This is a genomic window from Paenibacillus sp. tmac-D7 (assembly GCF_006519665.1).
Classification (GTDB): domain Bacteria; phylum Bacillota; class Bacilli; order Paenibacillales; family NBRC-103111; genus Paenibacillus_G; species Paenibacillus_G validus.
In genome coordinates this window covers 1-115,343 of record NZ_VIDW01000014.1, presented here as the reverse complement: position 1 = coordinate 115,343, position 115,343 = coordinate 1, and the positions used below count along the sequence as shown (strand labels likewise).

Sequence of the window (115,343 nt, the reverse complement as noted above, 5' to 3'; positions counted from 1 at the left end):
CGCCTGCTTAGGCTGAAATTCCGGCGCACGGAAAGGCCCAAGCAAGGGGAGGCAAGTTAAAACATTATCGGGGGGGAGTTGAAACACAACGAGAACCCGGTTGGAAAACAAAAAAGACTGGGCTCTCTTAGAGCCAGTCTTTTTTGCGGAAAAGGAAGAACATGGATAATCCGACAACGACCATCAATAGAATGGTAATGAAACCGCCCATTTCGGAATGCAGTCCCGGCAGTTTCTCAAAATTCATTCCATAAATGCCGGTGATAAACGTCAGCGGCATGAAGATCGTCGTTATCGCCGTAAACACGCGCATGATCTCATTGGCCCTGCTGGCGATGCTCGATTGATAAGCCTCTCGCAAGTTTCCCATCAATTCCCGGAACGTATCGAACGTCTCCGAAATTTTGACGGCGTTCTCGTAGATGTCGCCGAAATATTTGCGCAGCGGCTCGCTGATCAGCTTCAAGTCTTTTTTATTGAGGGTGTTCAAAACTTCCTTTTGCGGAACGAGCACCTTCTTCAACCACAAAATTTCGCTACGCAGCCCGATAATTTCGTTCAAATGCGATTTCTTCGTATGCATCAGAATGTCTTCTTCCAGCTTCTCGATCTTCGCTTCGATCCGGTCCCCGACATTCGTATAATTATCAACGATCAAGTCGATTAGATGGTATAAGAATTGGTCCGGCGCCGTGACTTCCTCTTCCCACAATACGGGCTTTAAGGCGCGGATTTCATTAATTTTTTGCCGAGTAATTGTAATAATATAATGTTTACTCAAGAAGATGTTAAGGGCGCGCAGGAAAATTTCTTCGTCATCGAACCGAATGCTGTTAACCACGATAAAATAATGCGTATCGTACAGCTCGATCTTCGGCCGCTGTTCTTCCTCGGTCAGTACATCCTCTACGGCCAATTCATGTAAATGGAATAAGGGCTGAAGTAATTCCAAATCCTCAGGCTCAGCATCGATCCAATAAAATCCGTGCTGAGGCGGTACAACGGTCTGGGTAATATCGTCTACAATAGTAAAAACGCCGTCCTGAACTAAGCGTGCCTTCATCGGTTCCACCCCTTTGTGTTGATCGAGAGGAACACGCGGCCGCTGCGGTTCAAGCAGCATGACTCACGATGACGCCGCACGTAACGCGTCACACGGGGGTTGAGCTATGATAACGAACGGGTACAGACGGCCGGGTTCCAAACGAAGTATTCAATTGTGTTAAACGCGGGGATCTACTCCTCGGGTCTCCGTCCATTCGGTTGCTACACCCCTTTTTTGGCATGAGTTTGTCGAATACTTGTCTAGTATACCCCTACATAATTGAGAATACAATCATTTTGTTATAGAAAAACTCCGCCTGGGATAGCTTATGTAATGAACCTTCACATGGTGTGGGCGCAGCGTTTTTTGGTTTTGACGCCTAAGGTACCGCTTGACGCTTCGGACATTTTCGATTACATTAATAATATCCAAAACGAACTGAATAGATTCGGTTTCACACTCTTATCAAGAGCAGGTGGAGGGACTAGCCCGATGATACCCGGCAACCGACATGAATTTGCTTCGGCGAAGACATGCACGGTGCTAAATCTTGCGGAAGGTTGTGTGCTTAAGTTGCGCATAATTTCTGAGAGATGAGAGAGGACGATGTACTTATACAAAGGCCTTTCTCGTGCGCGCGAAGAAGGCTTTTTCCTGTTGTCCGGAAAACTTCGGCGGCGCGGGGTGCGAGAAACTTGGAATCCAACGATGAAAAGGAGTGAATTCGATGCCTCTCAAAATTCCGGATCATTTGCCGGCCAAAGAAGTGCTCATTCAAGAGAACATCTTCGTTATGGATGAAACGGTGGCTTTTCACCAGGACATTCGGCCGCTGCGGATCGCCATATTAAACTTAATGCCTACCAAAGAAACGACCGAAACCCAGCTGCTCCGGCTGATCGGCAATACGCCGCTGCAGGTCGAATTCGTTCTGCTGCATCCGAAGACGCATACGTCCAAGAACACGTCGGCCGAACATTTGGAGCAGTTCTATAAAACGTTTGACGATGTGAAGAACGAACGGATGGACGGCATGATCATTACCGGCGCACCCGTTGAAACGATGGAATTCGAAGATGTGAATTATTGGGATGAATTGAAAGAAATTATGGCATGGAGCAAAACTCACGTCACCTCGACGCTTCATATATGTTGGGCCGCCCAAGCCGGACTGTATTACCATTACGGCGTGCCCAAATACGGGCTTCCGGAAAAAATATTCGGCGTGTTCCCGCACACGGTCTCCAAGCCGAACGTGAAGCTGCTTCGCGGCTTCGACGAGGAATTTTGGGCGCCGCAATCGCGCCACACGGAAGTGCGCCGCGAAGACATCGAACGGGTGCCGCAGCTTGAAATTTTATCGGAGTCCGAAGAGGCCGGCGTGTATATCGTGGCAACGCAAGACGGCAAGCACATTTTCGTAACCGGTCATTCGGAATATGATGCTTGTACGCTGAAGCTTGAGTACGACCGCGATGTGAACAAAGGCATGGATATCGCCATCCCGAAGCATTACTACCCCGGAGACGATCCGACCAAACAGCCGCGTAATACATGGCGCGCGCATGCGAACCTGCTGTTCTCGAATTGGTTAAACTACTACGTATACCAGGAAACGCCGTACGATTTGTACAAGGGGGATTATGTCATATGAGTTCCAATGACAACAAAGAATTGAGAATTGAAAGCCGCTTGGCGCAAATCGGATCCCAGGAAGAGCCGGTAACGGGAGCGGTCAGCTTCCCGATCTACCAAGCGACGGCGTTCCGCCATCCGAAGCTCGGGCAAAGCACGGGCTTCGACTACGCCCGTACGAAAAGCCCGACGCGTAAAGTGTTGGAGGAAGCGATTGCCGAGCTGGAATCCGGGGACGCCGGTTTCGCCTGCAGCTCGGGGATGGCCGCTCTGCAAACGATCTTCGCGTTGTTCGGACAAGGCGATCACTTGATCGTCTCGCTCGATCTGTACGGAGGCACCTACCGTTTGCTGGAGAAGATCATGTCCCGATTCGGCGTGAGCGCTACATACGTCGATACGAACGACATGGATGCCTTGGAATCGCATGCGAAGCCGAATACGAAGGCGATTTTGATCGAAACGCCGACAAACCCGCTGATGATGATCACAGACCTCGAGAAAGTGTGTGGATGGGCGAGAAAGAAAGGCATCCTGTCCATCGTCGACAATACGCTGCTGACTCCGTTCTTCCAGCGGCCGATCGAGCTGGGAGCGGACATCGTCATTCATAGCGCCACCAAATATTTAGGCGGTCATAACGATGTGCTCGCCGGTCTGATCGTCACGAAAGGCAAGGAGCTTTCCGAGCAAATGGCGTTCCTGCACAACTCCATGGGCGCCGTGCTGGGGGCGCAGGACAGCTGGCTGCTGATGCGCGGCATGAAAACGCTCGCGATCCGGATGGAGCGTCACCAAGCCAACGCGACGAAGATCGCCGAGTATTTGCAAGCTCATCCGGACGTCGAAGCAGTGTACTACCCGGCGCTGCCTTCGCATCCGGGCCACGAGATTCAAGCCAAGCAATCCTCGGGCAATACCGGCATTTTTTCTTTCAAAATGAAAGACGCCCGTTATATCGAGCCGATTTTGCGCCATATCAAGCTGATCGCTTTCGCTGAAAGCCTTGGCGGCGTCGAATCGCTGATGACGTACCCGGCCGTCCAGACGCATGCTGATATTCCCGAAGACATTCGCCGCAGGATCGGTGTCGACGAGAAGCTGCTGCGATATTCCGTAGGGATCGAGCATGCGGACGATCTGATCGCGGACTTGTCGCGTGCGATCGACCTCGCGAAGCAAGAAATCGAAAGCGGAGTGCCGCTGCACGGATAACATCCCAAGCAAGAGAAAATCAATCAGCAGCGGCGTGTACATATCGCCTGCACGACCGGGCCGTCAGCTCCTTTGCGAGTTGGCGGCTTTTCTGTGAACACGGAGCGGGGCATATAGCCGTAGGGAAGCTTTTTGTGGTACGATGGAAGACATAAAGGAGATGAGAGCGATGAGTTCCGTCGATCGGATATTGGAGCAAGCGCTGGCCGGCCATCGGATTAGCGCGGAAGATTGCGTCACGTTATACGAATCAGATCAAATCGAGAAAATGGGACACGTTGCGAATCAGATCATGCTGCGGCATCATCCGGAGCCGATTACGACCTTCGTCATCGGACGCAATGTGAACTATACGAATATTTGCGATGTCTATTGCCGTTTTTGCGCCTTTTATCGGGCTCCGGGCTCGAAGGAAGGGTATGTGCTTCCGGATGAAACGATTTTCCAGAAAATCCAGGAAACGATAGACGTAGGCGGTACCGAGATTTTGATGCAGGGCGGTACGAATCCGGATCTGCCGTTCAGCTATTATACAAATTTACTGCGCGAGATTAAAACAAGGTTCCCGAACATTACGATGCACTCCTTCTCGCCGGCAGAAATCATGAAGATGAAAGAGGTTTCCGAAGGCTTATCTCTGGAAGAAGTCGTCCGTGCGCTGCACGAAGCCGGACTCGATTCGCTGCCGGGCGGAGGCGCGGAAATTTTGGACGACCGGACCCGTCGGAAAATCAGCCGTCAAAAGGGGTCTTGGACCGATTGGATGGAAGTCATGAAGACGGCGCATCGCATTGGGATGAATACGACGGCTACGATGGTGATCGGCTTTGGCGAGACGAATGAAGAGCGGGCGCTGCATCTGCTGCGCGTTCGTGAAGCTCAAGACGCTTGCATCGCGGCGGGCTACCCTTCGGAAGGGTTCCTTGCGTTCATCTCGTGGACGTTCCAGCCGGACAACACGAATTTGAAAGCCGAGAAGCTCGGGGCCGACGCTTATTTGAAGAATGTGGCCATCAGCCGCATCATGCTCGATAATATCAAAAACTTCCAGTCGTCCTGGGTCACGATGGGGCCGGAGGTCGGCAAGCTGTCGCTGCATTACGGCTGTAACGATTTCGGTTCGACGATGATCGAGGAGAACGTCGTTTCCGCCGCAGGCACGACGCATAAAGTGACCATCTCCTCCACGCTGGACCTGATCCGTCAGGCTGGCAAAATCCCGGCGCAGCGCAACACGCGTTACGAGATTTTGCGCACATTCGACGATGCGTCCGTGAAGGTCGAGAACGACTTTATTATGCAGAACTAAACAATAGCTGAAATCGATTGGCTGCCTTATTGGCGTATAGTATAAAGCGCCTGGCAAAAGAAATAGCGGAACTGTGATTTCTTATTGGCTTCCTTGTCAGCATGTAGACTGATAAGGAAGCTAACAGCGAATCATAGTTCCGCTTTTTGATCTTTTCATCCTTCAGCCCAGCCAATGGAAAAGAATGCCTATTGCGGTTTCAACCGGCTTCAGCGGGCCGCTTTGCGACCGTGCACCAAGCAGCAGCGCCTCTGTAAGCGCTGGTGTAGGAGCCGTAGAGTCTGCTGCGACGGCAGGCGCAGGAGCCCAAGCGTCCGCCGCGGCGACGTCCGCGCTTGCTGTGCCGCCAGGCTCTGCCGGCACAATCACAACCTGCGCCCCGCGCGGGGTCAGCGGATAAAGCGAAGCCATCTCTTCGTTGCTCAGGCGGATGCATCCGAGCGAGACGCTGCGGCCGATCGAAGATACGTCCGTGGTGCCGTGAATGGCAATGCTGCCGAGGCTGAGCGCTGCGGCGCCGTATACGCCGGGGGAACGTCCTTCGGGCTCGATAACGCGGTTGCCAACCGTGAATGAGCCCGTCGGCGTAGGCGTGCTGTCCGAACCGAGACCGATGCGGTACCGTGCGATCGGCCTATCGCCGGTTCGCAGCTCCAGCGAATGCTGCGCGGCTTCGACGACCAGCTGTACGGGCGTATACGGAATCGGCTCGTCTCCTGGTTCCGTGTTCGGGTAAAACATGCGCTCCGCATCCGCCGCTTCACGGTCGTAAACCCAGCCGCCCGATCCATTAAAAAAGGTTCGGACCAAGGCCGAACCGGATTGACCTTCCGCGGGAAGGAAGCTCATATAATTGTTGGGGTAATCTTGCAGCAGATCGTCAAGCCGGGGCGGTGCGGTGCCGTGCTCCGATATATAAGCGTTCAGTGCTGTGCGGACAATATTCGCTCCGATCGCTGTCAATTCCGGATGAACAAACCGGATTTTCACCGCTTGATCGATCGCCGGATTGTACTCTGCAACGACGAAAGCTTGCCGCTTCCAATCATCATTCGTCAGAGGCACCGCTTTCTGCTCCGCACCGGCTGCCGAGGAGGCGATTCCATAGATGACAATATGCGCGTTAGGGTAGGCTTCAGCAAGCTTTATAGCTTTTTGATGAAGCGCATCCTCGACTTTACGGTTCGGCTCGCCGTGCGGGAAGTGCAGGAGAAACGGCTTCTCGACGCTCTCATAGGTGACCGATTTTCCAACGGTGAAGGGTGATAACACGGTGACGGCTTTGGATATCGCGGACGGTGCAAAAAAAATGAACAGCAATGCGATGTTGATCATGAACAACGTCATAACGAGAACCTTGAGGAATAAAGGAAAGGCCCGTTCCGCCCGCTGCTCCGGAGTTGGTCCGGCGATCGTTCCCGAAGCTGTAGCTGCACCCGCTGCCGCGTTCTGTTCCAGACGGCGAATGGCTCCGGACGCTTGATAATAATAAGGGGAGGGATAGACCTTCATCGATTGTTTGTAGTGGTAGAGCGCTTTCGATTTCAGTCCTTTTTGATCAAAATGCTGCCCTAACCGGTAATGGGCTTCAGGTGAATGCGGATCGAGGTAGCGGATCACCTTCTCGTGATATTTGGGATCATGGCGGTTGACATACAAGTTTTTATGCAGGTGTACCAATTGTTGTGCCGCGGGAGACGGAAATCGGCCTTGCGACTGCTTCATGACGAACCTCCTTCGACGAGAAGTTATACCGTGAAACAAATTGTATCATGAATCATAGAAATGCTCAAATAAAATACATTATGTATCATATAAATCAAAAAAAGACCCCTGCATCCATCACGATGTTAGGGTCATCGGCTCATCTTGATAAATCTCCAGGCGATTGCGTCCTTTGTGTTTGGCCCGATACAGAGCGGTATCCGCTTTGCCGAACAACTCTTCCTTCGCGCACCCTCTTCGAAACTCGTAAAGCCCGATGCTGATCGTCACTTGATTGCCGTTCAGCTCTTCGTGGCGAACCGCAGCGATGTGGTGGCGAATTCGCTCCAATTGACTTATGGTATCCGTTACATCGGTTTCTGTAAACAGGATGGCGAATTCTTCGCCGCCGTAACGCGCAGGAAAGTCATTGGGAGATACCGAGCGCTGCAAGATGCCGGCGACCTTGCTTAAGACGGCGTCTCCTGCCCGATGCCCGTAGGTATCGTTTACTTTCTTGAAGTGGTCGATGTCGAGGAGCGCCAACTGAAACGATAGCTCGCTTTGTTCGCCTTGGCGGATCAGCACCTCTAAATACTCGTGGAACGACATATGATTGTATAAGCCGGTAAGCGCATCGGTTTTTGCCTGCTTATCCATCATTATATTTTTGACAAGCAAGTCTTGTTCGGAGGCAAGAGTGGAGCGTAAATCTTTGAGCAAATCGGTGCCGCGGCTCATAATTTCCAGTCCGACGAAAGCGCCGATCAATAAAATTAACGTCATCGCAAAAGCGTCGAGCCACCCGTACTGCGTCGTCTGACGAAGCAGCAGCGCATACAGGCCATAGTATGTAAATAAACTGACGCAAAAAGCAAAAATGACTTTGCGCCTTTGGAAATAAAAGACGGAAGTCAATATCGGCAGAAACAGTGTCGTAAGCGTCGGGCTGACCAAAGGAAAAGCGGAAATCAGGTTCGCGGAGAGGAGGGCGCCGCCCAAAATAATGATGTAGTCGCTCCATTGCTTCGACAGGCCGTATGCCGCTTCAACGACTAAAAGCCCGATACAAGTCCACAGCGCATGCAGACCGACACGAGCGACTGTAAAATCGATAGCATTCGTAAAGCGACCGAACCAGGCAATGATAACCGTGGCTGCAATGGACAATACAGCCATTCCCCAATAACCGTTCAAGATCCTCCGGTTCCAACGCGGTAATTTCACATGATTAACCACATCGAAAACCATAAGGCTTCACTCCATAATTCTGTGTAAATCTCATATATTACTATACCACGGACGCTTGTTATTTGTATATATGAGACTCAGGGGCCATATACTTTAAAGGAAAGCAACGGCCCGAAAGGAGTGGATGGCATGAAGCTGTTAACGGTGTTTGCATCGAAGCGCACGGAACTGCAGGCGGATCTCCTCAGCCGCGTATTGACGCGTTCCGGCGACCTGCTACATAACGAAAACAAAATCCATATGACCTTGGAACGGCGGCAAGGGTTGAGCGCGATTGAAATCTCAGGGCGGCTCCCGGCTTTTGAGTTAAAGAAGGATGGGAAACGCGTTTATGCCGAGACGGCTCAGGCGCTGGCGGAATACATTATTGGCGAAGAAGAGCCCCTGCTGCTTCGCAAACTGATACGGGACGAATATCATTACAAGCAAGAGCAAGAATTGGACCAAATTCTAAGCTATTGCGAGCAGTTGCTGGGTTCCAGAAGCGAGAACGATCCGGAGAAAAGGGCGCCTTTCCTGCGGCGCAAAGCGTTGATCGCTTCGGAAATCGCGGATTATATTCAGGAGCAAACCGAACTGCATTTGGACGGATTTATTCGCTTTCGTCTGCAGGCTTATAAGCAAGAGCTGCACGATATCGTCGAATATGCGGTCGATGAATATGTGATGGACCGGCAGTATCAGGAATTCATTTCATTGCTGCAATATTTTGTCTATATACAGGAAGCGAAGATTCCATTCGTACACTTGATTCATAAAGGCGGCAGTGAATTCATGCTGCTGAATGACCGGATGGAAAAGATCGACACGGACGATCCGGAGACCGTCGTGACGGTAGAGCTGCTGGAGAAGGATATGAACTTCGAAGACATGATCGTCAGCACGCTGATCACCGTATCTCCGCAGAAAATCTATATCCACACACGCGAGCCGGAAACGCAGGTGATCAAGACGATTTCGCAAATTTTCGAAAATCGGGTGGAGCTGTGCGGGTATTGCCGGTTATGCCAAAACCTTGACCATTCGACCGCCGCTGAATATAATAAAGGCTAAGGCAACGATCAAAGACATGAATGGTTGAAGCGCCGCCCAGAGAGAGGGAACCCGGCTGAAAGTCCCTTCGGAACGATTTCGTCCATTTACCCCTTTGTAGCCGTGAGATGGAACGGCGTCAGGTCAGGCGTCCAGTATATGTCACCGGGTCATTCCCGTTACCGAATGCTGGAGGATCCGCAAAGCGAAGCAGGAACGGTTTCAATACCGAGCTGCCCAAAGCGTCTGAGCGGATTGAATTAGGGTGGAACCACGAGCTAAGCGCACTCGTCCCTTTCGGGAGGAATGCGCTTATTTTTATTGGATATGGAGGATGAACAAGATGGCAGTTAAGGTAACTTTTCCGGACGGAGCGGTTCGGGAGTATGAGAGCGGCATTACGGTAGAAGAAGTGGCGGCTTCCATCAGCAGCGGGCTGAAAAAGAATGCGGTCATCGGCAAAGTGAACGGAAAGCCGGTCGATTTAAATACGGCAATCGAAGAAGATGCGGCGCTTGAAATCGTTACGCTCGACAGCGAGGCCGGGATCGAGGTGTACCGTCACAGCACGGCGCACCTGATGGCCCAGGCGATCAAACGGATTTACGGCGACAAAGCCGTGAAGCTGGGCATCGGTCCGGTCATCGAAGACGGATTTTACTACGATATCGATATGGAGACTTCCTTAACTCCGGACGATTTGACCAAAATCGAGAAAGAAATGGAACGCATCGTGCAGGAGAACTTGCCGATCCGCCGTCGCGTCGTCAGTCGTCAGGAAGCGATCGCCATTTTTAGCGAGCTTGAGGATCCGTTGAAGCTGGAGTTAATTCGCGATTTGCCGGAAGATTCCGTCATTACGATTTACGATCAAGGCGAGTTTTTTGACTTGTGCCGCGGGCCGCATTTGCCTTCGACCGGCCGTATCAAAGCGTTCAAGCTGCTTAGCGTGGCCGGCGCTTACTGGCGCGGCGACTCCAAGAACAAAATGCTGCAGCGCATCTACGGAACGGCTTTCCCTAAGAAGGCTGAGCTTGACGAGCATCTGCATCTCTTGGAAGAAGCGAAGAAGCGCGATCACCGGAAACTGGGCAAGGAGCTGAATATTTTTACGTTCAGCAACGAGGTCGGACAAGGCTTGCCGCTTTGGCTGCCGCATGGTTCCAAAATTCGCCGCACGATGGAACGTTACATCGTCGATTTGGAGGAGCGCCTCGGCTACCAGCACGTCTATACGCCGGTTCTCGCCAACGTTGAGCTATATAAGACAAGCGGACACTGGGATCACTACTCGGAAGATATGTTCCCCAAAATGGTGATGGACAACGAGGAGCTCGTGCTTCGTCCGATGAACTGTCCGCACCATATGATGGTATACAAAGCCGAAATGCGCAGCTACCGCGATCTGCCGGTCCGAATTGCCGAGCTCGGCACGATGCACCGTTACGAAATGTCAGGCGCTTTAACAGGGCTCCATCGGGTGCGCGCCATGACGCTTAACGATGCGCACATTTTCTGCCGTCCGGATCAAATCAAGGAAGAGTTCGCGCGCGTCGTCAACCTGATTCGTCACGTGTACGAAGACTTCGGGATTAAGGATTACCGTTTCCGCTTATCCTACCGCGATCCGAAGGATACGGAGAAATATTTCCCGAACGACGAAATGTGGGAAATGTCCCAGCGTATGCTGCGGGAAGTCGTGGAAGAGCTCGGGTTGCCGTTCTTTGAAGCCGAGGGCGAGGCGGCCTTCTACGGACCGAAGCTCGATGTCCAGATCAAAACCGCACTCAAGAAGGAAGAGACGCTCTCTACCGCGCAGCTCGATTTCCTGCTGCCGGAACGCTTCCAGCTCGAATATGTAGGTACAGACGGTCAAAAGCATCGTCCGGTCGTGATTCACCGCGGCATCATCTCCACGATGGAGCGTATGACCGCCTTCTTGCTGGAGAACTTTGCCGGCGCATTGCCGACTTGGCTGAGCCCGGTGCAGGCGAAAGTTCTGCCGGTTTCCGGCAACTTTGACGCTTACGCCAAAGAGGTGCAAGAGAAGCTGCAATTGGCCGGCGTGCGTGTGGAGGCCGATCTGCGCAATGAGAAGCTCGGCTATAAAATTCGCGAGGCGCAGCTTGAGAAAATTCCTTACATGCTCGTTGTCGGCGAGAATGAAGTGCAAGCTGGCGGAGCATCCGTCCGTAAACGCGGCCAAGGGGACTTGGGCGCGCAAAGTCTGGATCAAGTCATCGCGATGATCCAAGAAGACATCCGCACCAAACAGGTTTAACTTCTATCGGCGCTGAAGCCAGCCCCGGCAAGCCTCATCCTTAGGGATGAGGCTTTTTTGCGTTTTGACGTTAGTCCCGGCCTCCTAGCGATATTTGGAAGAGTAGCGTATAGAACCTCCCCGCAATGGACAGCCTTTTATATTAAGGGGAGGTTTTAAAAAAACTTATGTTACCTAGAACCGCAAGCCATGCAAAATGGATTTGTTTCATCGCGTTGATGCTGTCCGTATTGATATGGTTTGAAAATAAGCGACAGCCGTCCGTCTTACCTGAAAGCGGACAATCGACGCGAGTCGAAGCCATTACGGCTTCCGCGCCGAATGTTCTTGCTTCATCCAAAACGACGACGGTTACCCATTCCCAGCCAGAGAGCAAGCTTGTAACGGCCGCTAATAACGCCGAGGCCCGTGCGGCAAGCCGACAACAAAACTACAAGCTGTTTCCGCATCAACGGCAGGATCTTACGAAACTGACGGCCGTTCAAGTAACGGCGACGGGCTATTACGCAGGTAGAGAATCGACCGGCAAAAACCCGGGCCATCCCGAGTACGGTGTAACCTATTCCGGGCTCAAGGTGACGCGGGATCACACCTCTTTTTCTACGATTGCCGCCGATCCGCATGTATTTCCGTTAGGTACGGTGCTGTACATTCCTGGTTACGGCTACGGCGTCGTCGCCGATACCGGCAGCGCCATTAAAGGGAAGCGAATTGACTTGTATTTCGAGACCAAAGATCAAGTGTACAAAGAATGGGGCAAGAAAACATTGAATGTATTTGTCGTCAAAAAAGGCGGCGGCAAAATTACCGAAGCGCTATGGAACCAGCTCAAGGAAGAGCTGCTGCTATAAGTTTCCATCATAACCCACCTCCTTTCGGACCATACTATGGTTGTCAGGGAGGTGATAGCGATGGCCACCAACAAACAAAACAACAAAATTCAAAACCAAAACCAAAAGTACAACGCTGAGTTTTCCGAAGAAGTAGGGGCTGAAGCAGGGTCTGCTGCTGCTGAGAACAACGCGAAGAATGCCGTGCAAAACCGAAAAGCAAATGAATCCCAAAAATAAAGCAAGTATACTTCATACAACAACGGAGACTTGGACGCTTAACGTCCAGGTCTCTTTTTTAGTGTTTGCCTGTTTTCGCTTATGTTAAATTTAATGTTTTCAAAGGCTGTATTTTAGTGTAAAATAAATCTATTGTTATGAATGTTAACATATTAGGACAGGTGATGTTTCATGATTAACGCTTTGCTGACAGGGAACTCGATGCGCGTAAATAAGCGAAAAGCGGCTGAGATATACCCTTTTTTAGAAGCTTACATCGCTCATAGAGAGGCGCAAATCACGGAAATCGAGCAAGCGATCGGACGTTATGAGAAACGGCGTGCAATGGAAGAACGAAGCTATCAGTCTATGTCAGCTTTTCGCCGTATATTTGCGGGTAAAAAGCCGGATCATCATCTTGCCGTCGAATACATTCATTATGTGAAGAAACCTATGGAACAAATTCGATCGCTGCGTCTGGAGGTCGAGCAAGCCCGTGCCATCTTGACCGAAAGTCAGCCTACCGACTTGATCGACGTTAGCGAAGAGCTGGAGAAAGAACTGCAATCGAAACCTGTATAGATCGTAAGGGTTAGCGCTTCTGTCGCGAGACGGAAGTGTTTTTTTGTTGCGAGGGAAACCCGAGGCTGTCTTGCGGCAGCCTCAGGTTGACTTATCGATTTTTAAGCTGTTTCAGCTCGATGAAATCGTGCTCCTGGCTGTAGGCCGGGACGCCGTGGATACCGACATCGAGGCCGACGAGTTCTTCGTCGCGGCTGACGCGGATGGGAACCATTTTATTGATCAGCTTGAAGGCGATCCAGGTCATGGAAAAGCCCCAGATGATGATGACGACTAAGCCGAGCGCTTGAACGCCGAGCAATTGGAAGCCGCCGCCGTATAACAAGCCGCTGTAGCCTTGGCCGATGCCTTCCGTCAGTTCAGGCTGGGCGAAGAGTCCGACGGCGAGCGCTCCCAGGCTGCCGCTAACGCCGTGAACCGCGAACGCGCCGACCGGATCGTCGATCCGTCTCGATTCAAGAAATTCGGTTGCGAATACCATGGCGATCCCGCATACCGCACCGATCAGGATCGCCGCCAAGTCGCTGACGAACGCGCAGCCGGCCGTGATGCCGACGAGACCCGCTAACGAGCCGTTAATGACCATCGGCGGGTCCGCTTTACGGTAGCGGATCATCGTAAACAGAATGCAAGTCGCTCCGCCGGAAGCGGCCGCAAGCATCGTCGTGACGGCGATGTGGCCGATCGAACCGTTGGTTGCGCTGAGCGTGCTGCCCGAATTGAACCCGAACCAGCCGAACCATAAAATAAAGGCGCCGACGGAAGCGAGCGGCAAGTTGGACGGCGGCACGATGTTCGCCGCGCCGCTTTCCGAAAACTTGCCGATCCGCGGTCCGATCAGGATCGCCGCGGCCAAGGCTGCAAAGCCGCCTAAAGCGTGGATGGTGGCCGAACCGGCGAAGTCAATCATGCCGAGGCCGCCGAGCCAGCCGCCGGCGCTCCATACCCAGTGTCCGGCAATCGGGTAAATAAAACCTGTCATGGCAACGGTGAACAAGATGTACGCATGAAAATTGATCCGTTCCGCCACCGCTCCGGAGACGATGGAGATGACGGCGATGACGAATGCGCATTGGAACAACCAGTACGTATCATGCGTAATCGTAAGCTGAATATGGGAAAGATCTCCTCCCATGATAAAGCCGGTCGTTCCGACCAAGCCGTAGAAATCTTTGCCATACATGAGTCCGAAACCGAAAAAGAAAAAAATAAGAGCCCCGAAGGCAATGTCGACGAATACCTTCATGATGATGCTGACGGCGTTTTTTTGCCGAACGAACCCGGCTTCCAACAAAGCGAAACCGCCTTCCATCAACAGGATCATGGCAGCGGTCAGCACGACCCAGATCGTATCCAAACCGCTCTGTATGGCGGCTAAATCCATGAACGTTCACTCCTCTTTTTACTCATTGAAGCGTTTTCGTTCCTCATTATAAGGTTCTCATGACAACAATGTCAACGGAATGCGTTAGATTAATTTACATACGCAATAATCCGTCAACGAACCCTGTTCCGCGGCTTGGACCCGAAAAATGATTGAACCGGGCGATGAGCATATTTTTACCGGAAAACGTTCATCCTATCTAGGAGTTTGGGTATGAATTTTTTTGCGGAGGGGATCCCATGGTTCCATTGGAGTCGACGCTGGTCGGACGCGAGGAAGCTTTCAATCAGGTCCGGCAGTATTTAAATACGAAGGAGTTCTCGCTCGGCGGGAACTGGGATTACGACCACGGTTATTTCGATCGGTATTTGGACGAAGCGCACAAGGTGTGGCTGCGCATACCGTTCCAGGTGACCCACGGGGTGCTCGACGGCGATAATGAATCGACGACGGCGGTTATTGAGATTGGCTCCCCGTTTGTGCTGAAGCACGTGTACAATGAAGGCATGGATAAGAACGCCCAGGCCGGTTTCGTGACGTCGTTGGTTAACCAATTTCAAGATCCGCTCGACAAAAACGCTCCGGTGGAGGACAAATGGGTGAGCCAAGCGAAGACGCTGCTGAAAGAAGTGGAGAGCGGCTGGCTTCCCCAATGAAATCGAATGGCTGCTCGAAGACCAAGGCTGAGCCCTCTGGTCTTCTTTGGGCTGACTATCCCTCGGGTGAACGTCTCCCAGGGAGTATACATACTTTTAACTCCGTTTTAGGTTTCTTTAAGGTTTCTTTAAGGTTCGACGTGCAATATGTGAATCAAGGGGAACGAATCCTCCAGCAGCAGTTGCCATTATATCAATCTCGTAGTTTGAGAAACGGAGGGCATGGAAGATGGATCAAAACAACAATAACAACAACAACAATAACAACAATTATAACCCGTTTAACGATTTCTTCCGCAAGCCGGAAGAGCGGGAGCGGCGCGAACAGACGACAAGCGATAACGAGGGGGCGAAAACTAGCTTGCCGGAAGAGACGGAAAGCCGCTCTTCGCACTATTTCGCTTACGGTCCTTATAAACCGAAGGCTTCGACTTCGGATTCAATGGCCGGCGACAGCGTCGGTTCCGCTCCAGTCGAAGTGACGCCGCCCAAACCGGTTCGTTCTTTTTATACAAACGAGAGCGCTGAGCAGCCGTCTGCCGGTCAATGGCAGTTCGGCAAGCCGCCGAAGAAGAACAGCGGTTTCCGGGGCTTGTTCATCTCGTTCATGGCGGGTGTGCTGGTCGTCGGCTCGTTGATGTTTGCCTCGGACCGCATGAACCTGTTCACCGGCGCGCAAGGCGTGATGGCCGGTAACGGTTCGGGCTCGACAGGCTCGGCGTCGGCAGGCTCCTCGAACAATGGCGGGGTGAAGCCGACCGCGCTCGATATGTCCCGTCCTAACAACATCTCGGGAATCGTCGAACAGGCGAGCCCTGCGGTCGTGAAGATCGAGACGAAGGTGAAGGCGAAGAGCTCTTCGAGAGGCGGCAGCTCGCTCTTCAACGATCCGTTCTTCCGTCAATTTTTCGGCGACGACTTCGGGACGAACGGACAGCAGGACAATTCCGGACAATTGCAGCCCGGCGGGATGGGAACCGGTTTTATCTTCGAGAAATCCGGATATATTCTGACTAACGAGCACGTCATCGAAGGCGCGGACGAAATTTGGGTATACGTGCAGGGTCACGAGAAGCCGTTCAAAGCCGAACTGCTCGGCAACAGCTACGATCTCGACCTCGCCGCGCTGAAAATAACGCCGGAAAACGGCAAAGAATTCCCGGTTCTGCCGCTCGGCAGCGCGGACGATTTGAACGTAGGCGATTGGGTCGTGGCGATCGGCAACCCGTACGGCTTTGATCATACGGTCACCGTTGGCGTCTTGAGCGCGAAAGAGCGTCCGATCAGCATCCCGGATCAGAACGGCACGCGCGATTACAAGCATTTGCTGCAAACCGACGCGTCGATTAACCCGGGGAATTCCGGCGGCCCGCTGCTTAACCTGAACGGTGAAGTGATCGGCATCAATACGGCGGTTAGCGCACAAGCGCAAGGCATCGGCTTTGCGATTCCGACGAGCACAATCTCTTCGGTTCTTGACAACCTGAAGAACAATGTGAAAATTCCGAAAGAGCCGGCTCCGTATATGGGCATTTCCATGCAGGATATCGACAAGGAATGGATTGCCGAGCTGAAGCTTGAAAATAACGAAGGCGCAATCGTCGCGCAAGTCGAGCGTAAGAGCCCGGCCTTCAGCGCAGGGATTCGTCCTTACGACGTCATCGTCGAATTGAACGGCACGAAAGTGAAGACGTCTTCGGAAATCAGTGAAGCGATCAAGAAAACGAAGGTTGGCGATAAAGTAAGCCTGGGCATTATGCGGGACGGCAAGAAGCAAGTCATTGAAGTAACGATCGGCAACCGCAATGCGGAATAATATGCCGTAAGCGCAAGCTTGCAAGGGAAAGAAGCAGGGCAACGTATGCAGAAAAGCCCTGCTTCTTTTTTTGCGTGAAGACGAGCTGGCACCATTAGATTCGGCAAGCAAATTCCGTTACAATAAAGGCAGAGGCAGGTGTATACCGAAATGAGAGAAAAAATATTAGTTATCGACGACGATGAAAAAATTACGTCCATGCTCCGCCGCAGCCTGGCTTTCGAAGGGTACATGGTGTTTACTGCCAATCACGGCATGGACGGCTTGAAGCAAATACTGGAGAACGAGCCGGATGTTGTCATCCTCGATGTCATGATGCCGCAGCTCGACGGCTGGGAGGTCGTCAGACGCATTCGCGAAGGCGGCTCCGATGTGCCGGTGCTGATGCTGACCGCGAAGGATGAAGTGTCCGATCGGGTAAAAGGTCTCGATTTGGGAGCGGACGATTATTTGGTCAAGCCGTTCGCGCTCGAGGAGCTCTTAGCTCGCGTTCGCGTTCTCCTGCGGCGCAAAACGTCCGAGAAAGCCGAGACCCAGGCGAACAAGCTGCAGTATCAGGATGTGTTCATGGATCTCGATACGCGCGAAGTGTTCCGGGGCGGCCAACGGATCGAGCTGACGACGAAGGAGTTCGATCTGCTCCACCTGTTCCTGCAAAATCCGCGCCGCGTCTTGTCCCGCGATATCATTATGGAAAAAATATGGGGATACGACTACAGCGGAGAATCGAACGTGCTGGAGGTATATATTGCGCTGCTTCGGCAAAAAACGGAGGAGTACGGGCATAAGCGCCTGATACAGACCGTGCGCGGAGCGGGCTACGTGCTAAGAGGAGAAGGCTGACATGTCGATACGTCTGCGCCTGACGTTATGGTACACCGGGATACTGACGGCTACGTTGCTGATCCTGGCGTTGGGGCTTTATTTTTTCATGAACTACATTTTGTTTAGCGGCATCAAGACGGAATTAAAGGACGAGGCGAATTATGTGCTTCAACGGGTCCGGGCGCTGCCTACGGTATCGTCGCAAGGCTTCAGCTTCAATTTCGAGCTGGAGGGACGAAACTCGATTCGCAGCAGCAAGCTGCTGGTACAGATCGTCAATTTGCAGGACGGGCGTAAATTTCGCGCATCGGACTTAATAGAAGCGGGCATCGAATTTCCGGATGTGACGCCGTCTAAAGTCAACTGTGTGCTTGCCCAGGAATGCGTGTTCGACAAGGTGAAAATCGACGGATACGACTTTCTCGTTTACAACGCGCCGGTGTATCCAACCGCGTTCTTCGGCCCGAAGGACCAGCCGATCGGCATGCTGCAGGCGGCTTTCTTCGTTGGGCAATCCGAGCGGGTACTCGTTCTGCTGCGTTTGGTGCTGACTTTGTCCATGCTGCTTGTGATCGTGCTCGCCGCCTCGATCGGGTGGTTTCTCGCGAGGAAGGCGCTGCGCCCGATCGAACAGGTCATAGCGGCGACCAATCAGATCGAGAAGGGGGCGGATCTGCAGCGGCGCATCGAGTATCAGGGGCCCGGCGACGAAATCGGCGTGCTGATCGAAACGATCAACGGCATGCTGGGCCGGCTTCAGGGCGCTTACGCCGAGCTGGAAGAAGCTTATAGCGCGCAGCGGCGGTTCGTCTCGGACGCATCGCACGAGCTGCGGACGCCGGTCACGACGATTCGCGGCAACGTCGAGCTGCTCGAGAAGATGTGGAAGCAGATGATGCAGGCAGAGCCGTCGAATTTGCCGGCCGTGGAGCTCAGTCTGGAAGCGATGCGCGATATTTCCGGCGAAGCGCAGCGGATGTCCAGGTTGGTTAATGACCTGCTGGCGCTCGCGCGGGCGGATGCGGGCTTCCAGATCGAGAAGCGGGAGCTGGCGGTGAAGCCGCTGCTGGAAGAGGTGGCGCGCAAAGCTCAGATGCTTCCGCGCTCAGCCGAATGGATCGTGGGAGATTTATCGCCGGCCGAGGATATTTCCATCTACGGCAATCAAGATTATTTGCAGCAGCTGATTTTCATTTTCATCGAGAATGCGTTCAAGTACACGGAGCACGGCTTCGTGCGGATGGACGCGCTGCGTCACGGCGGGCAGGTCGGGATTCGTATCGCAGACACGGGAATCGGCATGGAGAAAGAGGAAGTGCCGCATATCTTCGAACGGTTCTACCGGGCGGACGTGTCACGGGGACAAAAAACCGGCACCGGTCTAGGCTTGTCGATCGCCAAGTGGATCATTGACGAGCATCAGGGGTCCATCGAAGTAACGACGAGCAAAGGCGAAGGGACGACGTTCGTGGTCTGGTTTCCGGTTGCCCACGGATCGGGGCTCGAGGGCGGTCGGGAGAGCAGCCATTCCATCGGTGAGGGGAATGAGGTATAATAAAAATAAAGACTATTTTCGACAGGCGGTGCAAGCGTGGACGTGATCAAAATATCCCCCCGCGGTTATTGTTACGGGGTTGTGGATGCTATGGCGTTGGCCATGCAAACGGCCAAAAACTTTAATCTGCCGAGGCCTATATATATATTGGGCATGATTGTGCATAACGCCCATGTGACGGATTTCTTCGAGAAAGAAGGCATCGTGACGCTGGACGGATCGAACCGCCTCGACATCCTGGATCAGATCGAGCAAGGCACGGTCATTTTCACGGCGCACGGCGTTTCGCCGGAGGTTCGCCGCCGCGCGCGCGAGAAGGGGCTGGCTGTCGTGGATGCGACTTGTCCCGACGTGACGAAGACGCACGACTTGATTCGCGAGAAAGCGGCGGAAGATTACCATATCATCTATATCGGGAAGAAAGGCCATCCCGAGCCGGAAGGAGCGATCGGCGTCGCGCCGGAGCGCGTGCATTTGATTGAAAAGCCGGAGGAAATCGACGAGCTCGGGCTGAGCGCGGAGAAGATCGTGATCACGAATCAAACGACCATGTCGCAGTGGGATATCAAGCATATTATGAATCGTCTGCTCGAGAAATTCCCGCATGCCGAAATTCATAATGAAATATGCCTGGCGACGCAGGTGCGTCAGGAAGCGGTAGCCGAACAGGCGAAGGATGCCGATCTCGTGCTTGTCGTCGGCGATCCGCGCAGCAACAACTCGAACCGGCTGGCTCAGGTGTCCGAGGAGATTGCAGGCGTGAAGGCCTATCGTATTGCGGACATCACCGAACTGAATACGGAATGGCTGAAGCCGGTGCGGCGCGTAGCCGTAACGTCCGGGGCATCGACGCCGACGCCCATTACGAAAGAGGTTATTCATTTCCTGGAGCAGTACGAGGCGAACGATCCGGCTACATGGGAAATTCGCCGGACCGTCAATTTGAGCCGGTTAATTCCTACGCCAAAAACGAAAGCAGCCGTAAAGTAATCGACAAGGAAGGAAATGGACAACAGCAAATGCGTAAAATGGCGAAACTCAAAAAAACGTTCCAACTCCGATCCATTGGCCGCTGGTTTCGATATAAATATTTGCAGTTGACCCGGGCCAAAGGCGGGCCTGCCTTGGTAGCCATGGGCTTTTCGATCGGGATATTCGTCGAGATGTTCACGCTTCCGACGGGCGGGCTTGCTTTTTTGCTCATCTTTCCACTGGTATACTTGCTTCGCGCAAGCGTGGCGTCCGCTCTTCTCGGCTTTATGTTCGGTAAAGTTATTTATTTGCCGCTGATGTTTTTTCATCGCCAGATGGGGGCGCTCGTGCTGCCTCACGGCATTCACGGCGCTTGGATCGAACGATTGCCGGAATGGCTGGACCGATTCCTGAAGTTCTATTTGAAGCTGTTCGTCGGAGGCGTGATCAACGGTCTCATTCTTGCCATCATCGCTTACTTTCCGATCCGCTGGACGCTGCAATGGGTCGACCAAAACCGTAAAGAGAAGCGGCGTAAACGAAAAGAACAACTGCTGCTGCCAACGAACGGGAACGGATAACGATCATAAAATAATCAAGACTTGACGGAGAGAGGGTCTCCGTTGTATATTCGCTTTAGTGATTAAAAGCTTAAAAGCGTATAAGCGTCGAAGCGTCTATGTACGAAAATTTGACCGAGAGGGTGTTCCGCATGATCGCTATCATTTCGAATAAAACACCGGAAGAGCGCATTTCCGAAATCGTTCACCATATTGAGAAGCACGACGTGAAAGCTCACATTTCACGCGGCGTAGACCGTACCGTTATCGGTATCGTCGGGAATGCGGGCCCTGTGCTGGCCGAGCAGCTGCGTCAATTGTCCGGCGTCGAGCAGGTTGTGAAAATCTCGAAGTCCTATAAGCTGGCCAGCCGCGATTTTCATCCCGATCCCACGATCATTCAATTGAAAGGCGTGGAGATCGGCGGCGATCAGCTGGTCGTCATGGGCGGACCGTGTGCCGTCGAATCGCCGGAGCAGATCGATGAGATTGCGCGGCTGGTGAAGGCCAGCGGCGCACAAGTGCTGCGCGGCGGTGCATTTAAACCAAGAACGGGTCCTTACAGCTTTCAAGGCGTCGGCGTCGAAGGTCTCGTCATGATGGCGGAAGCCGGCAGGAAGCACGGGTTGCTGACGATCACCGAAGTGATGACGCCGGAATACGTGGATGTCTGCGCTGAGTACGCCGATATTTTGCAAGTCGGCACGCGCAATATGCAAAACTTCGATCTGCTGCGCAAGCTCGGCCAGATTCAAACGCCGGTGCTTCTCAAGCGGGGATTCAGCGCAACGTACGATGAGTTTCTGAATGCGGCTGAATATATACTGGCTGGCGGAAACCCGAACGTTATGCTTTGTGAGCGCGGAATCCGAACGTTCGAGTCTTATACCCGAAACACGCTTGATCTGGCGGCGATTCCGGTGCTGCAGTCGCTCAGCCATCTGCCGGTGATTTCCGATCCGAGTCACGGCACGGGTCGTCGCGAGCTTGTCGAACCGATGAGCAAGGCGTCCGTTGCCGCAGGAGCGAACGGGCTCATCGTCGAGATGCATACGGACCCCGACAACTCCATGACGGGAGACGGCGTTCAGTCGCTGTTCCCGGACCAATTCGCCCGGCTGATGCAGGATTTGGAGAAGCTGGCGCCGTTGTGCGGCAAACGTTTCGATACCGTCAAGGAACCCGTCGCCGCTGTGAACTCGTAACCGAATATTCGTTTTTTTACAGAAGGATGCTTGATCTCAGGCGGATGCCGCAAGAGATTAAGCATTTTTTTGTCGAAAATGTGACTAAAACCCGGCCGGGTGTGAGCATACCTAACACCTTCACAAAAAATACCTTACATAACTATTGACGGCTCTTGATGCGAAGTTTTATAATAACCACATATCCAAGAGAAAACTTGAACAATGTTCGCTCGAACAGGTCAAAATGTTCGGAATTTAGGAGGTAAGTGAGTCCATGTCAGTTCAAAACGTGTTAAATACCATCAAAGAAAAAGGCATCGAGTGGGTAGATTTCCGTTTCGTCGATCTTAACGGTAGAGCGCATCATATCTCCCTTCCTGCATCTGAAGTTGAAGAAGAGACTTTCCAAAACGGCGTAGCCTTCGACGGTTCTTCCATCGTCGGTTTCAGAGGCATCGAAGAGTCCGACATGGTTATGATGCCGGATACGGAATCCTCCTTTGTCGATCCGTTCACTGCTCATCCGACATTGGTTATTATGTGTAACATCCATACGCCTGATGGCGAGCGTTATGAGCGCGATCCGCGCAGCATCGCTCAGAAGGCTGAAGAATATTTGAAAAAAGCCGGCGTAGGTACGGCAGCATTCTTTGCTCCGGAATCCGAATTTTTCATCTTCGACGAAGTTCGTTTCGAGAGCAAACAAAACTCTTCTTCCTACTTCGTAGATTCCGAAGAAGCTCACTGGAACTCGAACCGTAAAGAAGAAGGCGGCAATCTCGGCTTTAAAGTAGGCCATAAAGGCGGATACGTGCCGGTTGCTCCGACGGATTCCCAACAAGACATCCGTTCCGAAATGTGCCGTCTGTTGATCGAATCCGGTCTTCGCATCGAGCGTCATCACCATGAAGTGGCGACTGCGGGTCAAGGCGAGATCAACTTCCGTTTCGATACGTTGACGAAAACAGCCGATAACTTGATGAAATACAAATATATCGTGCAAAACACAGCTCGCCAATACGGCAAAGTGGCTACGTTCATGCCGAAACCGCTGTTCGGCGATAACGGTAGCGGGATGCACGTTCACCAATCGATCTTTAACGGCGACCAGCCTTTGTTCTATGACAAGAACGGTTACGGTAACTTGAGCGAGCTCGCTTTGAACTACATCGGCGGTATCTTGTACCATGCACCGGCTTTGATCGCATTGACGAACCCGAGCACGAACTCGTTCAAACGTTTGGTTCCTGGTTACGAAGCGCCGGTTAACCTCGTGTTCTCCAAAGGCAACCGTTCGGCAGCCGTTCGTATTCCGGTGGCCGCTGTAACGCCTAAAGGCTGTCGTATCGAGTTCCGTACACCGGACAGCACGGCTAACCCTTACCTCGCATTCGCAGCCATGCTGCTTGCAGGTCTGGACGGCATCAAGAAGAAAATCGATCCTCGCGCCCTCGGCTACGGCCCGCTCGACAAGAACATCTACGAGCTGTCCGATGCAGAGAAAGGCGAAATCCGCAGCGTACCGGGTACGCTCGACGAAGCGCTTAACGCGCTCGAAGCGGACTATGAGTTCTTGACGGAAGGCGGAGTCTTCACGAAAGACTTCATCGACAACTACGTTTCCTTGAAACGTGACGAAGCGAAAGCTGTTTCCATCCGCATTCATCCGCACGAATATTCGTTGTACTTCGATCTGTAAGACTAACAAACAGAAGCTGTACCAAAAGTAGTTATTTCTACTCTTGGGCAGCTTCTTTTTTGTTATCGGATAAAAAATATTGCTCTAAAATCTTTGCCCAGATTGCATAACCAAGATCGTTCGGATGAACAAAATCGTACATCACCTTATCCATAGAGGTTTTCGAGGCTTTTATTTGTTTAGTAAATTCACTATAAATATCAACATATTCCCAACCATGAAGCTTAATAAACTTTCCCGTTTCTATTACGTAGTCTTCATATGAACTTCCAGTTTTATTTTTTGTCAGGTTTTCCTTCCGCGGGTTGGGGGAAGTGATGATGATACGGGCTTTCGGCGCCATTTTTTGCATGTTTAGCACAAGCGATTGAATGTTTGTTTTGCTTTCTTCGATTGAAATATTTTGCACAAAGTCATTGATCAAACAAGTCTCAAAAATAATGATAGAGGGGTTCTCCTCACGAAGGACATCCACTTTGCCTTGGGCCAACATTTGTTTCGTAGAGTAACCCGGAAAACCGTGATTAAGGTAGATCAGCTTCTCCAAACCTTCGGCTGCTTTCAAACGTTCACTTAACAAATGGATCCATGTGTGGGTTTTGCCGGTTGCTCCTGAACCGGCGGTTACACTGCTTCCGATTACGGAAATAACAGGCTCACGGCCCTCTAGGACATTCTGCTGCAGGTATTGAAAGGCGGGTTGTCTTATTATTTCTGTATTTCGGACCTTCTCGATTACTTTACTATCAGACGATGTATGATAGACGCAGGAAGCCAAGGACATAAGATGAGCGGCAAGTAGAGCGGATAGAAGGGATCTCATATTATGTCTCTTGTCTCACTTCAAGACTGGGGACAGAGTTCTTTCTGCTTTTGGTCAAATATTTCCCGAGCTTCATGGATGGGAGTTCGACAAAGTACCAGCAGATGATTGCAGTAAGAATGGATACCAGGCCGGAGAGCGTTAGTAAAAGCGGCATAGATATTCGATCGTGCAACAAGTGCAGGAGGGACAAGATTACGAGCATATGCGTCAAATACAAGCTGTAAGATATTTTTCCTAAGAATATAAGGAGCGGCAAATTTAATAAGCCGGATATTTTACGAGAAGCTAGAGCCGTTATGATGAGTAGGATGGAACCGAGCGCTAGACCATATTCCGAAACATAAAAACGGAATGGGATGATGTGAAAGAAATCTTTGCTTAATACGTCGGAGTATGAATAAAGGAGTACAGCCATGATTAAAAACGATATTTTTTGCATCTTCGTGAATCGCTGGTACAGGGTTGAAAGTACTGTTTTGTTCTTAGCGACCAACGCACCGATCATAAAGATTGAAATGTAATGCAGGGAATCGAAGAGACTTGTGTGATAGCCGTTAACGGTTATCGTAGACAGAATGCCGGCCAAACCAGCGATCAAGCTAAGCGCGGCGCATAGGATTAAAACATAAATCGTGTTTAGTTTTTTCACAAGCAGGACAATGAAAGGGAATAAATGGAAATTCGTAATTCATGAATTAACGTCCAAATCACCGGATTATAAACAACCGTGTGAGGATTGCCGATCAAAACAAGATGTTCCCACATAATGAAAAGGAAAAAGGCTCCTGCCATGACTGGTTAATAAAATCGGTATATTGCTGCAGTTGCCCATCGGATATATAAATGGAGATGAGTATTGTGGCGGATATGGCAACAGCGTAGGGGATATAAATACGGCAAAATCTTTTGATGATATAATGCATATAATTGATGGGATTACCTCTCAGAATAGGCAGAGCGAGCACAAATCCGCTTAAGAGAAAGAAGATGATCACGGCTGCATGGCCTTGTACCAATAATCGCGCAGGCGAAAGTTTTAAAAATGTAACTAGAAAATGGTTGGAACTAAAGGATAGAAACAAGTGATGGAACACAACAAATAATGCGGCAAGGCCTCGTAAAGAATCTAATTGTTCATACCTATTGTTCATACCTATTGTTCATAAAAACTCCTCCGAATAAATATTATATATAGAAATGAATCGATAAATATGTAATTAGAAGAGTCAAATACCTATACTTTACTTAATACATACAGTATTCGATACTAATTGTATCATGAAAACTGCACTTTTATGAAGGTTTTTGTTTTCAGCTTTTCTTATAGCAAGTAATGCAAAATGTTGGAAAATAACTTGACAATTATACTAATTGTATCATAATATAATTTTAAATAACAAAATGTATCTTAAAATGGGCTAGTACAATAACTATGAAACTGCTTTTAAGTCGAGTAATCTCGATTTGTAATTTTAAAGGGAGGATTCATGGTAAGGAAACTGGCACTCATTCTTCTCATTCAATTATTTTTGGGACTATCCATTTCAGACTATGTGCCAAAGACAAACCATTCAGGTAAATTAACGCCTGTCGCCACACCGTATACGGATAACAACCGAATAATATTGTTCAGAATCGGTATGCAAGACCATTCCTCTCAGGAATTCAAACGATACGGCTTACATGATGCTAACCAAATCGTCCTTGCGTCTGGAAACCCGAAAGAAACGATGATAAACGATTTTCCTAAAGGGTTAAATGCTTCTGTCAATCGTAACTTATCTATTTCATTTCAAATGCCGAACAAACTTCAATATGGCGCAAAATTTCTTGTTCCAATCATCGAGGCCAGCACGGCTATCCCTCAAATGTCGGTTTTTGTAAACGGTTTTATGGCCGGCCTCATTCAAATTGCCGGTTTGTCAGATACGAACGACTCTAATTACGATGCTTATGGCAATCTATATGAACTTTACATACCGCCTGAGTTTTTTATTGAGGGTCAGAACGAGATTATACTTCAAGTTGAACGGTGCCTTTATTGCTCTTCTTCAGAAGACCCTTTTTTATGGTTTGATTGGGATTATATCGAGATGGAAGCGCTCTATAGAATGGCGGAAGAACCGATCCACGGACGCTATATTAAGATGGGAAGTTCGGTAGCAACCGAGCGTTATTATTTCGATCAAAGCGCCGTAGACCATTTGCCTTACGTATTAAAATGGATGGGTATTGCTTACAGCGGCAATATTATGAGAGCAAGCTGCTCTAGCAATGTGAGAAATTCTTGTTCGGCCATGCAGGAATATTACGAAAAGCTAAAGGAGTATAACACCGGCGCTGTTGCTATGTACTTATATACAGGCGATATTCAACTTACGTCAGCCGGAACTCTTGCTCCGGAGGCCGCAAGTAAACTGGAACAGTTTATGAAACGCTATGGAGACTATATTCAATATTATGAAGTAGATAACGAACCAAGCATTTTCAATCGATCAAAAGATGTGAATATCGCCATCGCCCGTTGGATGAATGAGAACAAAACACGCTATGCTCCTCATCTGCAATCTGTGGCGCCAGGATGGTCTTACAGCAATAAAAACGGCTTGCCGATCGGATGGGAAAGGGATCCCGTCCAGCGTAGAGAACTGGAAAATTTGACTGACTTAACGAATGGTCACGCATACGGCACTTCATATTTGGAGAAGGAGGGAGGCAGTTTTTTTGAAACATTAAAAACCTTCGAATCATTACAAAACGGCCTTCCTAAGTTCATGTTGAACACTGAAATCGGCACAAACAATAAGCACTTGGACCCAAGCAAGTATGGGGCGCAGCAGAAACAATCAGCCGTCTTTGACCGGAATTTGCGAGCTCATATCGGTTTCTCCAACATCTTCATGCAGCACGCTGTATTTTTTAAGGATTATGAACTGTTTCAAACCGACTTTCAAGGCAAAAATCATGATCCAGCTTTAACACAAGCATATTCTTTCGGAAATGACCAAGAATCCCGGTTGAAAATATTCAGAAGGCTTGCGCTGGCTTATGCAACACACGGAAGCCCCTTATCATACGAAATTATGAACCGGAATGAAGTCCGAATGAAGAAGGTTTACATTAGAGCAGTTGATACGGCCGCGCTGCAGCCGTTGCCAGGAAGTAAGGCTGTTTCCGATAAAATTCTGATCAGCATAGTTAATTTTGAACACGAAGAGATTCATCTGCGTTTCAAAGTTTTGATGCCGGACAAAGGGATATTTGATGGAGAACGAATAGGGCCAGGAGATGTTTATAGAGATGCGGTGCAGCAAGTAAATGAATTAAAAGCGGAACCATGGATCGAGATTGAAGCCGTGCTGCCACCAGGAGAATCGATTCAGTATATTCTTGATAAGAGATAATAGAAAAAAACAAGAAGACGGCGCGCCGGACCAAAAATCATCAGGAGATGGGGTCTAAAGTGTGCCGTCTTCTTACTACCTTCATTGAGGCTCAACGAGCCAGAAACATGTAAGTTTCATCTTTCTCTAAGCCATTAACAGTTATCGTTTTCGTATTGGGCTCTATGGGAAACGCCTTCCATATTCCATTCCATCTATAAATACAAATCTCTGTTGCATGCTGTGGAATTCCAGTGATTTGATAGCTTGTCCCCCATTTGGAGCTCCAACCTCTTACATTTTGCCAAACCCATAACTTATGGCTGGGTCCGGAAAGAATGTATTCTCCTTTCTTCTTGGGATCCAACGATACGAAGGAGGTGTCGGTAGTTAAGGAAGTGACAAGTTGAAGTACCTTAGATCTAACCGACATTGCCTGCTCTTCTTCTTTAGCTCCCCGCATTCCGTACTGCTTGTCCTGCTCGTCGGTTAGCAGAAGACTCCATGGCATTGCGAATTGAGTAGCAGGGGTATGGCCATCGTTCTTGACGACACCCAGATGATCCCAAATCGCCGTTAAAAATTGCTTACCGAGCTTTTCGTCCGTGTTAGGCGTACTCGCTTTATTCTTTACATTGAATTCCGTCGAGTAGAAATGAATATCTCTTTTGATGTTTAATTGTTTTTTGATTTGATCGAAGGTGTGTTGGGCAGAGTTGCTGTGGGTACCGACCAAAGGCGCATATTTATCATCAAAATAGGTATGAAGATCGATTCCGTCCAAGGTCCCGTCATTAATTAGATCTGAAACTGCACTGCCGTAGCCTCTTAGAGTCCAATCGTCAAAAGAATTTTGGGCACTAAAGCCACCAGGGATGACTTTTAACTTCGGGTCTACGGAATGCACACCGTCAGCCAGCCCTTTCAATGCCTCGCGATACTTATCATGAGGGATAGAGTTCTCCACATCGGGCTCGTTAAAAGCCGAGAACACCGTAATCCCCCAATCCTGTATGGATCTGCTTCTCGCCCACGTTCCATTTGGTCTATAGACTTGTGCAAATTCCTTTCCGATGGCATACCACTTATTGTAATCCCCGATTTTAACCCCCAATTTTTCATAATTTCCGTAATATTCAAACAAGAGCATGGGAGAAACGTTATGTGTATACATTTGCTCCATTGCTTTCTCCAAGTGGCTAGTTACAGGCTTATCCTTCGAATAATAATAATTAGGGTAAAGATTAATTCTAGTCCATTGTACGTTCAGTGTTTTCATATAGACTAAGTCTTTGGAAATATAGGGATTGCCGTTGGTGAAATTTCCACCCCCTAAAAGTGACGCTACGGTTGGGTTTATACCAACAGGGGGTGGATATGAGTCTTCAGAAAGAGAATTTGTAAGCAAGCCTGATAGTAACATAACGGGAACCAGAGCTTTTCCGGCAGTTGTAAGTATCATTTTGATCTTCCTTTTCTTGGTGCTTCTCACAAACAGTTCACCGCCACGGGAAAAAGAAGATTACAATTGGTTTTTTTTCTGAACAATGTTCAGCACTTTCTTGGTTTCGTCTGTAGTCAAAAGAAGTCCTTCCCATCGTAATTCTACCATTCGAAAGATATCTTCTTCTTTGAGGGAGTGAATCGGGATGTGGTCGTTTACATTGTTATCCAACCATTGGGGAGGTCTACCAATCAAGTAATCTATTGTAACATTAAAAAAATCAGATAGTTTTGTCAAGGTATGAAAGTCCGGTTTTCTCCTGTTTTTCTCATAATGTGACAAGGCGGCGCGCGATATTCCGAGCAGATCGGCCAATTCTTCTTGCGTTAATCCTCGTTTGTCCCGTAATGCAGCAATTCTAGTGTAGTAAGACATCGTTTTATCACTCCTAAAAAAATGTAAATTTTGAAAATAACAATTGACTTGATACAAAATGTATTATAAATTAGAGTCATAAATGTTACAATACGTATCATTATTTTCAGAAATTAATTGTTTCTGCGGTGATGTCTCTTTACCGTTATCAACAGAGGCACTCGGTCATGCTGTGGGTTAACCAAACCTTAGACGTACATCGTCAAGGGTGTGATGTGAGGGGAGGTTAGATGCCTCTGCATTTTAAATAAAAAACATATGGAGTGGTCTCTTATGAGAAAAGTTCGAAAAGCAATTATACCAGCAGCAGGCTTAGGCACCCGTTTTTTGCCAGCAACGAAAGCTATGCCGAAAGAGATGCTCCCGATCGTTGATAAACCGACCATTCAATACATTGTGGAAGAAGCTATCCGATCCGGGATCGAGGACATTATTATCGTAACGGGTAGAAACAAAAAATCGATCGAGGATCATTTTGATAAAAGCATCGAGTTGGAAGTGTCGCTTGAGGAAAAGCGAAAAACAGAGCTCCTCCATATGGTTAAAGAAATTACAAATATGGTTGACATCCATTACGTTAGACAAAAAGAGGCTTTAGGTTTGGGACATGCGATTTGGAGTGCTAGAAAGTTTATTGGAAACGAGCCTTTTGCGGTATTGCTGGGAGATATGATTATTGAGCACAAAGTGCCGTGTTTAAAACAAATGCTTCAAGTTTTCGAGGAAACGGGTCATTCGGTCATTGCCGTAGAACCGGTTGCTTGGACGGAAGTGCAAAATTACGGTATAATCGACGGCCAACGGGTCGGAGACCGGCTTCATTTGGTTAAGAATCTGGTCGAAAAACCGAAGCAAGACCCCCCATCCAATTTGGCAATCTCAGGCCGTTACATTTTAACCCCAGAGATTTTCCCCATTCTAGAACAAACTGCGCCGGGCGTCGGTGGAGAGATTCAGTTGACAGACGCTTTGAACGTGCTTGCGAATCAGCAATTGATGCACAGCTACATATATGAAGGAACCATGTACGATGTCGGAAGTAAGCTTGGATTTTTGAAAGCAACGGTGGAGTACGCCCTGCAAAATAAGGAGCTTTCAGAAGAATTCAGTGCCTATTTGCAGGAAGTTGGTAGGTATATACGCTCTGGGAAAGTTGTCGTTTAATGGAGGACGCAGGAAATGGAGTCCGTTACGAGGCATAGAACGGTTGAGGAGCAGAGAGAAGTTGGTTCGGAATTTTATTTGAATTACGTAAAAGCTTCAACGGATCTTATAGGCAGTTTTGTTCTTATTCTCATTACGCTCCCTGTCATGTTTTTGGTAGCCGTCTTGATCAAGGTTGAGTCTGAGGGACCCATCGTGTTTCGACAATGGCGAATTGGTAAGAATGGAAAGCCGTTTGTCATTTATAAGTTTCGCTCCATGCTAGTCCACTCCCCGAAGGAAGGGAGATCTCCGGAAACCTGCACAGATCCCCGAGTTACAAAAGTGGGCCGATTTATACGTAAAACAAGTTTGGATGAATTGCCTCAATTATTCAACATCATTAAAGGTGACATGAGCTTCATCGGTCCGCGTCCCGAACAACAATCATTTGTAGAACGTTATTATCCCGATAAGCAGCATAGCCGTTTTTTGGTGAAGCCTGGTATTACGGGGCTTTGGCAAATTAGCCAAGATCGAAAAAAACCTATTTATGAAAATCTTCATCATGATTTGATTTATGTACGGAGTGTTTCCATCTGGTTAGATCTAAAGATTATAATCAGGACCCTTCGAGTGATGATTAAGAGCAACACTTATTAGAGATAGGAGAATTTTATATGAAAAAAATTGTCGTAACCGGAGCCGCTGGTTTTCTGGGATCCCATTTGACTCGTCAATTGCTTTCTCAGCAGCACCAAGTGTTTGGAATCGATTCGTTGTCTTCCGGATTGATCGCCAATCTGCAAGAAGAACTCAATCATCCTCGTTTCGAATTCCGTTCGCTCGACGTCTCCAAGCTGAGGGTTGACCATTTAGATCATTTTGGACACATTGACGAGATCTATCACTTGGCATCTCCGGCATCGCCCAAATTCTATCAAATGAATCCTTTCTCGACCATTGAAGCGAATACGCTGGGGACGCAAAATATGCTAGAGTTAGCTAAGGTTCACGGAGCTAAACTATTATATACGAGCACTAGCGAAGCATACGGTGATCCGGAAGTGCACCCACAAACAGAGCAATACAGAGGAAACGTAAATACCTGGGGTCCGCGAGCATGCTACGATGAAGCAAAACGTTTAGGGGAAGTTTATTGTTACGAATATTATACGAGATACGCTGTACAGGTAAAAGTGGCAAGAATTTTTAATACGTATTCGGCAGGTTTGCGCAATGACGATGGTCGGGTAATTTCAAACTTTGTCTCCCAGGCGATCCGAGGAGAAGACCTGACTGTTTATGGGGACGGAACACAAACACGTTCTTTTTGTTTTGTTGACGACAACATTCGAGGCTTGCAGAAGATGATGGAGTGCGATCAAGCTAATGGTGAAATCATTAATATTGGCAACCCAAAAGAATACACCATCATTGAGGTTGCCCAGATCGTAAAACGTCTAGCTAATTCTCCGAGCAATATTACGTTCCATCCGCTTCCAATAGATGATCCTAAGGTGCGCAGACCCAATATTGATAAAGCGAAAACAATTTTGGCTTGGGAACCGTTGGTCGAATTGGAGGAAGGGTTAATCAGGACAATCGAGATGTACAGAAACAAGTTAAAAGCCGAATTAAGTCAAAAAATCGTGTAATTGGAGGTAACTATGAAGGTAGTTTGCATCGGCGCTGGTTATGTAGGCAGTGTAACGGGAGCGGCGTTCGCCGCATTAGGACATCATACGACGGTTATCGACATTGATACAAATAAAGTGAATGCGATAAATGAAGGAACCAGTCCTATTTTTGAACCCGGTCTTGAGGCGTTGATTAGGAAGTTCAGCGGAAGAACGCTAGCGGCAACGAATCAATATGAGGTAGTGACGGATGCGGACGTCGTGTTTATTGGTGTAGGTACCCCTTCCAAGGAAGATGGAAGCGCCGATTTGAAATACATCGAATTGGCAGCGAGAAACATTGCGGAGCATTTAGATCGAAACCGGTATACCGTTATTGTCAATAAATCGACTGTTCCTGTTGGGACGGCTGAGCATGTAACTGCATTGATCTCACAATATTCCAACTTAACAAATAACGAACATTTTTCTGTTATCAGCAATCCTGAGTTCCTTCGCGAAGGCTACGCAGTCGAGGATGTGTTTCTCCCGGATCGCATCGTAATCGGGACTATGGACAATCAAGCAAGAAGTGTGATGAAAGAACTTTATAGTCAACTGATGGATCTGCAAAAACCGATTGAAGTTCTGCAAGAAATTGGGCTTGCTGTTCAACCGAAGGATGAGCTGCCGGTTTATTTTGAAACAGATACAAGAAGTGCAGAAATGATTAAGTATGCATCCAATGCATTTTTAGCTGTTAAGATCAGCTATATCAATGAAGTCGCAAGATTATGTGAAGCTTTGCAGTCCAATGCGTTGGATGTCGCCAAAGGAATGGGACTGGATTCGAGGATTGGCAACAAGTTCTTGCAAGTGTCAAGTGGATGGAGCGGCAGTTGCTTCCCTAAGGATACTGCAGAGTTTTTGGCTGCCAGCCGTAAGCATGGACGTGAGCTTAATGTCGTTAAGGCCGCTGTCGAGTCGAATTTAGAAATGCATGCCTACATTGTCGAGAAAACGAAACGTAAACTAGGGACGTTATTCGGTAAACGGATCGGCTTTTTAGGGCTAACCTTTAAACCCAATACCGATGATACCCGTAATACTCAAGCATCTATAATCATACAAATGATGTTGGGGCAAGGGGCTAACATTCAAGTTCACGATCCCCAGGGAATGGAAATGTTCGAACACATTAACCCCAATCTCCCCATTGCATACTGCGATCAGGCAGAGCAGGTGGCGTTGAATGCGGACGCCGTTATTCTTCTCACGCATTGGGAGGAATACGTCCACTTAGATTGGAATGAAATGGGGAGTATGATGAATTTCAAATATGTGCTTGATACGCGGAACTTCCTTTCTTCGCAATTTATTCGTGACAAAGGGTTTCATTATGAGGGATTAGGCGTCGGCATTGAGTATCGGGAATTACGAACATTGTCGAATGTCGTCTAATTAAGATTTATTACGGAGGTTTGAAATGGATTTCATACAGTATTTGCAAGCAATTCGCAAAAATTTATTATGGATACTCTCCTTTGTAATTATTGCGAGTGCTACCTCTGCGTGGGTAAGCTATAACCTGGTGCCCACTAAGTATGAGTCGTCGGTAAGAATTATCGTTAACAGCTCTGATAAACTCGATTTAGGAGCGGTAAACACCAATATTCTCCTGATCAATACATTCAAGGAACTCGTCAAATCACCTACCGTACTAAACAGAACGATTGCAGAGTATCCGGAATTGAATTTATCCATCGATCAACTTGAAAAAAGCCTTAAGGTTGTCTCCTCCAAGGACTCTCAGCTTCTTACGATCTCAGTGACGATGGAATCTTATGAATACGGTACGAAGGTAGTCAACGCGATCTCCAAAGTATTTCAAGAACAAGTCGCATCCATGATGCAAATTTACAACATTTTGGTTTTACCGGATGATGTATTGAACAGCCAAACTCCTAAAGTAGCCTCCAAACAAATCATAAATATTCTGTTGGCTTTCGTAGTTTCTCTGTTGATTTCTGTCGGTTTTGTTATCGGCAAAGAAACATTGGATCAAACCATTCGCAATACGTCGACACTGGACAACATACTGGGGGTGCCATCCTTGGGCACCATATCGAAAATTACGAAGAAAGAAACAAAAAAGCATGATATGAAGTCGGTAGATCGGAAAGTGGGGGACGCAACTTATGCCAAGCTCAGCTAACGCATCGTTGATTACATTAATTAATCCGAGCGCTCAAGCTTCTGAGGATTTTAAGTCGCTCCGAACCAAACTGAACTATTCATACAAATCGGAGAACATGAAAAGCTTTCTGATCACCTCCATCAAATCACAAGAAGGCAAATCCGTGTTGGCAGCCAATCTAGCCATATCTTATGCACAGGCTGGAAAACGGGTGTTGTTAATTGATGCCAATTTGCGGGCCCCGATGCTGCATAAATTTTTTCATATGGAAAACCATATGGGTCTTTCCGACCTTTTATCCGGGAAGAAGCATCCAGGAAATGTGCCGATTACCACGTATGTAGACGGATTAAGTCTGCTTCCGGCCGGTGCAGAGACAGGGCTTCATGCTACGGAACTGTTAGCTTCGAATTACTTAAAACTTGCTTTGGATCAGTTTTCGACGGAATACGATATGATTTTCGTCGATTCGTCGGCGGCCAATAAAACTGCGGATAGCTTCCTGTTGGCGGTTCATTGTGATGGAGTCGTGTTGGCTGTGAAAAAACGTACGGTGAAGCAAGAGGAAGTCGTAACATTTAAACAAAACTTAGATGACATAAAAGGTAATTTAGTCGGTTTTGTCTTTATTGATTTCGAAAAATAAATTATAAAAGTACAAAGGAAGACTATGAAAACGGTATTAAGAACGTTCAATTTATTACAAACTCCGTTTATGTTGTGGCTGATGCTTATGGGCTCCATAGGTATCGGCCTCTTTTGTTCTATGGTGGATAATGTATTGGCTATCCAATTGACCTTTATCGTATTACTGATTTTTCCGGCCATTCTGCTTGCCGAGACGGATTCGAAGTGGCTGCTCCCTTACATTACATTCGTTTGGGCGGTAACGCCGGAGATCCGTAGAGTATTCGAGTGGTATCATGAAGAGTACCAATCCGTGTCATTGTTTAGCGTAGTTCCACTGCTGACGACGCTATTCGTCATCTTACCCTTACTAAGAATAAAATGGCGGTTCCCTCTTACAATAAAAAAACCATTATGTTGGTTTCTAGTCGCACTGGGTTACGGGCTTATTGTCGGTATCGTTAAAAACGGAACAGCGAGTTTGTTTGATTTTGCTAACTATTTAGTTCCATTTTTATTGCTTATTTATTGTATCGTTCGTTCATTTACACAAGCAGAGCGTAAATTATGGATTGTTTCTTTTGTAGGAATAGCCGTTTTAGTATCCATATATGGTGCCGTACAGTTCTTTTTTGCTCCTCCCTGGGACACATTCTGGATGAATGAAGTAGACATGTTTTCTAACGGACTGCCAGAGCCCTACCAAATTCGGGTGTTTTCTTCTTTAAATTCCCCAGGCCCGGCTGCCATGTTTATTTCAGCAGCATTAATTGCCATGCTAGTAGATAAGAAATGGAGAGGAGTCCTCGGTTGGAGCGGCGTGCTTATTGTCACTTTCGGTTTGATCACCACACTTGTCAGAGCAGCCTGGGTAACAATGCTTATTGGTATTGTCCTGTATTTCGCTCTTAGCAGTATTAAAAAGGGCATTCAAGGTATTTTGCTTATAATGGTAGTAGCAGGTTTGGGTATCATATCGCTGCCGGTTATTCCAGGTGGCGAGTATTTAATCGAACGGTTGGAGACGCTGAGTAACTTAGGGGACGATTATTCGTATAACGATCGTCTTCAATTTACTGCAAGTATGATTCCGGAATTGCTGGGAAATCCTTTCGGTTCAGGTCTGGGAAGTGTAGGAACAGGCACTAAACTTGAGAATGGCGGTCAACTGGGACAGTACGGAAATTTTGATAACGGATTTTTTGCAATACTTTTAACCTTCGGTTTCTTTGGGGGAATTGCCATCTTGGGTGCACTGTACGGTTTTATGAAATATCTGGCTTCGACGATTACAAAACATTCTGATACAGATCGAACTTATATAAGATTGGCGCTGTGCGCAATGATTAGCGGTATTTGTTATTTGATGTTCGAGAACCGTTTTGCAGGTGTAGGTGGTTATATCATTTGGTTTTTTGTCGCCTTGGGCATGGAACCTAAAAACAGTATACGTGTTAAGTGAGGAGACAAAATGAATCCACTCATTTCCTTGTTACGTAGAGGCTTAGACTTTCAAAGTGCTCTTTCATTCCTAAAGGGCATTCTTACAAGGAGAGACAGTACGGCCAATTCAATACGGACTGTAACGGTCACGATGCTCATCTTTCTGCTTAACTTAATCACTGGGATAATAACAGCGAGATATCTAGGCCCTGAGGGGAAAGGTGAGTCGTCGGCCATGTTGCTGTGGCCTACTATCTTTGCAAACTTATTGATGCTTGGTATGCCCTCCGCACTTCTATACAATCTGAAGAAGCATCCGCAAGAGACCGCTTCGCTTTACATAACGGCCAAAATGGTTTGTTTGGGAGTCGGCCTAGTCGGGGCGGGGACGGGCGCACTGCTCCTGCCAAGTATTCTGAACAGTTATTCAAGTGAAATGGTGCTCGTTTCCCAATGGCTCATGCTGACGGTACCCGTGCTGTTGATTGAATATACGAATAATGCAACCTTACAAGCGCGTGAGGAATTCAAGCTTTTTAATAGTTTAAGATTACTCCCTCACTTAGGAACGTTGGTAGTGCTGATTTTGCTTTTGAATTTCCATAAATTAGACCCTTTTACAGGTGCTTTCGCCTATGCGCTGCCGACTGTTCCGATCACCATCCTTCTTACGTTGCGTATGGTTCGGTCCTATCTTCCGGAGATAAAGAAACTAACCTTTTCATTGAAGTCCATTTTGCACTACGGAATTCGCTCAGCAGGCGTTGACGTCATGGGCACGATGTATATTTACATGGATCAGGTGATTGTTATTTTGTTATTAAACCCAGCAAGTCTAGGCCTTTACTTGGTTGCTTTGAGTTTATCCAGGGTCGTTAATATCATACATGCTTCTCTTGTGATGGTACTTTTCCCAAAAGCATCGGAACTAGATACAGAACAGGCGATCATCCTGGTGAAGAAAGTGTTCCGGATTAGTTCATTTATTACATGCACGGTGGCCGTCGTTTTCATGTTCATCGGTCCATTTGTTCTAAGCTTACTGTACGGACATCAGTATCAGCCGGCAATCGCGGTTTTTCGTATTCTACTATTTGAAGTTGTAATCAGCGGGGGAACCTTGATTTTGTCGCAAGCGTTCATGTCCGTCGGAAAACCGGAAATTTCATCCATCCAACAAGTGATTGGTCTTTTCATTAGTGTCCTGCTTATGGTTCTTCTAGTCCCTAAATACGGTTTGTTGTTTACGGGAATTTCACTGTTAGCGGCAACTTGTGTCCGTTTCTTGTTTGTAATTAGCCAATATAAATGGGTGCTGAAGACGAATATCCCGAGTTTACTAATAACCAGAGACGATTTGAATTGGTTGTTTCGCCAAATTCGAATTAGAGAAGGAAATACGAAATAAGTGTCTTGATAGGATTGAGGAGTCAGGAGCAGGGAAAGGATGGAGTAAATCATGCTACGAGTTGCCTATTTAGATCATACCGCTAGATGGAGCGGGGGGGAGATTGCGTTATATAATTTGCTCACAAATCTGGACCAGGAAATTGAGCCGTTAGTCATCCTGGCGGAAGAAGGATTACTCGCGGACAAGTTGCTGGAAAAGGGAGTGGACGTACGAATCCATAAATTAAGAGAGAAGACTCGAAACCGTAATCGTAATAAAATTGATTTCCAAATGTTCTTTTCCATTTTTGAATTTTTTCAGTATGGGTTGAAGCTCGGGAAATTATTACGAAAAGAAAATGTCGCTTGTATACATACCAATTCATTAAAATCTGCAATATATGGAGCAATTGCCGCAAAAAGTGCCAATCTCCCTCTAGTTTGGCATATTCGTGATAATATCGCTGCGCCGTATTTGAGACCGACGATAGCCAAGTTTATCCGATTGATGGCTAGACTGCTTCCGAACGGAATCATTGCCAACTCGAATTCTACAATGGCCTCTTTACATCTTTCCAGCTACCGAGATATTCATACCTTGGTAGCTTATTCCTCGTATAACGGGCCCATCGCAAAAGGCACGGATGCGGAATGGAATAAAAAGCAGTTCATCGTTTTGTTAGTCGGCAGGCTTGACGAATGGAAAGGACAACACATTCTTCTGGAGGCGGCGGCACGATTCAAAAATAATTCAGAAATACAATTTTGGATAGCAGGTGACGCCATCTTTGGTAATGACGAATACAAGCTACGCTTGGATAAACAAATTAAAGATAACGATTTAACGAATGTTTCGATGCTGGGTCATGTGGACCATATTCCGGCTTTATTGCAGAAAGCGGATCTATTGGTTCACACGTCGATCATGCCGGAGCCTTTCGGTCAAGTGATTGTCGAAGGCATGGCGAGCGGCTTACCCGTCATTGCTTCCGACTTGGGAGGTCCGCGGGAGATCGTGCTGCGTGATGTGACCGGACTACTAATTCCCCCAGGCGATGCTGAAATTTTACGGGATGCCATACAATGGATGATTGACCATCCCGAGGAGAGGGCGCGTATGGGGGAAAAGGCGATTTCGCGGGTTCGTGAAAATTTCCTGATCGATTCGACGGTCAAACGCATTAGCGAATTTTATCCCAACGTTGTCAAGCAGAAGGCACAATAATTCATACGGACTGTAGAAAGGAGGTTACCGAAGATATGTATCGAGTGGCTTATTTAGACCATACCGCCCGATGGAGCGGGGGAGAAGTGGCACTCTATAACTTGATAACAAATATGGATCAAACGGTTGAGCCTTTGGTCGTTTTGGCTGAGGAAGGTCCTTTGGCGGATCGTTTGCGTGAAAGGGGACATAAGGTCTGCATCTTGTATTTAGACGAGGCGGTGCGCAACCGCAATCGTAATAACCTGAGTCCTCAAGTCATAACGTCTGCCATCAAAATGTATAGATACGGTAAAGAAGTAGGACGCCTGTTGCGGGAAGAGAAAGTGGTTTGCGTTCATACGAATTCTTTGAAGTCGGCCATTTATGGAGCAGTCGCGGCAAAATGGGCGGGAATTCCACTCATTTGGCATATCCACGACATCATTGAAGCTCCTTACATACGTAAGATCGTCGCTTTTATTATGAGATTACTTGTGAAGCATTTGCCGGACGGAGTCATCGCGAATTCCAAAGCAACGATGGATACGTTGAATTTACAAGAATCTCGGAGGAAGATGAAGACGGTTGCCTACCCTTCGTACTTTGGAAAAATCGGCAGACAAAGCCAGAGAGCGATCAAGGACGAATATGATTTTACCGTATTGCTGGTAGGCCGGATTGCAGACTGGAAAGGACAGCATGTGCTGCTTGAGGCTGCGAGATCGTTCTCTGATCTAAACGTTCAATTTTGGATTGCTGGTGATGCGTTATTCAATGCGGATGAACAATATAAAAATGAGCTGCTGAACTACATAGAAAAGTATAAATTAACCAACGTCACAATGTTAGGTCATGTTAATAATATTACGGATTTGATGAGTCAGGCCGATCTTCTCGTTCATACGTCTATCGTTCCCGAGCCTTTCGGTCAGGTGATTGTGGAAGGGATGGCCGTCGGGCTTCCCGTCATCGCATCCGATGCAGGCGGTCCAAAGGAAATTGTTGTTCACGAGCAGACAGGGCTCCTTATTCCTCCGGGAGAATCAGTTCCGTTGGTTATGGCTATTCAGTGGATGATAGACCACCCTGATGCGCGAAAAGAAATGGGAGAATTGGCCATGAAAAGGGTCCAAGAGCTATTCCTTATCGAGCAAACAGTGGAGACGATCACCTCTTTTTATCCCCAGGTGATAAGCGGAAGACTTAAAATTTAAGGAGGCTTTCAGTTTGAAAATCGCTCTGGTTCATGATTTATTAACGCAAATGGGAGGGGCGGAAAGAGTTCTTGCCGTTCTGCATCAAATGTACCCGGAAGCTCCTATTTATACGCTGGCAAGTAACCCGGGCAAAATGATGGAGGAGTTGAAGGACGCGGACATTCGAACGACGTGGCTGCAGCGAATACCGGGGATCGAGACGAACTTTAAGAAGCTGCTTCCCTTATATCCCATCGCTTTACAGCAGCTTGAATTGAGCGAGTTCGACGTCGTTATTTCATCGAGCTTCGCTTTTGTAAAAGGAATCAAAGTTCCCCCTTCAACGTTTCATTTCTGCTATTGTCATACTCCAATGCGGTTTGCATGGGATTTTGAATCCTATATAGCAAGGGAAACTTATTCACCGCTTGTAAAGAAAACCTTAAGATATTATGTTAAATATCTGAAAAATTGGGATATGAAAACGGCCGACCGGGTAGACGAATATGTGGCTAATTCGAATGTCGTGAGGCAGAGGATTAAGTCATGTTATGGCATTGATGCGCAGGTCATCTTTCCACCGGTGAATACGGAGCGCTTCTCCATTTCCAATCAAGTAGAAGACTCTTACTTGGTTGTTTCACGCCTTGTTCCTTACAAAAGAATTGATCTGGTTGTGGAAGCCTTCAATCGAAACGGGCAGAAGCTTCTCATCGTCGGGGGCGGACCCGACTTGGGGCGTTTAAAGTCCATGGCCAACCCAAACATTCAATTTTTGGGGCGTTTGGAAGATAACGAAGTTTCCAGGTTGATGTCGAGATGCCGTGCATTTATTTTTCCCGGGGAAGAAGATTTCGGTATTACCCCGCTTGAAGTAAACGCTGCCGGTCGCCCCGTCATCGCTTATAAAGCAGGCGGAGCCCTGGATACGATATCTCATGGAACGAATGGGCTTTTTTTCGATCGGCAAACGCCTGATTCACTTATTCAGGCGGTTCGGGATAACGAGTCCAATGAATGGAATCCTGTCGCAATCAAGGAACACGCAGAGGCTTTTAATGAAGAACGCTTTAAGCATGAATTTCATAACCGAATGTTGCGAGCCAAAGAAAGATTTGACATTGGCTTGGTACGGAAATTAACAGTTTAATTCTAGCATCCTTCCGGTCAGGATGATGATGGGAGTCCGTATAAGTTGAAAAGATATTCTCTATTCAGAGTCTACCATACAAGTGAAGTCAAAATTTTGCTTAGTTTACTTGTGTCATGGATTATCGCCGCATTTATCGGCTACGTTGTCGGCAGCAGATTAGGGGGCACGATGCTCGAACTTTCCATCGTTGCGGTCATTGCGATTCCTTCTTTATTGTTGGCTTTGGTAGATTCTAAATGGCTGCTTCCTTACAACTTGGCCATATGGGTCTTTACCCCTGAAATTCGTAGATTGTATGATTGGTCAACAAACGAGTATCATTCGATGTCCTTCATTAGCTTAACTCCGATTGTTGTAAGTATGTTTCTTGTTTACCCCTTGATGCAGCACTATAAGTCGCTCGATACATCAATTAAGAAGTTTTTAATTTTGTGGGGCTGTGCTCTAGGGTATGCTTTAGTTATAGGTTTATTTCGAAATGGCAGCTCAAGCCTATACGACCTGGCGAATATTGTAGGTCCTCTCCTTTGGCTAGCTTATATTTTTGCTAAAAAACCTACGGATGATTTGAAGCACTTTTGGATTCTACAATTTGTAAATTTGGCGCTTGTGGTTGCTTTGTATGGCATTATCCAGTACACCATATTACCACCTTGGGATGTGTTTTGGATGGATGGTGTAGACATGGCGTCCATCGGAAAATCCGAGCCCTTTGAGGTAAGAGTATTCTCAACTTTGAATTCCCCCGGTCCCGCCGGTGTTTTCTTATCGCTGGCGGCTGCGATTATGATCGTAGATGCCAGATGGAGGAAGCTTTGGGGGTGGATAGGTGTTCTGCTTGCAGTTATCGGCAGTATCATTACGCTGGTCAGGGCCGCTTGGATGTTTGGATTCGTTACGATTCTCATTTATATAATCATTTCAAATCATGGGAACAGATTCAAAAAGCTGTTCGTGCTTCTCTTGTTTTTCAGTCTTGTCTACTTCATATTATTGGTTTTACCACAGGGCCAAATCTTACTGCAGCGGTTTGAAACATTTGGTGAAATCCAAGGAGACGAATCCTTTAATGACCGATTAAGCCTGACTAAACAGTTACTCCCTATGCTTTTCAGTAATATAGAAGGCATGGGTTTAGGGAGCATAGGTATGGCTACAAAACTGCAAAACAGCGGGAATCTCAGTGCGGAGACGGGAATTTTCGATAGTGGAATCGGCACCATTATGCTGACATTCGGAGTGATCGGGACCCCTATTATTTTGTATGCTCTTTGTCACTTGGCGAAGACACTTTGGTTGGAGAAAGCACAGCAGAAGACGAATCTCGAATTCAACCGTTTATCGATTTCCGTTATGCTGGCCTCCATTGTAAATTTACTATTTGCAAATAGTTACGCCTCGGCCTTCGGTGTCATGATCTGGTTTATCGTTGCTCTGGGTGTAGGCAATTATGGATATCGAGAACTGGATGTATCTAAAGGAGATTTAAGTTAATGTCTTTTCTAGCTACCGTGAGGACTCGATTTCAAGCGAAATCGAGTTTATCGAATACGATTCGTACAACGGCAATAAGCATGGTTATTGTACTCTTGAACCTTGGGACGGGGATCATTTGTGCTAGATATTTAGGGCCGGAAGGTAGAGGAGAACAATCTGCGATGATGCTGTGGCCATCGCTATTGGGCCAATTAGTTACGCTAGGGCTGCACAGCTCCGTCATCTATAACATGAAGAAATTCTCTTCTGAAAAGGGAGGTTTCTTCAACGCTGCTTGCTTGATGAATTTGTTGATCGGTCTGCTTGTTACAGGCGCAGGTATAGTGTTGATTCCTCTTTGGCTGCATGCCTATTCGGCGGAAACGATATTTATGGCGCAGTTGTTGATGTTTTTTGCGCCCAGTGTGCTGTACACCAACTTTTTAAACGCTGTTTTGCAGGGAGAGGAAGACTTTAAAGGACTTAACAGAAGAAGGTATTTGCCGGTTGCAGTAACATTGATCATGTTGGCAATACTCGCTGTTACCGGGTATTTAAATCCTTTTTACTCTGCACTTTGCTATTTCATTCCAAATGTTCCGATCGGGGTCTACACGGTTTATTTACTGTATAAAAGGTATAAACGATCGATAAACGGGTGGAGAAGCACGATGAAGAGGCTACTTACGTATGGACTTTCCTCCTACCTGATCGATGTTGTTGCCACTCTGACCTTTTTTATGGATCAGCTTGTTTTAATCCGCATCATGAAACCGGCCGAGTTAGGATTATATTTAGTGGCGTTAAGCTTAGCTAAAATGGCAGGTATTTTTCAGAGCTCCATTACCCTTGTGCTTCTACCAAAAGCGGCAGGTTTGGAGAAATCTGAAATTATTGGCTTGACGAAAAAAGTATTTCGCATTGCATTCAGCGGTACTCTGTTTATCGCTCTAATAATGATGGCTATAGCTCCAATGGCATTAATTTTTCTATACGGTTCCAAGTATGAACAATCTACAACCATACTGTGGATTCTCTTGCTGGAAACTGTCATGAGCGGTGCAGTCGCGGTTTTGGCACAAACTTTTATGGCTATAGGGAAACCCGGACGTGTGGCGGTTCTGCAGTGCATCGGATTATGCGTTAGTCTTCCGTTATTGGTTGTTTGGGTACCCAAGTTCGGCATTACAGGAGCAGCCTTCGCACTGTTTACGGCGACTATGACGCGCTTTCTTCTCATCATGATACAATTTCCACTAAGTTTAAAGGTAAGCATGCCGATGCTCTTTCCCGTTAAAGCGGATATCGTATGGTTTTGGGGGAAATTTACAAGAAGAAAAAATCTGGAGATGCCTCAGAAAGGGGTGTAACGATGGATCGTATAGAGTCAGACACAAAGAAAATATCAGTAACGATCATAGCTCAAAATGAACAAAGCAGAATTCGCAAAGCGATAGAGTCATGTAAAGGGTTTGCTGATGAAATCGTGGTGGTTGACGGCGGGAGTACAGACGCTACAAGAGAAATTGCTGAGAGCCTTGGTTGCAAAGTATACCTGAATCCATGGCCGGGCTATGCGGAGCAGCGAAATTTCGCCGCAACCCATGCAGAGCACGACTGGATATTCTTCATCGATACAGATGAATTCGTTGATAGTGAATTAAATGGTTCACTTCTGAATTGGAAAAAGGGTGCGGCTTCTGAGGCTGATGTGTATAACATGTATCGAATTGGAAATTTCATGGGGACTTGGTTGAGCCGCGGCGAATATTTAACGCGTCTGTACAACAAACGAAAGTCGAAGATTCGAGTGACTCCCGTTCATGAAGGTCCTGAAACGGAAGGATTGAAAGTAGGTAGCTTACCAGGGGTATTATGGCATGACGGATATCGAAGCATTGCTGATCACGTGAACCGTTTTAACCGCTATACAGAACTTGAGGCGGAAAAAGCAGTGTCATCGAATAAAAATTTCAGCCTATTACGTTTGCTAACCAGACCTATTCTTCGGTTCGGGCAAAAATATGTTCTTCAAGGATTGTTTCGAAAAGGGTTAGCCGGACTCACTATTGCCATGTTATGGGCGTATTATGAATACTTATGTCAAATTAAACTTTATGAATTGATTCGAGTCCAAAAGACAGGTCATGTTGAACAAAAGGCAGGTTGATACCGATGTCTAGAATGAATATACTCGCGACGGGTATGGGATGGCCTACTTATCAAGCGGGTGGATTAAACACTTATTTTCGGTCGATATGCAATAAACTCTCGGAGGTTCATGAGATCGACGCTTTAATTAGCAGTCCGGAGAAGCCTCAGAACCATAACAGGCTGCGCATTATTCAGGCTACAAGTCCTGATAAGGCCATGCTGCTAAGGCAGCGGGATTTTAAGAGAAAAGCTTCAGAAATAATGAAGGCTAAGCCCATTCATTTATTATATTCCCATTTTTCTCCCTATGCGCTAGGGCCCGCCCTAGAAGCGAAGCAACGCCGAATACCTATAGTCATCTCCTTTCACGGACCATGGGCTAACGAACGCAGTATAGAATCCCACAGTTCGGTTGCTCGACTCAAAGTAGCGATGGCCAGGAAAATTGAAGAGAGCGTATATCGGTTAGGTGATCGTTTCATCGTACTGAGCCAGTATTTCAAAGACATTCTGCATGAGGAATTTAATGTACCTAATGAGAAAATCAAAATTGTTCCGGGTGCGACCGACGTCATGAAGTATAAACCGGTTACTGATAACTTGATGAAAAACATGATCCGAGAACAACTGAACATCCCCCGTGACAGTGTGATCGTGTTAACCGTTAGAAGGCTCATGCGGCGCATGGGCCTTGTGCAATTGGTAGAAGCTTGGAAGGAAGTAATCCATACTGTTCCTAACGGAGTACTTTTCATTGGAGGCAGGGGACCTCTAGCCGAAGAATTATCACAAAAAATAATGGAATACGGATTGGAGAATCACGTTAGATTGCTGGGTTATGTTCCTGAAGATCAGATTACGCTCTATTACCAAAGTGCAGATCTGTTTGTTGTTCCTACTCAAGCCTTGGAGGGATTTGGTTTGATCACTATCGAATCGTTAGCCAGCGGCGTTCCTGTTGCTGCGACTCCAATTGGTGGAAATAAAGAGATATTAAGCGCCTTTGACAAACGTTTTTTGTTTGACGATATAAGCTCCGGGGCGATAGCCTCCGGTTTAATTCGATTGTTAAGGGAACGAAACGACTGGCCTTCAGCAGAAATATGCCGCGATCATGTGCTGGCGGGATACACATGGAACAAAGTCGCAGATCAAGTCGATTCGATCTTGAATGAAACAGTGAAATATAAAAAATTTGAGTTAGAGGGTGCTTTGTTATGAAGTTCATTCTGTTATCTGGCGGTTCAGGCAAACGTTTGTGGCCTCTTTCCAATGACATCAGATCGAAACAATTCTTGAAGGTATTACGCGACGATCAAGGCAATTTGGAATCGATGGTTGATCGGGTATGGCGACAAATGGGGAATTCCGGAATTACCAATTCCGCATACATTGCAACAGGACAATCGCAAAAGGAAATTATGCAAAGCCAAGTGGGAGAGCTAGTTCCATTAATTATCGAACCGGAGCGCCGCGATACATTTCCTGCTATCGCGCTTGCCGCGGTATATTTGTACTCCGTGGAAAGCATAGGATTGGATGAGACGGTTGTCATACTGCCTGTAGATCCTTATGTTGAAGATGCGTTCTTCGAAAAGATTAAAGATCTTGAAACGGTATTGGAACAATCCGGATCCGATCTTGCTTTAATGGGAGTTAAACCGACCTTCCCGTCGGAAAAGTACGGTTATATCGTACCGGATGTTTGCCGGACTGGGAATGAAGATGCTTTATACACCAAAGTAGGATCTTTTCATGAGAAGCCGAGTCAAGCTGCAGCAGCTGAATTGATCAAGAGATCTGCTCTTTGGAATTGTGGCATTTTTGCTTTCAAGCTTGATTTTATCATTAATTTATTAATTCAAAAGGGAGTTCCGCTACAATATGAAGAGTTAAAGAAACAATATGGTAAATTAGAAAAAATAAGTTTTGATTATGAAGTTGTTGAGAAAACGACGCATATTTCTATGATGCCTTATGATGGAGTTTGGAAAGACCTTGGAACTTGGAACACGTTAACGGAGGAAATGAGCACTTCCATTTTGGGTCAAGGCATCTTGACGGATGATTGCCAAGATACACATATTATTAATGAGCTTAACATTCCAGTAACGGTGTTGGATCTGTCGGATGTGATCGTTGCTGCTAGTCCGGACGGTATACTCGTTGCAAGTAAATCTTCAACACCGAAAATAAAAAACATTATTGAGTCCATTAATCAACCTCCTATGTACGAGGAAAAACTGTGGGGTAACTTTAAAGTACTGGACTACGCGACAGATGCAGATGGACAGAGGACATTGATTAGAAGAGTAAGCATTTCTGAAAACAGGTTTTTGAGTTATCAACTGCACCGCAATCATGATGAAGTGATGACGGTAATCTCCGGAACTGGGGAGATGATCATTGACGAGAAAATCATGAAGCTTCAACCGGGTGATACGATTCGGATTCCCCGCGGAACCAGGCACAGCGTTCATGCGATCACAAAAATTGAATATGTTGAAGTTCAGCAAGGAACAGACCTTGAGGATACTTTTGAATTAAGCAAAGATTGGCATGAAATAATAAAGCTATCTACACAATAATGCAATATAATAACAGGCTTCACACAGGGGTTTGGTAAAAATGGTTTGTGATTGCGGAGTGCCGTTAAAGGTAATCGTGAATTTTGTAGTCGATTCAAAGGACGTTGACGGATGTAATTATACGATTCACTTCTTGTGTGAGCAGTGTCAAGAAGTGGTTACGCATAATATCAACATTTACAAGTATCTTTCGAAATATTTGAACGTAGAATTTGAGATATTATGCGCGTGTATGAAGTTATCCAAGGATTCAACCATATATCTTGAAGTAGGTGCGCTATTCGAATATCTCAGGATTCCTTCAGATCAAGTCCGAAGTATTACGCACTCGTTTAACATCAGCATGTCGAGAGGTGCAGGGGGAGACTGAGTTGAAGCAGAGGCACAAAAAAACAGCCATTACTGTGGTGTTGCTTACGGTCATATTAACTTCTGTAGCAACGAATAATAAATATCTGGCAGAACCTCGCAACCGCAACCCAAATTCGTCACCGGAACAGAGTACTTTTACTGGATCTAAAGAAACGTATTTGGCCGAAAGTGAGCATATTTTCCTGGATTCATTCGAGACTGATTCCGGGAACTGGGTTTATTATGGAAAAGCAGGTCTAGAGGCAGGCAGTCTGATTCTTACTAAGAATGAAACTTTTGTATTCGGAGCTGTTAAATCGAAATTAAGTCTTGGAGAAAATTGGAGAGTGTCTTTTAGATATAAAATAGGAGGGGGGTCAGGAGGTGATGGAATCGCTTTCTTATTTGGGGTACATAGCCTGGAGATTTTTCCATTAGGTGGCTATCTTGGTTTTGAGCCTAATGAAAGTGAATACGGTGTCGTTTTCGATTCTTTTTACAACCCGGAACTTCGCGATCCAGTTGAAAATTATATTGCCTTAGTAGAGAAAGGCATTGAACAAAAGTTAGCTATCTACGAGACGGTAAAAACAGAGGATAACTTGTGGCATCAAGTAACTATAACAACCGTTAAAGGAAATATTCAAATTGATTTAGATGGTAAAGACATAATTTCTAAAAAAATAAATTACGACTCCAAATATGATGGATTTGGCTTTAGTGCAAGCACTGGTAAGTACAGCAATATTCATATGATAGACGACTTTATATTTCTAAGAATGGACCCAAGGGATTAATGATTTATGGCAGAGGTGGGGATTTTCCTAAGTAAAGCATACTTGCATGAAGATAGGGGAAACTATGGAAATAGTTCCCCCCAACAAAAAATGTTATAACGACCGCTCTGCTCGAACAAAAGCGATAAACCGCTTCGCCTCCTCAGCCGTCAGCTGTTTCCCGTCTATCGTGAGCAAAAATTGCTGCATGATGCGTTCGTCGGAAAGTTCAAGGCTATCTACAAATTGCCGAACGTCAGCATCCAAAACCATTTCCGGATCTTGCGTGCGGCCGAGTAAATAATCGATGGATACTTTAAAGTAATTCGCTATTTTCACCAACGTATCATAGTCGGGTTCCCTGCGATTTTTCTCGTAGTGCGAAAGCGACGCGCGGGAAATGTCCAGCTTGATTGACAACTCTTCTTGAGTCAAGGCTTGCTTCTCCCTTAATGCGGCGATACGATTTCCAATTTGCCCCAATGGTGTTCACCCCGATCGGTATAAAGTTGTATCTTGTTAAGATAGAGGTTATAAGGTACGCAGCACCTACACGCAAGTCTTCCGAACCGCATGCCATGTTCCCGTTGCTTCTACCCGATGATGGTTCGAGCTGCCGTTAACCGTAGGGTTGAATTCATGGCTTTGAATGCGTTTCCCGATTAAACAAAATTACGGTTCGTAAGCTATATAGAACAGGGGGGGATCTGCGGACCTTCATTACATTAACTAAATTATACATTACGTATCGAAGTTTGTGAAGAACGCAACCTTGATTTTTGCCCGCTTATTTTAAAAAAAGTCAAAAATAAATCAAATTTCAATTAAATAGTTACGAAATGTATCCGATTTGTGATACAATAAGTATTGTAAATGGAGCTTAAACATCGAAGGTTGATCGCGATCGGGCAGCTAAGACGGAAGCCCCCGCGAAGCTGCAGTCCCATTGCTAAGCATTCCCATCCCATAGGGTTAATAAACGTTTCAAGAGCGTTAAGCAACATACCAGCTCAGGACGTGCGGGTGTTCGTTACCAAGAAGCCGCGGAAGCCGCGGTAAGAGCCGTCATCTGGTTTCTCGCTCCGCTCTGACGAAGGCGATAAACCGGCGGGCCTCATCGGGCGTCAGTTTCTTCCCGTCTACCGTCAATTGAAAGCGTTCCAGGATTTGCTGGTCCGACAATTCCAGTTGATCGACGAACGAACGGATATCCGGGTCTAAAGTTCGTTGCGGGTCTTCCGTCCTCCCCGTCATATAGTCCAAAGAGACCTTGAACAGATCCGCCAATTTGACGATGGTATCGTAATCCGGCTCTCGTCGATTTTTCTCGTAATGTGACAGCGAAGCGCGGGAAATGTCGATCTTCTTGGAAAGTTCTTCCTGTGTCAGCTTGAATTTTTCTCGAAGAAGAGCGATCCTATCCCCGATCTTAATCATGGTTATTTCCCTCCAAAATCCAACAATATGCCGCAGTGAATCGGTTGTCGAATCGTGTTGCTTAACGTACGACTAGATTATACATTATGTAGCAAGTTTTGTGAAGAACTAGAGGGAGAAAAGACCAGGGACTTTTGCCTCAAATTTTGTTAATTTCAACAAAATAGATACATAGTGTATCTGATTGTGATACAATCAGTATTGAAATAAGTCGAAGGAATCAATTGATCCCATATTATAGGAGGAATCCTCGAATGATCGGTGCACGTATTCAAAATCTTCGACATCAAAAACGCATGTCCTTAACAGAGCTTGCCGCCCGGGCGGGCGTAGCCAAATCGTACCTGAGCTCGATCGAGCGCGACCTGCAATCGAACCCTTCGATCCAGTTTCTTGGCAAGCTGGCTCCGGTACTGGGCGTCAACGTTCAAACCCTCATTCTTCACGACGAGTCCGATAAGCCGGAGCCGATCGATCAAGAATGGATTCAAATCATTCAAGAGCTGACTGATTTGGGCCTGGGCAAAGACTCGCTTCGCCGAATCGTTCATCAGCTGAAAAGCAGTCAAACCGCCGTATTCGAACAAGCGCAGTGACAATAGCTGACAAATCCCCCATTCTCGCTATATGTTGAGTGTCTAAAAAAAACTTTATGTTGGAAAAAATAGACATTTAAGACTATCAAAAAAAATGCGATTTCCCGATAAAATGTGTAACAAGGATGAGGAGAAAATCTGACTTGGAAATCGATCTAAAAGAGAGGTAATTATGGAGAAGACCATATCGTTGGACATTAGGCACGCTCTGCGCCAACTGGGCATAAATCCGACTAAAGCCATGGAGATTTTGGCCCTTTCCCCTGTAGATCAAGTTACCCAGATGGAAATCCGGAAAGAGCCGGCTCTTACCGATGATCATACTTATTACACCCGTGACATAGAGAGCTGACGCATTCCAACCCCTCTATTCCTCCAAACGTGCAATCCCGCCATAGGATTCGATCCGCAGGAGCAGGAGTCAGTCTAACGAATGCTTGCTTACCGGCTCATACATAGGCGTTTGGCCCAAATGGCTGCGGTACAAGATGACTTCGTCGCATCGCCAGGCGCTTGCTTCATCGGTTGGAGGGTGAAGCCGCATCAATTCGGGGCTCCAAACCCATGTTCCGTTGTATGTTCTGGCAAGCGTAAGGTGCGGTTTGTAGGCACGCTGTTCCGGCTCGATCCCGAGCAGATCCTGCATGGCCGTTTCGACACGGCGTTGTATCGCACCCAGCGGCGCGAGTTCCCCTTGAATGTCCGCCCATAATACCGAAGGCGATTGCTTCTTGCCGAAAGTCCCGAGCTTACCCAACTGCAGGTTGAACGTTTTTCCGCTTGCCCCCGTACAAGCAGCATCAAGCGCCGCCCGGACTTCATGGAGACGCTCGGCATTGACGTTTCCTATAAAAAGAAGTGTGATGTGCAGGTCATCCGGATGCACCCATTTGGCAAAAGGGAGGTCGCGCTTCAATACGTTCTGCCAAGCGGATACGGCGAGACGGACCTGTTCAGGCAGCGGCACAGCCACAAATAATCGAAACTTCGGAATCATCGGAATCCATCCTCCTTCTCGTTCATGAAACTTACACTTGAATCGGCGCGCTAACCTTTGCTATCATAGCCATATCCTATGAAAAGTGAAGGTGTGAATCTCGTGACAAAGCGCGCTTACAATTTCAATGCAGGACCGGCTGCGCTGCCTTTGGAAGTACTAAGGCGGGCACAGGAAGAGTTTGTGGAATATCAAGGCATTGGCATGTCCATTATGGAAATTTCTCATCGAAGCGCTCAATACGAGAAATTGAACGAAGATACGCAATCCTTGTTGAAGGAGCTATTTTCGATTCCGGACGGTTACAAGACGTTATTCCTGCAGGGCGGAGCGAGCACCCAGTTCGCGATGATCCCGATGAACTTCCTGAAAGCGGGTCAAACCGCCTATTACGTCCATACGGGCGCTTGGGCCAGCAAAGCGATCAAGGAAGCGAAATTGATCGGCGAAACGGCGATTGCGGCCAGTTCCGAAGCGGACAATTTTACGCGTATTCCGGATCTAAGCGGGCTTCAGCTCGGCGATCATGCGGCTTATCTGCATATTACGTCGAATGAAACGATTGGGGGCGCCCAGTTCGTCCAATACCCGGATACCGGCAGTGTTCCGTTGATCGGCGATATGTCCAGCGACATTTTGTGCCGTCCGGTCGACGTTTCCAAGTTTGCGATGATATACGCCGGTGCTCAGAAAAACCTGGGGCCGTCCGGCGTAACCGTTGTTATTTTGCGCGAAGATTTACTTCAAGATACGCCTAAAGGTATTCCGACGATGCTTCGCTACGATACGCATACCAAGGGCAACTCCCTGTACAACACGCCTCCGGTTTATTCGGTGTACATGGTCAACCTGGTTCTTCAGTGGATCAAGGAGAACGGCGGAGTGGCTGCGATGGAGAAGCGCAACCGGGAGAAAACCAGCTTGATTTATCAAGCCATCGATCAAAGCGGCGGATTTTACCGCGGTGTCGTCCAACCGGAATATCGTTCCCTGATGAACATTACATTCCGCATGGAAAACGAAGAGCTTGAGAAGAAATTCGTGAAGGAATCCGAACAGCACGGCTTCGTCGGGCTGAAGGGCCACCGCGACGTCGGGGGACTGCGGGCCTCCACGTATAATGCCGTACCGTTCGAAGCTTGCGAGGCGCTCGCTTCGTTCATGGCCGATTTCCAGAAGCGTAACGGCTAACAGCCGGGACAAGCAGCTTCGTCAGGGCGCTTACGGGTCTTGCGGAGCTGCTTTTTCGCGTAAAAAAAGAGCGCCGCGCCGGATGCGTACGGTGCTCCTTTTGTCGATCAGGCCAAGGATTCTTTCGCGCTAGGTTCCATCAGTTTGTAACCGACGTTGCGAATCGTTACAATATATTCGGGAGTCCGCGCGTTCGTTTCGATCTTATCGCGCAGGTGGCTGATGTGAACGTCGACGATTCGCGTGTCGCCGAGGAAATGATAATCCCAGACGCCGTGCAGCAGCTGCTGGCGGCTGAGCACTTTGCCCCGGTGCTTGCATAAGAAGAGCAGCAGATCGAATTCCTTAGGCGTCAGCTCGATCGTTTCGCCCTTGACCTTCACTTCCCGCTGGTCTGGTCGAATGACGATAGGGCCAATTTGGACCGGCGTGTTCTCCATTGCGGAAGGTAAAATTTGAATACGGCGTATAATCGCCTGGATACGGGAAATAAGCTCCTGCGGACTGAATGGCTTCGTCATGTAGTCGTCAGCGCCGTTATCGAGCCCCGCAATTTTATCGGACAAGTCCTGCATGGCGGTCAGCATCACGATCGGCACCATGTTATTCTGGCTCCGCAGCTTGCGGCACACCTGGATGCCGTCCATCTTCGGAAGCATCAAGTCGAGCACAATCAAGTCCGGGCGAAATTGAGGAATGGCGCTGAATACCTCTTCGCCATCATATACGCAGTGGACTTCGAAACCGACCAGCTTCAGGTTGAATTCTATAAGCATCGAGATGGAAGGTTCGTCGTCAACGACAAGGATTTTCTTCTTCATCATTCGACATGTCTCCTTTAGCACATAGTAGCTTCATTATCGCAGCCGACCGTCATCTATGTATTAAAAAAAGGTAAAACGAGTGTTAAAATTGAGGTGAACTGAACAATGGCGTTTCATATCGTATTGGTCGAGCCTGAAATTCCGGCCAACACCGGCAACATCTCCAGAACGTGCGCCGCTACGGGAACATGGCTTCATTTGGTACGGCCGCTCGGCTTCGACACCGACGACCGGACCTTGAAGCGTGCGGGTCTCGATTACTGGCACGCGGTTAAGCTCGAATATCACGATTCGTTCGCAGAAGTGAAAGAGAAGTATAAAGACGCGCGGTTTTTCTTCGCTACGACGAAAGCGGACAAGCTGTACACGGACATTACGTTCCGCGACGGCGATTTTCTGGTATTCGGCAAAGAAACAAAGGGGCTGGCGCCGGAAATTTTGGCGGAGCATCCCGATGCGCTGATGCGCATGCCAATGACCGATGCGGTGCGCTCGCTGAATTTATCGAATTCCGCAGCGATTATTTTGTATGAAGGCTTAAGACAAATCGGATTCCCCGGATTATCGTGATCGGGAGCCGGATATAGGCTGATTCAGAAGGACAAGAAACGGGTAACGAACAGTGGAGGAAGCCGGTTGCGAGAAAGCCGGTGGCAGGAATTTATGCACTGGCGTCGAAACCATATAAGGGAAGTCGGGAAGTTAAGTAGAGTAAAGGTGAGGTGAATTAATGATGAAACCGGCAGGTGTCGTACGGAAGGTCGACCAGCTTGGACGAATAGTGCTCCCGAAGTCGCTACGCAAACGGTATCAAATGAACGAAGGAGATCCGGTAGAGATTTTGGTGAGCGGCGATCATATTATTCTGGAAAGATATCGCCCACGCTGCGTATTTTGCGGGTCCATGGATCAGGTCAGCGACTTCAAAGAAAGATACATTTGTTCCGAATGCTTGGGTGAAATGCAACAGATGAAGAACACTCAGGCGTAGGTGCTGCAGTTGTGACGCGAAAGAGACTTGCCGGACGGCCGTGCGCCGAGGCAAGTCTTATTTTTTTGCTATCAGCTATGTCGGGACGCAGGCCTTCTTCCGCATGCGCATCCACTTGCGAAGCTCTTTCGCATTGCCTGTTCGTTGAGAAATCGCGATCAGGCGGTCGTAGAACAAGAGCTCTTCCCCGGTGCCATACTGCAGGCCGCTTTGCAGGAAGCGGACGGCTTCCGCATATTGTTCCCGTTCGCAGCAGTTATCGGCGGCCCATAATGATAACTGTTCCCATGCTTGCTCGACGGTCTCCTTGAGCGCGATGGAGAACGGGTCGAAGCAGCCGGACAATATTTTGCTCTGCAGCTGCTCGGAAAGAGTCACACACTGATTGAGCTTGTAAGCGCTGTCCGCTTGTTCGGAAGCGCTTTGCAATTCCCGCAGGAGGACGAATAGATCGCAATCGATTTCAATATTCAATTTGATCGTATCCCGTTCGATCGTTAAGCAAGGCTCTTGCCCGTCTTCCGTTTCGAGCAGCTTGCTAAAATGATTTAAATACACGCGAAGGTTGCGCATGGCTTTGGGGAAAGCCGTCTCCGGAAACAACGTTTCGCACAGCTGTTCCCGCGTTGCCGAGCGGTGATACGCCAAATACATCAGTATACTCTTGGCGTGCCGCGTGTTCCAACCGAGCCGGATCGGCCGCTGGCCCAGACTGACTTCGAACGTTCCGATACAACGGATCGTCAACCGGTTGCGTTCAGGGGCAGAAGGGAGGCGTCCCGACCAGAGGACACGAAGCGTTTGCTTAAGCTCGTCCTCCACCGGTTTCGGCTTACCGGGTTCGAAGGGCGTTTTCCGCACGAAGCGGTCGATAAAGTCCGAGGTATACAACGGTTGATCCACGAAGGTGAGGTTGGAGGCGCCTGGTACGATCAGGAAGGCGGAGGCGTCGAACAGCATGTGCGCGATATGCGCCATGCCGGGCGGAAAGCTTGCATCCAGCTCGCCCGATATGATCATAAGCGGCTTGCGGACGTGAGCTTGTTCATGTAATGCCTGCTCGGAGCCAGCGAGGTCGAGCAATTGTATGTATAAAGCCTTAGAAACGCGCTCATGGGCTTGGACGATGCGTTGATGCAGAAGCGCATCGCCGGGAGTCCCCGTCAGCTTGTGCGCCATGGCGGCTGCGTAGACCGTCATCGGCGCTTGTTCGAGCAGAAGCCTGCGATCCTGCAGCTCGGTAAGCGTAGCCGGCAGCGTGTGGGGCATATAAGGAGAGATATAAATCATGCGCTCCACGCTGGAAGGGGTTAACGCGGCCAAACGCCTGGCGATATACACGGACGCGTCATGAGCAACCAAGACAACCGAGCTTATGTTCAACGATTCGAGCAGCAAGCGTAGATCTTCAGCGAGGGTAGCGAACGTGACGTCTTCCGACGTTTCGCCGCTTAGGCCGTGTCCGGGCAAATCACAGACGAGCAGCGAGTAACGAACCGACAGCAGCGGGATCAACGATCGCCAGAAGGAGCCGGATAGACCGAGACCGTGAAGCAGTACGATTGTTTTGGCGTCAGGATCGGGGTTCGGTGTAAATTCATAACTTATCCTGTAGCTGGTTGCCAGTAGGGCCATAAGTCCAAAGTCCTCCAATGTGAACGAGTCTCTAGCGGTAAATGATCAATTAGGACTATGTATTTCACCAGTGTATCAAATATTTAGTTAAAATTTAAGAAAGGATACAATAAAAGTATATTATTTTGTTGGTTTTGTAACCTTTTTGTAACGGTTGTTATGCTAAACTTCACAATATACTGGAATTGAACTTTAGTAGCATACGATAACTTAAAGGACGTGACAAACAATGACAACGACCAATCGAGCCCCGATTGAATTGGATATAGATGATTTGTTGGATCAACTGGGCATAGACGGTGAACGTTGGCGCGGTTTAAGTTCGGGAAGCGGTTCGGATGAAAAGCAGGAACGAGAAGGCAGCCGTTCCGAAGAAGAGCCATCATAAATAAGGTGTTAGATCATATAAACTCGGATACATAATGTATCGAGAAGGCCGCGATAAATCAAACGGGTTGAACGATTCGGTCCGTTTCCGGTTATCCGAGTTCCTTCAACCCGCGAGTGCGCATGCGAACGGCTTACAAGCCTTTTGTTTTATCTTCATTGTAGGCGGCCGTGAGCATCGCAGTAATAAACATAGCAAACACCGTAATAACAAGCCAAAACGTAGCGGACATGATTCAGCACCTCCCGCCCTATATTATAACCAACCTTCCCCTAAAAGAAAACGTAAAAACTCCAAGAAAATGAATAAATCTGTGAACAATTGCCTCATTTAAAAAACAGGAAGTTGGTTGCCAGCGGACGAAGCTTGCCGTTATCCGACGGATGGTTGATCACTTGTCCGTCGAAAATCAAGCTCGACGAACCGCCGCCGTCCAGGTTGTAAGCGTCCTTGATGCCGAGCGACTGAAGCTTGTCCTGAAGCTCGGCGAGCGTAGCACCGGAGTTGCCGCGCTCGTCGTATCCGTCCGTTACGATAAATAACAGCTGGTCGTTCTTAAAGCTGCCGACCACGGTGCGCGGCGCGCGTGCCGGAGAACTGACCCATTGGGGCGGAATCGGCTGCTTCTTGCCGTTCTGCAGCAAGATTGGCACGAAGGTGGAGCCGAACGACGGCTTCAGCTTGTCGAGATCTTCCTGCTTATAGAACTTGCCTCCGATCAGCTTGCGATCGGTGCTCAGTCCGATGAACGTCAAGTCTTCGAAGGAAGGCTCGAAGCCGTATACGTACTTGCCGCCGACCATCGTCGTGCTGAGCGGGTACCGCTTGCCCGTCTTCGCATCGTCGGCGAAGCCTCCCGCATTGACCCCCGCTACCGCTCCGTAGCGGCGCACCGCTTGCAGCGTCGTTTCGCTGCCGCCGACTTTGTCGCCGCCCAGAACCATTGTCATCCCTTTATCGGTCTTTAGATTAACTTTCAAGGCGTACCCTTTGTAACGCTCCTCGGAGAAGGTGTACAGCTTCAGATCGATATTCGCCGAAGAAGCCGAGCGGTTCACCTTCCCCCCGAGCTTGGAAGCTACGCGTGTGTCGAAGATCGCTGCCGGGCGCTCGGCGGCGGCTTCCGCCAGCTTCGACAGGCGGGCGGCTTCGTCGGCGCTTTTGGCGTAGAACTGAAAGTATTTCTCGACGGTAGTGCGGGTAAGCGCCGCATCCTCCTTGGATCGGTCGAGCTTCGTCAGCGCCGATTGGAGGCTCTCCCTCAGCTGCAGGTCGACCTGCGGCCGTTCAACCGGTTTAGGAAGCTCTACGGAGAGCTGCGCCGCCGCCAGAAAACCGAGTGCGCCGAGGAACGGAGCCAACGCGAGAAGCATCACCCGGTTGATTTGTTGAATCGGATTCATCGCAGGTGCACCTCCTATTGCAGCGCATCCAGTTGTTTTTTCAAGTCGTCGAGCTTCTTCGTCACATCGGCCAGCTGCGTATACAATTGGTTGCTGTTGTCGGTTTTACTGCTGGCGCTGTCCTTCGTGAAAGAGAGAAGCTCATTGACCGAATCGATTTTCGACTGCAACTGGGTCATATCGGCGGACATGCTTTGCTTCAAGTCGCCGATCTGCTTCTGATAGTCTTCCTGCACAGCGGCAAGCTGGTTCTCGATTTGCGCGGCGATATCTGTCTTGATCTGCAATTGCAGATAATCGGTATAGGCTTTGGCTCCCCATATGCCCAAGCCTACAAGAATGATCCACGAAACGATCAGTATCGTATACGTTCTCGGCTTTGCCTGCTTCGGCCGGCCAGTGCGAATCGGGGCTTGCGGCAAATTCGTTTCGATCGGAGTATTCAAGATTCTCTCCCCTTCCTGTATTCGTTCGGAGAGACGCCGACCGTTTTCTTGAACACTTTGCTGAAATATTTCTCATCTTCGTACCCTACCATGGCGGCGACCTGCGCGATGCGCAGGTGAGGGTTTAACAGCAGCAGCTTGGCTTTGTCAATTCGGATGCCGCTGAGATAATCGGATAAGTTCTCGCCGAACTCTTGTTTGAATTTGCGGGAAATATATTCACGGCTCAAGTAGAAATGGTTGGCGATCTCCTGCAAGGTAATATCCTGATGATAATGATTACGTATATATTTGGCGATTTCGAACATGACGTTGCTGTCCTGCCGCTGCGACTTCAGCATGTGCTTCGAAAGCTCGGTTAAGCTGCGGACGAGCTGCTGCTCCCACATATCGATCGATAAGCGTCCTTCGTCATCCATCGGGACGTGAAACGGGGCGTCGTCCTGCGTGCGCTGCGGAGGCGGACCGTCGCCGAACCATTCGCTCATCCAGCGGGTTTTCAGCGTGTTGTATTCGTGCCACCACAGCTCGAGCTGCTCCGTATTGATCGAAGGAAGACGCCGCACGGCGTCAATCCATTCGCCGACGGATTTGCGAATTTGCTCTTCGCTGCCGCTGCGGACCGCAAGGCGGATCGCTTCGGCGTACTCCGACATCGACAGCACGCCGGCAGAGAGCGGCGGACGGTCGTCGTACTCGTGAATGCGTTTCTGCCTGGCGAGCAGATTGCGGCGCCTCAGCGCTTGCTTCGCTTCCGCATAAGCTTCCTTCAGCTTGTCCGGGAACGGGTGTACGCCGCTGACGCCGATATCCATGGAGCTTTGGAACGTATTGACGATGCACTCCTGAATGTGGAGGAAAACGGCCTCCGACCGTTCCAGCTCACGGAACAGCAGGAGGACGATCTCGTTCTCGCTGTTCCAGAATCGGAAGGCGACGCCGATCCGCTGACCGCGGTCCATCGTCAGCACTTCATTGCAGACGTTCATGAGCGAGAAGAAGACCAGATCCCATTGCGACCAGAACCGGTCCTTCAGTTTGCCGCTGATCGTATCGAGGCTTAGCACCGCCAGACGGCACGAGGTGACGTCGGGGCTCAAGCCGTACTCTTCGGCAATTTCTTTGGCATGCTTCTCGTATGTTTTGGGCTCGCTCACCAAATTCGACCAGATCGTGTCCCAGTATACGGGCTTAATCTGATTCATTTCCATGTTCAAGCTTTGCTGCTGGCGCCGCTCGTCCTGCTCCTTGCGAATCAGCGCGACGGTTTTCTGCGTCGTCTCCACAAGCTGCTCCGCATCGATCGGCTTTAAGATGTAGTCGACCCCGCCGTGCTTGATTGCGTGCCGCACCAGGTCGAATTCGTCGTGGCCGCTGATGACGATCGTCTTCGCGGACGGCAGATGCTCGCTCAGCCACGCCATCAGCTCCATCCCGTTCATCAGCGGCATCATCATATCGGTGAATACGAGCTGAGGCCGGTGCTGCCGCAGCATCTCCACAGCCTCGGCGCCGTCCTGCGCCTCCAGCACCGTATCGATGCCGAACGTCGTCCATGGCACGAGCAGCTTAATCGCGTCGCGCACGTGCTTCTCATCGTCAACGATCATGGCGATCATCTTCGTCCGCCTCCTTGCGTTGTAAGGGAATGATTATGGTGATTATGAGGCCGCCCGGTTGATGAGGCTCAACGATCATAGCCGCTTCGTCGTCATAGTAGAGCTTGAGTCTTGCTAGCACATTCAAAAGCCCGATGCCGTCCTCCTCGCCGCTGGCATCCATAGGAAGTCTCAGCTTGCGGCGCAGCTGCTCCAAATGGTGGGCGCTCATGCCTTTGCCGTTATCGGCGACGGTGATCTCCAACCGGTTTCCCTCCAGCAGCCGTCCGCCAATTTCGAGCCGCCCGATTTGGCTGCGCGGATCGAACCCGTGCTTGAAATAGTTTTCGACAAGCGGCTGCAGGATCATTTTCGGTACGGGAATCTCAGCCGCTTCGTCCGTGATGCGGTACTCGACGGTCAGCTCGTTCTCGAACCGGTGCAGCTGCAAAGCCAAATACGAACGGACGTGATCGACTTCCCGTTTGAAGGGGACGATCGGTTCGCCCGTGTTCATGCTGTAGCGCATGATTTTGGCGAGAGCGGACAGCAGCGAATAAATTTTGGGCGCCTCGTGCTGCAGGGCAAGGGTTCCGATCGACTGCAGGGCATTATAAAGAAAATGCGGATTGATCTGCGCTTGCAGCGCCTTCAACTGATTCGTCTTGTTGGCGATCTCCAGCTTATATTCCTTCGTGATCAGCTGGTTGATCGTCTGCATCATCACCCGAAAGCGATGGGCGAGAATGCTGAACTCGTCATTGCCTTTGACGTGAATATCGACCTGCATGTTGCCGGTCTGAATTTTGCCGATATACCCGAGCAGCTTCCGGATTGGCGCCGTAAACCGGATCGAGACAATCACGGTCCCGATGATGACGACCGCCATGAAGGCGAGCAAAATGAGCGTATTGGCGAACGTCAGCCGTTTGGCATGTTCATACAACAGCTCGTTGGGAATACGCTTGACAATGATCCAATCGGCGTATGGCTCGCGGATACGCTCATACATTTGGATGCCGCTAAAGCCGCCGCCGTTCCACTCCAGACTGCCGCGTTCCTCTTCGCGAGCGAGCAAGTCGCGCACCCAGGGCTCATCCAGCATCTTGCCGCGGTACTCGGCATTGGAGCCGTACACCACATTGCCGCCGGCGTCCAGCACGAACAGCTCTTCGCCTTGCGACATCAGCTGGTTGCAGATCGACTCGATGAACGAGACGTTGACGTCTACCGAGAGGGTGCCGAGATCTTCCATCGTCAGCGAGTTGGTAATCGAGCGGTGAAACGTAAAGACGGTAGCGGTCGGCAGCGGATTGAAAGGGAACATCGCATACGTATGGCTCGAATGCGTAGGCTCGATCCAGACGTTGCCTTTATCCACGCTGGGCACATATTTGGATTGGCTGCTTTCATTTGAATTCGTATTGCCCTGCGTATACAGGAAAGCTTTATCCGTTTTGCTCAGATACAGGTACACTTGATGAATTTCTTGAACCGCGTTGTTGATGCTCAGCAAGCCCCGTATAATTTCCTGGCGGCTGCCGAATCCGGTGGCCCCGTTCTCGATCACCGTATATAAATTGTTGTCATTGTAAACGAGCAGCGTCGCCTGCTTGACCCCGTTCAAATAGTTGACGAGATTCGTTTTTCCTTGATAAATCAGGTTGGAGTTAGTCTGTATCGTATCTTGGATGACCTGGCGTTCGGTGACGTAATACGTCATCACGATCGACGTGGAGATCGGCAAGATGGTTGCGGCCAGCAGAAATAAGATCAGCTTGTTGCGGATGCTGTTTCGGATCAAGGGCGTCCCTCCTGATTTTGGCGCTAGCGCCCTTAATTGTACCAACAAAGATCAATAAATTCCACCTGATCCGACAAGAGATTCCATGTTCATTGTCAGCCGCACTTTCTATACTAAGGGTATACTTTACAAGAATTTTGCAAACTTTAAGACCAAAAGGGGGAGGTACCCATGAAAGCAAATCAGCGGTTATCAAGCGCGCTGCAGCAGCTCGTGTTCGTAGGGCCGGCTTTCATTTTCTTCGGCATCATCGTCATCGTCCCGTTCGTCATGAGTATGTACTACTCGTTCACCGAGTGGAACGGGGTCACCTCAAACGTCAAGTGGATCGGTTTTGACAATTTCAAACATATCCTCCTGGAGGATAAAGATTTCCATAGGTCGTTCTGGTTCACGACACGATTCACCGTCACCGAAGTTCTTCTTGCGAACGTGGTGGCGTTCGGCTTGGCGCTTCTGCTGACGCAGGCGCTCAAGACGCGCAACATGCTCCGTACCGTATTTTTCATGCCGAACGTCATTGGCGGCCTGCTGCTCGGGTTCATCTGGCAGTTCATCTTCGTCAAAGGATTCTCCAACATCGGCGAGCTGACGGGACTTTGGTTTTTTCAGCTTCCTTGGCTGGGCGATTCGCCGACCGCCTTCTGGGCGCTTGTCATCGTCAGCGTCTGGCAGCATGCCGGTTATTTGATGGTCATCTACATTGCGGGGCTGGCGAACGTGCCGAAGGAGCTGCAGGAGGCCGCGTATATCGACGGCGCCAATCGCTGGCAGACTTTGAAGAACATCACGTTCCCGATGATCATGCCGTCCATCACGGTCTGTCTGTTCCTTACCATCTCATGGGCGTTCAAAATGTACGATCTTAACGTGTCGCTGACGCAAGGCGGTCCGTTCAACTCGACCCAGTCGGTAGCGCTGAACATCTATGAAGAAGCGTTCCGGAACAACCGATACGGTCTCGGAACGGCAAAAGCGTTCATCTTCTTCATCGTCGTTGCCATCATTACGATGATTCAAGTTACCGTTACGAAGCGGAAGGAGGTCGAAGCGTAATGGAATCGGGCAAAAACTACAACTTCCGCCTGTTCTCGCTTGAAGTGCTGGGCATTGTGCTGGGCCTGCTGTTCCTCGTACCGTTCTATTTCGTTATTGTCAATTCGATGAAAACGTTCGGGGAGCTGCTCGTGAATTCGGCCAATTTGCCGCAATCGTTCAACCTCGCCAACTATGCGAAGGTTTGGGGGATTATGAAGTTCCCAAGAGTGTTCTCGAACTCGCTGATCATCACCGTGGTCAGCAACCTGGGACTCGTCTTGATCAGCTCCATGGCGGCTTACCGGCTCGTCCGCCATCCGTCGCGTTTCAATAATTGGCTGTTTCTTGCGTTCGTGGCCGCGATGGTCATTCCGTTCCAATCGATCATGATCCCGCTCGTGAAGGTTGCCAGCGAGGTCGGTCTGATGGACAGCCGGCTCGGTCTCATCATTTGTTACTTCGGGTTCGGCGTATCGTTGAACGTGTTCCTGTATCACGGCTTCATTAAATCGATTCCGAAGGAAATCGAGGAGTCCGCAACGGTGGACGGATGCACCCCGTACGGCGTGTTCTGGAAAATCATTTTCCCGCTCTTGAAGCCGATGTCGGTTACGATCGTCCTGCTGAACAGCTTATGGATTTGGAACGACTTTCTGCTGCCGCTTCTCGTATTGAACAATCCGGATCTGCGGACGATTCCGCTGGCGACGTATTCGTTCTTCGGTCAGTATACGAAGCAGTGGGATATGGCGCTCGCGGCGCTCGTGCTCGGCGTCATTCCGATCATCATCTTCTTCCTGTCGATGCAGCGCTTCATTATCGAAGGAATTACGGCCGGTTCGGTTAAGGGCTAACCGGATACCCAGGGTTACGAACTTCCAATGAAAGCGTTTGTTCAAAATGTTCCACCTTTTCGATCAATTTTCTCTGTGTTCGGCAAGGTGGGCATTTTATACAATAAACTTGTAAATCATAAATAAAAATGGTTCAGAAATAAGGGAGGTTACTTCGATGAATGCAAAGAAAATCGTAAGCTTGAGTCTGGCGGCCATTATGGCGATGTCCGTTGCCGCAGGTTGCGCTAAGAAAGAGGAAGCGCCAAGCACGGGCGGAACGGAAGGTAATGCCGGAGCGGCGAAGAACGTCACCCTGAAAATGTTCCAGTTTAAAGTGGAAATCGCCGAGCCGCTTGCCAAATTGGCAGCCGAGTACGAGAAGGCGAACCCGGGCGTAAAAATTCAAATCGACACCGTTGGCGGCGGCGCGGACTACGGCGCAGCGCTGATGGCGAAGTTCAATTCCGGAGATAAACCGGATATCTTCAACAATGGCGGTTTCTCCGATCTTGACAAATGGATCGAGCACCTGGAGGATCTCTCCGCAGAGCCATGGGTGAAGGACCTCGTCGACGTTGCGAAAGAACCGATGACCAAGGACGGCAAGCTGTACGGTCAGCCGCTTAACCTGGAAGGGTACGGCTTCCTGTATAACAAGGACTTGTTCGCGCAAGCCGGCATCACCGAGACGCCGAAGACGATCTCGCAGCTCGAGGATGCGGCGAAGAAGCTGCAAGCCAAAAACATTACACCGTTCGTGAACGGTTATGCGGAATGGTGGGTGCTTGGCAACCACTTCGTGAACCTGCCGTTCGCTTACCAACCGGATCCTAACAAATTTATCGCCGACTTGAACAGCGGCGCGGCTAAAATCCCGGGCAACCCTGTGTTCGATCAATGGGTGAAATTGTTCGATCTGCAGCTGCAATACGGCAACAAAAACCCGCTGCAAACCGACTACAAAACACAAGTGACCGAGTTCGCGACAGGCAAAGCGGCGATGACGCAGCAAGGGAACTGGACGCAGCTGCAATTGACGCAGACGAACCCGAACCTGAAGGTCGGCTTCCTGCCGATGCCGATCAGTGACGACGCAGCGGCGAACGACAAGCTGCCGGTCGGCGTACCGAACAACTGGGTGATTAACAAAAACTCGCCGAACAAAGAAGAGGCGAAGAAGTTCCTTAACTGGCTCGTAACGTCCGATATGGGTAAAAAGTACATTGTTGAAGAGTTCAAATTTATCCCGGCGTTCAAATCGATTCCAGCTGACGAGAAGATTCTCGGACCTTTGGCAGCCGACATTATCCGTTACAGCAAAGACAACAAAACGCTTAGCTGGAACTGGTTCAAATTCCCGGGCGGCGAAGCGTCCAGCAAGAAGTTCGCGGCTACGATGCAGGCTTATGTCGCGAAGCAAAAAACGAAAGATCAAATGCTGACCGAGTTCCAACAAACATGGGACAGCTTGAAAAAATAAGGTCGATTCAAAGACACCGGTCCGGTTACAGGACCGGTGTCTTTTGCAATCCATTCGGGAGAGTTTCCGGGAAATAACTGCGCATCATATAAGAGAAAGAGGCAGGCGCCCGATTATGCGCTCAAACGTCGCGAGAAAGCGGTTTTTACGGCTTCACTTCCGGAGCGGAGACTAGAGCCGGCGTCGTACGAACGGTACGCGCCCCGGTTTGCTGCAGGCGAGACTTGGAGCGGCGGTTGAGGCGGGCGTATCGCTATTCATCCACTTTGCTTTCAGTTCGGAGCTTCCATGTTCGGTGTCTTTCTTTACCTGTGGCGGTTGACCGAAAGTATGGCCATTAACGGCATCTATTACGCAGTTAACTACACTTCCGTTATTTTCTCATTCATCATCGGGGGGGGCAGATCAAGCAAAATGATCGCATGGTCGGTTACCGTATCGGAATCGGCATGCATGCCGTCTTTTATTTGTCCGTCGTGTTTACGGGAGAACATCTCGTGAATTACTATCTCCTGTTCGCTGTCTGCAACGGGATTGCAAGCGCTTTCTATTGCGTCGGTTATTTGACGCTCGTGTATGACGTATCGACCGATACGAACCGGATCCGGTGGATCAGCCGGCCAAGCGTGAACGTTATCGTATTAATCGCCAGATACATGGTGGGGAACGCAGGCATTGAAGTGCTGCCCTGGGTACTGCTCGGCAGCTCCGCGCTGCAAATCGCGCTGTACGGGTTGATCGAGGCGGATCGCGTTCCGGAACCTTCGCATCGCACACGACGGAGGGGTAAGGCCGGAGAGGCTGGAGAATATATGGCAAGTTTACCTCCCGCGGTACTGTTTTTCCTTTTGATGGTGATAGTAAAACTTCTCGCTTTGCCAAGAGCCTTTCCGTTTATAAATGTTTTTCATTAAGCGATGGTACATCCACATAAGCGTTCGAAGCAAGATGACCCCTCCTATACAAATGACTCCTACCAATTTAGTGTACATTAAAAACTGGAAATAGGCCAATTTACCTAATTATAAAGTTTAGATTAGGCTTTTAGGTCTACGTGAAGCATCATGCATGGAATGTCCATCCTTATGGGGAAACTAGTTTGTAACTGAACGGGGAGAGGAAGGAGCATTCTGCTTATGTACGATTGCATCATTGTCGGCGGAGGGTTTGCCGGGCTTCAAGCGGCGATTCAGCTAGGCCGTTACGGCCACCGCGTCAAGGTTGTGGACAAGGGTTACGGCAGGTCAACGCTGTGCCGCAGCTACCGGAACCTCATCGGTTGGCCGGACGGCGTCTCCGGACAGGAGCTGCGGCGTCTCGGACAGCTCCAGGCGCAGCGGTTAGGGGTGGAGTTCGTGCAGGATGAAGCGCTTGCCGCCGCGCGCGACGGGGAGACGTTCGAGGTCGCCTTATACGGCGGTGGGAGCGGCGGGGTCCTGAAGGGCAGAACGCTGCTGATCGCGACAGGCATTGCCGACCGCTATCCGGCCTTACCCGGATTGGAAGAGAGGCTCGGTTATAGCGTGTATGTATGCCCGGATTGCGACGGCTACGAGACGGTCGGCAGACGAACGATCGTGATGGGGGCGGGCGAAGCCGGCTCCGGGATGGCGCTCGCGCTGAAGTATTGGTGCGATGATCTGGTGTATGTCAATCATGAACGGAAGGCGATAGGCAGCGCGCATAGGGGAAAGCTCGAGGAGCTTGGCATTGCATACGTGGAGGCGGAGATTGCTGAAGTCTTAGGAAACGGAAGTTCGGAAGAGGGAGCCTTCGGCGGCGTTCGTTTAACGACGGGCGAGACGATACAGGGAGAACGGGGATTCATCGCCTTCGGCGGGAACAGGGTTCACTCCGATTGGGCGGTCTCGCTCGGCATCGAGCGGATGGAGAACAAACACATCGTCACCGACCCGCGAACGAAAATGACCCAGGTGCCCGGCGTATGGGCGGCCGGAGACATCGGCGTGCATGCCGAGCAATCGGTCATCGCCATGGGCGAAGGGTCGCAAGCCGCGATTTGGATTCACAAGGAGCTGCTCAAGCGGGGAGCCCGACGGCACATTCAGGTTGAAGCGCAGGGCTGCGCGGTCACACGGAGCCGCTGAGGCTGCCGATAGGTTCGGCTGCAGCTTCGTTCGTTTCCCCGGTTAGGGGGACGGGTTCCAGCCGGAATGCCTGGACGACATGAGCGTACGTCAGCAGCGCTTCCTCGCCCTGCGGGGTGAGCTGGTATACGCCTCGTTCCACGCGTTGAAACCACAAGTACACGTTCTTCTGGAGCATGGCGGCCGAACGGCTGTTTCCGGTCATGTCGCGCAGCTTGCGCGGAGACATCGGTCCGTACTGCCTTAGCAGTGCGGCGAGGTGCAGCGATTTCTCGCGATACGCGGTCACGAGCTTGCGCTTCGAGCTCCCGCCAACGTTGTAATCGCCCTGTCGTTCGCGGAACTCCTGCTCCAGCTTGCCGGCCGCATATTTGCTCGTTCTGGGCCTCCGTCCGTTTCCGGCGCTCAGCCGGCCTTCGGCCGCTTCGGGCGGATGACATTCAACCTCGACGCGAGGTTTTTTTGTTTTGTAGAACTGCACGGTCATCATCCCGAGCCCGAGCATGCCGCATAAGGTTCGAAGCTCGGGCCAGCTTGCGCGGTGAGGCGCTCTGCCTTTGTCCGGCTTCTCGAAGGCGACGTAGACGGTGCGAGACATCCGCAGCCGGTCGATGGCTTGCAGCAGCAGCGGAATCGAGAAGCTTCGCTTCAGCTCTACGATTAGCGGCGGCTCGTCGCCGCGGATCGCGACCAAATCGCAGTGGCGCACCTCGCCCCGCACCTCATAGCCGAGCTGCTCCAGGTAAGTTTTGACGGGGGCATACAGCTCGGTTTCGCTTTTGATCGCCACTCGGGTCCGCACTCCTTCCATCGGTTGTTAACTACAGCCATTATAGGCCATATCCAACAATTTGTCTAAAAATTTCGGTCAACTTCGTCCGCTTTCCTGCATAGGTATTTAATACACTTCGGATTACTGAAAGAGGGTTCCCGATGTCGATCCAAAGGATGTTGTTGCTGCCCTTATCCTGTACCGATGCTCATGAAAGCTGGTTTTGCGCCGCAAAGCCCGGAGGAGGTTATGAATCATGAACATATTCAAGAAAATCGCCGATTATCGCACGGAAACCGAAAGACTGGCATGGACCGGTACCTTCGCCGATTACCTGGAGAAGCTCCGCGACAATCCTCGACTTGCCATGACGGCTCATGCGCGCGTGTATGAAATGATCGCCTCTCATGGAATTGTAGAGGAGAATGGGCATCGAAAATATCAATTTTTTGAGAAAGAAATTTTCGGGCTCAATCATCCGATCGAGAAATTGGTCGAGGAATACTTTCATTCGGCGGCAAGACGTCTGGACGTCCGCAAACGCATCTTGCTGCTGATGGGACCTGTCAGCGGGGGGAAATCGACAATCGTCACGATACTTAAGCGCGGGCTGGAGCGATATTCGCGCACCGACGAAGGCGCCGTCTTCGCGATCAAGGGCTGCCCGATGCATGAGGAGCCGCTGCACCTGATTCCGCTGGAGCTTCGGCCGGATGTGGAGCGGGAGTTCGGCGTGAAGATTGAGGGCAACCTTTGCCCGTCGTGCCAAATTCGGGTTCGGGAGGAATATGGGGGGCGCATCGAGGACGTGCTGGTGGAGCGGGTGCTTATTTCCGAGGACACCCGGACAGGGATCGGGACGTTCAGTCCTTCCGATCCGAAGTCGCAGGACATTGCGGATTTGACGGGCAGCATCGACTTCTCCACGATTACGGAGTTCGGCTCCGAATCGGATCCGCGCGCATACCGTTTCGACGGAGAGCTGAACAAGGCGAACCGGGGGTTAATGGAGTTCCAGGAAATGCTGAAGTGCGACGAGAAATTTTTGTGGAACCTGCTTTCCTTGACGCAAGAAGGCAACTTTAAAGCGGGGCGGTTTGCGTTAATATCGGCGGATGAGCTTATCGTGGCGCACACGAACGAATCCGAGTACAAGTCGTTCATTGCGAACAAGAAGAACGAAGCGCTTCAGTCGCGTATGATCGTCATGCCGATCCCGTACAACCTGAAGGTATCGGAAGAGGAGAAAATATATGGGAAGCTGATCCAGCAGAGTGACATGAAACACGTACATATCGCTCCGCATTCGCTGCGGGCGGCGGCGATCTTCTCGATTTTGACGCGCTTGAAGGAATCGAAGAAGCAGGGGATGGACCTCGTCAAGAAGATGCGCATGTATGACGGGCAAGAAGTCGAGGGCTACAAGGATGCCGATTTGAAGGAGATGCAGAACGAATTTCTGGAGGAAGGCATGACCGGGATCGACCCGCGTTATGTCATCAACCGCATCTCCAGCGCCTTGATACGTCACGACCTGGAGTTCATTAACGCACTTGACGTGCTTCGCGCGCTGAAGGACGGTCTCGATCAGCATCCTTCGATTACGAAGGATGAGCGTGAACGGTACTTGAACTTCATCTCGATCGCGCGCAAAGAGTACGACGAGCTGGCGAAGAAGGAAGTGCAGAAGGCGTTCGTGTACTCGTTCGACGAGTCGGCCAAGACGCTGTTCAACAACTACCTCGACAACATTGAAGCTTACTGCAACTGGGGGAAAATTAAAGACCCGCTGACCGGCGAGGAGATGGACCCGGACGAGAGGCTGATGCGATCGATCGAGGAGCAGATCGGCATTTCGGAGAATGCGAAGAAGGCGTTCCGCGAAGAGATTTTGATCCGCATGTCCACGTACTCCCGCAAGGGGCGGCGGTTCGATTACAGCAGCCACGAGCGGCTGCGCGAGGCGATTGAGAAGAAGCTGTTCACCGATCTGAAGGATATCGTGAAAATTACGACGTCCACCAAGACGCCGGATGAAAATCAATTGAAACGGATCAACGAAGTGATCAAGCGGCTTGTGGAAGAACACGGGTACACGACAGCCTCTGCTAACGAGCTGCTGCGTTATGTGGGAAGCCTGCTGAACCGATAGTCCTGCCGGCGTTACAACGGAAAAGCCTGCCGAAACCTTGTGAGGTATCGGCAGGCTTTTCTCATGAGGGTGCTAACAAGAAGCGGAATCAGCCGCGGGCATATAAATCTCAACCGTCGTCCCTTTTCCGACTTCGCTGAATATTTTCATTTTGCCCCCGTGGCTTTCGATGATTTTGAACGTGACCATCAGGCCGAGGCCTGTGCCTTTCTCCTTCGTCGTATAGAACGGCTCGCCCAATCTCGGAATGCGATCCTCCGGAATCCCGCAGCCCTGGTCGGTGAAACGCATCAGGACATAACCGTCCTCTTGTTTTTTGAATTGAATGCGGATTTCGCCGCCTTCTTCCATGGAATCTACCGAGTTGTTCAAAATATTGATGAACACCTGCTTGATTTGATTCTCGTCGCAATTGATGAGCGGCACGTCGTGATCCGTTTCGGTGACAATATTGACGTTATGGATAATGGCTTGGGAACCGATCAAGAGTATCGTATTGTGCAAAATAACGGCCGCATCCTTCGGCTGGAACTTGACCGATTGCGGCTTGGCGATGACGAGAAATTCGCTGACGATAAAGTTGATGCGTTCGAGCTCCTCCATCATGATGTTGAAGTAGTTGTCGAACCCGGCTACCCGGGATTGCATCAACTGTACGAACCCTTTGAGCGAAGTCAGCGGATTACGGATTTCGTGCGCGACACCGGCCGCGAGTTGTCCGACGATGGACAGCTTCTCCGAACGGATGAGCATTTCTTCCGCGCGTTTGCGTTCGCTGATGTCCTGGCCGATCATATAGACGCCTGCGATCTGTTTGCCTACGAAGATCGGGAAGTTCAATACGCTCAGCTCGACCAGCCGGTCCTCATTTTTGTGCCGGAACGAAAGCTCGTAATGAGGGGTCGCGCCTTTCAGCGTTTCGAAGAAGCTCTGCGACCAACGGGCGTAATGTTCCGGAACAAGCAGCGTATCGATCGTTTTGTGAAGCAAATCTTTCTCCGTATAGCCGGCAACGGCGAACATCGCCGGGTTTACGCTGGTGATGTGCCCGCTCAAATTGAGCGAGCAGATCGGATCGGGGTTATGCTCGAACAACGATTTATACCGCAGCTCGCTTTCTTCGAGCAGAATCTCGGCTTTTTTTTTCTCGTAAAGCGCTTTAATCATCGCATATGAACGGGCAAACCGATAGTCTTCTTCCTGCGCCAAGATCGTTTCGAAGATGTCGTCGTCCTCTTCAGGGATGCCGTGATCCAGATCTTTCATCTTGCGTAAGAGATTGATGAGGTTGGTGACATGTTCGCCTTGTATCCATGCCGCCGATGCGGTCTTGTAGGAGGTGGAGGAGCCGGTTTGCAGTTTGACGACGCCTTTGCGCGGATCATATTCTTTCACATGGTTCATGTTCACGACGTTCATCTGATCGATCAAACGAAAGCCTTCTTCGAACAGACACTCTTCGAAAGCTTCGAGGGAGGCAGCCCAATAAAATTTATCGTTCGCGGTATGAACGATGTATTCTTTATCTCGGATGCTTTCGATCTTCACGACTTCATCCGACGGAATGATCAGAATATCGGAGCTTCTTTTATCACGAACAACTGGAATTTTCTGCATGAAATGAGATCACCTGCCTGTCGCATTCATTTCATTATAACATGGATGGTAGTAACGTAACAGTTCACAGTCATTCATTATACTGCTTGTCGATTTGTGAAGTAAATCCCAACATTGAAATGGTGCGAAAATTCACAGAAAACGCGAATGACAAACGTGTTCCCGAACCTCTATAATTAATTATGCAATAAAGAATGATATGAAGGTAGGGAGAATGGAAACTTGATTGATATACATACGCATATACTGCCCGGTATCGACGATGGCGCTGCGGACGAGCGTCAAGCCCTTCTCATGGCTCAAGCGGCCGAGAAGGAAGGCATACATACCCTCATCGCTACACCTCATCATTATAACGGAAAATACACGAACCCCGGCGGTCAAGTTCGCCATGACGTCGCTAAGCTGAACACGCTGCTGGAGGAGAACGCTATATCCGTCAAGGTGCTTGCCGGCCAAGAGGTGCGGATTCACCGGGAACTGCTGGACGAGCTGCAGTCCGGCCATGCGATTACTTTGCATGATACCGCTTATCTGCTCCTTGAGCTGCCGTCCGCCGACGTGCCTGCTTACACGGAAGAAATGATTCATGAGCTGAGGCTCATGAACCGCATTCCGATCATCGCCCACCCGGAACGCAACGCGGTTCTTGCCGCATCTCCCGATAAGCTGGCCCGCCTCATCGATCTGGGCGCCCTGGCCCAGCTTACGTCCCATTCCGTCAACGGCGCCTTCGGCCGCAAGCTGCAGAAGCTATGCTTCGCTTGGTGCGAGCAAGGCCTGGCTCACTTTATCTCATCCGACGCTCACAATGTCGACAGCCGGGCGTTCGCCCTTCGTCAGGCCTATTCGCTGGTGGCTGAGCAATGCGGGGAGGCCAAGGTGGACTATTTCACAGAAAATGCGAGAAGAATCATTCATAATGAAGAAGTCCCGGTGCTTGCGCCACAAGCGCATAAGAAGAAATGGTGGAGCTTCTGGTCATAGCGGCGTAGTTCCCGTGAACTAAAAAAACGTTTAGATTTAACAATATTTATTGACCGACTTAAACGTTTGGTCGTCCCCATAATACTGGTCGGGTTGACCGCTTTAAGATTCGACTCAGCGGCCCCAAGCTCGGCAGACCATCAAAACAGCAAAGCGATGGCGATTGTAGGCAAGAGCGGCAGGATGCCGCACAGCGTAATGCGATCGAAGGAAAGTTTGGAGAAGGAAAACGCAAATTGGGACTCGGTCGCATTCGCGCACGCGGCGCCGAAACCAGTTTAACCGTCATCGCCCTTCAGTTTCTGGTCATGAATCTGGAGCGGCGGCTGCGGGCTCTCTTATTGTTTTTTTTCAGACTGTTTGGGTTCAGTGTCTTACGTTGGGCGTAGACTGGAACGAATCTTGTTCAGCAAACCCTAATATAGAAAAAGGAAGGGGCTGAAAGCCATGACCAAGAAAACGGGGAAGCCGGCGGCCGGGCAGCAATGGAATGCCGAGCACTATGACAAGCAAATCGGGTTTGTGTCGGAGCTGGGGAAAGGTTTGATTGCGTTGTTGAAGGCGCAGGCGGGGGAGCGGATTCTGGACCTGGGCTGCGGGACGGGGGATTTGGCCTATGAGATTGCGCAGATGGGGGCGCATTGCGTAGGGATCGATTATTCACAAGAGATGATCGATAAGGCACGGAGTAAATACCCCGGTGTACGGTTTGAGCAAGCGGATGGCCAAGCGTTTCGGTTGAAGGATGGCGAGCAGCCCTATGATGCGGTATTCTCGAATGCGGCGCTGCATTGGATGAAGCGTCCGGAGCAGGTAGCGGAGTCGGTATGGTTGGCTCTGCGGCCTGGGGGGCGGTTTGTGGCTGAATTCGGCGGAGCCGGGAATGTGGAAACTATTTTCTGTGCGGTCCGTGATACGGTAAAGACATATGGTATCGACGCCGGTGAGCGGGACCCATGGTATTTTCCGACGATTGGCGAATATGCTTCGATATTGGAGAATCAGGGCTTTCAAGTAGGGTATGCGGAATTGTATGATCGGCCCACACGCTTAAGCGATGGGGAGCAGGGGATGCGGCATTGGTTGAAAGCTTTTGCCGGTGTGTTCTTTGAAGGCTTGACGGAAAAAGAGAAAGAGGAAGCGGCCGATCGCTGTGTGCAATTGGTAAAACCCGTCCTCTATGAGGGCGGGCAGTGGATGGCCGATTACCGGAGGATCCGGGTGCATGCCATGAGGCCGTGGCGGTGATGAAGCTCAGGTAGAAGTTTGTAATGAAGTTTAGTCTCGCAGGCTTAAGAAGGAGACGCGGTTTTCCAGCGACGACATCCGTTCTTCCATCGCGGCGAGCATCTGCTCGAGTTCGGCAAAGCCTTCGTCGATACCGGCGTATTTATGGCGAATATCCAATAATTCTTGAGTTATAGATTGGAGATTGTTTTCCATCTTTTTATCCTCCTGACGGATTACATCCGAATGAAAGTTATATTATAATAGATTCGACTAGTTCTTTAGATTTTAGTCGGTCGTTTACAAATAATTCCATGCCCGCAGGTGAATGCCTGCGGGCTGCTTCTATATACCAATCTAATCTATGAAATAGATTTGGGGCGTTACTAGTTTCAAAGAGGAATTGTTAACAGTGGAAGCGGTTTATATATGAGCAACTTGTCGACTACGTGCATGGGTGCAGTCAGAGAGGGGTTATCATCCGAGTGTTTACTTTCCGTACGATGCCATGGTTACGCTTATTTGTATCCATATTGTTACTAGGTTCTGTATTTACCGCTTACCATATGGCGGGTGTGCAAGGGGAGGCGCGCATTCCGCCCTTTGTTCTGATCCGTCTGGAGGACGTCGGACCGGGAGGACAGTACGGGTCCATAGAGCAGCTCGGGAAGCTGCGGGCCGTGCTTGAGTATTTGCAGGAACAGCACGTGGCCTATCATATCGCCCTAATTCCCAGATGGATCGACTACCCGAAGGACGGCCCTGCTTACGATGTGAGACTGGATCAAGCAGATCATCCGTATGTAGCGGCATTCCAAAAGGTCGTCAAGGATGCGCTTTCGTCGGGAGCCATCGTCGGCATGCATGGCTATACGCATCAAGTCGGACAAAGCCGCAGGGATGACGGGCACCATGAATCCGGTATCGGCAACGAGTTCGACGTGGCGGATGTGGCGGAGACGCAGACGAAAGCTTTTGCCGAGGAGCGGATGCGGGAGGGGCTGGCTATTTTTCGCAATGCCGGCATTACACCGCAGTTTTGGGAGGCGCCCCACTATCATACGACAGCGGCGCAGGATGAAGTGTTTCGCTCGTACTTCGGCTTGCAGTATCAGTCCGAGGTTCAAGCGCATCGTAACGCGCCTGCGGCTATTTATATGAATGGAAGAAATGAAGGATCGACTTTGGGGGCGGCCTACGTGCCGACGCCTTTTGATTACATCCCTTCTAACAAGGATGAGCGGGTGATCCTGGACCGTCTTGGCAAATCGGACAACATTGGCTCGTTCTTCTATCATCCGTTCCTGGAGTTCAAGTCGCTGATACCGGTAACCGACGAAGAGGGCGATCAACTGTATCGGGACGGGCTTCCGGTATACCGCTACCCCGATAAAAATGTCAGCGTGCTGCAGAAGCTCGTAGCCGGCTTGAAGGCGAAAGGGTATGCTTTTTATTCCATACAAGATTACGTGCCTTTCACCCCGGCTCAGCATGTAACGGCTGCTGACGGTTCGCTCTCCCGCTTGCTGCTCGGTGATGCGGACGGCGACGGGCAGGTGGACCGGATCGATTGGAATGAGCGCAATGGGGACGTCTCCGTGACGTTGGGAAGGTATCAGGGAGTACGGAACGAGCAGCCGGGCCAGGCCGCGAAGTGGGGACGTATGGCTTATAAGAAGGGGGCAGCGGCGGCGGTCAGCGGCAGAGACGAGAAGGGCCCGTGCAGCGTCTGGAAAGCCGATCCGAACGGGAAGCTGGAGTGGTATGCAGCCAGCGGCGGGCGGTTCGAGCCGTCCGGCAGTTGGACGATCGATGCACGCGCTTGGGATAGCTTATACACGCTGCCGCTTGCCGGAGGCGATCTGCTGGTAGCCGGTTTGACTCAGGAGCGCCGGGAGCTGTATGGTTGGCTTCTCCATAAGGACGAGATGAGGCCGTTGAAGCCTTACAAGCTGCGAAGCGAGCTGCGTTCGGAGCTTCAGGCAAGACGCGAGAGCGGCGGGACGTTGTTCGCGGCTAAGGACGGCGCTTCCGCAGGGATCGAGTTTAAGCCGGATACGCAAAAGCTCGAGTGGACGGCAGCCCGGGCCGGTCTTGACTTGCCGAACGAGGAAGGGAAGCTGCGGTTCGGCGATTATAACGGGGACGGGCTCGAGGATGTGTTCCGCTGGAATAGCCGGACGATGACGGGGACGGTGTATTTGCGCACGAATGAGGCAGGGTGGAAGCTGTTGTCCGGGTTCGGCCCTTGGGGAGTGCCCGGCGCGGAGCCGAAGCTGTGGATTGCCGACGCCGACGGCAACGGAAAAAGCGATCTGGCGCTTCAAGACGGCAAGAGCGGCGACTTGGACGTTGCGCTGTCTTTTATCCGTCAGTAAGACTTGACCTTGTTCCTTTCCGGTTTTTCAGGCAAAATGGAGATGTACGCGAAGACGGAAAGGAAATGGACTTCTATATGAAAAGTTGGCTTCAGCAGTTTACGCAGCATTGGAAAGTGATTCTGGGGCTGGCGCTCCCTTCCATTATTTCGTTCGCGTCGGGTACCGTGACCGGTACGATCAATTTATTAATGGTGGGGCCCATGGGGGCGCTCGTCATTGCGGTGGTCGGCGTGTCCAATATTGTGGCCTACAACGCCTGGGCGCTATGTTCGGGCTTCGGGCATTCGGTCAATTATTTAGTGGCGCAAAATTACGGCGCCGGGCAAATGGATCAAGCGGTACGGCGCACGTACACGGCCTTATATGTCGGTTCGGCGGTCGCTCTGCTGGCGGCTATCGTCGGGCTGCTGCTGCCGGGCTCGATTCTCCGCTTGATGGGCGGTTCGCCCGAGCTGGTCGGGGCTGGCGCCGATTATTTGCGTTTCAGGTTGTTTGCGGTGGCGTGTTTTACGGTCAGCTTCGTCCTGCACGGATTTTTTCGCGGGGTGGGCGACACGCGGACACCGATGGTGATGTCACTTGTGGCGAACGGCTCGATGATCTTTTTTACCTATACGTTGACGTACGGGCACTGGGGATTCCCGGAGCTTGGGCTTCGGGGAGCGGGGCTGGCCGTTCTGATCGGAGAGGCGCTCAGTCTGATCGGCAGCGCATATGTGTTCTTGGTGCCGATGCATCGCAGGTTTGTGACCCGCAGACGTATTCGGCTGGAGCGGGCCGAGTCGAAGCTGCTGCTGGTGGAAAGCGGAAAGCTGGGCATGCAGGAGATGGCGATGTCGCTCGCGATGTTCGTCTTCACCATGTTCGTTACGCGTCTGGGCACCGAAGCGCTTGCGGCCAATGAGATCGCGCTGAACGTGATGGGGCTTGGCTTTATGCCGGCATTCGCTTTCGGGGCGACGGCGACGATCCTGGTCGGTCAAGAGATCGGCCGTGGCCAGCCGCGCTTGGCGCGCCGGTTGGGTACGGATGTCGCCGTGCTCGGCAGTTTGTTCCTGCTCGTGCTGGGGACGGTCGAGTTTTTCTTCGCGGTGCCGATCGCCCGGCTGTATGCGTCCGACCCGGCCGTCTATGAGTTGGCGGGTCGCCTCCTGATGATCTCCGCGTATTTGCAGCTGTTCGACGGGGTGTTGAACTATTATGCCGGGGCGCTGCGTGGACTCGGCGATACGACGTTCCTGCTGCGGGCGTCGCTCGTGCTCAATTGGCTTGTGTTCATCCCGCTTGCCTATGTGCTGACCTTCACGCTGGAGCTTGGAAGTACCGGAGCGTGGCTGTCGCTCTATATATTCTTAACGCTGATCGCGTTGGCGTTATGCATTCGTTTCTACCGTACCGACTGGGATACAGTCACGGTGAAGCAGCCGAGCCATGTGTAAGGCGGAGCAAGGACGAGCGGGTATCCGATCCGGCTGCGCGGAAGAAGCTCGCGACCGGCGTCCTTGACGGCATCCGTAACTATTTCAATATCCCCGGGAGTAGGGTGCAAAACCGTGAACCGATACTTGAATATGCGTGTCATGCCGTTCGTTCTATTCGCGCTGCTGATGCTTAGCCTGGGCTTGCTCAGCCCTCTTCTGTTCAACCTCTCCGGCTCGGCGCCGGTTGCGAAGGACGGCGTGCTGGATCTTCGTGAATGGCGTTGGGAGGACGGGCAAGCCGTACGTTTAGACGGGATGTGGGAATTTTATTGGAAGGAGCTGCGCGACCCGGATCAATTCGCCGTGAAGTCCGGTACAAGCCCGGGTACGAGTCCCGGCGCAGGACTGGATTCAAGCGCCGACTCACGGGCCGGCTCAAGCGCTGACTCACACGCCGGCTCAAGCAACGACTCAAGCCCTTCTGAAGACGGCGAGCGGTCAAGCTTGACTCATGTCGCTGTACCCGGTTCGTGGAACGGGACGGTTGTGGGCGGCCGCTCGATCGAAGGTGAAGGTTACGCCACGTACCGCCTCCGCGTCCTGCTGCCCGAACCCGAGCAGGCGCAGGAGCTGGCGCTGGACATACCGACGATCAACACAGCCTACCGGTTGTGGATTAACGGCCGCATGACGGCGGCTGCCGGGCAAGTCGGCACGAACGCAGAGACGTCCCGGCCGGAATTTGTGCCGCAGTTGACGATTGCGGACCGGTTCGCCTCGGAGCTCGATATCGTGGTGCAAATCTCCAACTACGATCACCAGAAAGGCGGTATCCGCCAGCCCATCAAGTTAGGTCTCTTCCAGTCGGTGAGCCGGGAAAAGGAGTTGTCCGCCGGCTTCGACACGCTGCTGATCGGCAGCCTGCTCATCATGGGGCTGTATCATCTGGGGCTGTTCGCCGTTCGGACGAAAGAGCTGTCCACGCTATATTTCGGCATCTTCTGTTTATTGTTCAGTCTGCGGATGATGCTGCTCGGCGAAATTGTGATGACCAAGCTGTTCCCCGGCTTCAGCTGGGAGCTCGAGCTGGTGCTCGAATATATGACAGCGGCGCTGTCCTTGCCGGTCTTCATCCTCTTCTTCGCCAACCTGTATCCTTCGGAAAGCTCGCGGACCGTCAACATGGTCTTCTGCGTCGCGCTGCTGGCTTATTCTGGCGTGCTGCTCGCCCTGCCGCCGTTCTTGTTCACAAGCGCGTTGTGGGTGCTTCAATTGCTCGTTGTGCTCGGCATTTGCTACATTCTGTCAACCGTCACGCTGGCGTTCATAAGACGCCGGGAAGGCGGCAGCCTCCTGCTGTTCTCCTGCTTCATTCTGGCGGCTGCAATTATTAACGATATGATGTACGCGCATGAGTGGGTGAAGACGACGGAACGCATGTCTGCGTTTGGCCTGCTGGTGTTCATTTTCTCCCAGTCGTTGCTGTTGTCCATGAAGCTCTCACGCGCTTACGTCAACGAAGAGAAGCTGTCCGCAGCGCTAACGGAGATGAACAGCGGGCTTTATGAGAAAATTAAGGAGCGTACCGGCGATTTAGAGCAGGCTTACGAGGCGTTGGTTCTGACGAATGGCGAGCTGTCGCGGATGGTGACGTCACGCAGTCATCTGATCAGTAACATTTCCCACGATTTGGGCACGCCGCTGACGACGATTCAAGGATACCTGGAGGCGATCCTGGACGGGCTGGTCGATACGGAGGAGCAGCGGGAACGGTACTTGCGCATCATTCACAGCAAAGTGATCGGGATGGACCGGTTAATCGAAGATTTATTCCAGCTATCGCAGCTGGAGGCGAGGCAGGTCGAATTCAAGAAGCAGCCGCTCACGACCGAACGTCTGATCGAGAGGCTGTACCAGCGCTATGAGCTGGACGCGAGGAACGCGGATATTCATTATACGCTGTCGATACGCGGAGAGGCGGCGCAAGCGGGGACATTTTCCACTGTAAACGTCGACGTGGAGCGCTTGCATCAGGTGTTCGGCAATCTGGTGGCGAACGCAATTAAATTTACGCCGTCCGGCGGCATGATCCAAGTCGATATGATCGATAACGGTGCAGAAATGAAGGTTCGCGTCCTCGATACGGGCGAAGGAATTGGCGAAGACGATCTACCGTATGTGTTCGACCGGTTCTATACGAGCAACAAGTCGCGCAATTCCGTTACGGGGGGCAAGGGTCTCGGGTTGTCTATCGCCAGGGAGATCGTCGAGGTTCACGGAGGGCGTATTTGGATCGAGCACACAGCCAAGGGGCAAGGTACGATCATCTGCTTCTCGCTTCCGGCAGAAAAGGCTTGACCGCCAGCCATTATTTGCCTATTCTAAACAGTAACAGCGGGACTTTGGGATTATGTTTCGGACGGTGATGGCATGTCGGCTCAAAAAATTATGATTGTCGAAGATGACCCCGAAATTCGGGATGTAATCCGTCTTTATTTGGAGAAGAACGACTACGACGTCGTTTGGGCGGGTAATGGAACGGATGCGGTCCTGTTGGCTGAAGCCGAGCAGCCGGATCTGGCCATTCTAGACGTACTGCTGCCGGGAAAAGACGGCTTCGAGATATGCCGGGAGCTGCGGGCGGTATCGTCGGTTCCGATCCTGTTTCTGAGCTGCAAGAAAGAAGAGTCCGACAAAATCCATGCGCTTAACTTGGGCGGCGACGATTATATAACGAAGCCCTTCTCCCCTAACGAGCTGATTGCCAGGGTGCGCGCGCATCTGCGCAGACCGTTCATGACGGGCGGCGAAACGGCTGAATCGGCTTCGGCCAAACTGGCGTTCGGGTCTATCCGCATCGACCGGGCCAGCCGGGTGGTGAAGGTAAACGGTCAAGACGTGCAGCTTTCCCGCAAGGAATTCGACTTGCTGCATTATCTTGCTTCGCGGCCGGAGCAGACGTTCACGCATGAGCACCTCTTCCGCGAGATTTGGGGGCAGGAATGCTTCAACGACACCCGTACGATTATCGTACATGTCAGCAACCTGCGCAAGAAGATCGAACCGGACCCTTCGAATCCTCGATATATTATCAATGTGCACGGGGTCGGGTATAAATTCGCGCATCCCGGCGGAACTTACCACTAACATACAGCTGAGCGCGAGCTTGCCGCGACGAAGAAAGGGGAATGGATATGGAAGTGAATATTACGGAAGCGTCAATGACGCATTCCAAGGAAGACGGTTATTTGGGACGCGTCGTGTTCGGGGTGACCGGACAGCAATCCGCTTACGAGCTGACGCTCCAGAGCAAGAACGCTCGCGATTGGTCCTACAGCTTAAGCTTTACCGCAAGCTCGGGCAAGGAAGAAGACATCTATGTCGTGGAATCGCGGCTGGAAGAAGACGATGAGCTGTTCGACGCCCTGGTTGATGCCGCGATGCAAAATTTGCAATCGTAGAAGAACGAATGCCTGTTATCGCGGAAATAGGCTGCGGCCAAGACAGGAGAAGAAAGATCGCAGCAGCGTTCGCTCTATGGGGCGATACGCGCGCGATCTTTTTTGCGATTTTACCCATTAAAAGGAATTGCGTGAAGGAGGGGATTGCGTGAAGTCCAAATTTGAGATCGTCTTGCTGGTGCTCTCGCTGACATTTACGTTATCGTTGACGGCTTGTTCACAAGGGAAGATCAAGCCTCCGGATACACCGGCAAACAAGGAAACGCCGGAATCGGCCGAGCGGGAGAGCGGGAAGAACGCTTCGGTCGAGGTGTTGGCTGAAGGGCTGCGGACGCCTTGGGCGCTCGATTTTCAGGGGAGTACGATGTATGTCAGCGAGCGGGAAGGAACGATCGCGAAGATCGAGGGAACGTCGGTCAAGCGGCAAGAGGTGCGTCTCCGGAAGCCGCTTCTTTCGGAAGGAGAGGGCGGTTTTCTCGGCTTCGTGCTCGCCCCAGACTTCACCGTGAGTAAACTGGCCTTCGCCTATCATACTTACAAGGATAACGGGACGGTTTGGAACCGGGTCGTCGTTCTGAAGGAGAATGCGGGCGGTTGGACGGAGCAGCAAGCGCTGCTGGAGCGTATCCCGGGCTCGCTCAACCACAACGGGGGAAGATTGGCTCTCGGTCCGGACAAGCAGCTGTACGTGACGACGGGAGATTCGAATGTACCTGATTTGGCGCAGGACCTCAGCAGCTTGGCCGGAAAAATATTACGGATGACGCCGGACGGTCAAGTTCCGAAAGATAACCCTTTTCCCGAATCGTATGTGTACTCGTACGGACATCGCAATTCGCAGGGGATTGCGTGGACGTCAGACGGGGCGATGTATGCTTCGGAGCACGGGCCTTCGGGCTCGCCGGCAGGGCACGACGAAATGAATCGGATTCAAGCGGGCGCCAATTACGGTTGGCCGCTTGTCATCGGTGACGAGAGGCGTGAGGGGATGCTCCCGCCCTTGTATCATACAGGTCGCGAAGCCATAGCCCCGTCCGGAATTGCAATAGGCGGGAACGGTCCCATCTATGTGGCTGCTTTGCGCGGAGAAGCGCTGTTCCGCTACGAACCGGAGACGAAGTCGATAAATGCCGTCCTGCAGCATGCAGGGCGTCTCCGGGACGTGAAGGTTCATGGCGGGTATGTGTATGTATTGACGAACAATACGGACGGGAGAGGCGTGCCGAAGGCGGGCGACGATCGCTTGATGAGGATGAAGGAGTAGATGTCGTTCCTCGTCCGATATGTAGATGCCCATCATCCGGTCGTTGATGTTTTTATGGAGATGGCATCGGCCCTCTCTGGTATAATAAATAGCGAACCAGATAAAGAGAGTGGAGTGGACGCAAGCGATGATCCGATTAGTTGCATTCGATGTAGACGGCACGCTGCGGGATCGGGACCAATTGCCCGAATCGACGCGGACGGCGCTGAAGCAGTTGAAGGAAAGAGGGATCGCCCTCGCTTTATGCACGGGAAGGAGCGAATATGAGATGGCATCGCTCCGCGAGGAGCTCGGCATCGATTGGGCGATCACCTGTAACGGCAGTCATGTCGGGCATCGGGGGAAGACGTTGTCCGGTACCCCGTTCGCGCGGACGACGGTGGAAGGGTGGCTGACGGAGGCGGAGCGGTTAAACCATACGCTGTTGTTGTACGGGGCAAACGGTTTGTATACGAACCGGGAGAACGCCCCGTTGTTCCGGCGCGCGCAGCAGGAGATCGGCTTCATGGAGCCGACGTTAATCGATTCGGCGAGCTGCGAGCTGCCGGAAATTTACCAGAGCATTATCTTCTGCGGGGAAGAAGAGGAGTCTTTCTATACGGGAGCGGAGCGTGACGGCTTTTACGTTCATCGCTGGCGGACGTGGGCGGTCGATCTGAATCCGAGCGGCATGAACAAAGCGATCGGCCTGCGGATGCTGATGGATCATCTGGCGATCGCCCCCGAAGAAACGGCCGCCTTCGGCGACGGCCTGAACGATTTGGAAATGATCGCATCCGTCGGCATGGGCATCGCGATGGGCAACGCCTGCGAGGAACTGAAGGAGCGGGCTCGCTTCGTCACGAAGCCGCTGCACGAAGACGGCATCGCGTATGCGGTGGAGAAGTGGATATTGCCCGCATGAAATACATCCGGGATTTGTTGGTGCTCGCCGTCGCGGCGACTCGCCGCTCATCCGCCAATTGCGGTATCGGCTCGACGAAGCGGGGGGTGTACTTCTTTTTGCTTGGGCGGGCGTGATGTTCCTCGGGATGTTCGCGGTGTTTCCCAAGGAGAAGGGCTGCATCGATTTTGCGATGTTCTCGTGCTGCCGGTTTGCGGCGGCTTCAGCTCCTTGCTTAGAGCAATTCCCGGGGCGAAAAAGGTGCTGCAGCGGACGAACGGCGGCGAACCGCAGGCAGGGCTTGGCTTGATTTCAGATGCTGGATGCACAATAGCGGAACTATGAGATGATGATGCGCTGCTAGTCCGGCTGCAAATCCGGATCGGCACGACTAACATCTCGCAGTTCCGCTGTTTATGTTTGAAGAGGACATATGCTTTTGGCAGTAGCCTACAGGATATCGATGATCGTCTATTTGGTTAAAGCCCGTTTTAAAAATTTTATTAGCGTTTTGAACCGGCTCGATTTTATGGCAGAGAAAGCAATAAAAATATAAGTCGCATGTCATAAACAGCTCTCCTAATGAATGCTTGCATCATGATGGTTCTTAGATTTTAAATCATGCTCATTTTTATAAAATATGCTTCCCGCCATTAAACATTCACAAACAACATAGGATTAATGCTATAATGACGGGTAACCGAGCCCTTCTCTCGGCCTATTACATAAATGTTACGGATCGTTGCAGCAAGGGGGGCGCATCTTGTTCTCATCTGTTCTTGATTTGCCTATATTTAAAGATATCGATATCCGGGACGAGTCTTTTGTGCTGTCCAGGTTTACGGAACGAAATTATGCGAGCAAGCAGGTTGTTTTTTTTCAAGGCGATGAAGGTCACGAGATGTATATCATCAAATCAGGCGCGTTAAAAATTTACCAGGAGCATGAATACAAGCAGATTATTCTCGCACACCAATTTCCAGGCGAAACCCTTGGCGAACTTGAGGTGCTTCATCACGACAATCGCCGGCTTGCTTCAGCCGCAACCATAGAAAAAACGACGTTATGGATGATAAAAAAGCCTCAGCTCGAGGAGATCATCTATGCTTTTCCGCAAATCATGCGCAGATTGTTCTATGTGATCAGTGAGCGCCTTCGCCAAGCGAACAGAAAAATCGAGTACCTTGCCTTTCTGGACGCCCGTGTTCGAGTGGCGAATCTTCTTCTTGATTTATATACGAATTTTGGCGTTGAAACGGAAGAAGGATACATGATTAATTGGAAGATCACCCAACAACACTTTGCCGATATGATCGGCATCGGTCGTGAAAGTGCTACGCGGGCGCTGCATGAATTTCAGGACGGCGGCTTGATCCGTATGCAAAATAAGCATTTCATCATTATCGACTTGCACGGGTTAAAATCCCTTACCGGCCCGGATCGCGATACATCCGAATGGAGACAATGGCACTCCTGTCATAACTATAATAGGTATAACAATTAAATAATTCAGTGACCGCTTCCGCAAAATTTTTGTGTTCCTTGTCACGAACGTATGCTCGATTCTGTAATCATATTGTAATGACTGCCTTTCCGTAGGGGGAAGCGAAAAGCCGCACTAACGTCAATAAATTACACCAAAGAGTATAATTTTAGTTCTCTAAAATGAATGGACAGTTCTTTATAATGGACAATATAAACATGCAGTTCCTGCCAAATGAATGCCTGCAAAAGGAGAAAAATGATGAAAAAAGCATGGTGGAAAGAGTCCGTCGTCTATCAAGTTTACTGGCGAAGCTTCTATGATTCGGATGGGGACGGGTATGGAGATCTGGAAGGCGTCATTCATAAATTGGACTACATCCAACAGCTGGGCGTCGATGTCATCTGGTTAAATCCTGTTTATGGATCGCCGGATAAAGATAACGGATACGATATCTCCGACTACAATATCATTATGGAAAAAGCCGGCACCATGGAAGCTTGGGAGAAACTTCTCGAAGAAGTTCACCGAAGAGGCATGAAGCTCATCATGGACTTAGTCGTTAACCATACTTCCGATCAGCATCCGTGGTTCCTGGAATCCAGGTCCTCGACGCATAACCCGAAGAGGGATTGGTATATATGGAGGGACGGCAAGAACGGGAAGGCGCCTAACAACTGGCGGTCTTACTTTTCTCCGTCGACCTGGGAATGGGATGAATTAACCGGCCAGTACTACTTTCATTCGTTTGCGGTGGAGCAGCCGGATCTGAATTGGGAGAACGCCGAGCTGCGCGAAGAAATCTATAAGATGATGAGATATTGGCTGGACAAGGGTATAGATGGCTTCCGGTTAGACGCCATTGCGCTGTTGGCGAAGCCCAAAGACTTCCCCGATGCGGAGAATCCGCAAGATATCCGGTATTTGACCAATAATCCGGGCTTGCATACGTTTCTGCAAGAAATGAATGCCCGGGTGTTTAAGGACTACGATATTTTAACGGTGGGAGAAGCCGCTTTCGTAGGACCTGAGGAAGGATTGAAGTATGTAGCCGAAGACCGGCACGAACTGCATACCTTGTTTCACTTCGAGGTTTGCGACGAAATGCCGGATTGGGACATGCTGCGCTTTAAGAGCATTCAACGTCGCTGGTACGAAGGTCTCTGGGGAAGAGGCTGGAATTCCCAATTTCTGAACAATCACGATCATACCCGCCAAGTGACGCGCTACGGCAATGATGGCCAGTACCGCGTGGAATCGGCGAAGCTGCTCGCCACGATGCTCCATACGCTGCCCGGCATCCCTTACATTTATCAAGGGGAAGAGATAGGCATGACCGGCGTAGAGTTCCCTTCGATCGAGGATTACGACGATATTGCGATGAAAAATAAGTATGCGGAGGAAGTAGGCAAGGGCAGGGATCCCGCAGAGGTGCTTCAAAGCTTGAAAGCGTTAAGCCGGGATAATTCACGGACTCCGATGCAATGGGATGACAGTGAGCACGCAGGGTTTACGAAAGGCACGCCTTGGATTAAAGTGAATCCGAATTATAAAGAAATCAATGCCCGACGCGATGTTAATGATCCTCATTCGATCTATGCCTACTACCAGAAATTAATCTCGTTAAGAAAACATCATGAAGTGATGGTTTACGGCGAATATGAGGATCTTACGCCGCATGATGAACACCTTTATGTCTATACCCGCCGCTTAGAGGACATCACATGGCTCGTGATGCTCAATCATTCCGATCGTCCGCATTCCTTTGCCTGGCCTGCGGGCTATGAAATGCGGAGCAGGCAATTGATACTTGCCAACTATGGCGACGACGTTAAGGAAGAAGAGCCGCTTCCCGTGGTGACGCTTCGTCCGCACGAGGCCCGCATCTATCAAATCGGTTGATGCGATCCATAAAGCGAATAATTCCAAAAAAGGATCCGCCGGCGGATCCTTTTTTGGGTTGAACGCTCGTGCCTCCTTTCGACGGACTGGGAAGGCCCCCAATTCGCCTCGCTTTTGCATATCCCGATCGATCAGGAAATAAAAATGATCATCGTCCGCCGTTCTCCTTGCCCCGATTAATAGCCCGTAATCGGTATCCACGACTTCAAAACGCGGGGCACTCCTGCCCGGGCAGCTCGGGTTTATCCTCCGGTTAGTTAATGATATCATTTTGTAAGAACCTTTTCCCCGGTATCGACCTTAACGATTGACAGAGGGTCACAGCTATAGGTACGATAGTTTTATACCGAGTACGAGAAGTATGCAGCACCCAGTTGCGGCAGTGACCGATACTGCGGGTTGTATAGAAAGCGGACAGCTGTAGAAACGGGTAAGCGCTTAAAAGAGATACGGAAGGAAGAACAACTATGCAGCTAAAGAACATTGAGGCGTTTTTAAAAATTGTTGAAAAAGGGAGTTTTTCTGCAGCCGCAGATGCTTTATATATTAGCCAACCCACCATCAGTGTTCGGATCCAACAGCTCGAACAACAACTGAATACCCCGTTGTTTCAACGGATCAACGGGAGAAAGGTGGAGTTGACGCAAGCCGGGGAAAAAATTTTCCCCTATTTAAACGAAAGTTTCAAGCTGATCGAAAAAGCGTATGAAGAACTGCAAGAAATACCTGTGCAGAGGAAGAAACTGCGAATATCCTGCCCCAATCATATGGGGGTAGAAATCATGCCGGAAGTACTAAAAGTTTTATATGAATGTTATCCAAACTTTGAATTTCCCGTTAAAATCAATCCAACAGATCTTGTCGTCAAAGATATTCGTTGTGATGAAGCCGATGTTGGATTTGGTTACATTCAGGTAGAAGAAAACTATTCTGACATCTGTATGATCAAAATTGCCAACGAACAAAATATTCTCGTTTGCGCACCTGATCACCCTTTGACACAATTGGAAAAGGTTGTTCCGTCCGATTTAAGCAATCAACGTATTATCGTATACAATCGTGAATTTTATGCAACGCAAATGGTAGAGCAGTTTCTGGAAAAAAACCAACTAAAAGATTATAAGGAAGTCGAGATCAGTAACATCGGATGGTTAAAGATGATGGTTCGAAAAGGTATGGGAATTGCATTTTTACAGGAAGTTATCGTTCGGGAAGAGCTGAATAACGGTACTATTGTAAAACTTAATCTTCGCAAATCGCTTCCCCCCACACCCATTTACTTACTCTTCCATTCATCGGTAGACCAGAAAATGAAAGATACCATCATTGAAACGTCAAAAAATTTATTTTCTAAGTATTAAACAAAAGGGGATTCTAAAGCCATATAATGGCACTTGTTAAAATGAGTGAAAATGCGAGAACATAGACTATACTCCAACTAGCGATACGCAGCGGGCTTAACTGAATCATGGAGGACATTAAACCGAGCGTACCGCTAAAAGGCCCCATAAAAAATGTCATAACGGCACCGCCAAGTAAGGCAACCGCTATCTGGTCGGTTGAAATTCCCAGAACGTCTGCTGTCATCGACTGAGCTAATAAGTTGATAACGACAATCGGATGCATACCAACAAAAGATAAAAATAAAATAAAAAGCGGGAGAAGAAATACAAAAAAATGAATACCAATTAAATCATGCAATTCGATAAATAGTTGATTAACCAAACGGTCGTTTCCTGAAAAGCGAAGTGCCTCCGCAAAGAACCCGGCGCTTAAAAAAACAGCGAACGACTCGCTCATATCAGGCATTTTATGCTTAAAGTGATGTTTGGCTTTATACCAGAACTCAGGGCCTTTTTGGCGGAGCAGGCACCAAATCCCGGCAAAGGGAAAGGTCAACAAGGTAACGACGACCACTAAGCCTAATGACGAAATGCTATCGATGTATACCACCAAAAATAGGAGAATGACAATCGCAGCCGTGATTTCAAGTAACATACGACGAACGGAAGAGTGTTCCTGAGCGGCTGCAGGTGATAGAGCAGCGGCCGTTTCCTCATGGGTATCATGGGTAACCTGCAGTTGTCTGTTGCCTTCGATCACACTGAAAATGATCCAATTTAAAACCAACGCAACTAAACTGATCACAAAAAGCAAAGGGAAAATATGTGCCCAACGAACTTGGGTCACATGAAGAACAACTCCCACAATTCCGGAAAAAGGAGTCCATATAATAGGCAAAGAATAGCCTTGAATAATGCAACAGGCTAAAAAACGTTTGCGATTTTCAATTGGCCAAGCATCCACAACCGATTTCACGCTGGAGTGGACGATTGGAATAGTAGCCATGTTCAAGAAAGATCCAAGAAAATAGGATAACGTTGTGATTGCCCGATACAATTGAGAAACGGATTTAATTTTTCCATCAAATAACCGTTTAAAAGCCTCTCCGTATCCTGCGACCTGGATAGGTATAGACAATAAAGGAACAATCGCAAACAGAGAAAGCAAATAGAGCATATCGCCGTGAAGCTTCACATAAGAAAGAACATCAATTCCTTTATTCCAAACCATCGAGGTCCCTGCGGCCAAGAACGTTATTGAGATGAGTTTGCTCGAAAGTTTGCAAGAGGAAAGTGAAATAACGATCGACAACATCGACACAAGAGCCAGTATAATCCGTAAATCCTTCCACGCGATCAACTGATCCGCGATAAATAGCATGACGGCCAGTGTAAAAACAATAGATTTCATGTAAAAGGATAAGTGCTCTGTTTTCATACGCTTCCCTTTCTTGCAGTTTGTGTCAACCAACCCCTGCACTCCTGAGTTTATCATAGCGGAAATAGAAAAGCTTCTTTGGCAGAAAGCAAAGAAGCTAATCTTTATGATCCGAAACGTAACCATACCCTGGTCTTATTCCATAGCTTACAACCACGGAGAAACAGTAACTAACAACGGAGATGGTTCTCCTTCTCCTCCGGCCGTTCTTAAAGCTAAATCCGTATCGGATAATTTATAATTATGGGAATTCATGATACGAAGAGGAAATTTTCCAGAAGAGATAAACTCCACTGCCATTTGGACGGATTTATGACTATGTCCACGAACTCCTTTTACGGTCAACGTTTTATTGTAAATGATATCCAGATCGAATTCATTGAAAAGCTGATGTTTCAACGCTCCCAATAAAACAGTCCCCCGTGTCTTGGCAACCTTTAGAGAGGAAACCGCCGGTTCCTGTCCTCCGCTGGTTACGTCGATGACCAAATCGGCCATTTTTCCAGCGGTTATTTCTTTTACTCTTTGGACCAAATCCTCTGTGGAGACATTGATCGTATAATCCGCACCTAATTCACGAGCGAGTTCCAATCGTTTTTGACTGCTGTTTCTTCCAGTGACAATGACGATTTCGGCTCCGGCTGCCTTGGCTGCCAGAGCGCAAGCAAGTCCCTGTTGACCAGGCCCTTGTATAACAACCACGTCTCCAGGTCCAACACCGCCGATGATTCTCATCCACTCAAATCCGTTAGATAAAGGTAAGGTCAGGGCTGCTTCAACGCTCGCAACATGGTCAGGGATTTTGTGGATGACGGCCTGCGGATGCAGATACATATATTGACTGAATCCGCCATAGAGAGCTGGTTTGGCGCTCAACGGAGCAGCACCATATCGAATACCGCCTAATGCCGGGTTGGTCTCGGGACATAACCGGTAATAACCGGAACGGCACGATTCGCATTGCCCGCATGGAATGTATTCCTCCATCGCCACACGGTCTCCTGCTTTCACTCCCCACCGTTTGGAAGCCTTATCGCCAATTTTATCGATATGGCCGATGACATGATGTCCTAAAATCATCGGCTCTTTTAGGCTCTTGTAGTAGGATACATCCGTTCCGCAAACGCCGACGATTTCTACCTTTAGAATCCCGCTGTCGGATTCCACATGAGGTACGTCTAATTCTTGAATTTCTGTATGTTTGACATCGGTCGCCACTGCGGCCCATGTTTTTTCGCTCATTCATTCCACCTCCCATAAATTCACAACGCATATATTTACTATGAATTGGCGGTGCTGCATTTCTAGATTAAACAGCCTCAAAATCTTTTTCAGCTAACTGTAAGGCGTCCTTCGCCCCTTCATGAAAAGGAATCCCCTTGGGAAGCAGTACAGACGCAGCACGAACCTTATGGCTTTCGGGATCCAATCCTGGTAACGGTTCCCCGTTTTCTAAACTTTTCACAGCGTTTAGCAGGCAACGGCGGGCTTTAATAATGGCAGTGTCGCTCGTTCCCAATTTTTCTTGTGAACGATCCACAACAGGTCCTGCACTCACTTGGACGGCATGATCCTCCATGCCGACACCGAAAATGCCGGCAAACGATTCGCCTCGCTTTTGCATATCCCGATCGATGAGGAAATGATTATCCGGATTGGCTTGTGTCAGGAAAGTGCCTGGAATTAACAGGGGGTGAATGCCTGCACCGGATTTCATCTGTTCAATTTCCTGTTCGGTCAGATCACGCCCCGGCGTCCAACTCCAGCTCCACACCCAACAATTTTCATCATCAATGGGCACCCAGGCATGCCCGCCGCGCGGAGCACCGCCGAAAGGAGGAATCATCGTGTACCAAGGCATAATAAACTGTGTAATCCTCCAATAAAAATGATCATCGTCCGCCGTTCTCCTTGCCCCGATTAATAACCCGTAATCGGTATCCACGACTTCAAAACGCGGGGCAGCGTCTTGAGATAATAAGGACGTACTCTTACTCTTGCTGGAAACCCCCAAGCCGCCAACCGACCCCGAATGAAGGATGGATACATGACTGGAATCAATACCACCTTCCAACGCCTGAAAGTAATTGCATTGTTGAATTTTTTTCGAAATATACCGCTGACTATCGGAAACCAACATCCACTCCTGCTCAGGCAGCTCGGGTTTATCCTCCGGTTTCCCCATATATGTCCAAATCACACCACCGCGTTCCTCACAAGGGTACGATTTAATTTTGATATTCTGTTTAAAATTGCTTTCCGGCGGTTCGGACGGCAAATCGACACAGTTTCCGGCCGTATCGAATTTCCATCCGTGATAGGCGCATCGAAGGCCGCATTCTTCATTCCGGCCATAAAACAGGGATACTTTTCGATGTGGACAATACTCGTCAACTAGACCTATTTTCCCGGTAGTGTCACGGAAAGCGATTAATTCCTCGCCTAACAGCTTGACCCGTACAGGCGGACAATCCGGATAAGGAAGCTCCTCGATCATAAGCGCAGGAATCCAGTATCTTCTCAGCGTCTCTCCCATAGGTGTTCCGGAACTCGTTTTTGTTAAGGTTTGGTTGTCTTGAAAAGATAACATGTTCAATTCCCTCCTGGGTTTGATGTTTGATAATCACATTGTTACGCAACAGGAGAGCGTTTTCAAATTGATTGTTTCTATCCTACCCATACAAAACGTTAATAATATCATTTTGTACTATTTATGTTTTATATAGCTTACATTAAAATCATTAATTTGAAAGGCTAGGAATGTTATATATATAATCAAAGTGTGAACAATGACGTGACTGAAGTAATCGTATGATTTTAATGAAAGAGGGTTAGCACATGATGAATGATAAGGAATTCGAAGAACTGATTTTGAAATGTTATAGAGGGAGAACCGTTGCGATACTCGGTTATCAAGAACATGAAGGACGGCAGCGGGCAGGCTTTTTAAAAAAACATGGAATCGATGTCGTTATTGGCCTTCGACTCGGCGATGAATACTGGGAACAAGCCGAAAGAGACGGTTTTACGGTGTTGCCCGTTTGGGAGGCGGCGGAACAAGCTCAAGTAGCTCAAGTCTGGTAATATTCAAGAGAATACATATAAAAAAGAGTGCAAATCAGTCAATTATTGCAGGATAGGGGGGGCCATAGTGCCCCCCCTTTATTTACTTCAGGAAGATGGAAGACAAAAAGAGTCACCGGCAGGTGACTCGCTTAACTTTTCTTATGTTAAGACGAATTAAGAAATTTTTTGAGCCTCTACAAGAAGGACCGTTTCCTTGGTATCGACCTTATCCGCCACTGTTTTTTTCTCCACTTTTATGAGGATTGTAGCTATTGCACCTAATAATGGGCCTGCAGCCAACGTCAAAAAACAATAAAAATAATTTTGTGTAGCATCAATGACAGCGCCTACAGCTAATGGGGCTGTTAAGGAACCAATTTGCCACATTCCATTCACTAATCCTGATGTCGTCCCTACAAGTCTCCTGTCTACCAAATTATAAATGATGGTTTGTAAGACAGGGTAAAAGGCATAGACACAGATTCCCATCATTGGAGCTATGAAGTATAAAATCGATATATTTTGATTAGCTCCAAACCACGATAATACGGGAACTGCCAACAGAAGGATACCAACAGCTAAAGATTTACGATCTAAATAGTCTGACAAGAATCCGGTGAGGGGCTTACACAATAGAGCAGCGGTTCCAAAGAGGGACATAATGGCACCGGCTTCTACAAGAGACAGATGCAATGATTTAATAAGATACGTATTTGCCCATGTGGCTGTTCCCACAGTAGCCCACTGTCCGCCTAAACCTGCTATACCCATTAAAATAATATTTTTATTTTTTAATAGGGAAACAATATCATGCCAACTTGTACTTTGTTTTTTGGAAATTTGATGAACGGGGGTACGTTCCTTGAGTAAAAAATATCCCAATATTAAGCCAATGAAAGGCAGCGAACCGGTTATTAAAAAGGCTGTACGCCAGCCAAATCCATGGGCGACTGAGGGCACAAACAAATTGACCAATGAAATACCAAAGGAGGTGGAAGTCATGAAAAAGCCCATTGCAGCCCCGCGTCTTTTTTCAGTAAACCAATCTGTAATAGCCACGATACCAGCTGAAAAGATAGCTCCGGAACCCATTCCCGCAATGAATCTAACTATAAAGGCAAGGCCGTAACTATGAACAAACGACGTTAAAATGGTGAAAAAACCGGTTATTAAAAAGGAAGTGAGTAACATTTTACGATATCCATATTTGTCTGTTAAATACCCGCCTGGAACCTGAGTAATGACATATCCGAGATAAAAAGCTGTCATTAAGCTTCCGGCTTGAGCTGCATTTATACCAAGGTCTTTGGATGCTAGTGGTATAATTGGAGCCCATGCCATTCTGTCCATATAAGAAAATAAATAAGCCAAAAACGCAATAAATAAAACCTTTATAGCAGATATCACTTCTTTGTTCATTTTTTCAAACCTCCTATTTTAGGTAGAACTAATTTCCAGGACGACTCGTTTGATCCATGAGATGCGTGCTAGTGTATGAGACCTTTATTTAGATAACGCTTACAAAACAGCGCTTACAAGCAGAATCACCTTCTCTCAACATACGAATCATTCCATATTTTCGAACAGCTACAACATTATTAGCTATTGGTTATTTATTTTAAGATTATGTAATATGAAGTCATTTTACAAATTGATTGTTTCTATGAAACCCATTAATATCATTAATGCGGTCAGCCTGCAGCTCCGTAGTATTTTCCAATTACGAAAGGTTTCAGGCAGCATGAAACAGCCTTGGTCCAGTGGAATACCGGACCAAGGCTGCTTCGAGCATTTTTCAGTTATAAAACGGTCTGCTTGACGGGGGGAACATCCAAATACCGAAGCCGGCTTGAAGCTGCCCAGGGCTTTTATAATGTTCGGGTCTTGACTAGTGACGCCTTCGGCTCCAGGTTTACAAAAATTTTCTGTTATGCTTCTTCCCGTCGTAGCTGAACAACACGGGCTTTTCCTCGATCGTCGTCTCGAGATGCACCGGTTTGCCCCAGAGCCGATGAATGTACGGGAGCGTCCGTTCGACATATTTCAAATCGAGCTCTATGCCCTCATAGTTGTGCTGCAAGTACAGCTCGCCCGTCCGGTTGAAGTCGCCATCCTGCACGACAATGTACGGGAAGCCGCCGTTGACCCGGGAGTAGACGAGCTGATCGCGGATGTTTTCCCACGACTTATCGGTAATTTTCCATTCCGGCCCCTTCTTCTCGAACACATACAGGTCCAGATCGTCGCAAAGCTGCTTTGTCATGTAGTTGCGAATGAACGAAAGATCGGAATCGAATTCCCGCACCTCGAAAATTTTATCCCGTCCCCGACCGGGCTCCCGGCCTAACCGTTCCCGTTCTTCCTGAGTCGGATGATCCCACCGCCGCTCGATGTCCTCGAATATTTTCAGGCCCAGGTAGTACGGGTTCAGGCTGTGCCGCGAGGGGATAACAACCGACGAGTTCAGCTTGGAATACTCGATCGTTTCCGCGTCCGTTAAGTCCAGCGCCCGCATAATGCGTTGATGCCAGTAAGATGCCCAGCCTTCATTCATGATCTTGGTCTCCAGCTGCGGCCAGAAGTACAGCATCTCGTCGCGCAGCATGGTCAGAATATCGCGCTGCCATTCTTTGAGGTAAGGGGAGTACTCCTCGATGAACAGCAGCAAGTCTTTCTCCGGTTTGGCCGGGAACTTCGAGGGAGCCTCCTCGGCCTTGGACTGGGGCTGCTTCGGTTTATCCAGATCCCACAGATCCTCGTAGCCGAACGTTCGTTCTTTCCGCTCCTTGGCGGGAGCGCGATCCGCTTCGGCAGCGCCGATACCGCGGTACGGCTTGGTAAGCGACGGATCGACGTGCTCCTGAATCGCCAGAACGGCGTCGATGAACTGCTCGACCTCCTCGTTGCCGACCTCGATCTCGTACTGCCGGATGCGCTCCGCCGTTGCGGCCATGCTCTCGACCATGTTGCGGTTCGTTTTGGAGAAGCGGAAATTGTTCTTGAAGAAGTCGCAGTGCGCGAGTACGTGGGAAACGATCAGTTTGTTCTGAATGAGCGAGTTGCCGTCAAGCAGGAAGGCGTAACACGGATCGGAATTGATGACGAGCTCGTAAATTTTGCTGAGCCCGAAATCGTACTGCATCTTCATTTTATGAAACGTTTTGCCGAAGCTCCAGTGACTAAAGCGGGTAGGCATTCCATAAGCGCCGAACGTGTAGATGATGTCCGCCGGACAAATTTCATACCGCATCGGGTAATAGTCAAGCCCGAAACCGTCGGCGATTTCGGTAATTTCGGCAATGGCATACTCCAGCTGCTTCATCTCGTCGCTAGTCATTGCGCCAGGCTCCCCTCCAATCGTTTCGGGAAGAAGGTGCGCAGCGCTTTATACACTTCGCCCTTCTCGCGAATGACATAATGAACAAATTTCGGGTCATGCAGGTTCCGGTAAGCCGACATCAGCGTACTGCTGCGGTTATACTGGTTGACCTCGCCGTAGCCGAACAAATTGCATCGCTTGACGAGCTCGGTGATCAGCTTTACGCAGCGTTCATTATCGGAAGTCAAATTATCGCCGTCGGAGAAATGGAACGGATAGATGTTGTAGCGGGCCGGCGGGAAGCCGCGATCAATCAAATCGACTGCCAGCTGATAAGCTGAGGAGCAGATCGTGCCGCCGCTTTCTCCTTTGGTGAAAAATTCTTCCTCCGTTACGATCTTAGCCTCCGTATGATGCGCGATAAAGACGATTTCGACATGCTCATATTTCGTCCGCAGGAAGCGGGTCATCCAGAAGAAAAAGCTGCGGGCGATATATTTTTCGAAGGACCCCATACTGCCGGAAGTATCCATCATCGCAAGAATCAAAGCGTTCGATTGCGGGGTAACAATTTCCTCCCACGTGCGAAACCGCAGGTCGTCCGGACTGATGCGATGAATCCCGGGGGAGCCATCGCGGGAATTTCGCCGCAAGTTCTCCAGGATGGTGCGCTTTTTATCGATATTGGACATGATGCCTTTCTTGCGTACATCGTTAAAAATAATTTCCTTGCTGACGACGTTTTCCTTTTCTTTTTGCTCCAGGTTCGGAAGCTCCAGCTCGTCGAACAGCATCGTCTGCAGTTCTTCCATCTGCACTTCGGCATCGTAGTAGTCTTCTCCGGGCTGGTCGCCTGCGCCTTCTCCTTTGCCGGGTCCTTGAGCGGCTTGCGGGTCTACGCCGAGAACGTCTCCGACCTGACTGTCACCTGTCCCTTGGCCGACATGTTTACTCTTGTTGTAATTGTAACGAAAACGATATTCGTCCAGACTGCGGATGGGCACCTTGACGATTTGCTTGCCGTCGGACATGACGATGCTTTCATCGGTAACGAGATCGGGCAAATTTTGCTTGATGGCATCGCGGACTTTTTGCTGGTGCCGCGTCTGATCTTGGTAGCCTTTACGATGCAGCGACCAATCCTCGCGGGATACGGTAAACATAGGTTCTGACATGCGGGACACCTCCTCAAAGTTTTGCGTAGCAAAACGATTTCGTAAGCTTAGGAAACCGGCATCGAAAGCGTGGGCGTTACTTCGTCCAAGCGTGATTGGTGAAACTAAAAAAAGTGCTTATTACTAAATATATTCAAGCAGGACGGGGATATGTGAGTGGGGATCCGTCTAATTTTGAGCCCTATTCTCATGCTGCAAGCCGCAGATCGTTCATGTATGCAGGCTGTATGCCGCTGCAAATAAAATCGAGAAGGAGCTGTGCAATCCGCCAGCCCCTTCACCTTCAATTATTTCTAGCTGTCGTGTTATCTTTGACGTCCGAATCTAACGTATTGGTGAGGCTGAGGATGGAGAATGTTCTGGAGAAGTCACCAACGATTCCGCCGCCGGAGCCGCTATACGCTTTGCTTGTCGTTTTCGGGGTAATTTGCAGCACCTCCCCGAACGTAACCGTCCCTTCGCCGTTCGTTACTTTGATCGGAGATAAAATAATAACGGGAATAAGATACCTCCTTCTGCTTATTGCACCTGACCAGCCAACTTGTACACTTTTTGGTCAGATGAAAAGGAGCTCGAACGAGCTCCCTCAACATTTCGCCTTCGGATTGTCCGGAAAGAAGACTTTTCACATGAAGAATGGATGATTAGATGACGATGGCAACGGAAACGATGACCAAAAGGATAAAGAGAACAAGGATGACGCCAGTCGACGTGAAACCACCAAAACCTATGTTACTCATACTTTTCACCTCACTTTACTCGAACTGGATCTGATTTCCTCCGGTTAACAAAACCACAAAATAAACAGGACAAGGAATTGTGTCTGTCGTTACGACTACCCGTCGTATAACCTGCACGGCTTCCTGCTGGATGTCCTGTTTGCGATGCTTCCTTCCGCTCCAGCTACTGCATTCTATGAAAGTTATCCGGCTCCAGATTGGACAGTTCAAAGAATGTGTTCTTGTAACGCTAAACGATATGGTAAAATAGTATGAAGTGGAAATTTTATCCAAATTCAAGTCATCAAAGCCCGCTCCCCGAAAGAGCAAGCATCAGGGGGGCACGATTACTGTTTGTCCGGCTGGGGCGTCAACCGGACCTTGCGCATGAAGGCTTCCAGTTCGATGCGGACGTTCGATCCGACCTGGAATACAGAGGACTCAGCCAGATTCAACACGCGAGCCCGGTTCACCGCAATAACCGAAGCGCCGTTACGGACATTCAGCGCGACGCTCTCGTCTGCCATGATCCGTGGGGCGCTTCTTGTCCATGCCGGATTTTCCATGAAGTCTTCGCGATGTGGAAGAGGAGCGGCTGGACGGCTTGCTAACAGCAGATGGGCATCCGCACGAATCAGACCGGTATCCCCGCATTGAAATACAGCGCTATCCATGATTGTTTCCACCGTGATGTGTCGAACGCAGGAAGTTTCATCGGCAGGCTCCTTTTCGCACCAAGAGTTCGTTCCGACTACAGCTGGCATTTCTAACACCCGCCCACCAATTAATATCGTTACCTAACTGTATGCAGCCGCAGGTCCAATTGCCACCTTAAAAAGACAATAACCCTAAAAACAACCGGGTTGTGCGATCGCTGCTCGATTTTCCATGAAGCCCAAGGGGAACCGTGTCCTCGGTCAAACCCGACTTTGGTCTAGGTCAAAAACTGTTCGCGGGTCCGTACTTCACGAAGTCATAAACATGTAATTTTAGTAATGAAGTATTTTACAGCCCCGGAGATGGCTACGTATCGAATAGGAGAGGGGCATGGCTCATGAAAGGCGAAGGCAAGGAAAAAATACTGCTGCTAACCGGCGCCTTGGGGGACGGGCATAATCAGGCGGCCAGGGCGATCCTCGAAGCTGCAAGGGCGGTACGTCCCGATGTAGAGGTCGTAACGGTCGATTTCCTGGAATGGACGCATCCGTACTTGCACGGCGTCGGTAAATTTTGTTATTTGCAAGGGGTCAAAAGCTTGCCGTCCGTATACGGTTACTTATATCGCAAAACGCGCAACGAAAATACGCTTTCCAACTGGTTCAAGCGCCTGAAATCGTTCAGTGTCCGGCGGATGCTGAAGCTGCTGCGGGACGTTCAGCCGACGGTGGTGGTTTGTACGTTCCCTTCCGCTGCGGCGGCGATGTCCATGGTGAAGATGCACGGCTTGACCGGCGTGCCGACCGTGACGGTACTGACCGATTTTACCGATCACAGCTACTGGATACATCCCGGCACCGACCGGTACTTGGTTGGCTCCGAACAGGTGCGGGCATCGCTGCTGCGGCATGGAATCCCGGAATCCCGCATTGCGGTAACCGGCATTCCGGTTCGATTGTCGTTCTGCCAATCATGGAACCGTACGCGGTTAATGGAACGTTACGGATTCGACGATTCGATCCCGGTCGTGCTCGTCATGGGGGGAGGCCACGGCTTTATCGGCAAAGAACTCGTCTCCATGCTGGCGGCCAGGCCCCAAGGTCAGCGGCCTTCCGCACGTTTCATCATCGTATGCGGCCGCAACGAGAAGCTGCGTCAGCAGTTGGAGGAGGACCTTCGCGGCGCCGGCGGTCAGGTCCTGGTCACCGGATTCGTCGATCATGTGCACGAGCTGATGGCCGTGTCCGATCTGATTGTAACGAAGCCGGGCGGCCTTACGGTGTCCGAAGCGCTGGCCATGGAGCTGCCGATGCTGCTCTATAAGCCAATCCCGGGACAAGAGCAGGATAACGCCTCGTATCTCGTCAAGATGGGGGCGGCGGTGCAGGCCAAGGATGCCGAACAATTGTCAGCTTTCCTTTCTCATCTAATTATGGATAAATCATCCTTATTGGCGTTGAAAAAAATGGCAAAGCTATGTACCATGAAGGAAGGTGCGATCAATGCGCTCCATTCGATTCTCGCAACCCAGAATTACCACGTTCCCGTTTGGCAGGAAAGCCGGCAAGCAGTCTATGCGAATGCTTGAGGAGACGCGTTATTCCTGTGCAACGGCTGGGCTGTTCACAGGAGGGTTACTGCATGGAGAAAAAGCTGATAGTGGGCTTGATGGTTTTTACCGCCTTGTACATGATTCTGCCCTGGATCATGACCCGGGTGATGGGCATCGGTGTGTTTCGCAAAGGGACCGGCGAGAAGGAAGTGGCCTTTACATTCGACGACGGTCCGGATCCAACGTATACCCCGCAGCTGCTGGATCTGCTCCGTAAGCATCAGGTGCAGGCGACCTTCTTCGTCCTGGGATCCAAAGCCCGGAAGCATCCGGAGCTGATCCGTAGAATGCACCAGGAAGGACATTTGATTGGCGTTCACAATTACGAGCATCTATCCAATTGGCTGCTCCCGCCATGGACAGTGCAGCGTCGTCAGGTGAAGCGTTCTGCGGATATCTTGGAATCGATTACAGGAGTAAGACCGACGCATTACCGCCCGCCTTGGGGCATTATGAACTTGTTCGACTATTGGCTGCTCCGGAAATTTAAAATCGTGCTCTGGTCGGTGATGGTCCAAGACTGGCGAAGTCGTATCGGCTCAACACGAATGAAATCTGTGCTGCTCGAGCGGATCAAGGGCGGCTCCGTCGTGCTGCTGCATGACAGCGGAGAGACGTTCGGCGCAGATCGGGATGCGCCGCTCTATATGCTGGAGGCGCTGGAAGAAGTGATCGTTGAGCTTACCTCGCGCCGCTACCGTTATGTCAACGTCGATCAGATGGCGCAAAGCGGAGCGGTCGCCGGCTTCGCGAAGCGAATCGTCGTCGCGCTATGGATGTGCTGGGAACGCGGTTTTGTGAAGCTTATGCGGGTGAAGCCCGTCGATCACGATAATACGCTGCTGCAGCTGCGCGTCACCGAGTACCGGGGCAAGCAAACGATCCATTTGCCCGATGGCGAACGGATCGAGCAGGGCGACCGCATTGCGGAGCTGCACTTGGATAATCATTTGTTGTATCAGCTCGGATCGAGCGCCACCAGCACCGTTCATCTTGCCATCCAACTCGTGCGGCGAACGGAGTTGTTAATGCCGCAAATCATTCGGCTGCTGCAGACCGACCCCGACTATAAGGACGTTAAAGGGCTATACGGGATCAGCATCATCCACCGGGGAACCCGAAAGCTCGGTTTTACGGTTCTCGACTTGCCGAAAGGCATTTTTTCTTCCTTGACCCGAGTATATTTGCGCCTCCTGTTATACATTGTACACCCTCAGGGCAAAGACCGATTAAAGACGAAATCGGACTTGCTCGTACCGAAGATTGTTGCGATTTCCAGCAAAGAACTCATGAACCGCTACATCGTTCTAGGGCAGAAAGGTGTATCCTGAGATGCATAAATATCGCAAGCTTTTGATTCTGACAGCCAGCTACGGCGACGGACACATCCAAGTGTCCAACGTGCTCAAGCATAAGTTCGAGCAGAACGGCTTCCAGAGCGTCAAACTGATCGACTTGTTCGAGGAAGCGCACCCGCTCATGAACACGATCACGAAGTTTCTGTATATCAACAGCGGCGCTTTATCCGCCATCGGCCTCGATTATTACGGATGGAGCTACTATTTGACGAAGAATCTGAAGCAGGACAGCATGCTGGCCAAATGCTTGAACGTTCTTGGCATTCAGAAGCTGATGAAGGTGATCTTACAGGAAAAACCGGACGTCATCGTCAGCACATTTCCGTTCGGCGGCATATCCGACCAGTTGAAGCGCCGCGGCATGTCGATTCCGACGTTCACGATTTTAACCGATTTCGTCTTGCACAACCGCTGGTTGTACTCGATTCCGGACCGGTTTTACGTAGCGACGGAGGATCTGCGCCGGGAGATGATCGAGCGCGGCATTCCGGGCGACATCATTACCGTCAGCGGCATTCCGATTCGCGAGCCGTTCTATGAGACGTCCCGGCCGCGGGAAGATGGCGAGTCGGAGCCCTCCGTGCTGATCATGGCGGGAGCCTATGGCGTACTGCGCGATCTGAAGAAAATAACCGGGCAGCTGTTAAGCGCGGCCGGGGTGCGCATTCACGTCGTTTGCGGCAAGAACGATAAGCTGAAGAACGAATTGCAGGCCAGCTTCGCGGCGGACCCGCGGGTGCGCTTGTACGGCTTCGTGGACGATATTCACAAGCTGATGAGCCGCTCTTCCTGCATCGTGACGAAGGCCGGCGGCATCACATTGTCGGAAGCGATTCATATCAACGTCCCGATCATCATCTTTAAACCGTTTCCGGGGCAAGAAAAAGAAAACGCGGGTTACCTTTCCGATCAGGGCGTGGCTTTGATCGCGAACGAAATATCGGAGTTAACCCGTCAGGCGAAGGCGATCTTGACTGACGAAAAGATGGCGAATGCGATGAAAAACCGCGCACGCTCGCTGCAGGCCGGCTATGCCGCCAAGCGGATCGTCGAAGACGTGTTCCATAGGTTGATGGTGATAGAGAGAACGAGACAAGGCTCAAGCGCGTAAGTTTCGCTAGATGGGGGACGTCATGAGATCATTACAAGCGGTTTTGCAGTCCGCTTCCTTTATTCGCTTGGCCCTGGTGTTGTTTTTTATCGAAGTGGTACGGAGCGCTTTCATTATTTCTTTCCTGCCTGCTTACGCGGCCGACCGTCTCGGCCTTTCCGTCGCGACGGTCGGGCTCGCCGTCTCGGTTCATTACGTGGCCGACACGGCGGTCAAATGCGTCGCCGGTTATTTGCTCGATCGGCTTTCGCCGCGGGTGGTCCTGCACGTGTCGTTGTGCCTCGCATTCGCCGGGCTGTGGCTCTCGTTCGTCAGCGATCAGCCGTGGATGCTGATCCTGGGCTCGGCGCTGATGGGGCTGGGCGTGTCCCCGATCTGGCTCATCTGCCTAAGCTCGATTGAAGAAGACAACCGTGGCTCGCAGATGGGTACGATTTATACGGTATGGCTGGCAAGCCTCGGGCTTGGCCCGGTCGCGGTCAACTTCGTCATCGACAACGGTTACGGGTTGACCTTCTGGCTGCTCGCCGCGATCTTCGCTGCCGGTTGGGCGGTCGCGATCGGCTGGAACATTCAAATCAAGCCGATACCGAGCTTTACGTTCAAGGAGCAAATGGCGCAGCTTCATCTCAAGCTCGTTGCCATGAAGCCGCTCGTACCCGGCATGGTGCTGCAGACGGCTGCGGCCGGCCTGCTCGTGCCGATCCTGCCGACCTTCGCCCATCAGCACCTGGGTCTCAGCTACTCCCACTACTCGCTTGTGCTCATAACCGGGGGCGTTGTGACGACGTTGTGCCTGATACCGATGGGCCGATGGTCTGACCGCTACGGGCAGAAGCGTTTTCTCGTGCTGGGCTTCGGCGCGTTGGCGGTAGGGATGGCCGGACTGTTGTTTGCCTCGAATCTCTATGCCGCCATGCTGCTGGCTGCGCTTCTGGGCGGCTCCTACGCCGCCGTACTGCCTGCCTGGAATGCGCTCATGTCCTATTTCGTCCCACCCGATCAGAAGGGAATGGGCTGGGGCGTGCTGTCGAGCATCGAGGGTCTTGGCGTCATGATCGGGCCGCTCATCGGCGGCTGGTTGGCCAGCTTGTATAACGAGACGGTGACGGTCGTCACCAGCGCCTGTTTGCTGGCTGTTATCGCGTTGTTTTACATGTGGATGCCGCTCGCGAAACCGTCTGCGGCAGGAGGCCGGGCGGAGGGATAAGAAACACCGGCAGGCTGCCCGGCTATTGGGGTTCCGGCTTGGCTCACACGTACGATTTGCCCTTGGTCAGTATGCAGGGAACGCCTTTGCCGACGGCGCCGGGCTGCGACATTTTCTCCAAATAACGAAGACCTCGTTCGCATTTGCGGCAGCGGGCGCAAACGTCGGACAGCACGACCTTCATATTAAATTGATTTTTGTCGACGGACGATACGGGCGTCTTTTTTTTCGATTTGTTGTTTTTGCTCATGACATTCATCTCCCAAGGCTTGGTTGTAGCATTGTATGAAGCGGATAAGGCTTTTGCCACGGGGGTGCGGGTTTGGGGAATAAAAAATTTACACAGATTGTACGTGGTCCCAATGTCCAACGGCTCATCTTTTTCGACAGCGCCAGCAGGAGTTTTGGCGCATGATGTCGTACTATTTCCAGTAGGGCTTGAAAGATCCGATTGCGAAGGCCCGGCCGGAGGAGGACGACTTATGAAGTTTACCATTTGCCAGACGGTTACTATCGTGGATATGAACGAGGAAATAATGGCCGAAGTATTGTTTGAACACGGGGAATTTGAGATCCCTGCGCTCGCCATCGGTTCCTCGGTCGTTTCTTACCAATTGGGATTGAAGCAGTTTGAAGTGGTGTATGACAAAAGGGAAGGCAAGCGTCAACGGTTCAAGGTGGTCGACATTGAGATCGACTTGATCCAACAGCCGGCATCTACGCGTGCGTTTCTTGAGCCCGTCACCTTAATCATCGGTCAACACGACATCGGCCTCATGTAACCTTGCTTTCACTCCGCACATGCGCTCCCGCCCGCCGCCGCTCTCCATAAGGCGCCGGGCGGGATTTTTTCATAAAAGGTTCATTTGGCACTTCGGGCAATATGTTCTATGATAAGGAAGAAGCGGAGGTGAACAACGATGAACAGAACGTTTGTAGGGCTTGGGGCGATCTGCGCCTTCTTGTCTGTGGCCTTTGGAGCGTTCGGCGCCCATGCGTTGAAGAAAGTGCTGACGGCGGACATGCTGGCAAACTACCAAACCGGAGTGCAGTATCAAATGATGCACGCGCTCGGTCTTATCGCGGTCGGCTTGGCGTTTGCTGCGATTCCTGACAGCCGTCAGCTTCGGTGGGCAGGCTGGTTCATGTTTGCGGGCATTGTTATATTTTCGGGGAGCTTATACGTATTGAGCTTAACGGGAATTAGAACGCTAGGGGCGATTACGCCGATCGGGGGCGTAGCTTTTTTGCTGGGCTGGGGAATGCTGGCCGCGGCGGTCTATCGAAAAAAATCGAACATTTAACCTATTTTTTCGGCGAATTCGCCGATTTTTTTATGTATAACGCCACAAAACTTGTTATTTTTTGTCTGATGGGCAGGAAAACCGGTGATTGTCGTAGAAATGTTCTCTAAAGACCTATATCGGCGCAGGTCGTCATGGGTATAACGACGCATGCGTATAAAGGGGGACATCCATGAGTAGGACAAACGAAGCGGGGAATGCAATTTATCGGCATCAGTACGGTCGTTACTTCATAGTGGTTTTGGGCTTTGCCGGGATGAGTTTCCTTGCCTCCGTGTTCCTTCCTCCCCCCATCGTATGGTTGTTCAGCGGCGTAACCCTCTTCTCTGCGCTCGGTTTCTGGCGCATGTCGGCTGCCCCCGCTGCGGGGCATTTGAGCGCAGGTCAAACGCCCGGGCCGTTACAGGCCGTCCAGGAGGCCCAAGAGCAGCTTGAAGTTTTGGGGGCGTTATACGCCCATAACCCCAGCGGCATCGCCATTCTGGACGGACAGGGCTGCGTCGTTCGTTTAAACCCGTCGGCCGAGCAAATGCTGGGCTACCGCGAAGACGAATTGAAGGGTCGATCGATTGCCGAATCCCTGGCGTCCGACCGGATCAAAACAGCGGCAACGCTTTTCGCGGAAGTGCTGAAAGGCACGCCGAGGTCGTTCAAGTCGGCTGTCATTCATAAAGAAGGGTACCGCGTCGATCTCGATACGACGGCCGTGCCGATTAAAAGCGGAGCGGGTGTGAAAGGCATCCTCGTCATCAGCACCGACATGACGGCGGCCAGACGCTCGGAAGAACAAATTCGCCATATGGCTTACTACGATGATATGACCGGGCTGCCGAACCGGCGCCTGTTCGTGCAGCAGCTGGAATCGGCGATGGCTGCCATTACAATAAGCCATAACCGGCTCGCTGTTTTTTTCATCGATATCGACCGGTTCAAAATGGTTAATGACGGCTTCGGCCACGATTACGGAGACATGCTGCTCCTTCAGGTGGCGGAGCGGTTTACCCGCTGCTTGTCGGAGAACGATTTTATGGCCCGGACGGAAGGCGACGAGTTCGCTTTGTTCTTTAACGGGCTGGCGCCGGGTAACGAAATCGAGCAGGTGAGTGTCATCGCGGATTCGTTGACCGGCGTATTGGAGGAGCCGTTCATGCTGGAGCAGTATCAGGTCAACATCACGGCCAGCATCGGGATCACGCTCGTCTCCGAGGACGAGCGAAGCGTCGAAGAGGTGATGAAATGCGCCGATATGGCGCTCACCCGGGCCAAGGAGAAAGGCCGCAATAACTATCAGCTGTTTAACAGTCAGATGAAATCCGCATCGCTGGAGAAGCTGACCATGGAGCAGGAACTTCGGCGCGCCATCGCTAAAGACGAGCTGGTGCTGTATTACCAGCCGCAAATGGACATCGCCTCGCAACGCATCGTCGGCTTCGAAGCGCTCGTCAGGTGGGCGCATCCGGAACGCGGAATCGTTTCCCCGGGCCACTTCATTCCGTTCGCGGAAGAAAGCGGTTTGATTGTGCCGATCGGCGAGTGGGTATTGAAAGAAGCGTGCCGGCAAAATAAACATTGGCAGGAGCAAGGCTACAGCCCGCCGCCGGTATCCGTCAATTTGTCCACGCGGCAATTTTTGCAGCACAACCTGACCGGCAAAGTGGCGGAGGTACTGGAGCTGACAGGCCTTGATGCGGCTCAGCTGGAGCTGGAAATTACGGAGAGCAGCACGATGGACGTGGAATATTCGATCGATCAGCTGCACGAGCTGAAGAACCTAGGCGTGACCATCAGCATCGACGATTTTGGGACGGGATACAGCTCGCTTTCCTATCTGAAGAAATTTCCAATCGATAAGCTGAAGATCGATCAATCGTTCGTTCGCGATATTATGACCGATCCGAACGATGCGGCGATCGTCGCTTCCATCATTGCGATGACGAGACATATGAAGCTGAAAGTAATCGCCGAAGGCGTCGAAACCGAAGAACAGCTTCAATTTCTGTATCATAACCGGTGCGATGAAATCCAAGGCTACTACTTCAGTCCGCCGCTCAGCGTCGAGGCCGCGGAATTGTTGATGAAAGAACGCATGTAAGCGAAGACGGCAGCCGAAACCGGCTGCCGTCTTTGTTCTTCCGTATCAGTTAGCTGATTTCGAAGTCGTCGATCTCATTGATTTGGAGCAAGTACACCTTTTTCTCGTCGACGTGGTAAACGGATAAGTTGCCGCTAGGCGGGTCGATGTTGATAATGCGGCAAGGCATACTGAGCTTTACGCCTTTCTCTTTGACAATGGACAAGCGAAGGAGCGAATTGTTCTCCTGACACTTCTTCATCTCTTCCCAGATGGAACGGTGGGGATCCGATTCCGCCCGGCGCGACCCCTTTGCGCCCGGCGTTTGCGGCGCTCCCGTATTCTCCGGCGGCACCTTTGGATGTGAAGCCGCCGGGAACGGCTTCACATGCCGCTTCGAGATCGCTTCCTTCAGGGCGTACTCGATCTTTTTTCCTAACTCTACGCCCTCTTTCACTTGATAGTCTTCGACTTTATCGGAATTCAACAGATGCAGCAGCGTCTCCAAGGCCAGCCCGTTGGTTTCTTCCTCAATGAGGATATCCACTTTGAATAAAAATTTCCGTCTCGGCTTTTGTGGGTCATCCATATTGGCCGTACCTCCCAATTGCTTTCATCTGTACTACTATAGGGCTTGCTGAACAAGATTAGTTCCATCTACACCCAACGCAAGTCTCTAAACCCGAGCAGTCTGAAGAAAAGCAAAAAGAGAACACGCAGTCGCCTCTCCAGATTCATGACCAGAAACTGAAGGGCGATGACGGTCAAACTGGTTTCGGCGCCACGCGCCCGAATGCGACCTAGACCCAATTTGCGCTTGCCTTCTCCAAATTTTCCTTCGATCGCATTACGCTTTACAGCGTCCTGGCGCTCTTGCCGACGATCGGCGACTTCACTTTGCTCTTTCGAGGGTCTGCCGAGCTTCGGGCCACTAAGGCGAATCCCTAGCGCTTTGCAATAGTTCAGGTTGTCACGATTGCGGTAGATTTTATCCGCTAGAATGACGGCGGGATAATACCCGAATCGCTGTTTGTACGCTTCCACCGATGCTTGCAGCGTGGTTGCCTCGTTGAAGCTGTCCCACTGTGCCGTTTCGATCCAAGCGTAACCGTCCACCAGACTGGCGGCGATTTTGGCACCGAACTCCACGTTCGCTCCAGCTTTGCCTCGAACCATCGGACGTACATGCGGCTGTTCGATACTCACGATGCGATCGGCGACGATATGTGTTTTCTTCTCCATCATTTCGCGCTGCTGACGGTAGAGCTCCGAGATGATCAGAAGCTGGCGATAGTGTCTTTTGCTCAGTTCCGTGAGAGGCGTATACTTCACGAGGGCTTCAATAATCCGCAGATTCCGTCCCACGTAGCCAAGTTGCTTTTTGATCGCTTTGCGGATCACCTTGCCCGATGCCTTGCGTTGCTTGCAAACACTCAAGTACGATTTTCTGGCTTTCTCGCGGTACGTGCGCGGCTTCTCCATTGCTCCGACATGGGGACGGTGCAGCACGTCAATGATGTCTTCCAGGATTTCACGGGCGTGATTCAGCAGCCCCAAGTCCGTCGGATACTTGATGTCCGCAGGCGCGCATGTCGCATCCAGCATGAGGGTGCCCTTGTTCATGACTTCCGCTGTCGGTGCGGCTGTAGGTGGCAGGACGTGTAGCTTTTTCGCCATGTTGCGGGGTTTCTTCGCCTCAACAGGGGGCTCCTCGGGAATGGAGAAAGCGTCCCCTACCTCCATGGTGAGCTGCGAGCCACCCGCGTCGTTGTCGTCGTCATCGCGATCTCGCTTGGACGATTTCGGTTTCGCCTCGGCCTCTCGCTCTGCTTGCAGCGCGGCTTGGGCGATCCAGTCATTGACTTCAGCTAGGATTTCCAAGCCGAGCCGTTCCCGAAAATGCGTGAGCAGGGAGTGATGAAACGGCACTTCATCGACATACGCGGTGTAGCCCAAGAAGAACTGCAAATATGGATTTTCCTGGATTTGTAAGGTGGTCTCGCGGTCGCTTAAACCAAGGCGCTCCTTGATGATGAGCGAGCCAAGGGCGATACGTGCCGAGTACGCCTTTTGGCCGATAGCTGGGGACTGGAACGATCTCACATATTTCTCTTCTACTTTGTCCCAAGGGATGATCGCCGCAAGCTGCACCCACCGATTGGTTGGATTTAATTTTCCGCCAAAGGGCAAATAGAAGTTTTCCAACAGGTCTGCCATATCTCGATTCAGCACGAACATTTTCGCTCACTCCATCTGCAAGGTTTTTTACCGATTCTCCGTGTTTTCTTTGCAGATGAATTCGACAAAAGTGCCTCTAAACCCTTGTGACATAAGGATTTTTTGATTATTCAGCAAGCCCTACTATACCATGTTTTGACGTAAGGCTGTAGATCTATGGACAAGGCTCACACCGCGTGTGAGAATTATGCACCGAGGGGGCGTCTGCATCATATAGTGATAGCATATTGATCTTGAGGAGGGGTGCTTGATCATGATGCGAATGGAACCGGTTGAGGTAGGCGGCCGCACCGCACTCGCGATCGAGGTAAAGCTGCCGTTAACGACCCTGTTGGCCGTCACGACCGACAAGGGATATATCATGTGCGGTGCGCTCGACGTCGACTTGCTGAACCGGAAGCTGAAGGAGCGGGGCATCATTGCAGGGCGGGCGACGGGCGTTCGCACGATTGAGGAACTGCTCGAATCGCCGCTCGAATCGGTCACGTATAAGGCTGAGGAGCTGGGGATTACGCCGGGGATGAAGGGCAGCGATGCCGTTGCGCTGATGTTCTGAACGAAGCGGGGCTCGCCATTCGACGGATGGCCGATCGACGATTGCGTAAGTTCCGGATACTTGGGGCAGTTGAGCTGTCCCTTTTTCTGTTTTCCGATTTGCCGTGGGGAAGGAAGCGTTCTATAATGGGGTCAGCAAGTCACGGAAGTAGAGAGCGGAGGGTTCTTGATGATCAGTGACGACTTTACATTCAACGATACGGAGGGCGTGCTGATTACGGTGCATCGTTGGCTCCCTGAAGAGGGAGCGCCGGTTAAGGCCGTTGTGCAGATTGCCCACGGTTTGGCGGAAAGGGCACAGCGATACGCTCGTCTGGCGGATAAGCTGACCCGCTCGGGCTATGCCGTTTATGCGAACGATCATCGGGGGCACGGCCTGACGGCCGGGACCCCTGACCGGGTTACGCATATCGGCCCGAACGGCTTTGACCGGATGGCCGAGGCGATGGTGCAGCTGACGGACCGTATCCGCCTGGATTATCCGGGGCTTCCGGTCTACGTGCTCGGGCACAGTATGGGTTCTTTTTTGACGCTGCTGTACATGGAACGTTATCCCGGGAAGGCGGACGGCTTCGTCTTGTCGGGGACGAAAGGGAAGCAAACCATCCTGCATGGCCTTGGTTTCGCACTTGGCGGACTGTTCTCGGCCCTTCAAGGGGGGACGCACCGCAATCGCCTGCTGAACTGGCTGACGACGGGGCAGCACAACCTGCCGTTTCGCCCGAACCGCACCAGGCATGATTGGTTAAGCCGGGACGAGGCGGAGGTCGATGCCTATGCCGGAGATCCGCTCTGCAACGCAGCGGCTACGAACGAGTGTATCCGGTATATGATTAAAGGGCTGCTCGACGCCCATCGTCCCGAACAACTGCGGCGCATTCCGAAATCGCTTCCGGTGTATTTGTTTGCCGGAGAGCGGGATCCTGTCGGCGGTATGGGGAAATCGTTCTTATGGCTGGTGCGTGAGCTCCAGAGCCAAGGGCTTCACGACGTGAGCTATAAGCTGTATCCGGACGGAAGGCATGAGATGCTGAACGAAACGAATCGGGAAGAAGTCATGGAGGACTTGCTGCAGTGGCTCGAAGCCCGCGTGAACGCGGTAAGCGCAAGGCCGTAAGGAAGGGGAGTGCGGGAACTGGACGTTCAGAAAATATCGACGCGAAAAATATACGAGGTCATAGCCGATCAAATTAAAGCGCAAATTACGGGCGGACAGTTAAAGCCGGGAGAGAAGCTGCCTTCGACGAAAGAATTGTCGGAGCTCTTTCAGGTAGGCCGTTCGACGGTCCGGGAAGCGCTCAGCGCTTTAAAAGCGATGGGACTGGTCGAAGTCCATCAGGGCGAAGGCAGTTACGTGCGGAGCATCGCTTCCGAGGATGTCGGCCTGCCGGAATGGAATGCGCTGCTCATGAACCGGGAGACGGTTCTCGATCTGATCGAAGCGCGCAAGGCGCTCGAAACGTCCAATGCGGCGCTGGCGGCGGAGAAGCGGACGGAGGACGACCTGCGCAGGTTCGAATCGATTTTGCAGCGCATGGAGCGGCATCTGGGCGATGAAGAGGAGGGGGAACGGTCCGACATCGAATTTCATCTGGCGCTTGCGGAAGCGACGCATAATGCGATCCTGGTGCGGATGATCGATTCCATCTCTTCGCAGATGCAGCTGGCGATTCGGGAGACGCGCCGGCTTCAAATGTACGGAAGCCGCGCCGTCTCCGAGCAGCTTTGGCGGGACCATCAAACTGTGTATGAAGCGGTGAAGAGGCAGGATGCCGAGGAGGCCCGCGAAGCCATGCGCCGCCATTTGTTTCATGTCGAGCGGGGGCTCGTGCCGTATTTGAACAAGTAAACCGGCGAAGATCGGTACGTTCGACCGATCCTTCTTAGGAGTTCCGTTTCGGAAAGCCGAAGACGAGCAAAACAAAGCCGATCAGGCCAAACAACCAGACGAACAGGTTGTCGGTTAGTTGGACGGTAATTGATGGACAAAAGTTGCGAAATGGAGGAACGCGGCCTTCTCAAAAACCAACTTATCTGATAACCTGATAAGTGTACGGCGAGTTCACTCGAAAAGGATGGGACTATGCGATGCGCGTTTCGCTATTTATTACGTGTTTGGCGGATCAGCTCTACCCCGAGGTGGGCGAGAGCGTCGTTCGTCTGCTGCACCGTTACGGCTGTGAGGTAGATTTTCCGGAAGCGCAGACATGCTGCGGACAGCCCGCCTATAACAGCGGCTATCAGGACGAAGCCCGAGAGGTCGCCCGCCAATTCATTCGCGCCTTCGAGCACAGCGACTATGTGGTCTCCCCTTCGGGCTCCTGCACCGGCATGGTTCACCATTATTATCCGCAATTGTTCGAGAAGGAGCCGGTTTGGCAGGCGAAGGCGGAAGCGCTCATCGGGAAAACGTACGAATTTTCGCAATTTCTCGTGAATGTGCTGGGCGTGAAGGATTTAGGCGCGGAACTGCCGGTGAAAGCGACCTACCATCCGTCCTGTCATGCGACCCGCTTGCTTGGCGTTCGCGAGGAGCCGGGCGAGCTGCTGCGCAACGTGAAGGGACTTGAGCTGATCGACCTGCCGAAGAAGGAAGACTGCTGCGGCTTCGGCGGTACGTTCTCCGTGAAGATGGCCGATATCTCGGAAGCGATGGTGTGCGAGAAGGCCGGCCATGTATGCTCGACGGGCGCGAATGTGCTGATCGGCTCGGATATGGGTTGTCTGATGAATATCGACGGCCGGTTGAATAAAGAGAACAAGCCGGTGCGCGTCATGCATTTGGCCCAGGTGCTCGAAGAAGGAGTGAAGCGCAGTGAGTCTAAAAGCCGAAACTGACAAACAATTGATCGGCACGGGGCTGAAGCGGAGAACCGAAGAAGCGCTTGCCAACGAGTTTCTGCGCAAAGCCGTCTCGTTCACGACGGACAAGTTGAAGACCGGGAAGCTGCAGGCGACGGACGAGTTCGGCAGCTGGGAGGCATGGCGCGAACGCGGCAGAGAGATCCGCAAGCATGTCGTCGAGAACCTGGACTATTACTTGACGCAATTCTCCGATAACGTGGCTAAGGCCGGCGGCAACGTCTATTTCTGCTCAACCGGCGAGGAAGCGGTGCAAACCTTCCTCGAGATCGCCAAGAAGCGGGACGCCAAGCTGGTGGCGAAGGGCAAGTCGATGGTGTCCGAGGAAATCCGCCTGAACCATCGGCTGGAGGAGCAGGGCATTGAAGCGATCGAAACCGACCTCGGCGAATACATCCTTCAGCTGGCCCAAGAAACGCCGTCGCATCTGATCATACCGGCTATACATAAGAACAAGCAGCAAATCGCGGACTTGTTCTCGAATGAAGCGGGCGAGAAGTTCGCGCCCGATACGAAAGTGCTGGCGGGGTACGCACGCGGACGCTTGCGCAACTATTTCCTTGAAGCGGACATCGGGTTGACCGGCTGTAATTTCGGCGTGGCGGAATCCGGGGCGATTACGCTTGTTTCGAACGAAGGCAACGGGCGTATGGTCTCAACGGTGCCCCCATGCCACGTCGTGATCATGGGGATGGAACGGCTCGTGCCGACGTACGACGATTTGGAGGTCATGCTGAACCTGCTGGCGCGCAGCGCCACCGGTCAGAAGCTGACGACCTACACGTCGATGATTACGGGGCCGCGCCGCGAAGGGGAGCTCGACGGACCGGAGGAGCTGCATCTGATCATTCTCGACAACGGACGCTCCGCACAGCTTGGCGATCCGGTATTTCAAGAAGTGCTGCACTGCATCCGCTGCGCCGCCTGCTTGAATGCCTGCCCGGTCTACCGCCATGTGGGCGGCCATACCTACGGCAGCGTATACAGCGGCCCGATCGGCGCCGTGCTGACGCCGCTGCTGCAGCAGGATATGAAGGAGGCAGGGCAGTTGGCGTATGCGTCCAGCTTGTGCGGCGCCTGTTACGAGGCTTGTCCGGTGAAAATACCGCTGCACGACATGCTCGTCCAGCTGCGTGCCCGCAAAGTGAAGCAGGGCTTCACGCCTCTGGCCGAGCGGATTGCGTTCAAGACGTTCCAAACGGCGTTCGGCCATGTGAAGCTGTATAAGCTGGCGGCCCGGTCCGCGTATTACGCGCTGAAGCCTTTCGCGAAGCGGGGCTACCTCAAGAAGGCGCCGGGACCGGCGGCGGGATGGACGCAGTCGCGCCACTTCCCGATGCTGGCGGAACGCCCGTTCCGGGATCGCTGGAGCGAGCTGCAGCGGGAGCTGAAGCGGCAGCCGGCGAAGGCCGCGAGCGCAGCGAATGAGGCGGATGCGCTTGCCAATCAAGAGCAGCCACCGCAAGGAGGGCGGCAGCATGACTAAAGGAACGATACGAGGCCGGGAAGCGTTCATGGCGAAGCTCTCATCGGGACTCGGGCGGCAAGCCGTCCCGACGCAGCCGCCGGCGCATCCGAATCGCGGCGTGCCGGATTTTTATAAAGAGATCGCTTGGACGACGGAGGAAAAGATTGAAGCGTTCAGCCGCAATTGGACCGCGTTGACGGGCAAAGTGCTCGTCGTCGAGGAAGCGGAGGCCCGCGCGAAGATCGGCGAATGGCTGCGCGAGATCGCGGCCGAGCTCGGCGTCACCGGCGTATCCCGCTGGGAGCACGAAGGGCTGAAGGCGCTCGGGCTCGACGAAACGCTGGCGGCGGA

Annotated in this window: 105 protein-coding genes, 2 pseudogenes and 1 riboswitch (1 of these 108 running past the window's edge); of the genes and pseudogenes, 73 read left to right on the top strand and 34 right to left on the bottom strand. The window is 50.4% G+C overall.

The window, feature by feature from the left end; genetic code table 11:
- Window positions 1–60, top strand: partial view of an HRDC domain-containing protein gene (locus tag FKP33_RS12305; RefSeq protein WP_141335226.1) — the final stretch only. Its footprint begins 951 nt before the window's first position; the window shows 60 of its 1,011 coding nt (coding positions 952–1,011); its start codon lies beyond the left edge, outside the window; its stop codon occupies window positions 58–60.
- 67 nt (window positions 61–127) lie between these two features.
- Here the strand turns inward: FKP33_RS12305 and corA are convergent, their stop codons facing one another.
- A complete protein-coding gene (gene corA, locus FKP33_RS12300) occupies window positions 128–1,063 on the bottom strand; it encodes a magnesium/cobalt transporter CorA (RefSeq protein WP_127608221.1) in 936 nt (311 codons plus the stop codon).
- Between the two features lie 441 nt (window positions 1,064–1,504).
- Window positions 1,505–1,645, top strand: a riboswitch (SAM riboswitch).
- A gap of 127 nt (window positions 1,646–1,772) precedes the next feature.
- On the opposite strand from corA, the gene metA reads away from it, so the two are divergent.
- The 3 genes from metA to mqnC all read left to right on the top strand — a co-directional run bounded on the left by metA (window position 1,773) and on the right by mqnC (window position 5,204).
- A complete protein-coding gene (metA, locus tag FKP33_RS12295) occupies window positions 1,773–2,699 on the top strand; it encodes a homoserine O-acetyltransferase MetA (protein ID WP_054797969.1) in 927 nt (308 codons plus the stop codon).
- On the top strand, window positions 2,696–3,895 hold the full coding sequence (locus FKP33_RS12290) for an aminotransferase class I/II-fold pyridoxal phosphate-dependent enzyme (RefSeq protein WP_127608220.1): 1,200 nt from the start codon (window positions 2,696–2,698) through the stop codon (window positions 3,893–3,895). The genes metA and FKP33_RS12290 overlap by 4 nt, the downstream gene beginning before the upstream one ends.
- A gap of 169 nt (window positions 3,896–4,064) precedes the next feature.
- Entirely contained in the window at window positions 4,065–5,204 is a 1,140-nt protein-coding gene (mqnC, locus tag FKP33_RS12285) for a cyclic dehypoxanthinyl futalosine synthase (protein ID WP_127608219.1), read from the top strand.
- A 162-nt stretch (window positions 5,205–5,366) separates the two neighbouring features.
- Here mqnC and FKP33_RS12280 read toward each other — a convergent pair whose 3' ends face one another.
- Together FKP33_RS12280 and FKP33_RS12275 are read right to left on the bottom strand one after the other, a co-directional pair.
- Window positions 5,367–6,929 (bottom strand): L,D-transpeptidase, encoded by a 1,563-nt coding sequence (locus FKP33_RS12280; protein ID WP_141335224.1) that lies wholly within the window; start codon window positions 6,927–6,929, stop codon window positions 5,367–5,369.
- A gap of 117 nt (window positions 6,930–7,046) precedes the next feature.
- The gene (locus FKP33_RS12275) at window positions 7,047–8,159 is read right to left on the bottom strand and encodes a GGDEF domain-containing protein (RefSeq protein WP_141335223.1); all 1,113 of its coding nucleotides are present in this window, start codon (window positions 8,157–8,159) and stop codon (window positions 7,047–7,049) included.
- 129 nt (window positions 8,160–8,288) lie between these two features.
- On the opposite strand from FKP33_RS12275, the gene ytxC reads away from it, so the two are divergent.
- From ytxC to FKP33_RS12255, 5 genes are all read left to right on the top strand, one after another.
- Window positions 8,289–9,212 carry a putative sporulation protein YtxC gene (gene ytxC / locus FKP33_RS12270; RefSeq protein ID WP_127608216.1) on the top strand — a complete coding sequence of 308 codons (924 nt, stop codon included), beginning with the start codon at window positions 8,289–8,291 and terminating at the stop codon, window positions 9,210–9,212.
- A 322-nt stretch (window positions 9,213–9,534) separates the two neighbouring features.
- Window positions 9,535–11,472, top strand: coding sequence for a threonine--tRNA ligase (gene thrS, locus FKP33_RS12265; RefSeq protein WP_141335221.1), 1,938 nt, complete (start codon window positions 9,535–9,537; stop codon window positions 11,470–11,472).
- 167 nt (window positions 11,473–11,639) lie between these two features.
- Entirely contained in the window at window positions 11,640–12,323 is a 684-nt protein-coding gene (locus tag FKP33_RS12260) for a 3D domain-containing protein (RefSeq protein WP_127608214.1), read from the top strand.
- Window positions 12,324–12,383: 60 nt separating this feature from the next.
- Complete coding sequence (locus FKP33_RS27155) at window positions 12,384–12,542, top strand: hypothetical protein (RefSeq protein WP_155614525.1); 159 nt, start codon at window positions 12,384–12,386, stop codon at window positions 12,540–12,542.
- Between the two features lie 171 nt (window positions 12,543–12,713).
- Entirely contained in the window at window positions 12,714–13,103 is a 390-nt protein-coding gene (locus FKP33_RS12255; protein WP_174817585.1) for a hypothetical protein, read from the top strand.
- A gap of 91 nt (window positions 13,104–13,194) precedes the next feature.
- On the opposite strand, the gene FKP33_RS12250 is transcribed toward FKP33_RS12255, so the two are convergent.
- The gene (locus tag FKP33_RS12250; protein WP_141335219.1) at window positions 13,195–14,487 is read right to left on the bottom strand and encodes an ammonium transporter; all 1,293 of its coding nucleotides are present in this window, start codon (window positions 14,485–14,487) and stop codon (window positions 13,195–13,197) included.
- A gap of 239 nt (window positions 14,488–14,726) precedes the next feature.
- Here FKP33_RS12250 and FKP33_RS12245 point away from each other — a divergent pair, with 239 nt between their 5' ends.
- From FKP33_RS12245 to glnA, 8 genes are all read left to right on the top strand, one after another.
- Window positions 14,727–15,143 (top strand): YugN family protein, encoded by a 417-nt coding sequence (locus FKP33_RS12245; RefSeq protein WP_127608328.1) that lies wholly within the window; start codon window positions 14,727–14,729, stop codon window positions 15,141–15,143.
- A gap of 229 nt (window positions 15,144–15,372) precedes the next feature.
- Window positions 15,373–16,959 (top strand): S1C family serine protease, encoded by a 1,587-nt coding sequence (locus tag FKP33_RS12240; protein ID WP_127608327.1) that lies wholly within the window; start codon window positions 15,373–15,375, stop codon window positions 16,957–16,959.
- 150 nt (window positions 16,960–17,109) lie between these two features.
- Window positions 17,110–17,802 (top strand): response regulator transcription factor, encoded by a 693-nt coding sequence (locus tag FKP33_RS12235; RefSeq protein ID WP_127608326.1) that lies wholly within the window; start codon window positions 17,110–17,112, stop codon window positions 17,800–17,802.
- Window position 17,803: 1 nt separating this feature from the next.
- A complete protein-coding gene (locus FKP33_RS12230) occupies window positions 17,804–19,339 on the top strand; it encodes a sensor histidine kinase (RefSeq protein WP_141335217.1) in 1,536 nt (511 codons plus the stop codon).
- 36 nt (window positions 19,340–19,375) lie between these two features.
- Window positions 19,376–20,329 carry a 4-hydroxy-3-methylbut-2-enyl diphosphate reductase gene (locus FKP33_RS12225; RefSeq protein WP_127608324.1) on the top strand — a complete coding sequence of 318 codons (954 nt, stop codon included), beginning with the start codon at window positions 19,376–19,378 and terminating at the stop codon, window positions 20,327–20,329.
- Window positions 20,257–20,892, top strand: coding sequence for a DUF2062 domain-containing protein (locus FKP33_RS12220; protein ID WP_236595999.1), 636 nt, complete (start codon window positions 20,257–20,259; stop codon window positions 20,890–20,892). Before FKP33_RS12225 ends, FKP33_RS12220 begins: the two co-directional genes overlap by 73 nt.
- Window positions 20,893–21,023: 131 nt before the next feature.
- Window positions 21,024–22,076 (top strand): 3-deoxy-7-phosphoheptulonate synthase, encoded by a 1,053-nt coding sequence (gene aroF / locus FKP33_RS12215; protein ID WP_054796092.1) that lies wholly within the window; start codon window positions 21,024–21,026, stop codon window positions 22,074–22,076.
- Window positions 22,077–22,332: 256 nt separating this feature from the next.
- Window positions 22,333–23,757 (top strand): type I glutamate--ammonia ligase, encoded by a 1,425-nt coding sequence (glnA, locus tag FKP33_RS12210; protein WP_127608323.1) that lies wholly within the window; start codon window positions 22,333–22,335, stop codon window positions 23,755–23,757.
- Window positions 23,758–23,794: 37 nt separating this feature from the next.
- Here the strand turns inward: glnA and FKP33_RS12205 are convergent, their stop codons facing one another.
- From FKP33_RS12205 to FKP33_RS28080, 3 genes are all read right to left on the bottom strand, one after another.
- On the bottom strand, window positions 23,795–24,580 hold the full coding sequence (locus FKP33_RS12205; protein WP_127608322.1) for an SGNH/GDSL hydrolase family protein: 786 nt from the start codon (window positions 24,578–24,580) through the stop codon (window positions 23,795–23,797).
- A gap of 1 nt (window position 24,581) precedes the next feature.
- The gene (locus tag FKP33_RS28085; RefSeq protein ID WP_373423874.1) at window positions 24,582–25,244 is read right to left on the bottom strand and encodes an acyltransferase family protein; all 663 of its coding nucleotides are present in this window, start codon (window positions 25,242–25,244) and stop codon (window positions 24,582–24,584) included.
- Between the two features lie 82 nt (window positions 25,245–25,326).
- On the bottom strand, window positions 25,327–25,734 hold the full coding sequence (locus tag FKP33_RS28080; RefSeq protein WP_141335215.1) for an acyltransferase family protein: 408 nt from the start codon (window positions 25,732–25,734) through the stop codon (window positions 25,327–25,329).
- A gap of 336 nt (window positions 25,735–26,070) precedes the next feature.
- Here FKP33_RS28080 and FKP33_RS12190 point away from each other — a divergent pair, with 336 nt between their 5' ends.
- The gene (locus tag FKP33_RS12190) at window positions 26,071–27,987 is read left to right on the top strand and encodes a polysaccharide lyase family protein (protein ID WP_141335213.1); all 1,917 of its coding nucleotides are present in this window, start codon (window positions 26,071–26,073) and stop codon (window positions 27,985–27,987) included.
- Between the two features lie 91 nt (window positions 27,988–28,078).
- On the opposite strand, the gene FKP33_RS12185 is transcribed toward FKP33_RS12190, so the two are convergent.
- Both FKP33_RS12185 and FKP33_RS12180 read right to left on the bottom strand, forming a co-directional pair.
- Window positions 28,079–29,428 carry a hypothetical protein gene (locus tag FKP33_RS12185; RefSeq protein WP_127608318.1) on the bottom strand — a complete coding sequence of 450 codons (1,350 nt, stop codon included), beginning with the start codon at window positions 29,426–29,428 and terminating at the stop codon, window positions 28,079–28,081.
- 60 nt (window positions 29,429–29,488) lie between these two features.
- Window positions 29,489–29,845 (bottom strand): helix-turn-helix domain-containing protein, encoded by a 357-nt coding sequence (locus tag FKP33_RS12180; protein WP_141335211.1) that lies wholly within the window; start codon window positions 29,843–29,845, stop codon window positions 29,489–29,491.
- Window positions 29,846–30,118: 273 nt separating this feature from the next.
- Between FKP33_RS12180 and galU the strand changes: the two genes are divergently transcribed.
- From galU to FKP33_RS12095, 17 genes are all read left to right on the top strand, one after another.
- Complete coding sequence (gene galU / locus FKP33_RS12175; protein ID WP_141335209.1) at window positions 30,119–31,009, top strand: UTP--glucose-1-phosphate uridylyltransferase GalU; 891 nt, start codon at window positions 30,119–30,121, stop codon at window positions 31,007–31,009.
- Between the two features lie 15 nt (window positions 31,010–31,024).
- Window positions 31,025–31,651 (top strand): sugar transferase, encoded by a 627-nt coding sequence (locus FKP33_RS12170; RefSeq protein WP_141335207.1) that lies wholly within the window; start codon window positions 31,025–31,027, stop codon window positions 31,649–31,651.
- A gap of 17 nt (window positions 31,652–31,668) precedes the next feature.
- Window positions 31,669–32,646, top strand: a complete 978-nt coding sequence (locus FKP33_RS12165; RefSeq protein ID WP_141335205.1) for a UDP-glucuronic acid decarboxylase family protein — start codon at window positions 31,669–31,671, stop codon at window positions 32,644–32,646.
- 12 nt (window positions 32,647–32,658) lie between these two features.
- Window positions 32,659–34,068, top strand: coding sequence for a UDP-glucose dehydrogenase family protein (locus tag FKP33_RS12160; protein ID WP_141335203.1), 1,410 nt, complete (start codon window positions 32,659–32,661; stop codon window positions 34,066–34,068).
- Window positions 34,069–34,093: 25 nt separating this feature from the next.
- A complete protein-coding gene (locus tag FKP33_RS12155; RefSeq protein WP_141335201.1) occupies window positions 34,094–34,822 on the top strand; it encodes a YveK family protein in 729 nt (242 codons plus the stop codon).
- Window positions 34,806–35,450 carry a CpsD/CapB family tyrosine-protein kinase gene (locus FKP33_RS12150; protein WP_141335200.1) on the top strand — a complete coding sequence of 215 codons (645 nt, stop codon included), beginning with the start codon at window positions 34,806–34,808 and terminating at the stop codon, window positions 35,448–35,450. The genes FKP33_RS12155 and FKP33_RS12150 overlap by 17 nt, the downstream gene beginning before the upstream one ends.
- Window positions 35,451–35,474: 24 nt before the next feature.
- Window positions 35,475–36,893: an O-antigen ligase family protein gene (locus FKP33_RS12145; protein ID WP_141335198.1), complete on the top strand. Its 1,419-nt coding sequence runs from the start codon at window positions 35,475–35,477 to the stop codon at window positions 36,891–36,893.
- Between the two features lie 9 nt (window positions 36,894–36,902).
- A complete protein-coding gene (locus FKP33_RS12140; protein ID WP_141335196.1) occupies window positions 36,903–38,282 on the top strand; it encodes an oligosaccharide flippase family protein in 1,380 nt (459 codons plus the stop codon).
- 51 nt (window positions 38,283–38,333) lie between these two features.
- Entirely contained in the window at window positions 38,334–39,488 is a 1,155-nt protein-coding gene (locus tag FKP33_RS12135; RefSeq protein WP_127608308.1) for a glycosyltransferase family 4 protein, read from the top strand.
- Window positions 39,489–39,523: 35 nt separating this feature from the next.
- Entirely contained in the window at window positions 39,524–40,684 is a 1,161-nt protein-coding gene (locus FKP33_RS12130) for a glycosyltransferase family 4 protein (protein ID WP_141335194.1), read from the top strand.
- Between the two features lie 13 nt (window positions 40,685–40,697).
- Window positions 40,698–41,816, top strand: coding sequence for a glycosyltransferase (locus FKP33_RS12125; protein ID WP_141335193.1), 1,119 nt, complete (start codon window positions 40,698–40,700; stop codon window positions 41,814–41,816).
- Window positions 41,817–41,861: 45 nt separating this feature from the next.
- Window positions 41,862–43,313 (top strand): hypothetical protein, encoded by a 1,452-nt coding sequence (locus tag FKP33_RS12120; protein WP_181410129.1) that lies wholly within the window; start codon window positions 41,862–41,864, stop codon window positions 43,311–43,313.
- On the top strand, window positions 43,313–44,665 hold the full coding sequence (locus tag FKP33_RS12115; RefSeq protein WP_141335190.1) for an oligosaccharide flippase family protein: 1,353 nt from the start codon (window positions 43,313–43,315) through the stop codon (window positions 44,663–44,665). The genes FKP33_RS12120 and FKP33_RS12115 overlap by 1 nt, the downstream gene beginning before the upstream one ends.
- 2 nt (window positions 44,666–44,667) lie before the next feature.
- The gene (locus tag FKP33_RS12110; RefSeq protein ID WP_127608303.1) at window positions 44,668–45,465 is read left to right on the top strand and encodes a glycosyltransferase family 2 protein; all 798 of its coding nucleotides are present in this window, start codon (window positions 44,668–44,670) and stop codon (window positions 45,463–45,465) included.
- Window positions 45,466–45,470: 5 nt separating this feature from the next.
- Window positions 45,471–46,670, top strand: coding sequence for a glycosyltransferase family 4 protein (locus FKP33_RS12105; protein WP_141335188.1), 1,200 nt, complete (start codon window positions 45,471–45,473; stop codon window positions 46,668–46,670).
- Entirely contained in the window at window positions 46,667–48,037 is a 1,371-nt protein-coding gene (locus FKP33_RS12100) for a sugar phosphate nucleotidyltransferase (RefSeq protein WP_127608301.1), read from the top strand. Before FKP33_RS12105 ends, FKP33_RS12100 begins: the two co-directional genes overlap by 4 nt.
- Window positions 48,038–48,408: 371 nt before the next feature.
- Window positions 48,409–49,185: an L-type lectin family protein gene (locus FKP33_RS12095; RefSeq protein WP_181410128.1), complete on the top strand. Its 777-nt coding sequence runs from the start codon at window positions 48,409–48,411 to the stop codon at window positions 49,183–49,185.
- Window positions 49,186–49,278: 93 nt separating this feature from the next.
- Here FKP33_RS12095 and FKP33_RS12090 read toward each other — a convergent pair whose 3' ends face one another.
- Window positions 49,279–49,647, bottom strand: coding sequence for a helix-turn-helix domain-containing protein (locus tag FKP33_RS12090; protein WP_127608299.1), 369 nt, complete (start codon window positions 49,645–49,647; stop codon window positions 49,279–49,281).
- 582 nt (window positions 49,648–50,229) lie between these two features.
- Complete coding sequence (locus FKP33_RS12085) at window positions 50,230–50,601, bottom strand: helix-turn-helix domain-containing protein (RefSeq protein WP_054796061.1); 372 nt, start codon at window positions 50,599–50,601, stop codon at window positions 50,230–50,232.
- Window positions 50,602–50,855: 254 nt separating this feature from the next.
- Here FKP33_RS12085 and FKP33_RS12080 point away from each other — a divergent pair, with 254 nt between their 5' ends.
- Window positions 50,856–51,197, top strand: a complete 342-nt coding sequence (locus tag FKP33_RS12080) for a helix-turn-helix domain-containing protein (protein ID WP_054796062.1) — start codon at window positions 50,856–50,858, stop codon at window positions 51,195–51,197.
- 421 nt (window positions 51,198–51,618) lie between these two features.
- Here FKP33_RS12080 and thpR read toward each other — a convergent pair whose 3' ends face one another.
- The gene (thpR, locus tag FKP33_RS12075) at window positions 51,619–52,194 is read right to left on the bottom strand and encodes an RNA 2',3'-cyclic phosphodiesterase (RefSeq protein ID WP_141335184.1); all 576 of its coding nucleotides are present in this window, start codon (window positions 52,192–52,194) and stop codon (window positions 51,619–51,621) included.
- A gap of 102 nt (window positions 52,195–52,296) precedes the next feature.
- Here thpR and serC point away from each other — a divergent pair, with 102 nt between their 5' ends.
- Window positions 52,297–53,385, top strand: coding sequence for a 3-phosphoserine/phosphohydroxythreonine transaminase (serC, locus tag FKP33_RS12070; RefSeq protein WP_127608297.1), 1,089 nt, complete (start codon window positions 52,297–52,299; stop codon window positions 53,383–53,385).
- A gap of 107 nt (window positions 53,386–53,492) precedes the next feature.
- Here the strand turns inward: serC and FKP33_RS12065 are convergent, their stop codons facing one another.
- Window positions 53,493–54,209: a response regulator transcription factor gene (locus FKP33_RS12065; RefSeq protein ID WP_054796065.1), complete on the bottom strand. Its 717-nt coding sequence runs from the start codon at window positions 54,207–54,209 to the stop codon at window positions 53,493–53,495.
- A 105-nt stretch (window positions 54,210–54,314) separates the two neighbouring features.
- Here FKP33_RS12065 and FKP33_RS12060 point away from each other — a divergent pair, with 105 nt between their 5' ends.
- Together FKP33_RS12060 and FKP33_RS12055 are read left to right on the top strand one after the other, a co-directional pair.
- Window positions 54,315–54,779 (top strand): tRNA (cytidine(34)-2'-O)-methyltransferase, encoded by a 465-nt coding sequence (locus tag FKP33_RS12060; RefSeq protein WP_127608296.1) that lies wholly within the window; start codon window positions 54,315–54,317, stop codon window positions 54,777–54,779.
- A gap of 163 nt (window positions 54,780–54,942) precedes the next feature.
- Complete coding sequence (locus FKP33_RS12055; protein ID WP_127608331.1) at window positions 54,943–55,200, top strand: AbrB/MazE/SpoVT family DNA-binding domain-containing protein; 258 nt, start codon at window positions 54,943–54,945, stop codon at window positions 55,198–55,200.
- A gap of 75 nt (window positions 55,201–55,275) precedes the next feature.
- Here the strand turns inward: FKP33_RS12055 and FKP33_RS12050 are convergent, their stop codons facing one another.
- Window positions 55,276–56,835, bottom strand: a complete 1,560-nt coding sequence (locus FKP33_RS12050) for an alpha/beta fold hydrolase (RefSeq protein ID WP_141335182.1) — start codon at window positions 56,833–56,835, stop codon at window positions 55,276–55,278.
- A 229-nt stretch (window positions 56,836–57,064) separates the two neighbouring features.
- Between FKP33_RS12050 and FKP33_RS27150 the strand changes: the two genes are divergently transcribed.
- A complete protein-coding gene (locus FKP33_RS27150; RefSeq protein ID WP_155614500.1) occupies window positions 57,065–57,223 on the top strand; it encodes a hypothetical protein in 159 nt (52 codons plus the stop codon).
- A gap of 326 nt (window positions 57,224–57,549) precedes the next feature.
- Here FKP33_RS27150 and FKP33_RS12045 read toward each other — a convergent pair whose 3' ends face one another.
- From FKP33_RS12045 to FKP33_RS12030, 4 genes are read right to left on the bottom strand one after another with little or no spacing between them, the layout of a single operon-like run.
- Window positions 57,550–58,626 (bottom strand): phosphodiester glycosidase family protein, encoded by a 1,077-nt coding sequence (locus tag FKP33_RS12045; protein WP_127608294.1) that lies wholly within the window; start codon window positions 58,624–58,626, stop codon window positions 57,550–57,552.
- A 14-nt stretch (window positions 58,627–58,640) separates the two neighbouring features.
- Complete coding sequence (locus FKP33_RS12040; RefSeq protein WP_141335181.1) at window positions 58,641–59,072, bottom strand: hypothetical protein; 432 nt, start codon at window positions 59,070–59,072, stop codon at window positions 58,641–58,643.
- A complete protein-coding gene (locus FKP33_RS12035; protein WP_141335179.1) occupies window positions 59,069–60,691 on the bottom strand; it encodes a response regulator in 1,623 nt (540 codons plus the stop codon). The genes FKP33_RS12040 and FKP33_RS12035 overlap by 4 nt, the downstream gene beginning before the upstream one ends.
- Window positions 60,672–62,474: a cache domain-containing sensor histidine kinase gene (locus FKP33_RS12030; RefSeq protein ID WP_141335177.1), complete on the bottom strand. Its 1,803-nt coding sequence runs from the start codon at window positions 62,472–62,474 to the stop codon at window positions 60,672–60,674. The genes FKP33_RS12035 and FKP33_RS12030 overlap by 20 nt, the downstream gene beginning before the upstream one ends.
- Window positions 62,475–62,645: 171 nt before the next feature.
- Here FKP33_RS12030 and FKP33_RS12025 point away from each other — a divergent pair, with 171 nt between their 5' ends.
- The 3 genes from FKP33_RS12025 to FKP33_RS12015 all read left to right on the top strand — a co-directional run bounded on the left by FKP33_RS12025 (window position 62,646) and on the right by FKP33_RS12015 (window position 65,828).
- A complete protein-coding gene (locus FKP33_RS12025) occupies window positions 62,646–63,530 on the top strand; it encodes a carbohydrate ABC transporter permease (protein ID WP_127608290.1) in 885 nt (294 codons plus the stop codon).
- A complete protein-coding gene (locus tag FKP33_RS12020; protein WP_054796071.1) occupies window positions 63,530–64,366 on the top strand; it encodes a carbohydrate ABC transporter permease in 837 nt (278 codons plus the stop codon). Before FKP33_RS12025 ends, FKP33_RS12020 begins: the two co-directional genes overlap by 1 nt.
- Window positions 64,367–64,523: 157 nt before the next feature.
- Complete coding sequence (locus FKP33_RS12015; RefSeq protein ID WP_127608289.1) at window positions 64,524–65,828, top strand: ABC transporter substrate-binding protein; 1,305 nt, start codon at window positions 64,524–64,526, stop codon at window positions 65,826–65,828.
- A gap of 362 nt (window positions 65,829–66,190) precedes the next feature.
- On the opposite strand, the gene FKP33_RS27685 is transcribed toward FKP33_RS12015, so the two are convergent.
- Window positions 66,191–66,322 (bottom strand): hypothetical protein, encoded by a 132-nt coding sequence (locus FKP33_RS27685; protein WP_258313436.1) that lies wholly within the window; start codon window positions 66,320–66,322, stop codon window positions 66,191–66,193.
- Between the two features lie 3 nt (window positions 66,323–66,325).
- On the opposite strand from FKP33_RS27685, the gene FKP33_RS12010 reads away from it, so the two are divergent.
- Window positions 66,326–66,742, top strand: coding sequence for a hypothetical protein (locus FKP33_RS12010; RefSeq protein WP_181410127.1), 417 nt, complete (start codon window positions 66,326–66,328; stop codon window positions 66,740–66,742).
- A gap of 222 nt (window positions 66,743–66,964) precedes the next feature.
- On the top strand, window positions 66,965–67,936 hold the full coding sequence (locus tag FKP33_RS12005; protein ID WP_141335174.1) for an NAD(P)/FAD-dependent oxidoreductase: 972 nt from the start codon (window positions 66,965–66,967) through the stop codon (window positions 67,934–67,936).
- Here the strand turns inward: FKP33_RS12005 and FKP33_RS12000 are convergent.
- Window positions 67,920–68,726 (bottom strand): DUF2161 domain-containing phosphodiesterase, encoded by an 807-nt coding sequence (locus tag FKP33_RS12000; RefSeq protein WP_127608287.1) that lies wholly within the window; start codon window positions 68,724–68,726, stop codon window positions 67,920–67,922. The two genes, FKP33_RS12005 and FKP33_RS12000, sit on opposite strands and share 17 nt — an antisense overlap.
- A 238-nt stretch (window positions 68,727–68,964) precedes the next feature.
- Here FKP33_RS12000 and FKP33_RS11995 point away from each other — a divergent pair, with 238 nt between their 5' ends.
- On the top strand, window positions 68,965–70,860 hold the full coding sequence (locus FKP33_RS11995; protein ID WP_141335172.1) for a PrkA family serine protein kinase: 1,896 nt from the start codon (window positions 68,965–68,967) through the stop codon (window positions 70,858–70,860).
- A 72-nt stretch (window positions 70,861–70,932) separates the two neighbouring features.
- Here the strand turns inward: FKP33_RS11995 and FKP33_RS11990 are convergent, their stop codons facing one another.
- Window positions 70,933–72,477: an ATP-binding protein gene (locus tag FKP33_RS11990; protein WP_141335170.1), complete on the bottom strand. Its 1,545-nt coding sequence runs from the start codon at window positions 72,475–72,477 to the stop codon at window positions 70,933–70,935.
- A 222-nt stretch (window positions 72,478–72,699) separates the two neighbouring features.
- Between FKP33_RS11990 and FKP33_RS11985 the strand changes: the two genes are divergently transcribed.
- The 3 genes and pseudogenes from FKP33_RS11985 (at window position 72,700) to FKP33_RS11975 (ending at window position 74,712) form a co-directional block, all read left to right on the top strand.
- Window positions 72,700–73,464 (top strand): tyrosine-protein phosphatase, encoded by a 765-nt coding sequence (locus tag FKP33_RS11985; RefSeq protein WP_141335168.1) that lies wholly within the window; start codon window positions 72,700–72,702, stop codon window positions 73,462–73,464.
- Between the two features lie 101 nt (window positions 73,465–73,565).
- Window positions 73,566–73,853: pseudogene (locus tag FKP33_RS11980) on the top strand (transposase); the annotation flags it as partial.
- Between the two features lie 58 nt (window positions 73,854–73,911).
- Window positions 73,912–74,712: a class I SAM-dependent methyltransferase gene (locus FKP33_RS11975; protein ID WP_054797555.1), complete on the top strand. Its 801-nt coding sequence runs from the start codon at window positions 73,912–73,914 to the stop codon at window positions 74,710–74,712.
- A 30-nt stretch (window positions 74,713–74,742) separates the two neighbouring features.
- On the opposite strand, the gene FKP33_RS27145 is transcribed toward FKP33_RS11975, so the two are convergent.
- Window positions 74,743–74,907: a hypothetical protein gene (locus FKP33_RS27145; protein WP_155614492.1), complete on the bottom strand. Its 165-nt coding sequence runs from the start codon at window positions 74,905–74,907 to the stop codon at window positions 74,743–74,745.
- Window positions 74,908–75,176: 269 nt separating this feature from the next.
- Here FKP33_RS27145 and FKP33_RS11970 point away from each other — a divergent pair, with 269 nt between their 5' ends.
- From FKP33_RS11970 to FKP33_RS11920, 10 genes are all read left to right on the top strand, one after another.
- Complete coding sequence (locus FKP33_RS11970) at window positions 75,177–77,069, top strand: DUF2334 domain-containing protein (protein ID WP_181410126.1); 1,893 nt, start codon at window positions 75,177–75,179, stop codon at window positions 77,067–77,069.
- A gap of 77 nt (window positions 77,070–77,146) precedes the next feature.
- On the top strand, window positions 77,147–78,511 hold the full coding sequence (locus tag FKP33_RS11965) for an MATE family efflux transporter (protein WP_141335164.1): 1,365 nt from the start codon (window positions 77,147–77,149) through the stop codon (window positions 78,509–78,511).
- Window positions 78,512–78,625: 114 nt separating this feature from the next.
- Complete coding sequence (locus tag FKP33_RS11960) at window positions 78,626–80,851, top strand: sensor histidine kinase (RefSeq protein ID WP_258313435.1); 2,226 nt, start codon at window positions 78,626–78,628, stop codon at window positions 80,849–80,851.
- Window positions 80,852–80,923: 72 nt separating this feature from the next.
- Window positions 80,924–81,640 (top strand): response regulator transcription factor, encoded by a 717-nt coding sequence (locus FKP33_RS11955; protein ID WP_127610394.1) that lies wholly within the window; start codon window positions 80,924–80,926, stop codon window positions 81,638–81,640.
- Window positions 81,641–81,687: 47 nt separating this feature from the next.
- Window positions 81,688–81,954, top strand: a complete 267-nt coding sequence (locus tag FKP33_RS11950) for a hypothetical protein (protein ID WP_054797558.1) — start codon at window positions 81,688–81,690, stop codon at window positions 81,952–81,954.
- A gap of 148 nt (window positions 81,955–82,102) precedes the next feature.
- On the top strand, window positions 82,103–83,218 hold the full coding sequence (locus tag FKP33_RS11945) for a PQQ-dependent sugar dehydrogenase (RefSeq protein WP_244933042.1): 1,116 nt from the start codon (window positions 82,103–82,105) through the stop codon (window positions 83,216–83,218).
- Between the two features lie 127 nt (window positions 83,219–83,345).
- Window positions 83,346–84,122, top strand: coding sequence for a Cof-type HAD-IIB family hydrolase (locus FKP33_RS11940; protein WP_141335162.1), 777 nt, complete (start codon window positions 83,346–83,348; stop codon window positions 84,120–84,122).
- Between the two features lie 742 nt (window positions 84,123–84,864).
- The gene (locus FKP33_RS11930) at window positions 84,865–85,605 is read left to right on the top strand and encodes a Crp/Fnr family transcriptional regulator (RefSeq protein ID WP_164751967.1); all 741 of its coding nucleotides are present in this window, start codon (window positions 84,865–84,867) and stop codon (window positions 85,603–85,605) included.
- A 240-nt stretch (window positions 85,606–85,845) separates the two neighbouring features.
- Entirely contained in the window at window positions 85,846–87,486 is a 1,641-nt protein-coding gene (locus FKP33_RS11925) for a glycoside hydrolase family 13 protein (RefSeq protein ID WP_141335230.1), read from the top strand.
- A 467-nt stretch (window positions 87,487–87,953) separates the two neighbouring features.
- On the top strand, window positions 87,954–88,847 hold the full coding sequence (locus FKP33_RS11920) for a LysR family transcriptional regulator (RefSeq protein ID WP_141335158.1): 894 nt from the start codon (window positions 87,954–87,956) through the stop codon (window positions 88,845–88,847).
- 13 nt (window positions 88,848–88,860) lie between these two features.
- Here the strand turns inward: FKP33_RS11920 and FKP33_RS11915 are convergent, their stop codons facing one another.
- The 3 genes from FKP33_RS11915 to FKP33_RS11905 all read right to left on the bottom strand — a co-directional run bounded on the left by FKP33_RS11915 (window position 88,861) and on the right by FKP33_RS11905 (window position 92,857).
- Window positions 88,861–90,300: a hypothetical protein gene (locus FKP33_RS11915; RefSeq protein WP_127609964.1), complete on the bottom strand. Its 1,440-nt coding sequence runs from the start codon at window positions 90,298–90,300 to the stop codon at window positions 88,861–88,863.
- 114 nt (window positions 90,301–90,414) lie between these two features.
- Window positions 90,415–91,509 (bottom strand): zinc-dependent alcohol dehydrogenase, encoded by a 1,095-nt coding sequence (locus FKP33_RS11910; protein ID WP_141335155.1) that lies wholly within the window; start codon window positions 91,507–91,509, stop codon window positions 90,415–90,417.
- 67 nt (window positions 91,510–91,576) lie between these two features.
- Window positions 91,577–92,857, bottom strand: coding sequence for a Rieske 2Fe-2S domain-containing protein (locus FKP33_RS11905; protein WP_127609960.1), 1,281 nt, complete (start codon window positions 92,855–92,857; stop codon window positions 91,577–91,579).
- 248 nt (window positions 92,858–93,105) lie between these two features.
- Between FKP33_RS11905 and FKP33_RS11900 the strand changes: the two genes are divergently transcribed.
- On the top strand, window positions 93,106–93,351 hold the full coding sequence (locus FKP33_RS11900) for a hypothetical protein (RefSeq protein ID WP_127609958.1): 246 nt from the start codon (window positions 93,106–93,108) through the stop codon (window positions 93,349–93,351).
- Window positions 93,352–93,507: 156 nt separating this feature from the next.
- Here FKP33_RS11900 and FKP33_RS11895 read toward each other — a convergent pair whose 3' ends face one another.
- From FKP33_RS11895 to FKP33_RS11870, 6 genes are all read right to left on the bottom strand, one after another.
- The gene (locus FKP33_RS11895) at window positions 93,508–94,752 is read right to left on the bottom strand and encodes an MFS transporter (RefSeq protein WP_141335153.1); all 1,245 of its coding nucleotides are present in this window, start codon (window positions 94,750–94,752) and stop codon (window positions 93,508–93,510) included.
- Between the two features lie 493 nt (window positions 94,753–95,245).
- Window positions 95,246–96,670: a SpoVR family protein gene (locus FKP33_RS11890; RefSeq protein ID WP_141335151.1), complete on the bottom strand. Its 1,425-nt coding sequence runs from the start codon at window positions 96,668–96,670 to the stop codon at window positions 95,246–95,248.
- Complete coding sequence (gene yhbH, locus FKP33_RS11885; RefSeq protein ID WP_127609954.1) at window positions 96,667–97,827, bottom strand: sporulation protein YhbH; 1,161 nt, start codon at window positions 97,825–97,827, stop codon at window positions 96,667–96,669. Before yhbH ends, FKP33_RS11890 begins: the two co-directional genes overlap by 4 nt.
- A gap of 283 nt (window positions 97,828–98,110) precedes the next feature.
- Complete coding sequence (locus FKP33_RS11880; RefSeq protein ID WP_373423873.1) at window positions 98,111–98,317, bottom strand: spore germination protein; 207 nt, start codon at window positions 98,315–98,317, stop codon at window positions 98,111–98,113.
- Window positions 98,318–98,471: 154 nt separating this feature from the next.
- Window positions 98,472–98,567, bottom strand: coding sequence for a dihydroorotate dehydrogenase (locus FKP33_RS27680; RefSeq protein WP_127609952.1), 96 nt, complete (start codon window positions 98,565–98,567; stop codon window positions 98,472–98,474).
- Between the two features lie 326 nt (window positions 98,568–98,893).
- Entirely contained in the window at window positions 98,894–99,310 is a 417-nt protein-coding gene (locus tag FKP33_RS11870; RefSeq protein WP_141335149.1) for a spore germination protein GerPE, read from the bottom strand.
- Window positions 99,311–99,600: 290 nt separating this feature from the next.
- On the opposite strand from FKP33_RS11870, the gene FKP33_RS11865 reads away from it, so the two are divergent.
- The 4 genes from FKP33_RS11865 to FKP33_RS11850 are packed head-to-tail and all read left to right on the top strand — an operon-like array spanning window position 99,601 to window position 104,494.
- Window positions 99,601–100,791: an MGDG synthase family glycosyltransferase gene (locus tag FKP33_RS11865; RefSeq protein ID WP_141335147.1), complete on the top strand. Its 1,191-nt coding sequence runs from the start codon at window positions 99,601–99,603 to the stop codon at window positions 100,789–100,791.
- A gap of 53 nt (window positions 100,792–100,844) precedes the next feature.
- A complete protein-coding gene (locus FKP33_RS11860) occupies window positions 100,845–102,146 on the top strand; it encodes a polysaccharide deacetylase family protein (RefSeq protein WP_141335145.1) in 1,302 nt (433 codons plus the stop codon).
- A 1-nt stretch (window position 102,147) separates the two neighbouring features.
- Entirely contained in the window at window positions 102,148–103,284 is a 1,137-nt protein-coding gene (locus FKP33_RS11855; RefSeq protein ID WP_141335143.1) for an MGDG synthase family glycosyltransferase, read from the top strand.
- A 22-nt stretch (window positions 103,285–103,306) separates the two neighbouring features.
- Window positions 103,307–104,494, top strand: a complete 1,188-nt coding sequence (locus tag FKP33_RS11850) for an MFS transporter (RefSeq protein ID WP_141335141.1) — start codon at window positions 103,307–103,309, stop codon at window positions 104,492–104,494.
- A 43-nt stretch (window positions 104,495–104,537) separates the two neighbouring features.
- Here the strand turns inward: FKP33_RS11850 and FKP33_RS11845 are convergent, their stop codons facing one another.
- A complete protein-coding gene (locus FKP33_RS11845; RefSeq protein ID WP_372814215.1) occupies window positions 104,538–104,744 on the bottom strand; it encodes a hypothetical protein in 207 nt (68 codons plus the stop codon).
- 232 nt (window positions 104,745–104,976) lie between these two features.
- Here FKP33_RS11845 and FKP33_RS11840 point away from each other — a divergent pair, with 232 nt between their 5' ends.
- The 3 genes from FKP33_RS11840 (at window position 104,977) to FKP33_RS11830 (ending at window position 107,890) form a co-directional block, all read left to right on the top strand.
- Window positions 104,977–105,276 carry a hypothetical protein gene (locus FKP33_RS11840; RefSeq protein WP_054797538.1) on the top strand — a complete coding sequence of 100 codons (300 nt, stop codon included), beginning with the start codon at window positions 104,977–104,979 and terminating at the stop codon, window positions 105,274–105,276.
- A 138-nt stretch (window positions 105,277–105,414) separates the two neighbouring features.
- The gene (locus tag FKP33_RS11835) at window positions 105,415–105,798 is read left to right on the top strand and encodes a DUF423 domain-containing protein (protein WP_141335139.1); all 384 of its coding nucleotides are present in this window, start codon (window positions 105,415–105,417) and stop codon (window positions 105,796–105,798) included.
- A gap of 172 nt (window positions 105,799–105,970) precedes the next feature.
- The gene (locus FKP33_RS11830; protein WP_141335138.1) at window positions 105,971–107,890 is read left to right on the top strand and encodes a putative bifunctional diguanylate cyclase/phosphodiesterase; all 1,920 of its coding nucleotides are present in this window, start codon (window positions 105,971–105,973) and stop codon (window positions 107,888–107,890) included.
- A gap of 49 nt (window positions 107,891–107,939) precedes the next feature.
- On the opposite strand, the gene FKP33_RS11825 is transcribed toward FKP33_RS11830, so the two are convergent.
- Together FKP33_RS11825 and FKP33_RS11820 are read right to left on the bottom strand one after the other, a co-directional pair.
- Window positions 107,940–108,458 carry a hypothetical protein gene (locus FKP33_RS11825; protein WP_141335136.1) on the bottom strand — a complete coding sequence of 173 codons (519 nt, stop codon included), beginning with the start codon at window positions 108,456–108,458 and terminating at the stop codon, window positions 107,940–107,942.
- A gap of 68 nt (window positions 108,459–108,526) precedes the next feature.
- The gene (locus tag FKP33_RS11820) at window positions 108,527–110,107 is read right to left on the bottom strand and encodes an IS5 family transposase (protein WP_141335134.1); all 1,581 of its coding nucleotides are present in this window, start codon (window positions 110,105–110,107) and stop codon (window positions 108,527–108,529) included.
- A gap of 253 nt (window positions 110,108–110,360) precedes the next feature.
- Between FKP33_RS11820 and FKP33_RS11815 the strand changes: the two genes are divergently transcribed.
- The 6 genes and pseudogenes from FKP33_RS11815 to FKP33_RS11790 all read left to right on the top strand — a co-directional run.
- On the top strand, window positions 110,361–110,663 hold the full coding sequence (locus FKP33_RS11815) for a YunC family protein (protein ID WP_054797535.1): 303 nt from the start codon (window positions 110,361–110,363) through the stop codon (window positions 110,661–110,663).
- Window positions 110,664–110,831: 168 nt separating this feature from the next.
- Window positions 110,832–111,779 carry an alpha/beta hydrolase gene (locus FKP33_RS11810; RefSeq protein WP_141335132.1) on the top strand — a complete coding sequence of 316 codons (948 nt, stop codon included), beginning with the start codon at window positions 110,832–110,834 and terminating at the stop codon, window positions 111,777–111,779.
- An 18-nt stretch (window positions 111,780–111,797) separates the two neighbouring features.
- The gene (locus FKP33_RS11805; protein WP_054800001.1) at window positions 111,798–112,511 is read left to right on the top strand and encodes a FadR/GntR family transcriptional regulator; all 714 of its coding nucleotides are present in this window, start codon (window positions 111,798–111,800) and stop codon (window positions 112,509–112,511) included.
- A gap of 239 nt (window positions 112,512–112,750) precedes the next feature.
- Entirely contained in the window at window positions 112,751–113,500 is a 750-nt protein-coding gene (locus tag FKP33_RS11800) for a (Fe-S)-binding protein (protein WP_054799986.1), read from the top strand.
- Window positions 113,478–115,010 (top strand): LutB/LldF family L-lactate oxidation iron-sulfur protein, encoded by a 1,533-nt coding sequence (locus FKP33_RS11795; RefSeq protein WP_141335130.1) that lies wholly within the window; start codon window positions 113,478–113,480, stop codon window positions 115,008–115,010. Before FKP33_RS11800 ends, FKP33_RS11795 begins: the two co-directional genes overlap by 23 nt.
- A pseudogene (locus tag FKP33_RS11790) lies at window positions 115,003–115,343 on the top strand (LutC/YkgG family protein); the annotation flags it as partial. The gene FKP33_RS11795 and the pseudogene FKP33_RS11790, both read left to right, overlap by 8 nt.

What these genes read in the sequence shown, in the direction of transcription:
- corA (WP_127608221.1), bottom strand. Translation starts at nt 1,063, where the DNA reads ATGAAGGCACGCTTAGTTCAGGACGGCGTTTTTACTATTGTAGACGAT.
- metA (WP_054797969.1), top strand. Translation starts at nt 1,773, where the DNA reads ATGCCTCTCAAAATTCCGGATCATTTGCCGGCCAAAGAAGTGCTCATT.
- FKP33_RS12290 (WP_127608220.1), top strand. Translation starts at nt 2,696, where the DNA reads ATGAGTTCCAATGACAACAAAGAATTGAGAATTGAAAGCCGCTTGGCG.
- mqnC (WP_127608219.1), top strand. Translation starts at nt 4,065, where the DNA reads ATGAGTTCCGTCGATCGGATATTGGAGCAAGCGCTGGCCGGCCATCGG.
- FKP33_RS12280 (WP_141335224.1), bottom strand. Translation starts at nt 6,929, where the DNA reads ATGAAGCAGTCGCAAGGCCGATTTCCGTCTCCCGCGGCACAACAATTG.
- FKP33_RS12275 (WP_141335223.1), bottom strand. Translation starts at nt 8,159, where the DNA reads ATGGTTTTCGATGTGGTTAATCATGTGAAATTACCGCGTTGGAACCGG.
- ytxC (WP_127608216.1), top strand. Translation starts at nt 8,289, where the DNA reads ATGAAGCTGTTAACGGTGTTTGCATCGAAGCGCACGGAACTGCAGGCG.
- thrS (WP_141335221.1), top strand. Translation starts at nt 9,535, where the DNA reads ATGGCAGTTAAGGTAACTTTTCCGGACGGAGCGGTTCGGGAGTATGAG.
- FKP33_RS12260 (WP_127608214.1), top strand. Translation starts at nt 11,640, where the DNA reads ATGTTACCTAGAACCGCAAGCCATGCAAAATGGATTTGTTTCATCGCG.
- FKP33_RS27155 (WP_155614525.1), top strand. Translation starts at nt 12,384, where the DNA reads ATGGCCACCAACAAACAAAACAACAAAATTCAAAACCAAAACCAAAAG.
- FKP33_RS12255 (WP_174817585.1), top strand. Translation starts at nt 12,714, where the DNA reads ATGATTAACGCTTTGCTGACAGGGAACTCGATGCGCGTAAATAAGCGA.
- FKP33_RS12250 (WP_141335219.1), bottom strand. Translation starts at nt 14,487, where the DNA reads ATGGATTTAGCCGCCATACAGAGCGGTTTGGATACGATCTGGGTCGTG.
- FKP33_RS12245 (WP_127608328.1), top strand. Translation starts at nt 14,727, where the DNA reads ATGGTTCCATTGGAGTCGACGCTGGTCGGACGCGAGGAAGCTTTCAAT.
- FKP33_RS12240 (WP_127608327.1), top strand. Translation starts at nt 15,373, where the DNA reads ATGGATCAAAACAACAATAACAACAACAACAATAACAACAATTATAAC.
- FKP33_RS12235 (WP_127608326.1), top strand. Translation starts at nt 17,110, where the DNA reads ATGAGAGAAAAAATATTAGTTATCGACGACGATGAAAAAATTACGTCC.
- FKP33_RS12230 (WP_141335217.1), top strand. Translation starts at nt 17,804, where the DNA reads ATGTCGATACGTCTGCGCCTGACGTTATGGTACACCGGGATACTGACG.
- FKP33_RS12220 (WP_236595999.1), top strand. Translation starts at nt 20,257, where the DNA reads ATGGGAAATTCGCCGGACCGTCAATTTGAGCCGGTTAATTCCTACGCC.
- aroF (WP_054796092.1), top strand. Translation starts at nt 21,024, where the DNA reads ATGATCGCTATCATTTCGAATAAAACACCGGAAGAGCGCATTTCCGAA.
- glnA (WP_127608323.1), top strand. Translation starts at nt 22,333, where the DNA reads ATGTCAGTTCAAAACGTGTTAAATACCATCAAAGAAAAAGGCATCGAG.
- FKP33_RS12205 (WP_127608322.1), bottom strand. Translation starts at nt 24,580, where the DNA reads ATGAGATCCCTTCTATCCGCTCTACTTGCCGCTCATCTTATGTCCTTG.
- FKP33_RS28080 (WP_141335215.1), bottom strand. Translation starts at nt 25,734, where the DNA reads ATGAACAATAGGTATGAACAATTAGATTCTTTACGAGGCCTTGCCGCA.
- FKP33_RS12190 (WP_141335213.1), top strand. Translation starts at nt 26,071, where the DNA reads ATGGTAAGGAAACTGGCACTCATTCTTCTCATTCAATTATTTTTGGGA.
- FKP33_RS12185 (WP_127608318.1), bottom strand. Translation starts at nt 29,428, where the DNA reads ATGATACTTACAACTGCCGGAAAAGCTCTGGTTCCCGTTATGTTACTA.
- FKP33_RS12180 (WP_141335211.1), bottom strand. Translation starts at nt 29,845, where the DNA reads ATGTCTTACTACACTAGAATTGCTGCATTACGGGACAAACGAGGATTA.
- galU (WP_141335209.1), top strand. Translation starts at nt 30,119, where the DNA reads ATGAGAAAAGTTCGAAAAGCAATTATACCAGCAGCAGGCTTAGGCACC.
- FKP33_RS12170 (WP_141335207.1), top strand. Translation starts at nt 31,025, where the DNA reads ATGGAGTCCGTTACGAGGCATAGAACGGTTGAGGAGCAGAGAGAAGTT.
- FKP33_RS12165 (WP_141335205.1), top strand. Translation starts at nt 31,669, where the DNA reads ATGAAAAAAATTGTCGTAACCGGAGCCGCTGGTTTTCTGGGATCCCAT.
- FKP33_RS12160 (WP_141335203.1), top strand. Translation starts at nt 32,659, where the DNA reads ATGAAGGTAGTTTGCATCGGCGCTGGTTATGTAGGCAGTGTAACGGGA.
- FKP33_RS12155 (WP_141335201.1), top strand. Translation starts at nt 34,094, where the DNA reads ATGGATTTCATACAGTATTTGCAAGCAATTCGCAAAAATTTATTATGG.
- FKP33_RS12150 (WP_141335200.1), top strand. Translation starts at nt 34,806, where the DNA reads ATGCCAAGCTCAGCTAACGCATCGTTGATTACATTAATTAATCCGAGC.
- FKP33_RS12145 (WP_141335198.1), top strand. Translation starts at nt 35,475, where the DNA reads ATGAAAACGGTATTAAGAACGTTCAATTTATTACAAACTCCGTTTATG.
- FKP33_RS12140 (WP_141335196.1), top strand. Translation starts at nt 36,903, where the DNA reads ATGAATCCACTCATTTCCTTGTTACGTAGAGGCTTAGACTTTCAAAGT.
- FKP33_RS12135 (WP_127608308.1), top strand. Translation starts at nt 38,334, where the DNA reads ATGCTACGAGTTGCCTATTTAGATCATACCGCTAGATGGAGCGGGGGG.
- FKP33_RS12130 (WP_141335194.1), top strand. Translation starts at nt 39,524, where the DNA reads ATGTATCGAGTGGCTTATTTAGACCATACCGCCCGATGGAGCGGGGGA.
- FKP33_RS12115 (WP_141335190.1), top strand. Translation starts at nt 43,313, where the DNA reads ATGTCTTTTCTAGCTACCGTGAGGACTCGATTTCAAGCGAAATCGAGT.
- FKP33_RS12110 (WP_127608303.1), top strand. Translation starts at nt 44,668, where the DNA reads ATGGATCGTATAGAGTCAGACACAAAGAAAATATCAGTAACGATCATA.
- FKP33_RS12105 (WP_141335188.1), top strand. Translation starts at nt 45,471, where the DNA reads ATGTCTAGAATGAATATACTCGCGACGGGTATGGGATGGCCTACTTAT.
- FKP33_RS12100 (WP_127608301.1), top strand. Translation starts at nt 46,667, where the DNA reads ATGAAGTTCATTCTGTTATCTGGCGGTTCAGGCAAACGTTTGTGGCCT.
- FKP33_RS12085 (WP_054796061.1), bottom strand. Translation starts at nt 50,601, where the DNA reads ATGATTAAGATCGGGGATAGGATCGCTCTTCTTCGAGAAAAATTCAAG.
- FKP33_RS12080 (WP_054796062.1), top strand. Translation starts at nt 50,856, where the DNA reads ATGATCGGTGCACGTATTCAAAATCTTCGACATCAAAAACGCATGTCC.
- thpR (WP_141335184.1), bottom strand. Translation starts at nt 52,194, where the DNA reads ATGATTCCGAAGTTTCGATTATTTGTGGCTGTGCCGCTGCCTGAACAG.
- FKP33_RS12065 (WP_054796065.1), bottom strand. Translation starts at nt 54,209, where the DNA reads ATGATGAAGAAGAAAATCCTTGTCGTTGACGACGAACCTTCCATCTCG.
- FKP33_RS12060 (WP_127608296.1), top strand. Translation starts at nt 54,315, where the DNA reads ATGGCGTTTCATATCGTATTGGTCGAGCCTGAAATTCCGGCCAACACC.
- FKP33_RS12055 (WP_127608331.1), top strand. Translation starts at nt 54,943, where the DNA reads ATGAAACCGGCAGGTGTCGTACGGAAGGTCGACCAGCTTGGACGAATA.
- FKP33_RS12050 (WP_141335182.1), bottom strand. Translation starts at nt 56,835, where the DNA reads ATGGCCCTACTGGCAACCAGCTACAGGATAAGTTATGAATTTACACCG.
- FKP33_RS27150 (WP_155614500.1), top strand. Translation starts at nt 57,065, where the DNA reads ATGACAACGACCAATCGAGCCCCGATTGAATTGGATATAGATGATTTG.
- FKP33_RS12045 (WP_127608294.1), bottom strand. Translation starts at nt 58,626, where the DNA reads ATGAATCCGATTCAACAAATCAACCGGGTGATGCTTCTCGCGTTGGCT.
- FKP33_RS12035 (WP_141335179.1), bottom strand. Translation starts at nt 60,691, where the DNA reads ATGATCGCCATGATCGTTGACGATGAGAAGCACGTGCGCGACGCGATT.
- FKP33_RS12025 (WP_127608290.1), top strand. Translation starts at nt 62,646, where the DNA reads ATGAAAGCAAATCAGCGGTTATCAAGCGCGCTGCAGCAGCTCGTGTTC.
- FKP33_RS12020 (WP_054796071.1), top strand. Translation starts at nt 63,530, where the DNA reads ATGGAATCGGGCAAAAACTACAACTTCCGCCTGTTCTCGCTTGAAGTG.
- FKP33_RS12015 (WP_127608289.1), top strand. Translation starts at nt 64,524, where the DNA reads ATGAATGCAAAGAAAATCGTAAGCTTGAGTCTGGCGGCCATTATGGCG.
- FKP33_RS27685 (WP_258313436.1), bottom strand. Translation starts at nt 66,322, where the DNA reads ATGTTCTCCCGTAAACACGACGGACAAATAAAAGACGGCATGCATGCC.
- FKP33_RS12005 (WP_141335174.1), top strand. Translation starts at nt 66,965, where the DNA reads ATGTACGATTGCATCATTGTCGGCGGAGGGTTTGCCGGGCTTCAAGCG.
- FKP33_RS11995 (WP_141335172.1), top strand. Translation starts at nt 68,965, where the DNA reads ATGAACATATTCAAGAAAATCGCCGATTATCGCACGGAAACCGAAAGA.
- FKP33_RS11990 (WP_141335170.1), bottom strand. Translation starts at nt 72,477, where the DNA reads ATGCAGAAAATTCCAGTTGTTCGTGATAAAAGAAGCTCCGATATTCTG.
- FKP33_RS11975 (WP_054797555.1), top strand. Translation starts at nt 73,912, where the DNA reads ATGACCAAGAAAACGGGGAAGCCGGCGGCCGGGCAGCAATGGAATGCC.
- FKP33_RS27145 (WP_155614492.1), bottom strand. Translation starts at nt 74,907, where the DNA reads ATGGAAAACAATCTCCAATCTATAACTCAAGAATTATTGGATATTCGC.
- FKP33_RS11965 (WP_141335164.1), top strand. Translation starts at nt 77,147, where the DNA reads ATGAAAAGTTGGCTTCAGCAGTTTACGCAGCATTGGAAAGTGATTCTG.
- FKP33_RS11955 (WP_127610394.1), top strand. Translation starts at nt 80,924, where the DNA reads ATGTCGGCTCAAAAAATTATGATTGTCGAAGATGACCCCGAAATTCGG.
- FKP33_RS11950 (WP_054797558.1), top strand. Translation starts at nt 81,688, where the DNA reads ATGGAAGTGAATATTACGGAAGCGTCAATGACGCATTCCAAGGAAGAC.
- FKP33_RS11940 (WP_141335162.1), top strand. Translation starts at nt 83,346, where the DNA reads ATGATCCGATTAGTTGCATTCGATGTAGACGGCACGCTGCGGGATCGG.
- FKP33_RS11925 (WP_141335230.1), top strand. Translation starts at nt 85,846, where the DNA reads ATGAAAAAAGCATGGTGGAAAGAGTCCGTCGTCTATCAAGTTTACTGG.
- FKP33_RS11920 (WP_141335158.1), top strand. Translation starts at nt 87,954, where the DNA reads ATGCAGCTAAAGAACATTGAGGCGTTTTTAAAAATTGTTGAAAAAGGG.
- FKP33_RS11910 (WP_141335155.1), bottom strand. Translation starts at nt 91,509, where the DNA reads ATGAGCGAAAAAACATGGGCCGCAGTGGCGACCGATGTCAAACATACA.
- FKP33_RS11905 (WP_127609960.1), bottom strand. Translation starts at nt 92,857, where the DNA reads ATGTTATCTTTTCAAGACAACCAAACCTTAACAAAAACGAGTTCCGGA.
- FKP33_RS11900 (WP_127609958.1), top strand. Translation starts at nt 93,106, where the DNA reads ATGATGAATGATAAGGAATTCGAAGAACTGATTTTGAAATGTTATAGA.
- FKP33_RS11895 (WP_141335153.1), bottom strand. Translation starts at nt 94,752, where the DNA reads ATGAACAAAGAAGTGATATCTGCTATAAAGGTTTTATTTATTGCGTTT.
- FKP33_RS11890 (WP_141335151.1), bottom strand. Translation starts at nt 96,670, where the DNA reads ATGACTAGCGACGAGATGAAGCAGCTGGAGTATGCCATTGCCGAAATT.
- yhbH (WP_127609954.1), bottom strand. Translation starts at nt 97,827, where the DNA reads ATGTCAGAACCTATGTTTACCGTATCCCGCGAGGATTGGTCGCTGCAT.
- FKP33_RS27680 (WP_127609952.1), bottom strand. Translation starts at nt 98,567, where the DNA reads ATGAGTAACATAGGTTTTGGTGGTTTCACGTCGACTGGCGTCATCCTT.
- FKP33_RS11870 (WP_141335149.1), bottom strand. Translation starts at nt 99,310, where the DNA reads ATGCCAGCTGTAGTCGGAACGAACTCTTGGTGCGAAAAGGAGCCTGCC.
- FKP33_RS11865 (WP_141335147.1), top strand. Translation starts at nt 99,601, where the DNA reads ATGAAAGGCGAAGGCAAGGAAAAAATACTGCTGCTAACCGGCGCCTTG.
- FKP33_RS11860 (WP_141335145.1), top strand. Translation starts at nt 100,845, where the DNA reads ATGGAGAAAAAGCTGATAGTGGGCTTGATGGTTTTTACCGCCTTGTAC.
- FKP33_RS11855 (WP_141335143.1), top strand. Translation starts at nt 102,148, where the DNA reads ATGCATAAATATCGCAAGCTTTTGATTCTGACAGCCAGCTACGGCGAC.
- FKP33_RS11850 (WP_141335141.1), top strand. Translation starts at nt 103,307, where the DNA reads ATGAGATCATTACAAGCGGTTTTGCAGTCCGCTTCCTTTATTCGCTTG.
- FKP33_RS11845 (WP_372814215.1), bottom strand. Translation starts at nt 104,744, where the DNA reads ATGAGCAAAAACAACAAATCGAAAAAAAAGACGCCCGTATCGTCCGTC.
- FKP33_RS11840 (WP_054797538.1), top strand. Translation starts at nt 104,977, where the DNA reads ATGAAGTTTACCATTTGCCAGACGGTTACTATCGTGGATATGAACGAG.
- FKP33_RS11835 (WP_141335139.1), top strand. Translation starts at nt 105,415, where the DNA reads ATGAACAGAACGTTTGTAGGGCTTGGGGCGATCTGCGCCTTCTTGTCT.
- FKP33_RS11830 (WP_141335138.1), top strand. Translation starts at nt 105,971, where the DNA reads ATGAGTAGGACAAACGAAGCGGGGAATGCAATTTATCGGCATCAGTAC.
- FKP33_RS11825 (WP_141335136.1), bottom strand. Translation starts at nt 108,458, where the DNA reads ATGGATGACCCACAAAAGCCGAGACGGAAATTTTTATTCAAAGTGGAT.
- FKP33_RS11820 (WP_141335134.1), bottom strand. Translation starts at nt 110,107, where the DNA reads ATGTTCGTGCTGAATCGAGATATGGCAGACCTGTTGGAAAACTTCTAT.
- FKP33_RS11815 (WP_054797535.1), top strand. Translation starts at nt 110,361, where the DNA reads ATGATGCGAATGGAACCGGTTGAGGTAGGCGGCCGCACCGCACTCGCG.
- FKP33_RS11810 (WP_141335132.1), top strand. Translation starts at nt 110,832, where the DNA reads ATGATCAGTGACGACTTTACATTCAACGATACGGAGGGCGTGCTGATT.
- FKP33_RS11800 (WP_054799986.1), top strand. Translation starts at nt 112,751, where the DNA reads ATGCGCGTTTCGCTATTTATTACGTGTTTGGCGGATCAGCTCTACCCC.